Source organism: Nostoc sp. UIC 10890 (assembly GCF_054786515.1).
In genome coordinates this window covers 980,418-1,095,760 of record NZ_JBSGKF010000001.1, presented here as the reverse complement: position 1 = coordinate 1,095,760, position 115,343 = coordinate 980,418, and the positions used below count along the sequence as shown (strand labels likewise).

General features: G+C 42.3%; 79 protein-coding genes, 3 pseudogenes, 1 CRISPR repeat array and 1 riboswitch (1 of these 84 only partly in view). Of the genes and pseudogenes, 41 read left to right on the top strand and 41 right to left on the bottom strand.

Features of this window, described 5'->3' with window-relative positions:
* Window positions 1-17: 17 nt before the first annotated feature.
* From topA to ftsH, 3 genes are all read right to left on the bottom strand, one after another.
* Window positions 18-2,183, bottom strand: a complete 2,166-nt coding sequence (gene topA / locus ACWATR_RS04295; protein ID WP_460329820.1) for a type I DNA topoisomerase — start codon at window positions 2,181-2,183, stop codon at window positions 18-20.
* 284 nt (window positions 2,184-2,467) lie between these two features.
* On the bottom strand, window positions 2,468-3,382 hold the full coding sequence (locus ACWATR_RS04290) for a DUF928 domain-containing protein (protein ID WP_460329818.1): 915 nt from the start codon (window positions 3,380-3,382) through the stop codon (window positions 2,468-2,470).
* A gap of 307 nt (window positions 3,383-3,689) precedes the next feature.
* Window positions 3,690-5,612 (bottom strand): ATP-dependent zinc metalloprotease FtsH, encoded by a 1,923-nt coding sequence (gene ftsH, locus ACWATR_RS04285; protein ID WP_460329816.1) that lies wholly within the window; start codon window positions 5,610-5,612, stop codon window positions 3,690-3,692.
* Window positions 5,613-5,930: 318 nt separating this feature from the next.
* Here ftsH and ACWATR_RS04280 point away from each other — a divergent pair, with 318 nt between their 5' ends.
* The gene (locus ACWATR_RS04280; protein ID WP_420763183.1) at window positions 5,931-6,476 is read left to right on the top strand and encodes an NADPH-dependent FMN reductase; all 546 of its coding nucleotides are present in this window, start codon (window positions 5,931-5,933) and stop codon (window positions 6,474-6,476) included.
* Between the two features lie 111 nt (window positions 6,477-6,587).
* Here the strand turns inward: ACWATR_RS04280 and ACWATR_RS04275 are convergent, their stop codons facing one another.
* The 12 genes from ACWATR_RS04275 to ACWATR_RS04220 form a co-directional block, all read right to left on the bottom strand.
* A complete protein-coding gene (locus tag ACWATR_RS04275; protein ID WP_460329814.1) occupies window positions 6,588-7,421 on the bottom strand; it encodes an energy-coupling factor ABC transporter ATP-binding protein in 834 nt (277 codons plus the stop codon).
* A complete protein-coding gene (gene cbiQ, locus ACWATR_RS04270; protein WP_460329812.1) occupies window positions 7,402-8,208 on the bottom strand; it encodes a cobalt ECF transporter T component CbiQ in 807 nt (268 codons plus the stop codon). Before cbiQ ends, ACWATR_RS04275 begins: the two co-directional genes overlap by 20 nt.
* A complete protein-coding gene (locus ACWATR_RS04265) occupies window positions 8,205-8,507 on the bottom strand; it encodes an energy-coupling factor ABC transporter substrate-binding protein (protein ID WP_181930268.1) in 303 nt (100 codons plus the stop codon). Before ACWATR_RS04265 ends, cbiQ begins: the two co-directional genes overlap by 4 nt.
* Window positions 8,494-9,270 (bottom strand): energy-coupling factor ABC transporter permease, encoded by a 777-nt coding sequence (locus tag ACWATR_RS04260; RefSeq protein WP_460329810.1) that lies wholly within the window; start codon window positions 9,268-9,270, stop codon window positions 8,494-8,496. The genes ACWATR_RS04265 and ACWATR_RS04260 overlap by 14 nt, the downstream gene beginning before the upstream one ends.
* A 26-nt stretch (window positions 9,271-9,296) precedes the next feature.
* Window positions 9,297-9,436, bottom strand: a riboswitch (cobalamin riboswitch).
* Window positions 9,437-9,534: 98 nt separating this feature from the next.
* Window positions 9,535-10,614 (bottom strand): hybrid sensor histidine kinase/response regulator, encoded by a 1,080-nt coding sequence (locus tag ACWATR_RS04255; protein ID WP_460329808.1) that lies wholly within the window; start codon window positions 10,612-10,614, stop codon window positions 9,535-9,537.
* Between the two features lie 12 nt (window positions 10,615-10,626).
* On the bottom strand, window positions 10,627-16,005 hold the full coding sequence (locus ACWATR_RS04250; protein WP_460329806.1) for a PAS domain S-box protein: 5,379 nt from the start codon (window positions 16,003-16,005) through the stop codon (window positions 10,627-10,629).
* Window positions 16,006-16,653: 648 nt separating this feature from the next.
* Window positions 16,654-18,015 (bottom strand): dihydroorotase, encoded by a 1,362-nt coding sequence (locus ACWATR_RS04245; RefSeq protein ID WP_460329805.1) that lies wholly within the window; start codon window positions 18,013-18,015, stop codon window positions 16,654-16,656.
* A gap of 179 nt (window positions 18,016-18,194) precedes the next feature.
* Entirely contained in the window at window positions 18,195-19,547 is a 1,353-nt protein-coding gene (locus ACWATR_RS04240) for a histidine phosphatase family protein (RefSeq protein WP_460329803.1), read from the bottom strand.
* A 400-nt stretch (window positions 19,548-19,947) separates the two neighbouring features.
* Entirely contained in the window at window positions 19,948-20,382 is a 435-nt protein-coding gene (locus tag ACWATR_RS04235; protein ID WP_460329801.1) for a type II toxin-antitoxin system VapC family toxin, read from the bottom strand.
* Window positions 20,382-20,681 (bottom strand): hypothetical protein, encoded by a 300-nt coding sequence (locus ACWATR_RS04230; RefSeq protein WP_460329799.1) that lies wholly within the window; start codon window positions 20,679-20,681, stop codon window positions 20,382-20,384. The genes ACWATR_RS04235 and ACWATR_RS04230 overlap by 1 nt, the downstream gene beginning before the upstream one ends.
* A 327-nt stretch (window positions 20,682-21,008) precedes the next feature.
* The gene (locus ACWATR_RS04225) at window positions 21,009-23,435 is read right to left on the bottom strand and encodes a tetratricopeptide repeat protein (RefSeq protein ID WP_460340184.1); all 2,427 of its coding nucleotides are present in this window, start codon (window positions 23,433-23,435) and stop codon (window positions 21,009-21,011) included.
* Between the two features lie 99 nt (window positions 23,436-23,534).
* Window positions 23,535-23,768 (bottom strand): hypothetical protein, encoded by a 234-nt coding sequence (locus ACWATR_RS04220; RefSeq protein WP_460329797.1) that lies wholly within the window; start codon window positions 23,766-23,768, stop codon window positions 23,535-23,537.
* Window positions 23,769-24,561: 793 nt separating this feature from the next.
* Between ACWATR_RS04220 and ACWATR_RS04215 the strand changes: the two genes are divergently transcribed.
* Window positions 24,562-24,933: a hypothetical protein gene (locus ACWATR_RS04215; protein WP_181930255.1), complete on the top strand. Its 372-nt coding sequence runs from the start codon at window positions 24,562-24,564 to the stop codon at window positions 24,931-24,933.
* Between the two features lie 274 nt (window positions 24,934-25,207).
* Here the strand turns inward: ACWATR_RS04215 and ACWATR_RS04210 are convergent, their stop codons facing one another.
* The 3 genes from ACWATR_RS04210 to ACWATR_RS04200 all read right to left on the bottom strand — a co-directional run bounded on the left by ACWATR_RS04210 (window position 25,208) and on the right by ACWATR_RS04200 (window position 30,547).
* Window positions 25,208-27,871: a sensor histidine kinase gene (locus ACWATR_RS04210; protein ID WP_460329795.1), complete on the bottom strand. Its 2,664-nt coding sequence runs from the start codon at window positions 27,869-27,871 to the stop codon at window positions 25,208-25,210.
* 519 nt (window positions 27,872-28,390) lie between these two features.
* Window positions 28,391-29,119, bottom strand: coding sequence for an MOSC domain-containing protein (locus ACWATR_RS04205; protein ID WP_460329793.1), 729 nt, complete (start codon window positions 29,117-29,119; stop codon window positions 28,391-28,393).
* A gap of 159 nt (window positions 29,120-29,278) precedes the next feature.
* Entirely contained in the window at window positions 29,279-30,547 is a 1,269-nt protein-coding gene (locus ACWATR_RS04200) for an EndoU domain-containing protein (protein WP_460329791.1), read from the bottom strand.
* 805 nt (window positions 30,548-31,352) lie between these two features.
* Between ACWATR_RS04200 and ACWATR_RS04195 the strand changes: the two genes are divergently transcribed.
* Both ACWATR_RS04195 and ACWATR_RS04190 read left to right on the top strand, forming a co-directional pair.
* Entirely contained in the window at window positions 31,353-33,659 is a 2,307-nt protein-coding gene (locus ACWATR_RS04195; protein WP_460329789.1) for a glycoside hydrolase family 65 protein, read from the top strand.
* 288 nt (window positions 33,660-33,947) lie between these two features.
* Window positions 33,948-36,752 (top strand): ATP-binding protein, encoded by a 2,805-nt coding sequence (locus ACWATR_RS04190; protein ID WP_460329787.1) that lies wholly within the window; start codon window positions 33,948-33,950, stop codon window positions 36,750-36,752.
* 349 nt (window positions 36,753-37,101) lie between these two features.
* Window positions 37,102-37,925: a CRISPR direct-repeat array (repeat unit 37 nt; unit sequence GTTTCAATCCCTAATAGGGATTTTGATGAATTGCAAT).
* A 284-nt stretch (window positions 37,926-38,209) separates the two neighbouring features.
* Here ACWATR_RS04190 and ACWATR_RS04185 read toward each other — a convergent pair.
* The 3 genes from ACWATR_RS04185 to ACWATR_RS04175 form a co-directional block, all read right to left on the bottom strand.
* On the bottom strand, window positions 38,210-39,721 hold the full coding sequence (locus ACWATR_RS04185) for a BamA/TamA family outer membrane protein (RefSeq protein WP_460329785.1): 1,512 nt from the start codon (window positions 39,719-39,721) through the stop codon (window positions 38,210-38,212).
* 16 nt (window positions 39,722-39,737) lie between these two features.
* The gene (locus tag ACWATR_RS04180) at window positions 39,738-40,547 is read right to left on the bottom strand and encodes a DUF3598 family protein (protein ID WP_460329783.1); all 810 of its coding nucleotides are present in this window, start codon (window positions 40,545-40,547) and stop codon (window positions 39,738-39,740) included.
* Between the two features lie 360 nt (window positions 40,548-40,907).
* A complete protein-coding gene (locus ACWATR_RS04175; protein WP_460329781.1) occupies window positions 40,908-41,810 on the bottom strand; it encodes a cell division protein FtsX in 903 nt (300 codons plus the stop codon).
* Window positions 41,811-42,100: 290 nt separating this feature from the next.
* On the opposite strand from ACWATR_RS04175, the gene def reads away from it, so the two are divergent.
* The 8 genes and pseudogenes from def to ACWATR_RS04135 all read left to right on the top strand — a co-directional run.
* Window positions 42,101-42,664 carry a peptide deformylase gene (gene def / locus ACWATR_RS04170; protein WP_069074108.1) on the top strand — a complete coding sequence of 188 codons (564 nt, stop codon included), beginning with the start codon at window positions 42,101-42,103 and terminating at the stop codon, window positions 42,662-42,664.
* Between the two features lie 10 nt (window positions 42,665-42,674).
* Window positions 42,675-42,878 carry a hypothetical protein gene (locus tag ACWATR_RS04165; RefSeq protein ID WP_069074107.1) on the top strand — a complete coding sequence of 68 codons (204 nt, stop codon included), beginning with the start codon at window positions 42,675-42,677 and terminating at the stop codon, window positions 42,876-42,878.
* 174 nt (window positions 42,879-43,052) lie between these two features.
* Window positions 43,053-43,883, top strand: coding sequence for a PD-(D/E)XK nuclease family protein (locus tag ACWATR_RS04160; protein WP_460329779.1), 831 nt, complete (start codon window positions 43,053-43,055; stop codon window positions 43,881-43,883).
* Window positions 43,884-44,093: 210 nt separating this feature from the next.
* Window positions 44,094-44,735 (top strand): GNAT family N-acetyltransferase, encoded by a 642-nt coding sequence (locus ACWATR_RS04155; protein ID WP_460329777.1) that lies wholly within the window; start codon window positions 44,094-44,096, stop codon window positions 44,733-44,735.
* A gap of 548 nt (window positions 44,736-45,283) precedes the next feature.
* Window positions 45,284-47,311: an amylo-alpha-1,6-glucosidase gene (locus tag ACWATR_RS04150; RefSeq protein ID WP_460329775.1), complete on the top strand. Its 2,028-nt coding sequence runs from the start codon at window positions 45,284-45,286 to the stop codon at window positions 47,309-47,311.
* Window positions 47,312-47,377: 66 nt separating this feature from the next.
* Window positions 47,378-50,086 carry an MGH1-like glycoside hydrolase domain-containing protein gene (locus tag ACWATR_RS04145; RefSeq protein ID WP_460329773.1) on the top strand — a complete coding sequence of 903 codons (2,709 nt, stop codon included), beginning with the start codon at window positions 47,378-47,380 and terminating at the stop codon, window positions 50,084-50,086.
* A gap of 687 nt (window positions 50,087-50,773) precedes the next feature.
* On the top strand, window positions 50,774-52,207 hold the full coding sequence (locus ACWATR_RS04140; protein WP_460329771.1) for a sensor histidine kinase: 1,434 nt from the start codon (window positions 50,774-50,776) through the stop codon (window positions 52,205-52,207).
* Window positions 52,208-52,282: 75 nt separating this feature from the next.
* Window positions 52,283-52,465: pseudogene (locus ACWATR_RS04135) on the top strand (IS1 family transposase); the annotation flags it as partial.
* A 223-nt stretch (window positions 52,466-52,688) separates the two neighbouring features.
* Here ACWATR_RS04135 and psbA read toward each other — a convergent pair.
* Window positions 52,689-53,771: a photosystem II q(b) protein gene (psbA, locus tag ACWATR_RS04130; RefSeq protein ID WP_069068940.1), complete on the bottom strand. Its 1,083-nt coding sequence runs from the start codon at window positions 53,769-53,771 to the stop codon at window positions 52,689-52,691.
* Window positions 53,772-54,022: 251 nt separating this feature from the next.
* On the opposite strand from psbA, the gene ACWATR_RS04125 reads away from it, so the two are divergent.
* Window positions 54,023-54,250 carry a hypothetical protein gene (locus tag ACWATR_RS04125; protein ID WP_460329769.1) on the top strand — a complete coding sequence of 76 codons (228 nt, stop codon included), beginning with the start codon at window positions 54,023-54,025 and terminating at the stop codon, window positions 54,248-54,250.
* Window positions 54,251-54,534: 284 nt separating this feature from the next.
* Complete coding sequence (locus ACWATR_RS04120; RefSeq protein ID WP_460329767.1) at window positions 54,535-54,906, top strand: DUF2237 family protein; 372 nt, start codon at window positions 54,535-54,537, stop codon at window positions 54,904-54,906.
* A gap of 37 nt (window positions 54,907-54,943) precedes the next feature.
* On the opposite strand, the gene ACWATR_RS04115 is transcribed toward ACWATR_RS04120, so the two are convergent.
* The 5 genes from ACWATR_RS04115 to ACWATR_RS04095 form a co-directional block, all read right to left on the bottom strand.
* Window positions 54,944-57,073, bottom strand: coding sequence for a hybrid sensor histidine kinase/response regulator (locus ACWATR_RS04115; RefSeq protein ID WP_460329765.1), 2,130 nt, complete (start codon window positions 57,071-57,073; stop codon window positions 54,944-54,946).
* 4 nt (window positions 57,074-57,077) lie between these two features.
* A complete protein-coding gene (locus ACWATR_RS04110; RefSeq protein ID WP_460329763.1) occupies window positions 57,078-57,650 on the bottom strand; it encodes a chemotaxis protein CheB in 573 nt (190 codons plus the stop codon).
* Between the two features lie 65 nt (window positions 57,651-57,715).
* Window positions 57,716-58,579, bottom strand: a complete 864-nt coding sequence (locus tag ACWATR_RS04105) for a metal ABC transporter permease (RefSeq protein ID WP_460329761.1) — start codon at window positions 58,577-58,579, stop codon at window positions 57,716-57,718.
* Between the two features lie 44 nt (window positions 58,580-58,623).
* Window positions 58,624-59,403, bottom strand: a complete 780-nt coding sequence (locus tag ACWATR_RS04100; RefSeq protein WP_460329759.1) for a metal ABC transporter ATP-binding protein — start codon at window positions 59,401-59,403, stop codon at window positions 58,624-58,626.
* Between the two features lie 150 nt (window positions 59,404-59,553).
* The gene (locus ACWATR_RS04095; protein WP_460329757.1) at window positions 59,554-60,555 is read right to left on the bottom strand and encodes a metal ABC transporter substrate-binding protein; all 1,002 of its coding nucleotides are present in this window, start codon (window positions 60,553-60,555) and stop codon (window positions 59,554-59,556) included.
* Window positions 60,556-60,833: 278 nt separating this feature from the next.
* On the opposite strand from ACWATR_RS04095, the gene ACWATR_RS04090 reads away from it, so the two are divergent.
* From ACWATR_RS04090 to ACWATR_RS04050, 9 genes are all read left to right on the top strand, one after another.
* Window positions 60,834-61,292, top strand: coding sequence for a hypothetical protein (locus tag ACWATR_RS04090; RefSeq protein WP_460329756.1), 459 nt, complete (start codon window positions 60,834-60,836; stop codon window positions 61,290-61,292).
* A 41-nt stretch (window positions 61,293-61,333) separates the two neighbouring features.
* On the top strand, window positions 61,334-61,549 hold the full coding sequence (locus tag ACWATR_RS04085; protein WP_460329754.1) for a hypothetical protein: 216 nt from the start codon (window positions 61,334-61,336) through the stop codon (window positions 61,547-61,549).
* A 614-nt stretch (window positions 61,550-62,163) separates the two neighbouring features.
* Entirely contained in the window at window positions 62,164-62,664 is a 501-nt protein-coding gene (locus ACWATR_RS04080; RefSeq protein ID WP_460329752.1) for a DUF2231 domain-containing protein, read from the top strand.
* A complete protein-coding gene (locus ACWATR_RS04075; protein WP_460329750.1) occupies window positions 62,661-63,278 on the top strand; it encodes a DUF2231 domain-containing protein in 618 nt (205 codons plus the stop codon). The genes ACWATR_RS04080 and ACWATR_RS04075 overlap by 4 nt, the downstream gene beginning before the upstream one ends.
* 115 nt (window positions 63,279-63,393) lie before the next feature.
* Entirely contained in the window at window positions 63,394-64,323 is a 930-nt protein-coding gene (locus ACWATR_RS04070; protein WP_460329748.1) for a cytochrome c oxidase subunit II, read from the top strand.
* Between the two features lie 100 nt (window positions 64,324-64,423).
* Window positions 64,424-66,085 carry a cytochrome c oxidase subunit I gene (gene ctaD / locus ACWATR_RS04065; protein WP_460329746.1) on the top strand — a complete coding sequence of 554 codons (1,662 nt, stop codon included), beginning with the start codon at window positions 64,424-64,426 and terminating at the stop codon, window positions 66,083-66,085.
* 93 nt (window positions 66,086-66,178) lie between these two features.
* Window positions 66,179-66,781, top strand: a complete 603-nt coding sequence (locus tag ACWATR_RS04060; RefSeq protein WP_334706725.1) for a cytochrome c oxidase subunit 3 — start codon at window positions 66,179-66,181, stop codon at window positions 66,779-66,781.
* Window positions 66,782-66,993: 212 nt separating this feature from the next.
* The gene (locus tag ACWATR_RS04055; protein WP_460329744.1) at window positions 66,994-67,509 is read left to right on the top strand and encodes a hypothetical protein; all 516 of its coding nucleotides are present in this window, start codon (window positions 66,994-66,996) and stop codon (window positions 67,507-67,509) included.
* 44 nt (window positions 67,510-67,553) lie between these two features.
* The gene (locus ACWATR_RS04050; RefSeq protein WP_460329742.1) at window positions 67,554-68,024 is read left to right on the top strand and encodes a hypothetical protein; all 471 of its coding nucleotides are present in this window, start codon (window positions 67,554-67,556) and stop codon (window positions 68,022-68,024) included.
* Between the two features lie 310 nt (window positions 68,025-68,334).
* On the opposite strand, the gene ACWATR_RS04045 is transcribed toward ACWATR_RS04050, so the two are convergent.
* Together ACWATR_RS04045 and ACWATR_RS04040 are read right to left on the bottom strand one after the other, a co-directional pair.
* The gene (locus ACWATR_RS04045) at window positions 68,335-68,931 is read right to left on the bottom strand and encodes a hypothetical protein (RefSeq protein ID WP_069073921.1); all 597 of its coding nucleotides are present in this window, start codon (window positions 68,929-68,931) and stop codon (window positions 68,335-68,337) included.
* Window positions 68,932-69,132: 201 nt separating this feature from the next.
* The gene (locus ACWATR_RS04040) at window positions 69,133-70,485 is read right to left on the bottom strand and encodes a helix-hairpin-helix domain-containing protein (RefSeq protein WP_460329740.1); all 1,353 of its coding nucleotides are present in this window, start codon (window positions 70,483-70,485) and stop codon (window positions 69,133-69,135) included.
* A gap of 420 nt (window positions 70,486-70,905) precedes the next feature.
* Here ACWATR_RS04040 and gatA point away from each other — a divergent pair, with 420 nt between their 5' ends.
* Complete coding sequence (gene gatA / locus ACWATR_RS04035; RefSeq protein WP_460329738.1) at window positions 70,906-72,366, top strand: Asp-tRNA(Asn)/Glu-tRNA(Gln) amidotransferase subunit GatA; 1,461 nt, start codon at window positions 70,906-70,908, stop codon at window positions 72,364-72,366.
* A 74-nt stretch (window positions 72,367-72,440) separates the two neighbouring features.
* On the opposite strand, the gene ACWATR_RS04030 is transcribed toward gatA, so the two are convergent.
* Together ACWATR_RS04030 and ACWATR_RS04025 are read right to left on the bottom strand one after the other, a co-directional pair.
* A complete protein-coding gene (locus ACWATR_RS04030; protein WP_460329736.1) occupies window positions 72,441-72,899 on the bottom strand; it encodes a helix-turn-helix domain-containing protein in 459 nt (152 codons plus the stop codon).
* 321 nt (window positions 72,900-73,220) lie between these two features.
* The gene (locus ACWATR_RS04025) at window positions 73,221-73,598 is read right to left on the bottom strand and encodes a hypothetical protein (RefSeq protein WP_460329734.1); all 378 of its coding nucleotides are present in this window, start codon (window positions 73,596-73,598) and stop codon (window positions 73,221-73,223) included.
* On the opposite strand from ACWATR_RS04025, the gene ACWATR_RS04020 reads away from it, so the two are divergent.
* The 3 genes from ACWATR_RS04020 to ACWATR_RS04010 all read left to right on the top strand — a co-directional run bounded on the left by ACWATR_RS04020 (window position 73,576) and on the right by ACWATR_RS04010 (window position 75,971).
* Window positions 73,576-73,914 (top strand): hypothetical protein, encoded by a 339-nt coding sequence (locus tag ACWATR_RS04020; protein WP_460329732.1) that lies wholly within the window; start codon window positions 73,576-73,578, stop codon window positions 73,912-73,914. The two genes, ACWATR_RS04025 and ACWATR_RS04020, sit on opposite strands and share 23 nt — an antisense overlap.
* Window positions 73,915-74,157: 243 nt before the next feature.
* The gene (locus tag ACWATR_RS04015) at window positions 74,158-74,784 is read left to right on the top strand and encodes a 4Fe-4S single cluster domain-containing protein (RefSeq protein WP_435023407.1); all 627 of its coding nucleotides are present in this window, start codon (window positions 74,158-74,160) and stop codon (window positions 74,782-74,784) included.
* 167 nt (window positions 74,785-74,951) lie between these two features.
* Entirely contained in the window at window positions 74,952-75,971 is a 1,020-nt protein-coding gene (locus ACWATR_RS04010) for a FecCD family ABC transporter permease (protein WP_460329730.1), read from the top strand.
* A gap of 264 nt (window positions 75,972-76,235) precedes the next feature.
* Here the strand turns inward: ACWATR_RS04010 and ACWATR_RS04005 are convergent, their stop codons facing one another.
* On the bottom strand, window positions 76,236-76,391 hold the full coding sequence (locus ACWATR_RS04005) for a hypothetical protein (RefSeq protein WP_176727176.1): 156 nt from the start codon (window positions 76,389-76,391) through the stop codon (window positions 76,236-76,238).
* A 108-nt stretch (window positions 76,392-76,499) separates the two neighbouring features.
* A complete protein-coding gene (locus ACWATR_RS04000; protein ID WP_069073926.1) occupies window positions 76,500-76,820 on the bottom strand; it encodes a DMT family transporter in 321 nt (106 codons plus the stop codon).
* A 519-nt stretch (window positions 76,821-77,339) separates the two neighbouring features.
* Here ACWATR_RS04000 and ACWATR_RS03995 point away from each other — a divergent pair.
* Window positions 77,340-78,518 carry a GNAT family N-acetyltransferase gene (locus ACWATR_RS03995; protein WP_460329727.1) on the top strand — a complete coding sequence of 393 codons (1,179 nt, stop codon included), beginning with the start codon at window positions 77,340-77,342 and terminating at the stop codon, window positions 78,516-78,518.
* A gap of 626 nt (window positions 78,519-79,144) precedes the next feature.
* Window positions 79,145-80,446 (top strand): serine hydrolase, encoded by a 1,302-nt coding sequence (locus ACWATR_RS03990; protein WP_460329725.1) that lies wholly within the window; start codon window positions 79,145-79,147, stop codon window positions 80,444-80,446.
* Window positions 80,447-80,515: 69 nt separating this feature from the next.
* On the opposite strand, the gene ACWATR_RS03985 is transcribed toward ACWATR_RS03990, so the two are convergent.
* Entirely contained in the window at window positions 80,516-82,618 is a 2,103-nt protein-coding gene (locus ACWATR_RS03985) for a cytochrome-c peroxidase (RefSeq protein WP_460329723.1), read from the bottom strand.
* A gap of 283 nt (window positions 82,619-82,901) precedes the next feature.
* Here ACWATR_RS03985 and ACWATR_RS03980 point away from each other — a divergent pair, with 283 nt between their 5' ends.
* The 4 genes from ACWATR_RS03980 to ACWATR_RS03965 all read left to right on the top strand — a co-directional run bounded on the left by ACWATR_RS03980 (window position 82,902) and on the right by ACWATR_RS03965 (window position 93,742).
* On the top strand, window positions 82,902-83,825 hold the full coding sequence (locus ACWATR_RS03980) for a DMT family transporter (protein ID WP_460329721.1): 924 nt from the start codon (window positions 82,902-82,904) through the stop codon (window positions 83,823-83,825).
* Between the two features lie 509 nt (window positions 83,826-84,334).
* Window positions 84,335-86,044, top strand: a complete 1,710-nt coding sequence (locus ACWATR_RS03975; RefSeq protein WP_460329719.1) for an alpha/beta hydrolase — start codon at window positions 84,335-84,337, stop codon at window positions 86,042-86,044.
* A 996-nt stretch (window positions 86,045-87,040) separates the two neighbouring features.
* Window positions 87,041-90,712, top strand: a complete 3,672-nt coding sequence (locus ACWATR_RS03970; RefSeq protein ID WP_460329717.1) for a DUF4912 domain-containing protein — start codon at window positions 87,041-87,043, stop codon at window positions 90,710-90,712.
* 567 nt (window positions 90,713-91,279) lie between these two features.
* Window positions 91,280-93,742 carry a single-stranded-DNA-specific exonuclease RecJ gene (locus tag ACWATR_RS03965; protein WP_460329715.1) on the top strand — a complete coding sequence of 821 codons (2,463 nt, stop codon included), beginning with the start codon at window positions 91,280-91,282 and terminating at the stop codon, window positions 93,740-93,742.
* A gap of 154 nt (window positions 93,743-93,896) precedes the next feature.
* On the opposite strand, the gene ACWATR_RS03960 is transcribed toward ACWATR_RS03965, so the two are convergent.
* Window positions 93,897-94,427, bottom strand: a complete 531-nt coding sequence (locus ACWATR_RS03960) for a DM13 domain-containing protein (RefSeq protein ID WP_460329713.1) — start codon at window positions 94,425-94,427, stop codon at window positions 93,897-93,899.
* A 228-nt stretch (window positions 94,428-94,655) separates the two neighbouring features.
* Between ACWATR_RS03960 and ACWATR_RS03955 the strand changes: the two are divergent.
* The 4 genes and pseudogenes from ACWATR_RS03955 to ACWATR_RS03940 all read left to right on the top strand — a co-directional run.
* Window positions 94,656-95,015, top strand: a pseudogene (locus ACWATR_RS03955) (ATP-binding protein); the annotation flags it as partial.
* Between the two features lie 211 nt (window positions 95,016-95,226).
* Complete coding sequence (locus ACWATR_RS03950; protein WP_460329711.1) at window positions 95,227-96,225, top strand: helix-turn-helix domain-containing protein; 999 nt, start codon at window positions 95,227-95,229, stop codon at window positions 96,223-96,225.
* Between the two features lie 100 nt (window positions 96,226-96,325).
* On the top strand, window positions 96,326-98,917 hold the full coding sequence (locus ACWATR_RS03945) for a TonB-dependent siderophore receptor (RefSeq protein ID WP_460329709.1): 2,592 nt from the start codon (window positions 96,326-96,328) through the stop codon (window positions 98,915-98,917).
* Window positions 98,918-98,931: 14 nt separating this feature from the next.
* Complete coding sequence (locus ACWATR_RS03940; protein ID WP_460329707.1) at window positions 98,932-99,885, top strand: iron-siderophore ABC transporter substrate-binding protein; 954 nt, start codon at window positions 98,932-98,934, stop codon at window positions 99,883-99,885.
* A 201-nt stretch (window positions 99,886-100,086) separates the two neighbouring features.
* On the opposite strand, the gene ACWATR_RS03935 is transcribed toward ACWATR_RS03940, so the two are convergent.
* The 4 genes from ACWATR_RS03935 to ACWATR_RS03920 all read right to left on the bottom strand — a co-directional run bounded on the left by ACWATR_RS03935 (window position 100,087) and on the right by ACWATR_RS03920 (window position 105,009).
* A complete protein-coding gene (locus tag ACWATR_RS03935; RefSeq protein ID WP_460329705.1) occupies window positions 100,087-101,907 on the bottom strand; it encodes an ABC transporter ATP-binding protein in 1,821 nt (606 codons plus the stop codon).
* 61 nt (window positions 101,908-101,968) lie between these two features.
* Complete coding sequence (locus ACWATR_RS03930; RefSeq protein WP_460340181.1) at window positions 101,969-102,811, bottom strand: ABC transporter ATP-binding protein; 843 nt, start codon at window positions 102,809-102,811, stop codon at window positions 101,969-101,971.
* Window positions 102,812-102,940: 129 nt separating this feature from the next.
* Window positions 102,941-103,981: a FecCD family ABC transporter permease gene (locus tag ACWATR_RS03925; protein WP_460329703.1), complete on the bottom strand. Its 1,041-nt coding sequence runs from the start codon at window positions 103,979-103,981 to the stop codon at window positions 102,941-102,943.
* Window positions 103,978-105,009 (bottom strand): FecCD family ABC transporter permease, encoded by a 1,032-nt coding sequence (locus tag ACWATR_RS03920; RefSeq protein WP_460329701.1) that lies wholly within the window; start codon window positions 105,007-105,009, stop codon window positions 103,978-103,980. Before ACWATR_RS03920 ends, ACWATR_RS03925 begins: the two co-directional genes overlap by 4 nt.
* 427 nt (window positions 105,010-105,436) lie before the next feature.
* Between ACWATR_RS03920 and ACWATR_RS03915 the strand changes: the two genes are divergently transcribed.
* The gene (locus ACWATR_RS03915) at window positions 105,437-107,542 is read left to right on the top strand and encodes an acylase (RefSeq protein ID WP_460329699.1); all 2,106 of its coding nucleotides are present in this window, start codon (window positions 105,437-105,439) and stop codon (window positions 107,540-107,542) included.
* 133 nt (window positions 107,543-107,675) lie between these two features.
* On the opposite strand, the pseudogene ACWATR_RS03910 reads toward ACWATR_RS03915, so the two are convergent.
* Window positions 107,676-110,363 (bottom strand): annotated as a pseudogene (locus ACWATR_RS03910) (beta strand repeat-containing protein); the annotation flags it as partial.
* A gap of 1,112 nt (window positions 110,364-111,475) precedes the next feature.
* Here ACWATR_RS03910 and ACWATR_RS03905 point away from each other — a divergent pair.
* The 3 genes from ACWATR_RS03905 to ACWATR_RS03895 all read left to right on the top strand — a co-directional run bounded on the left by ACWATR_RS03905 (window position 111,476) and on the right by ACWATR_RS03895 (window position 114,812).
* A complete protein-coding gene (locus ACWATR_RS03905) occupies window positions 111,476-111,934 on the top strand; it encodes a M67 family metallopeptidase (protein ID WP_460329697.1) in 459 nt (152 codons plus the stop codon).
* 140 nt (window positions 111,935-112,074) lie between these two features.
* The gene (moeB, locus tag ACWATR_RS03900; RefSeq protein ID WP_460329695.1) at window positions 112,075-113,247 is read left to right on the top strand and encodes a molybdopterin-synthase adenylyltransferase MoeB; all 1,173 of its coding nucleotides are present in this window, start codon (window positions 112,075-112,077) and stop codon (window positions 113,245-113,247) included.
* Window positions 113,248-113,615: 368 nt separating this feature from the next.
* Window positions 113,616-114,812, top strand: coding sequence for an MFS transporter (locus ACWATR_RS03895; RefSeq protein WP_460329693.1), 1,197 nt, complete (start codon window positions 113,616-113,618; stop codon window positions 114,810-114,812).
* A gap of 124 nt (window positions 114,813-114,936) precedes the next feature.
* Here ACWATR_RS03895 and ftsH4 read toward each other — a convergent pair whose 3' ends face one another.
* Window positions 114,937-115,343 carry the 3' end of an ATP-dependent zinc metalloprotease FtsH4 gene (gene ftsH4 / locus ACWATR_RS03890; RefSeq protein ID WP_460329691.1) on the bottom strand. It continues 1,462 nt past the right edge of the window, so 407 of the gene's 1,869 nt are visible here — the last part of the coding sequence; its start codon lies beyond the right edge, outside the window; it ends in the stop codon at window positions 114,937-114,939.

The window sequence follows — 115,343 nt, the reverse complement described above, 5'->3', positions numbered from 1 at the left end:
AAAATATCAATGTGTAACTAACAATTTAACTCTCCAAACTTAGGACTCCACCACCCTTTTTGCGTACTAAAATAAGCCACATCTTTATGTTTAGTATCCTTACGGGATTTTGGGTCAGAACATCGCAACATTTTCTTATTCTGCCCCTCTTTGATATAACTGTACTCTTCTAGAGGTTTCTTACATACCGGGCAGGGATATGCCGTAATCTTAACGGGAGGCTTTTGTTGATTCTCAGCTTGGACTGATTTCGTTTGTGGTGGCTGCCAAGTTTTGTTAAAGTCGCTCCAAAATAGCACGACATTTTCACAGCCTTTTGTGCATTTGAGGAAATATTTCTTTTTAACCTTAGTAGTCGGAATTTTGGTGAGGAAATTTTTGCATTCAGGGCATCGCGTCTTGGAAGTTTCGTATTTCCGCTCAGTTATCACATTAGCTTTACCTTTTGGGGAACTTGCAACTACAGTTTTAGCTTTGGAGAGCGCTGGTATAAAGTAATTTTGATTCCAACTAGTTAAATAATGCTGCCAAGAGTTTTTTCCTTCGGAAATTGCATCAAGAGCATCTTCCATTTTCGCTGTGAATTCCGCCTCTAGTAAATCCGGCAGTGCTTTGAGCAAAAACGCATCAACTTCTAACCCTAATGCTGTCGGTTGCAGATGGTCTTTTTTCAATTCGACATAATTTCGTTTTTTTAAAGTAGCAACAGTGGGAGCATAAGTACTTGGGCGACCAATTCCTTTACGTTCCATCAATTGCACCAATTTGGGTTCACTATAACGGGGTGGTGGCTGCGTCTGCTTCTTTTCATGTCCCGCATTCTCCAGTTTCAATGCTTGTCCCTGTTGTAATGAAGGTAAAACACTATCCTTGCTGAGATTATTCCAGTATCGGGCATAACCATAAAATTCAATCACTTGCCCTCTAGCTGACCACAATAGGGAACCAGACTGAGTAATCACCAAAGTTTTACGCAATTGGGCAGCCCGACACTGAGAAGCAATCGACCGCTTCCAAATCATCACATACAGATTAAACTCATCATCAGGGAGTTCTAAACGCAACTGAACTGAGGGACGAAATACATCTGTTGGACGAATTGCTTCATGTGCTTCTTGAGCCGATTTGCTACTGCGATGCTTGGCGACTTGCTGCGGTACATTCGGCGGATCATTTTGCTCTAACCATTTACGGGCGCTGGCACAAAATTCTGGACTCAGCATTACTGAGTCTGTTCGCATATATGTTATCAACCCAGCTTCATAGAGCTTTTGGGCCACAATCATGGTTTTGTCAGGAGCAAACCTCAGCTTTGAACCGGCTGCTTGCTGAAGACTGGAAGTTGTAAATGGTGGCGGTGGCTGGCGATTAACGATTTTTCCTTCAAAATGAATCACCTGATGAGGATGCCGCTGTGCTTCTTCAACTAAACGTGTTGCCTCTGCTTCGGAAAGAACGCGCTTAGACTCCGGTGTTTCTGGACTATTACCTACCTTTGCGTCATCATGAGTTTCAGTTTCTTGCTCTGCTGCATCTTTTGCAGAATCCACCGTCCCTTTGTAAAAAGCTCGAAATCCTTCCGCATAATCTACCCAGACACTCCAGTAATCTTGGGGGACAAATGCCAGAATTTCGTTTTCTCGCTGACAAATCAAGTGCAACGTCGCGCTTTGGACTCTGCCAACACTTTTAGCGCCGTTATTCAATGCCCAAACTAAAGGGCTACCTTTATAACCTACCAACTTATCTAGGCAATCTCGACACAGCCCAGCACCGATTAAATTTTGGTCTAGCTTTCTAGGATTAGCGATCGCACTCTGCACCGCCGATGCTGTAATCTCAGTATAAATTACTCGTTTCGGTTCCCTTAAACCCAGCGTTTCTTTCAGGTGCCAAGCGATAGTTTCGCCTTCCCGGTCTGGGTCAGTTGCTAAAACAACTTCATCAACCTGCCTCACCGCAGACTTGAGTTTCTGAATTGTTTCTTTCGCTCGTTGGTCACGCGGAACGTAATTGCACCGGACATTACTGCCATCCATGACGAAGCCCAAGGAATCGTCCCCTTCATTGCTGAGTTCGCGGATGTGGCCACAACTGGCGAGAACTTTCCAATCCGAACCCAGAATTTGACTGAGTTTTTTGACTTTTCCCGGAGATTCCACCACAAGCAGGCGTTTGATCATAGCAACTGCGTTTTCGATGCTCTATGTTGAATACTTTGTAACAACAAGTAATTTCATAGTATATTTTAGTATATATGTATCATCTACAGAACTCATATTCGATTTTTGAAAAAATTCAGTATAACTCAAAGAGGCTTCTTGACTGTTGCCTATTGCCTGTTGCCTTCTTACGCAAATAATTTCAGAAATCAAATCGGATTGTTATAGTGCTTTTATTACTTTTAAATTGAAACGTAAAAAACCCGGCTTCTCTATAAAAACCGGGTTTTTAAGTAATTGTTAATTTATTTCTGGGCAGTACAACAGGGCAATAAAGGCTTATTTACAACTTCTTTAATGTCTACTGAATTTAAAAAATCTTCCCAATATTTCTGAACTTCGGGATCATTAGGACGCTGGCTGCGTAAATTAGCTAAAGTTCTTAGAGCATCTTCCCAAAATCCGGCTGTGGCGAATAAAACTGCCCGATCCAAGTCTGTGTTTGGTTGGTTTAGCTGAAGGGATAGGTTTTCATCTTGCGATCGCACAATTGTACCTTCTACATACGAGTCTTTATCGCGGTTACTAGGATCACAAATCATCGAAAAAGTCCAATTATACTCTTTACCGATTTGTAGAGATGGCTGATCGACAGGTACATTTACGCTAACAATACCATTCTGCCCAATAGGTTTGAAAGTTCCCTTATACAATGGGTCAACGCTATCATCATCCCGCAAAACAAATTCTAGTGCTTCTACTGTTATCGAGGTTTGAGGAATGTAAAAAAAGAATGTGGGACGCTCTGCTGTGGTTCGTTGAGCTTCCTTATCTGTTGGTGTCAGGGGAATAATATATTGTCCAATTGGAAAACAATTTCCGCGTGTTCCAGCCGATCTTACCCTACCAGGTCTACCTGGAACAAAAGCGATACGATTTCTACCACGTTGAATGTAACCTGTAACATTTCTAATTGCAGAAGTAGCATATCTATCTCCAGGACGTAGCCGCTCTGCTTGCTGAAAATATCCTAAAGCTTTTCTATAGTTTCTTCGTTTGGTTTCATTATAGCCAAGCAACATATATTGAGTGTAAGCAGATTTAGCTTGTGCTAGTTGGTAAACTGACTCTGTTGCCAAAACTTGAGTAGTGCTTACAGACTCGAAGGGGAGAAATGCTAAAGCAGCAAGCAGATAGCTTGCCCAAAATCTATATTTCATGATGTTTATGTCCACTTGTAGTACATTGCTTGGGTATATATAATACAATAGCTCAAGCTTTGCAGTGGCAAGACTTTATGTGTGCTACTTTCTGGGAAGGCTGAGGTGGTATTGTAATTTTTTTAAAATAAAATCCCAACTTTTTTAATAAGTCGGGAATCTTAGCATTTGGATTTTCAGTAGTCTAAAGTTGATAGACTATTAGCTTTTGCCTATTCCTTAATACACATCTGCTGAAATTAAAGATGCGTTATTCAGAACCCTTGTAGAGACGTAGCATTGCTACGTCTCTACATTATTATTTAACTCATCTTTCTAATGAGGGTACAGCCAATTTTGCATCGGCTACCTGAGCATTATCAGCAACAATTGTGCGGAATAAATCGCCTTCAATTGTCTCCTGTTCTACTAGCAAATCTACTAAACGTTCCAAAACTAGACGGTTTTCTTCCAAAAGTTCTTTGGACTTGATGTAGGAATTGTTAACAATTTCGCGCACCTGAGAATCAATTTTGGCGGCAATTTCCTCAGAATAGTCTGATTTATTCATCCAGTCACGTCCTAAAAATACCTCTCCTCCACTCTGATTTTCTAAGGACAATGGGCCTAATTCTGACATCCCGAAGCGTGTCACCATCTGCCGTGCCATCCCTGTCACATGTTGCAAGTCATTGCTTGCACCTGTGGTCACTTCTGGCTTACCAAAAACGATTTCCTCGGCGGCGCGACCACCCAAAGTAGCAGTAATCCTAGCTTTGAGTTGGGAACGGGAAATTAACCCCTGTTCTTCGTTGGGAGTAAACCAAGTTAATCCCAGTGCTTGTCCCCGTGGAATTAATGTAACTTTCTGTACAGGGTCATGGTCTTTGAGCAATGTACCCACTAAAGCGTGTCCAACTTCATGATAGGCAATCAAACGCTTGCTCTTGCTGTCTACTAAGGCAGTACCTTCCATACCTGCAACAACTCGGTCTACAGCCGCATCAATTTCTAAAATGGTGACAGCTTCTTTGCGTCTCCTCGCAGTGAGAATGGCAGCTTCGTTGAGTAAGTTGGCTAAGTCTGCGCCAGTAAAACCAGGTGTGCGACGAGCGATCGCTTCTAATGATACGCTAGGATCAATTTTCTTATTCCGAGCGTGGACTTTCAAAATTTCCAATCGCCCTTTGAGATCCGGTGCATCCACCATCACTTGTCTGTCAAAGCGTCCCGGTCTGAGTAACGCTGTATCTAAAACATCTGGGCGGTTAGTGGCAGCAATAATAATGATGCCTGTATTACCTTCAAAACCATCCATTTCAGTGAGCAGTTGATTGAGGGTTTGTTCGCGCTCATCGTTCCCGCCACCGATACCAGTCCCCCGTTGTCTACCTACTGCGTCAATTTCATCAATAAATATTAGGCAAGGAGCATTCTCTTTAGCTTTTTTGAAGAGGTCGCGCACGCGAGATGCACCCACACCAACGAACATTTCCACGAATTCTGAACCGGAAATACTGAAGAATGGTACAGCTGCTTCACCTGCGATCGCTTTTGCTAGTAAAGTTTTACCAGTACCAGGGGGGCCAATTAACAGCACTCCTTTGGGAATACGTGCGCCTACAGCAGTAAATCTTTCAGGCTGTTTTAAGAAAGTAACAACTTCTTCGAGGTCTTCTTTAGCTTCTTCAACCCCGGCGACATCTTCAAATTTGACTCCAGTTTTTGCCTCCATTTGGAAGCGAGCTTTGGATTTGCCGAAATTCATCGCTTGGCTAGAAGCATTTGTAGAGCGCCGGAGGAACAACAGCATTAAAGCCACCAATGGCAAAATCCACATCAAATTAATTAACAGCCCAACAGCAGCTCGACTATTAGCAGAGGAAACTTCACCAAAATCAACATTCCTCTCTTTAAGAATGTTAATTAACTCTGCATTTTGCGCCAAAAGTCTCACCTGTTGCGGTGGTGTATTCTCCTTTTGCCCCTTGAGATAAACCTTTGCTAGCTGTTCAGTTTCGTCAAGCTCTACTCTTTCAACTTCTCCCGCCTTCACTTTCGTGATCAACTGGCCATAATTTAAAGGGGTGCTCTCTGCTTTTTGTGCCATGACAGGAGTACTACCGAAAATTACTGGCAACATAATTAAACTAGCTGCGATGCCTACAGCGGGTTTTGCCAACGCACCAACCCAAGCAACGTGCTTTGACGACTGACTTTTTATCAATGCTTTTTTTCCCAAATTTGTCATAATAGTTACCCTTTGTCTGCTGGCACAAGTTTGAGCGCTGGTTTATGCCTATTCTTCTATTAAAAATTGTAATAACTGGAAATTACACTTTTCTTATCTAGTCTAACTTCCACACAAAATCATTCCCAAGTTTCTTCAGGCTATTCCTTCCTCCATCCACAGGGGAAGGGGGAAGGGGGAAGAGTCACCAATGCCCAATGCCCAATGCCCAATGCCCAGCAGATATTAATTTGACACATTCTGACACAAATCGCTAAGATAAACATAGTCATAACGATTCCGTTTTTTAAGAGCTAGTTAATACTTTGTAGGTTAATTATGGTGAGAATTATTGGTATTGGCGGTAGTTTAAGATCCAACTCTTATACCCAGCTTGCTTTACAAGTAGCAATGCAAAGGGTGGAAGCCTTGGGTGCAGAGGTAGAAATTCTCGATTTACGGCAGTTGCAGCTACCATTTTGCACTGGCGCTAAGGAGTATCCAGAGTACCCAGATGTTTTGCGGTTGCAAAATACTTTTAGTCAGGCTGATGGATTCATTTTAGCGACACCTGAGTATCATGGTGGCGTTAGTGGTGTCCTAAAAAATGCTCTGGATTTGATGAGCTTTGATCAACTCTCAGATAAAGTGGCAGGATTTATTAGTGTCTTAGGTGGACAGTCTAATAGTAATGCTCTAAACGAGCTACGGTTAATTACCAGATGGGTACATTGCTGGGCAATCCCTGAACAAATTGCAATCGGACAAGCTTGGAGTGCGTTCAGTCCTGAAGGCAAGCTACTAGATGAGAAGCTATCTCAAAGATTTGATCAATTTGCTCAGAGTTTAGTTGATAATACTCGCAAGCTGCGAGGTGTAAATTAGTTTTATGGTGGGCAAAGTTTTGTCCACCCTATATTTTAATACGCTTGGGTTAACGCCAAAAACCTTAAACTGTGTAGGTTGGCGTTTAGTTTTACGTAAATTCTATGTTAATCAGGAAAAATTACGAAATAGCTGTAATATCCGCTGTCGCACTCTTTCTATAATTACTCCTTCTTCAGCAGATAGCCCATCAAATAACATCTCATATATCAATGGTACGCCTAACTCTAACTCTTCTAAAAGAGTACGCTGACTAAATACATCTTGTGGTTTACCTTCTAGCCTCAGCTGCCCTTTATCCATGACAAAAACCCAATCAGCCCAACGATAAACTAAATCCAAATCATGGGTTGCCATCAACAAAGTGGTTCCATCTAAATGAATCCTTTTCAGAGTTGCGATCAAGTTACGAGTATGTTTTACATCTAAATATGCAGTTGGCTCATCTAACACCAATAATTCCGGGTGTAATACCATCACATCTGCTATAGAAACTCGTTTTTTTTGTCCTAAACTCAGATGATGTACTGGTCTTTCTGCTAAAGCAGTCAGTTCAAATTCCACTAATGCTTGCTCTACTCGGTCTTTAATTTCTGGCTCTGGCAAACCCAAATTACACAAACCGTAAGATATATCTTCTTCAACAGTAGAAGCTACTAATTGTTGTTCTGGATCTTGAAATACTAGTCCAACTTTTTGCCGTAAGTTACTAAGAGCATTGCGATTATAACTCAACGGTTCACTACGCCAACGTACAATACCAGAATCAGGTTTATATAGACCGTTGGCTAATAAAAATAGCGTCGTTTTACCACAACCATTCTGCCCAATTAACGCACATCTTTTGCCAGATGGAATCTTCAATGTTAGACCATTCAACGCTGATTCTTGTGCGCCTGGATAGGTGTAATATACCTGCTCAAATTCAAGTAAATATTCCTGCATTTCGCCAAAATTCTAATCCTATTAATCCTACACAGCCGCAAATTGCTTCGATAATATATCGCGCTTGGGGATGATAGCGGCGGGGATGCCAAACTCGAAATTCACTCACAAAACCCCGTGATTGCAATCCCAGAGAAAACTGACTATATCGTTGTAAGGTTCGCTGTAATAATTGTCCGATTAGTAGTGCTAAACTTTTCATTCCACTACGCCAAGTACGGTAACCACCACGGGAGTTTTGTGCTGTCCATAATTCATCGGCTGTGTTCAGTAGGATGAAAATAAACCGATACATTAGTAATAACAAATCGGTTAAAAGCGCTGGAAATCGCAAGTAACGCAGAGTTTGTAATATCTCCGTGAAAGGGACGGTTAACATGAGAAAATATAAGCAAGAAACAGAGGCTAATGCTCTGGTTAAAATTCCCAATGCTTGGATACTGCCATGATGACTAATATAAATATAGAAGTGTCCGAGAGTTAATCCATACCACGAATCTAATTGTACGTTTGGCAAATCATTAATCGTAACTCCATTCACCATAAGTGCTGGCAAACTTGTCAAACAAAAAACTATGGTAAATGTTAACAATTTAAAATAAACACCAGCGGGAATTCTTGCATAAATAACTGTCCAAATACCCATCCAAAGTGCCATCAATATTTGCACTAGCGGATGGCTAGCCAGGGAAATAGCAAGAGTAGTAAATGCAAAAATTAGTTTATGCTCTGGTGGCAATCTTCGCAATCGATTGGTATAAGCTAAAGTGTCTAGTTGTAGGCTCATTCTTTAGGTTTTTGTTGTTGGGAACGTCCTTTATACAATCCAATTGCATAACCAACTACTCCCGCACCTAAAGCTGCTTGCGAAGCAAATAATAAGCTTTCTATTTCCCCACTAGCTGGTTCAAAAAATGATTTAAACCAGGGTTTATATTCAGGTTGTATTTCATTAATAGCCTCTTCTGCTTTGCCATCAGCACCGGAAAACTCCCCACCTCGCACAAATATTAACGGTGCAACTGCTAAAGCTATAACTCCTAATACCAACAGCCAGTTACTCAACCCTTTTTTAGATTGACTCATTGCCACTTCCTCGCTTGATTAATTTCAACAATTCCAATTCTTGAGGATTATAAGATTGCAGCCAGTTCCACACCAACACAGTTAGTAATCCTTCACTAATTGCTAAAGGAACTTGAGTAATGGCAAAAATTCCGGCAAATTTGGTAAATGAAGCGATAAACCCACCAACAGGTGCGGGGAAAGCTAGGGCGAGTTGGATGGAAGTGATAATGTAGGTGAGTAAATCTGCGATCGCAGCTGCTAAAAATATGGCGATTTGTTGTTTACCACCTAACTTTATTGTCAGATTATATATCCAGTAAGCTAGGAAAGGGCCAGCGATCGCCATCGAAAAAGCATTTGCCCCCAACGTCGTCAAGCCGCCATGCGCCAGTAACAAAGCTTGAAACAACAATACTAAGCTACCCAAAACCGACATAGTAAGGGGGCCAAACAGCACCGCACCTAACCCTGTCCCTGTTGGGTGAGAACAGCTACCTGTGACAGAAGGGATTTTCAAAGCTGACAGCACAAAAGTAAAAGCACCAGCCAAGCCCAGGAGTAGTTTCAATTCCGGGTTAGCTTGGGTAATGCGAGTCAGACTACGCAATCCTAATAGAAAAAATGGTAATGCCACAACCCACCAAAAAATTGCCCACTGCACTGGCAAAAAACCTTCCATAATGTGCATGGCGTAGGCGGGTTTGGGTAAACCAATGACTAGATAAAAACTGATAACTCCCATCAGGGTTAGACTGACTAACGCCTGTTTTTTTCTTTTCATAATCTGTACCTCGCAGATTTATGTAAACGAATTGATTCTAACCGGCGGGCATCCTGACTCACCTAATTTTGGTTCACAGTTGCGGGACAGCGCCGGATTTACACCGGACTTTCCCCCTTGCGTCCGATGGCTGCTTCCCATCAGAACCGATTTGAGTAACTATATCACCATTACCAATTTTGAGCAGCGATTTTTACCAGGTATTCACAAAGCGTAGTTTATTAAGACAGTTTAGAGGTCATAATTTGGTTTATTCCCACTTACTTATTTATTTTTGAGTAATACAGTAAAAATACTACCGTTTGGATGATTATCTTCGATGGTGATTGTACCGGAATGTGCCTCGATCGCCATTTTGCAGAAAGCCAATCCTAAACCAATTTGCGAAATTTCTGGCATCAGAGTTCCAATTTCATACTTCTCGAAAATGATTTGTCGTAAGTCTTGACAAACTCCCGAACCGGAATCAGCGACTTGCACTTTAGCACCACCTGCTGCCAAATACTCTCCTCGGAGGATGACTTGAGAATCGAAGGGGGAGAACTTAATGGCATTGGAGAGCAAATTATCCAGCACTCGACGAAAGATCACTGCATCTACTGCAACAATGCCACCAGGTTCGGGAAATTCACGTATCAGGGTTAAGTTTTTTTGAGTAGCGATCGCCTCAATATCTTCTACAGCTGATATACACAGCGCACAAAGATCCACTTCTGTGTAGTTGAGAACCATTTTGCCAGATTCCAGCTTTGCCATAATCAGCAAACTATCAATTAACGATTGTAATTGTTGTCCAGCAAGTAAAATTTGATCGATTTTTCCTTGCTGTTGTTTCGGTGAGAAACCTGGTAATCGAAGAATCTCTGCTCCTAAGACAATAGTGGTAAGTGGATTTCGCAGATCGTGCACAATCATATTTACCATGTCTTCTCGCATCTTGAGCAATACTTGCATACTGTCGTACTGCTGCTTAATCCGCAACATGGAATTAACTCTGGCTCGTAATTCCACACCGTTGACGGGTTTACTAATGAAGTCATCTGCACCCGTCGCCAGACATCGAGCCAAATCTTCTTTCTCGGTTAATGCTGTCACCATGATGATTGGCACTGCTTGCCATTGTGGATCGGCTTTGATGCGTCGACAGACTTCCATCCCATCAAGATCGGGCATCATCACATCTAATAAAATTAGATCGGGCTGAAAACTATCGAGGCGATTTAGAGCTTGTTGACCACTAGGAGCGTAGTAAAGCTGGTAGTTTTCACCATCCAGTAAGGTTTCAACAACGTCAAAGTTATCTGGTTGATCGTCGATCACTAAAATAGAGGTTTGACTATCCATCGAAAATTTCCGTTACCTTCTTAAGAGTTGTTGAATTGTGGTTACAAGCTGTTTAAGTTTTATCGGTTTGGTGAAATATTCGTTAGCTCCAGCCGCTAAACAAGTTTCGCGATCGCCAGGCATGGCTAAGGCCGTTAGTGCAATGATTGGAATATGCACAAATTGCTGATCGTTACGGATACGGCGCATTGCTTCTAACCCGTCCATTCCCGGCATTTGAATGTCCATCACAATTAAGTCGGGGCGTTGAACTCTCACAAGGTCAATCGCTTGTTGTCCATTGTTTGCCAAAATCAGATGATACCCTCGACCTTCAAGATAGCCGGACATAGTATCAATATTTGCTTGATTATCTTCTGCCAGTAAAATCAAAGGAGTGTCTAGAACTGCTTCTGGCACGCCAATTAGATTTGGCAGGTTAGAAGAGGCAGAATGTTGCAGTTTATCTATAGTTGCTTGAAGTTGAGTGCGGGTAATGGGTTTGACCAGATATTCAAACGCTCCCTTAGCTAATCCTTTGCTACGCTCATCCACAACTGAAATGATGATCGCTGGAATATATTTGGTTTTTGGGTTGGTCTTGAGTTGATTGAGCACCTCCCAACCGGATAGGTTCGGTAGTTGTAAATCCAGAATAATTAGAGAAGGTTGAACGCGCAGCACTTCTTCTACGGCTCCTTCACCTGTGGGATAGATAATGGGTTGCATTCCCATTTCGCTGAAGTAGCGAGTAATTTGGTCAGCCGCCGCAACAGAATCTTCGATAATCAAAACTTGAGCATTCTGAGCAGGTAAGTGATAGCTGGGCAATAAAGTAGTTACCTGCGTTGTTGACACATTATTGCTAGCATGGTACGGAATGCAGACCGTAAAACAACTTCCCTCTCCAACTTTACTCGTAACTAAGACCGTTCCTCCATGTAGGGTCACAATCTTTTGTACTAGTGCCAAACCTAGACCAGTGCCACTGTACTGACGGTTAAGGCTACTGTCAAGCTGGATAAAAGGCTGAAACAACTTGCCAATTTCTCCGGCGGCGATACCGATACCGGTGTCAGTGATTTGAAAGCAGAGGTTTGGGGAAGATGAGGATGAGGGAGAATTTACTTCCCCTGCTCCTCTGCCCCCCTCCCCCTCCAGCCGGACTTCTAGCGCTACAGATCCGCCGTCTGGTGTGAACTTGACAGCGTTACTCAGCAGGTTGATCAATACCTGACGCAGGCGGCGATCGTCTACTTGGATGCTGTGAATATGCTCAGAAATATGAATACTAAGACCAATATTCTTTTTCAAAGCCATCTGTTTAACAAAGGCAATGCTGGTATCACAGAGGCTCCTGACAGAAATATCACTCAATTGCAGTTCCAGTTTGCCAGATTCGATTTTAGACAAGTCTAGAATGTCGTTGATTAGTTCTAGCAAATGTCTACCACTGCGCTCAATAGTCGCGATCGCTTTTACTTGTCTTTCATTGATGGAGCCAAACACACTTTCTTGTAAGCCCTCTGACATACCCAAAATTGCATTGAGAGGTGTTCGCAGTTCATGGCTCATGTTTGCGAGAAATTCGTCTTTAAGGCGAGTGGCGCGGGCAAGTTCCACGTTGGCGTTAGCAAGTTGCTCATTTGTCTGCCGCAATTGTGCTTCGGCTTGTTTGCGTTCTGTGATATCTTCGTGAGATACCAGTACTCCAATCACTTCACCTGCGCTGTTAGTTAGGGGAACTTTATTAGTTCGCAGCCAGAGTTGTTCGCCATTAGGCCCTGCAAATGGCTCCTCATAGCCTAGTTTAGGTGTTCGGGTGTTCATCACCATTGCATCGTCTGCACAGTAGAGGTGTGCCAACTTTGCCCAAGGTAATTCAAAGTCGGTCTTGCCAATAAGATCATCGGTTCTCAGTTGAGAATCGCGGATAAATGCTGGATTGCAACCGAGAAAGCGTGATTGGCGGTCTTTCCAGTAAACACGCTGAGGAAATGTATCCAGTACCGTTTGCAGCATTTTGCGTGATTCTTCCAATGCTTGTGCGGTTTGTTTGCGTTCACGTAGTGCAGCTTGCTGTTCGCGGATATCAAATAGGGTACTACGGCTGTATAAATAGTTTCCATCTGCATCCTTGACGGCAGTAGCGCTGATTACCACTGGCAAAACTGTGCCATCTTTACAAATCATGTCAAACTCTAAATCTTTTACCCAGCCCTGTTTTTTGAAGTGAGGATAGGTTTGCGCGAAGGACAAGCCACTAGCTTGAGTGAAAAAATTTGCCAGGGATTTGCCAATCATTTCCTCACGGGTATAACCCAACCATTGCAGTTCAGTTTCGTTGACCTTGATCAATCGGCCTTCGCTGTCGAGGGAATGGTAGCCACAGGGAGCATTATTATACAGGTCTTCGACCTCATGGGCATATTTTGCCAATGCCTCTTGTGCCTGTTTATGATCGCTAATATCAGTAACTCGTACTAGATTCATAGTACGTCCGGCTACAGTAATTGGTTTAGCTGCAATGTTTCCCCAGAAAATCTTACCCTGAAGAGTAACATATTCAATCTCTCGGCTCCAGACACCTTTTGACTGCATATCTGTGACGATCGCATCGGTTTCGCTAGCAGTAAATGGACGGTACTGGAGTCTCTGCCCATTAATATTGAGCAATTCAGCTTTGTCAACTGCCTCAAATAGTTCTACCGCCCGTCTATTGCAATCCAGGGTGAGCAGCGTTTGCGGATCAACCAAAAAGATGGCATCGGCAGATTCGTTAAAAATTGCTTCTCGCAAATCCCGATTGTGGATAAGTTCTTGTTCGGCTTGTTTGCGTAAGCGAAGTTCTTCGTAGACATCACTGACATCTGTAAGTGTGCCGATGTAGCCAATAATAGTTTCGTTGGTGTTGATTTCGGGTAGCACCTGGACGCAAAACCAGTTGATGCTACCATCTGGGCGGAGATGTCTACCTTCAGTCTGATAGAATTCCCTTGGATTAACATTTCCTTGCTCAAATTTTAGCGACCATTCCCTTCCCAAACGCTCGCCATCTTCTGGATGCAAAGCTTGTAGCCACCCCATTCCCAATGCTGCCTGTGTTGGTCTACCAGTCATCTCACTCCAGCGATCGTTGACATAGATGCAGTTACCAAGAGCATCCAGCCGGAAAATACCGACAGGAGCCGCTTCTGCCAGATTTGCATAACGGAGTTCGCTGTCTTTAAGGGCTGCTTCTATTTGTTTCTGCTGGGTAATATCTTTAGCAATACTCAAAAATCCAATATTTTGTCCTTCTATATCTTGGAGGATCTTCACCGACAGAAATACAGGGAAGCGAGAGCCATCTTTACGAATGTAATTCCATTCCTTTTCATAGGTGCTTCCATCTTGAGTGACGATATTAAAAAATTCCTTCCCAGGCGCAATTTCCCTGCCCAATTTTAACGATAGTTCTGCTGCCCGTTGCTTGAGTTCTTCCGGGTCGTGAAATTTAGTTGGATTTATTTGCTGAACAACTTCATCTGTTTTGTAGCCCAACATTTTCTGAGCAGCTGCGTTGAAGGTTTGGATGCCATTTGAATTGTTAAAAATAATGGCGTAGTCGGTGCCATCTAAAATAGCTTGTTGCAAATTAGTGATAGCTAATAATTGAGCTTCTACCTGTTTGCGTTGTGTAATGTCAATATGGCAACCAATCATCCGAAGGGCATTCCCGTCTTGATCCCACGTAATTACACGGCCGGAACAAATGACCCAAACGGTAGAACCATCTTTATGTCGATATCTCACCTCATTGTAAAAGGGAATTTGTCCACGACTTTGGATATGTTGGTCAAAAAGTTCCAGAACACCCGGCAAATCTTCTGGAAAAATTAGGCTTTGCCAACTCTCTGGTGTATTTGGCAATTCATGATCTTCATAGCCGAACATCTGCTTGAAAGTTAAGCTCAAGTACTCCTGATTTCCAGGAATATCCCAATCCCAGTAACCTGCTAGAACTACTTCGAGAATCTGCTCCAAAAGATGTAATTCAATTCGCAGCATCTGGGTGCGTTGTAGTTCTTGCTCTGAGAGCTTGCGTTCTGTGATATCCGTTAGCACACCCAGCATTCGCAGCAGTTGTCCGGTTGCGTCATAAACTCCCCGTCCTTTTGCCGATACCCAGTGAATGCTGCTATCTTGCCAGACAACTCGGTATTCCACAGCATAATCGGTTTGGGTGGCGATCGCCTGCCTCAGTTCCGGCTCAACCCATTCCTGATCCTCTGGGTGTAATTGATTGAGCCACTTTTCATAAGTCCAGTTGGCATCACTCACATCAGAACCAAAACAGTGAATTGTATTCTCACTAGCAAATATTTGATTGGTGATTGGGTTCCACTCCCAGTAGCCAATACCAGCAAAATTCAGGGTAAGTTTGAGTTTCTCTTCGCTGGCTTTTAAGGCTGCTTCTGTCCGTTGGCGTTCTGCCAGTTCTGCCTGTGCTTGCTGATATATACTTCCCTGTTGAATGGCGATCGCTATTTGCACCGCCAGTTGATCTAACAAATCTAGTTCTACTGATTGCCAGTGGCGAGATGCACTACATTGGTGAACAATTAATAATCCCCATAATTGCTCTTTGACTAAAATGGGTACTACCAGATTGGCTTTGACTTCAAATTGTTCTAGAATATGCAAATGATAATTTGTTAAGTCAACCTGATAAATATCGTCAATTGCTAGTTTTTTTCCTTGGCGATAGTCACTTTCGGCTTCTTGTTGAAAACAAGTAAAAAGAATTTCCTTTCCTAGAGCCACCGTCCAGCCTGGAAGCACTGACTCCGCCACAATTGTGCCGCTCATGTCTGGCTGAAATTGATAGACCACTACCCGGTCTGCTTTCAAAAACTGCCTTACTTCTGTTGCTGTGGTATGCAGAATCTCTTCTAGTTTAAGAGACTGACGAATCCGTAAGGCGATCGCAGCAATCAGTTGTTGTTGTTCCCGACTTTGTTCTAACTGTCGAGTCAGATGCATCCGTTCAACGGCATGATGAATAGCACCTTGAAGAACTTCAGCCGTGAGTTTATCTTTAACCAGATAATCTTGGACACCACTTTTCATGGCCCGGACAGCGATCGCTTCATCCCCTTGTGCTGTTAGCATAATCACAGCAGTTTGGGTATGGCTATGAGATTCCCAAAATTGCTGAATAAACTTTAGTCCATCCCCATCAGGTAACACAAAATCCAGCAAAATAATATCTGGTATCTCCTGCTGACACCATTTCAGTGCTTGCGTTGCCGTCTCAAGCTCCAAAATCCGATAGGTATACACACTGTCCTGCTTTAAAAAGCGACAATATGCTTCGCGATCTTCAGCGCAATCAATCAGCAGGATTGTGAGGCAAGAAGGATGACTCATAAATTTAATATACAAACGCGATCGCGCTTCACAAAAATTATACCTCTTATACCTCGATACCATTGTGTTAATAGCCTGATGGAAATCGAGTCAGACAAGAAAGATACAAAATGCCTGAGACATCTCAATACTGCTCGGTTAAAGGGTAAAGGGTAAAGGGTAAGGGGAAAGAAAAAACCTTAGGACTTACGCACTGTACAACTTAATCATGGTATGAATATACGAGAATGGGTCGTTTCAGCCTTTTATTAATCGTTCTTCGATGGTCATTTGTAGGGGTAAAGCACATTGCTCATTGGTGTCAACTTAACGCAAAACCGCACGTTTGCTTAACGCGAAACCGCACGTCCGCCAGGGATTGTAAATCCCTGTCTCATAGCGAAAGTCATCTGAAGATGACTAGATATCCCCAAAAATATTTAGTCTACTTCAGTAGACTTTAGCTATGAGCCAGAGAATTCATTCTCTGGCGGGTTATAAAGCCCGCAGCGAAGCTATTTCTAGCTTAAGTTGACACCAATGAGCAATGTGCTTTACCCCTACGACAGACGTGCTTTTTCAAAGAACCCATATTTGGTATTTTCTGTCAATGCGTAAGTCCTAAAACCTTTAACCTTTTCCCTTTACCCTTTTCCCCAAACCCATTTTTCAACACCAGGTTTGCACAACATGACCCTTCAACTGTTGTCCTAACCAAGGTGTATTTTGTGAAAGTGTATAAAGACTTTTCCGTTCGACTTTCCAGGTTTGCTGGGGATCAAATAAAGTAAGTTCCGCTGGTTGATGAGGTAGAATTGCACTGACTTTCTGACCCAAACACTCTGCTGGACTAATACTCAATGCCCGCCATAATTCTAAAGCTGTAAATTCTTCAGTTTCAACCAAATATTGCCACAGCAGAGGTAATGCTAACTCTAAACCAATTGCCCCGGCTGGTGCTTCGGCAAAAGCTTGGACTTTTTCTTCATAGCTGTATGGTGTGTGGTCAATAGCGATCGCATCTATCACACCCGCACGTACCCCTGCACGCAACGCCGCTACATCACTGGGATTACCTAAAGGCGGGTCTAAATGCAAGCTGGTGTGATAACTCTTAATTGCTTTGGTATCAAGTAAAAGGTGCATCCAGGTGGTGCTGGCGGTGATGGGTAAACCAGCAGCCTTAGCTGAGGCGATTAATTCCACGCTGCGAGCTGTGGAGACACGCATAATATGGACTGGTGTGCCAATAGCTGCAACCAATTCAAGCATAGCTGCGATCGCAGTAGTTTCAGCGCTGGCGGGAATTGGGGGTAAACCAAAACGGAGAGCATTCGCCCCTTCTCTCATTACACCATTTGCTGCTAACTGGCGATCGCTAGGCCAAAATGCGACTGGTTTACCCAACGGCTGAAGATACTCCAACACTCGCCGCACCAGCGCCAAATTTTCTAACGGCTTACCATCAGTAAAACCAACAACTCCAGCCGCCGCTAAATCTGCCAACTCCGTCAATTGCTTCCCAGCAACATCTAGGGTAATAGCACCCCAGATATGAAGCAGGGGAGCAGGGGAGCGGGGGAGCAGGGGAGACAAACTCTTCTCTACCCCTCTGCCCCTCTGCCCCTCTGCCCCTCTGCCCCCCCGGTCAGCGTTAGAGGTTTCTGCCATAGACCTCTGCCCCTCTGCCCTCTTCTGCTGCAACTGTGCCACAAGGGCAGGGTTATCAATAACAGGGGATGTATTGGGTAAAATGCTAACTCTAGTAAAACCGCCAGCAGCAGCAGCTTGTAAAAAAGATAAGAGGGTTTCTCGTTCTTCAAAGCCAGGTTCACCAGAGTGGCTGTACAAATCCACTAACCCAGGACCGAGAACTAACCCCTGACAATCTCTAATTTGAGTATCAGAAGTGATATCAGAAATGTGTGAAGCTACTTCTCGGATATAACCATCAGCAATCAACACATCAAATATTTCATCTATTTTAGAAACTGGGTCAATCACCCGTACTTTTTGCAGCAGTTCAATCATAAAAGTTTTTAGTTATGAGTTAAGAATAAATTCAGGAGTTAGGAGTTAGGAGTTAGTAGTTAAGAGTTAGGAATTATGAGTTATTTATTCCTTGCTCATCACTTTTAACTTTATTCATTACTTATAATTTTTCACTCCTAACTTTATTCCTAACTCCTAACTCCTAACTCCTAACTTTTTTACAAAGCCCCCGCTGCTGTTTTATCTAGTACGCCTCCACCGAAGTGAGTAGTGATGTTCATGGCTTGTAATACTGGTAAACCATCGATTCCAGAAGGGTAGTCGATAACGCTAACTGCGCCATTACCCTGACGGAAATTCCAGAAATTTTCTAGCGATAAACCTAGAACATGACAAAGTAAGGTTTTGTTAGTAGCGTCATGAGCTACTACTAATACAGTTTTGAATTGATTAGTTGATGCAGCTTGCACAATAGATTGCCAAGCTGCAACACTGCGTTCCCACACTTCTTGCAAATTTTCCCCTTCAGGCATTTGCACTTGGGCTGGTACTAGCCGCCAGCGCTGCAACTCTCCCGGAAACTCTTGCTCTATCTCTGATTCTAATTTTCCTTCCCAGAGTCCATGACTGATTTCTCTTAAACCATCTTGCAAGTCTAACTTTACATTTGGATGTTGTTTTAAAATAATCTCTGCTGTTTCTTTAGGGCGGAGCATTGTGCTACTGACAGCAAAATCAATCGCTACGTCTTGGAGAAATTCGCCTGCTTTTTGCGACTGTTGTCTACCGTTGTCGTTAAGGGGGACATCAATTTGTCCTTGAAACCTGGTTTGGCGATTCCAGTCGGTTTCACCGTGACGCACCAATAACAATCGTATTCCTTTATGATCCGGTCGCAATGAGGGTAAAGTCTCTCCCGTGTGTTGCGTCTGATTTAAAGATTCTAGCTGGACTGGTTCGCCCAATCCGCCGGCAAAATTTAGTACGGTGATGCCACAATTAGATTGTTGTATTGAATGGTAGCGACTTGGGGAAATTCCCAAGGCTGTGCTAATGAGAGCGCGATTAATACCGTTATGTCCCACTATCAGAATAGTTTCGCCTTGATGCTGGGACAAAGTTTCTTGCCAAAATTGCCGTGCTTGTTCGTATAAAGCAAGAACAGGAAAATGTTCTCTTGTCCCTTGTGCATCACTTAGCAGCATCCGCAGTTCGTCGGGGCGCTGATGCCAAGTGCAGTAGTCTTCGGCAAACTTCTGCTTGACTTCGGCAGTTATCAGCCCTGCCCATACGGGGAGGTCAATTTCTAGCAGTAAATCAGAAACTTGAATTACAGCAGATTGTTCAGGATGAGTAGCTAACTCCCTATGAATAATATCTGCTGTGTGTTTCGCTCGTTGCAGGGGACTGCTATAAATAGCATTAAATAAAATATTGCTGAGGGCTTTGCCAACAAGACTTGCATCGTTACGACCTTTTTCGGTTAATGTTGACGCATCAGTGCGTCCTTGAATACGCCGTTCGGTGTTATAACCACTTTGACCGTGGCGCACAATGATGACACGAGTCATCTCAAAGCCCTCCTGTATCTAGACGATTAATTTTACTGCAAAATGATTGCAGAATTACCGACTCAGGAAGGCGGATTTAGTCAAGTGGGCAATTTTACTTTTGTAAGGGACGTAGAATAAGCAGCAAAAATAGCCGTAGGGTTTGCTCCCCGCAAGCCTATCGTGTACACACAAGTCGAATTACCTACCTTGAGCCACTTGTTCTTCAATAAAGGCTTTCATCGACTCAAGCAAGGAAATATTAATGTTACTCATAACCTTGGCAGCGAGGTTGAACTATTTTTTCCATGTTATCAAGATTGTTAAGCGTTGTCTTTGCGGAAACCTTTAGCGATCGCACCTTGGTTGATGAGAAAATAGCGATGTTTAACGACAAGCCTAAGAAGCATCTACGTATTATCTACTCAGGGACTTGCACAATGTGAGCGATCGCATTTCCCAAACGAGTAAAGTGATTTGGATTAAGGGTCAACAAAGAGTCTACCTCTGCTTTTAAAGCAGCTTGAGCAATTAAAGCATCAAAAATACCCCCACCTGGAAGATTTAAAGTTGCCATTTGAGCGATCGCAGCCTGATAGTCATTGAAAAGCAGTGGAACTGCCTCTAAATACTGTGACATATCTACAATAATCATCTCAGCTTGTTGGGGACTAATACGCGGTTGAATGGGTAAGCGTGTGATGACAGAATATGTTTCAGCTAAACTGTGAGTTGAGATAAACCCTTGAATTTGCCTAGATTTTGCAGCTTGAATTTTGGAAAAGCAAACAGAATGTTGCGGGTGATTGACAATGAATGCAGGAACTAAGACAGAAGTATCAAACAAGACTTTCATTAAGTTATTTGATCCTGAATGCGTTCTTCTCTCAACTCATCTATAAAGGCATTAACATCAAAGTTTTCTGGTAATTCTGCCTCTATAACTAAAATCCCTTCTTTTCGATAAATCTTTGGTTGGTTAAGGTGCGGTACATTAGTCATCTCAGAGTTTTGTTGAGTATGTTCTTTAGTTACTTGTTGACTCAGTGTGTCAATTTTTTCTGCAATAGCTTGCAAAACAAATTGCTCAGTCGAAATTCCCTGACTACTTGCCCATTTTTCAATCTTTTCTTGGAGTTGGGGAGGAAAGTTCATAGACGTAAATACTATTAATACTCCAATTGTAAAAGGCGATCGCCTACGACGGGCTACGCTTACGCATTTGTGTTAATGAGAAAATAGCGATGCCTTCTCTTTCAGAGACGCTACCGCGAACGGCAACGTCTTTGACAAACGCTCAAAACTACTAGATTACGCGATGTGCGACTTATTCTTAAAACCCCTCTCCAAACCTCTCCCCGAAACGGAGAGAGGCTTTGATTATTGCTCCCCTTCCCTTGTAGGGAAGGGGTTGGGGGTTAGGTCTGAAAGAAAGTCGCACACGGCGTTAGATTGCAATCTCTATCGCTTGGACTTGCTCTTTTAATTACGAATTAATTTTTTAGCTAATCGCCACAATAGAGAAAACGGTAAAATGAATATCGCCTTTAAGATTTGGACAAACTGACTTAACCGAGTTTTCTGGATAGCACGGGGAGTAGACTGGCGTTGCAAGATTGCTAGATTTTCTCGAATTGTCGCTGTAGTGAGATGATTAACGCCTAATACCCGTTGGCACATTGCCAAAGCATCACTGTATAGTGGTTCGGCTTCGCTGTACCTCCCTTGGCTATTGTAGAGGAAAGCTAAATTGTTCAAGCTAGTAGCCACATTGGGATGGTCGCCAGCAAACAGGCGCTTTCTCATTGCCAAAGCATCACTGTATAGTGGTTCGGCATCGTTGTACCTCCCTTGGCTTTTGTAGAGGAAAGCTAAATTGTTCAAGCTAGTAGCCACATTGGGATGGTCGCCAGCAAACAGGCGCTTTCTCATTGCCAAAGCATCACTGTATAGTGGTTCGGCATCGCTGTACCTCCCTTGGCTATCGTAGAGTCCTGCTAAATTGTTCAAGCTACTAGCCACATCGGGATGGTCGCCAGCAAACAGGCGCTTTGTCATTGCCAAAGCATCACTGTATAGTGGTTCGGCATCGCTGTACCTCCCTTGGCTATCGTAGAGTCCTGCTAAATTGTTCAAGCTACTAGCCACATTGGGATGGTCGCCAGCAAACAGGCGCTTTGTCATTGCCAAAGCATCACTGTATAGTGGTTCGGCTTCGCTGTACCTCCCTTGGCTATAGTAGAGGAAAGCTAAATTGTTCAAGCTAGTAGCGACATTGGGATGGTCGCCAGCAAACAGGCGCTTTCTCATTGCCAAAGCATCACTGTATAGTGGTTCGGCATCGCTGTACCTCCCTTGGCTTTCGTAGAGTCCTGCTAAATTGTTCAAGCTACTAGCCACATTGGGATGGTCGCCAGCAAACAAAGCTTGGCAAACATTTACGCAATCCTTACGCCAAGGCTCTGCTAATTTATATAATCCTTGTCCCTCATAAAATCTTCCTATACCCACAAATATCCACAGTACTTGATCATTAGGCACTGATGCTGTGAAAAATGTTTGTGCTTCTGTGGCTTCCTTTATCTCTGCAATTAAACGTTTTCCTATATCTTCAAGATGAAAAATAACATCTTTGAGGAATTCAATATCTTTAGAAGTAGGTGAATCGGGAAGAATTTTGGCTTTAGCTATCATGGCGGTGGCAAAGGTTGTTTCTAAAACTGATTTGGTTTCGCCAGCATCGGCTAACTGCTCTTGCAAAAACCACCGCACTAAGGCATGAATTTTATAACATCCTGCTCTTTCTTCTACCAGTTGCAGCAAGTTGCGCCCGTAGAGTTGATTTTTAGCTGCGTTTAATTCATCTTCAGACCAAGTTAAAAGAGGCAAGGGAGCAGGGAGCGGGGAGCAGGGGGGACTGTTTTCTTCACCTTGGAAGGTGTCTAAGTCTTCTACTTCCGTTTGTGGGCTGTTTTTCTCCTCTGCTCCTCTGCTCCCCTGCTCCTCTGCTCCCCTGCTCCTCTGCTCCCCTGCTCCCCTGCTCCCCTGCTCCTCTGCTCCTCTGCTCCCCTGCTCCTCTGCTTTTTGACTTTCTGTTGCCACCCAAATCACCAAATCCCAAAGAATCTGTACAGGAGAAAATAAACTCAAAAATCTTCCTAGTTGTTGCGCCAGTGGGTCGAGTTCTGACCAAGCTAAAGCAAAGGCGGCTTTGACTCCCAGTTGAGTGGAGTTGAGATTTTCCCGGTCTTGTAAAGCTGCTTCTGCTAATTTACGTTCTTGCAATCGCCCAAACATGATATTTAAAGATGTGTCCGGGTCGCGTACTAAATAACCTCCAACTAACTCTATCCCCAAGGGCAAATATTCTAGAGATTCACATATTGCTGTTGCGGCTTGTGGTTGGTTTTCGACTCGCTTATCTTTTTCGCCCAACAGTCGTTTTAACAGTTCTAAGGCTTTACCTGGTTCTTTTTGGGGTGAGAGAACATCTAAGGGAATCTCTTGAATAAAATTCGGGTCTAAATTTCGCAGTCGAGTAGTAATTAAGACTTGGAAGCGATTATCGTTGGGAATGACTTCGCGGAGGTTGTCTAAATCAGTTACGTCATCGAAGACGATTAAAATCGGCAAGGGAGAGTCGGGATATTTAGACCAACACCAGGCGACTTGTTCTTTAAGGTTTAAAAGTCTTCCTCCTAGTTCTTGGGGAATCTTCAAACCAAACTGCAACTGAAAAAACTCTAAAACTTCGGCGGCGAGATTGGTTTCTCTGTCGTTAAACCAGGTAATCCCGCCATAATCTTGTTGATATCGTCTGGCGTATTGGGTGGCTAATTCAGTTTTGCCTACGCCACCCATTCCCGCTATTGCTACATAATTTCCGCGCTGCAAGTCTTCATACACCATTGTCAGTTCGGTTTCTCGTCCGACAAAATGAACGGAACCGCGATAAGGAATAGATTTTGTGGGAGTTAACTTTGTCCGTTCCCCGTCAGACGACTCCACTCAAATTTGAAAAGTACTACCTCTTTGGTCAATGGTTTGGGTTTGAGCCGCATTAATTGCTTTTTGGATGTTTTGGGTAAAAGTTGAAGGGTATGGTTGTTGAGATTTCTCCACAGATGCTTTTATCTCTCTCAGAATTTCAGCCCAGTTTGAGGGTGAATTATTTTCTGTTAATAATGCCAATTCCTCTACAGCTTGAGCCACTTCAGGATTAGCTTCAGCCGCAGATTGCACCTCAAGTACAGCTTTACCATAATCGAGTGGTTGGTCTGGTGCTTTCTCTATAGCAGCTACAGTATCAGGAGAGTGTTTTTTGAGCGTGACGAGAAACTTACCAGTCTTATCCCATAAAACTTCACCTACTTTTTCGCCCGTTTTTTCTAAGGCTTTGGTGGCTATTATAGTGCCAACAGCGATCGCCGCAGTTTCAAGTATTATATCCTGCCTCGACTATGTGTATCTTATTTACTTATTACCACACCACTTTTGTTATAAATTTCGCAATTAAGTTAAAAAACCTAGATTATCACCACTAAGAGGTTGTTTGAGAAGTCATGATTGATGTATCAAATATTTTTTACCCCACCCTAACCCTCCCCTTATAAAGGGGAGGGAACTGGATTTTCCGGTTTCCCCCCTTTATAAGGGGGGATTAAGGGGGGTAATAATGTGATTAAAATTACAGCAAACAACTTTTCAAACAACCACTAACATTGCGCTTTAAGTTACTAAAATAATGAGTTTAGTTACCAGCACTACGATTTTTGTTACAAACATCATTATTTTTGTTACATTATTACGAGTTTAGTTACCATCACTACGATTTTTGTTACAAACATCATTATTTTTGTTACATTGTTACGAGTTTAGTTACCATCACTACGATTTTTGTTACAAACATCATAGTTTAGTTGATATTGCTGAGTGAATTGTTATATTCGACACTAAATTTTGTGGATTTTACCCAACCAAAATTAGGTTTTAGTAGGGCAAGCTAGCTCTAGAACACCATAAAAAGAAGATAATTATGCCTCGGCAAAAGCGTACATATCGCGTTTTAGAGAAAGCTGAATTGAGAATCGCCGGACTCAAAGCAATTGATCCCAGCATGGATTTTGGGGATGCTCGAAATTTGCAAAATCTTACACAAATAATTCAGCAGTACCGTAGCAAAATAGATGCTTATAATACTACTCTAGCTGTGATTGACTCTTACACAAATGAGATGAAAGAGTTGGAAACAACTTTGAGCGACTTGACTGGAAAAATGCTCCTTGGAGTTGCCTTTAAGTACGGCAAAGATAGCCGTGAATATGAAATGGCGGGTGGTGTTCGCAAAAGCGATCGCATTCGCAAAAGCACAGCAACACGCTTAAGGGCAACTCCAGTTGTATCATAATTGGGAACAAAGAAATTACCCCCCTTAATCCCCCCTTGGCAAGGGGGGAAACCGGAAAATCTAGTTCCCTCCTTTTTGCAAGTCGTCTTTGTCTTTGCGAAGCCAAAACAAAAAAACGGAAAATCTAGTTCCCTCCTTTTTGCAAGTCGTCTTTGTCTTTGCGAAGCCAAAACAAAAAAACGGAAAATCTAGTTCCCTCCCCTTTGCAAGGGGAGGGTTAGGGTGGGGTAAAATCTAGGCCTCCTGCCTCCTTCAATTAGAAATCCCCACTTCCTCATTCCGCCGCTTTTTTCCAAGGAAGTTTGACTGTAAATCGACTACCTTTGCCTAACTGACTTTCAGCATGGACAGTTCCACCGTGCAACTCGACAATTTTTTGCACCATGACTAATCCTAAACCGGTGCCTGGGGAACGTTGGGTAGAAGCGTTTTCAACTTGCACAAAAGGTTGAAATAATTTAAAAAGGTCATCGGAAAGCATACCAATACCTGTATCTACCACGCTGAAAAAGATATATTCATTTGTGGAAGTTGGCTGAACTTCAATCCAGACTTCGCCCCCTTCTTTAGTAAACTTGATTGCGTTAGTCAACAAGTTAATAAATACTTGGCGGATGCGGCGTTCATCAACTTGGATGGGTTCAAGTTCTTCGGGTATTTGTGCCCTCAATCGAATATTTTTTTGAAACGCCAGATGTTTGACAAAAGTGAGACTGAAGTCACATATTCCCTGAATTGAAGTAGCAGCTAGTTGCAGTTCTATCTTGCTAGATTGGGTGTCGGTAAGGTCAAGGATTTGGTTAATCAATTCTAGTAGGTTTTTACCGCTAGATTCGAGCATCTTTAAGGATTGGCGCTGTTCTTCACTCACGGGGCCGTACACTTCATCTTGAAGTGCCTCTGTGATTACCAGAATGGAGTTTAAGGGATTTCTCAGTTCATGGTTGATGTTTCCTAAAAAGGTAGTTTTGGCACGATTTGCCACTTCGGCAGCTTCTTTAGCCTCACGCAATGCGGATTCTGCACGTTTGCGATCGCACACTTCTAAAGTCAGGGCGACAAATTCCGCAATTGAGGTAACGAAGTTTTGCTCACTCAGTTCCCATGTCCGAGGAATACCAAGGTGTTCATACAATACTGTTCCCACCATTTCACCCCCAACCCAAATTGAGGTATCAATTAGGGATACAATATTCTTTGGTTCTAGTAGTTCGTCCCATAATTCTTGTACTCGTGGATCGGTGCGAGTGTCGGTGACGGTAATGGTACGAACAGATGCTAAAGCTCTAAAGTAGATTGGATAATCTGCCAAGTAGCGTTCTAGATTAGCCGAATGTCTTTGCTGACTACGTTCATAGAGACTTATGCATTGTAGTTTGGTGCGCTGGCGCAGCTTATCGTGGGCATCGTTATTAAATAACCACACACTCACTTGCTCTACTTCTAAAGCATTGGCTGCTTTTTCTGTGATGATTTTGAATGCTGCTTCTAGATTTCCTTCAAAAATCGCTTTGTTATTTGCTAGTTCTGCCAATACTTGATTATGCTGGCGCAGTTTTTGCTCACTGTTAATTCGTTCTTGAATTTCTTGCTGTAATTTTTGATTTTCCTGCTTAACTTGCAGTTCTAAATCTTCATTTTTAGTAATCAGTGCAGTAAAGGTTTTGCGTAACTGCTGCGTCATCTCGTTGAAAGATTCACCCAACACCTCTAGTTCTTTAATGCCTTGTACTTTCACCACTGAGTTTTTGTCATTGGTAAAATCGATTAAATCTTTTGTCGCCGTGCTGAAGTAGAGAATTGGTTGAGTTATCCAACGGGCGGTGATAATTCCCAATAAAGTAGCTAGTCCCAATACTCCGAGGCAGAGAAAAATTGTGGTTTGAGTGTTGCGCTCAATTTGTCCCATAAAGTCTGCTTCAGGGACAGCTACCACAATTAACCAATTGACATCTGGTTTACCCTGTAACGGTCTAACTTCTAAAAATTGTCGTTTGCCGTCAATAGAGAAATCTAATTGCTGTAAACTTTGAATCTGGTCAAAGTTACTAAATTTAGTTGTTAAATATTTAGCGGTTGCTTGAGTAAAAGAATTCCCACTCTGGGAAGCTGCTAACCGAATGGGTTTACCATTTCGTAAGCGGAACGGTTCTTCTGTTGTGGAAGTTGCAACTAATAGCCCCGATCGCTCGATAATAAAAACTTGCCCAGACTTGCCAACTTTAATATTTTGCAGCAAATCTCCAATTTGTGATGATATATGAGTTAAAGTGCTGTTGACTCCGAGTAACTGACCTTGGGAGTTATAGATGGGTTGAGATGCACTAATGAGGAGTGTGGGGTCAGTGAGGGATGTAAAAATCTGACTAAAGCTGAATTTTTTGGCGTTAACTGCTGCTTGATAATCAGGACGCGATCGCGCATCATAGTTTTTAATCACCTCTGGTAGCTGGGTACGTTGACCTTGAGAGTCAATTCGGTAAGTGTAGAGGTCGTACCCAGTTGACTTTCCGGCTGTTCTGAGCAAAAATTGGCGATCGTTTAGCTTCTCTACCGTTAGGTGTTCTTGCTGTTCATTGCTGGCCGTCAAAGCCAACACATCTGGAAAAATCTTTAACTGCTCTATTAAATATGACTCCCAGGCTGCAAGATTTTCTATCTTCAGCGACCCAATATTAATGACATTTTGATTCTCGCCTAGTACCTGACGCGGGGTTGACAGATAAGTTTGTAAATTCTGCTCGACGCGATTAGCGACTTCATGACGCAATTCGCTAGCCACCTCATTGATTGCTTTTTGCCCGTTGCGAATTGATAAATATGCAGTCAATCCCACAGCTAAGAAGATTTGTAGCATAAATAATGCTACCAAGATGCAACTTAGAGGTATCCCTTTAAACAGGGAAAAAACCCTACCTTGCCCAGTATTTTTGTTCATTTGCCCACTCCCCCTTCCTGTCCTGTAGTACTGAGTACAAAACCTCGACTTCGCTGTTATGTGGGCTGATGCATAGTTTATACTTGGTCGGGTCAAGTGCCAATATACCACTTCTGGCAAAAGAACAAAACGTTAACGTGTCGCGGAAGTCCCCACCTTCAATAGACTTCTTGCAAAAGTCGGGGGAAAGAAAGGGGAAGGGGGAAAGGGGAAGGGGGAAGGGGGAAAGGGGAAAGGGGAAGGGGGAAAGGGGAAGGGGGAAAGGGGAAGGGGGAAAGGGGAAGGGGGAAAGGGTAAAGAAACTTAAAATCTTTTCCCTTTAACCTTTACCCTTTTCCCTAAGAGTGCAAAAACATATTTTTGCAAGAGGTCTAATCCACAGTCGGGGGAAAGGGTAAAGAAACTTAAAATCTTTTCCCTTTAACCTTTACCCTTTTCCCTAAGAGTGCAAAAACATATTTTTGCAAGAGGTCTAATCCACACTTCCCACACTCCTTAAATTTCTCACTTGTGAGAAATCTAGGTTCGCTCCTGGAAGTAGTCGCGCCAGCTTTTGGGTAAGGCTTCAAGTTGAGCAGCTTGGTGAAGTAACTCTGGATTGTTCTGCTCACGAGTATAAAGCTGAGTGATATTTGCAACAGTAATATTGTTGTCATCCCGGCTCACCAACTCTAAAGTGTCTCCGGCTCCGACTTCGCCCTCTTGCAAAACACGACAATAAAATCCGGTTCGACGACTTGCAAGAAATCGTTTAACTATATCAGGTCGTCCAAAGCGAATCCCAAGTTTGTAACAGGGTAGGCGAGGTTGTGTCACCATCAATTTGACAGTGCCAATTTGAAAGCGATCGCCAATATTCACATCTTCTTCTCTCAGTCCAGCGATCGTGAAATTTTCGCCAAAGATGCCTAGCGGTAGCTCTGTATCAGGCAATTCACCTCGCCAGTAATCGTAATGCTCGAATGGATAGACATAAACTGCTTTGTCTGCTCCTCCATGAACGGTTAGATCGGCTTGCCCATCACCGTCTAAATTGAGTAAGCGCACCATCACGCGATCGCTGACTGGTTCTTTAAAAATGCCAGTGCTAACTGTTTTCCCTTTCCAGACCACTTCACGCGGCAGTCCGATATTTACAGAAATGAGTTTCATGAGAATTTTAAATTGGCTAAATTGAATCAACGAAAATCTAGATTGCCGGAGCGATCGTTTTGTGGCATCTAATACCAATTTTTTATGAAGCTGCATATAATTTAATCCCCCCTAGCCCAATACTGCTTGGGCTTTGCATTTTGAACTCGGAATTGGGTTTTGGGAAAAGGTTAAAGGGTAAAGGTTAAAGGTTTTTTCTTTCCCCTTACCCCTTACCCTTTTCCCTTTAACCTTCACATTAAATTGGTATAACCATTACTGCACACATATAGGGTTGCTACCAGGAGTAGCATCAGGATAGAAAGTGCGGACTCCACCATCTCTTCTCACAAATACTGCTTTAAACGTATTACCCTGATCAGTTACATTCAAATGACAAACAGTATTTGTAGAACTGGTATTAGGGTTATTTTTATAACCTAAAGCCACTATAGAAAGAATTTCTTCCGCATTGAGAGTATAAGCATAACCTTTTATAGAGGACTGAGCAGTAGTATTGCCAACTTTGACAATAGCACCAATAGTATAAATGGCATTGGGAACAACTTCTTCTCTGGATGTGTTGTTATTTAATCTTCCAGCTAAACCCTTTTCTTGAAGTTCCACATAACGACCAACAAAGTGCAATCCACCTATAGAACCTCCTGGAACAGGTTCTCCACAGAAAATATGATCAAAACCATCTGCATTAAACCAGACATTAGTCAAATCAGCTAAAAAATCTGCATCGGAAGTGCGTCCCAAAACCAGATATCCTCCTACATATTGTTTAATATTTGCCAAAACAGTAGGATTGTTTGTCATCATCAACTGGAAATTAGAAGGGCTGACAACTGTACCAGGTTGTCCACAAAGATCAGTAACAGCCCTATCAAATATATTCAGAGTTGGAGCAACCGGAGTAACATCCCCTGGGCTGCCGAATGCTAGTCCAGATATAGGATTATTTATATTGTCAAAGAATGGCACAGAACCAGCAGGTAGAGAGGGAGTAGAAGATCCAAAATCAGTAATCACAATATCATCAATGTTAGTTCTGTTGGAAGTTCCATCAGTCTTGCGGATTTCACAACGACCTATGCCAGAAATATTAGGTGTAAAAGTTGCTGTTTGAAGTGATTTAGAACTGGTTGTAACTGTTGAACCAACTGCTGTCCATGAGGTTCCGCTTGTAGTCGAACACCACAACCCCCAAATGGTGTTAGCATCGTTACCGTACTTAGCGTGTTTTATTGTAACTGTACCAATACCTGTGGAGCGATCAAATTTCATCGTAACTTTGCCATTGTTGCGAATGCGAGTAGATTGCGCTCCGCTTTTAACATCACTTGAAGTATTGCCAATCAGAGCATCATTTAAATTCCAAACGCCTGTACTAAGGGTGACATCAGCCACAGCATAAGCTCCCTTTTGTCCAGACTCAAATCCTTCTGAAATTGTGGCGCTAATTGCTCGTAAGGCAAAAAATGAAAGCAGGAAGACCGCTCCTCCTGCTATCTTTAATGGAAATGCTAATTTCAACATAATCAACAGAGTTATATTTTGAGCTAAACACTGATTTTAAAGTTGATTGATTATCGATTGATTAAGCTCTTTTTAAAACTAAAATACTAAGAGGATGTTTGAAAAGTCATGATTGATGTATAAAAATTTTTTACCCCACCCTAGCCCTCCCCTTATAAAGGGGAGGGAACTGGATTTTATTGTTTCCCCCCTTTATAAGGGGGGACTAAGGGGGGTAATAATTCGATTAAAATCACAACATACTACTTTTCAAACAACCTCTAAGAGTACGCGGATTCGCTAACGCTTCTCTACGAGACGCAACGCGTTCGCTATAGCAATCCTAAATAAGTTGTGAAAATGCGCGATGTCTAGATCCCCGACTTTTAGAAGAAGTCGGGGATCTAATTTTTCACGAATGATTTAGGATTGCTATATTCAGTCGGGGATTCAGACCGACGCAGGAATTTTTGAACGACCAAATCGTAAATTTAGTCGTTCAAAAAGCCGGTTATTCATCTGCCACTCGCACAGAAAACATTGCTAAATTCTGACTCCTGACTCCTGAATTCTGTTCGATAAATATGAAAGAAATTGATGAAAAACCCGATCAATTGGTTTCTGGTTGAGATTTATCAGTTCTAACCGACGTTATTAACGAAATCTAACTGTAGACAGATGAAATGTGAAGCGTTACTGTTATTGGGAACGTCTTTTTTTGTGTTTAGGCTATATTCAAGTCTAGGCGCTAGAGAGAAAGAGTTAATCACTCAAGATTGCTTCTAATTGTACTGCATCCTGACCCAAGACATAGGTTTTATTACTCATGCTCAACGTATCCACTCACAATTCTCAACAAAATCAACAATTAATTGACAATACTGACTGGAACGTTATTGAAACGGAGTTTGACCCAACGCAGTTACATCACAAGGAAACCGTCTTCACTCTTGGTAATGGGTTGTTAGGAGTGCGGGGTACGTTTGAAGAAGGGTATTCTCAGGATTTTCCAGCTACACTCATTCACGGTGTTTATGATGATGTGAAAATTGCTAATACCGAACTGGTAAACTGTCCCAACTGGCTACCATTGGTAGTAAAAGTAGCTGGCGATCGCTTTAGCCTAGACAGTGGTAAAATTCTCAACTATGAACGCCGCCTTGATCTACGCTTAGGTTTAGTTAGTCGTGATGTGCGCTGGCGTAGTCCTAATGGTCATACCCTAGATTTTCACTTCGAGCGGTTCACGAGTTTAGCAGACCAACATGCTTTGGCGATTCGCGCTCAAGTTACATCGGTAGACTTTGAGGGTGAAATCACCATCGAAGCAGGATTTGACAGCGAACCACATAACCAAGGCGTCAAACATTGGCGAACCTTAAACCAAGGTGGCATAGATCAGATAATCTGGTTAAACAGTCAAACCATCCACTCAGGTATTCAATTGGGAATGGCGGCTAAGTTAGTGGTAGATGGTGATGAGACTACAGCCGTGAGCATCGAAAATGCCTCTAGTTCTCCCACTTTGACAACCACCTTGGAGTTATACCCAGGAAAAACGGCGATTGTAGAAAAGATTGTCACCCTGTTTACTTCACGAGAGAAAGAAATTCCCGTTGCAGCCGCTCTACAAAGACTCGCTGATGAACCGAGATATACTACCCTGTTAGCAGCTCACATTGCGGCATGGGAACAAGTGTGGCAAGACAGTGACATTATTATAGAAGGCGATCGCTTGGCTCAATTAAGCGTCCGTTACAATCTGTTCCAATTACTAGCTGTAACACCGCGTCACGATAACCGAGTCAGCATCCCTCCCAAAACCCTCTCTGGTTTTGCCTATAGTGGACATATCTTTTGGGATACGGAAATATTCATCCTTCCCTTTCTCACCTTAACTCAACCAGCCCTAGCGCGAAACTTGCTCACCTACCGCTACCACACCTTACCAGGAGCTAGACGCAAAGCTCAAGAAGCAGGTTATCAAGGAGCGATGTTTGCTTGGGAAAGTGCTACTACTGGCGATGAAGTAACTCCGCGCTGGGTACCTGCTCCCAACGGTGAATTAATCCGCATCTGGTGCGGTGACATTGAAGTGCATATCACCGCTGATGTTGCTTATGCAGTTTTACACTACTGGCAAACTACCAACGATGATGACTGGATGCGTGATTATGGCGCGGAAATTCTTCTTGATACGGCTGTGTTTTGGGAAAGTCGGGTGCAGTGGAATCAAGAGCGCCACAGCTATGACATCCTAGATGTGATTGGCCCTGATGAAAATCACGATCGCGTCGATAATAATGCCTTTACCAATCTTATGGTACGGTGGCATTTGCAGTCAGCTTTGGCGCTGTGGGACTGGCTCAAACAAGCTTACCCTGAAACATCAGCAGAACTGGTGCAAAAACTCAACTTAACCACAGAACGTCTGCACAATTGGGCAGAAATTCAAGAGCGCCTATTTGTCAATGAAGATGCCCAAACGGGTTTAATTGAGCAGTTTGAAGGCTTTTACCAGTTAGAAGACGTTAACCTGGCTGATTACGAACCGCGCAGCAAATCATTGCAAGGTTTGTTGGGAATTGAAGCTACAAGCCAAAAGCAGATTCTTAAGCAACCAGATGTATTGATGCTGTTGTATTTATTGCGCGATCGCTACGACTATAACACCCTTGTCACCAACTGGGACTATTACACCCAACGCACCGACCACAGTTATGGTTCATCACTAGGCCCAGCGATTCACGCCATCTTAGCTTGCGACCTTAATAAACCAACCGAAGCCTATACACATTTTCTGCGATCGGCCTTGGTAGACTTAGAAGATGTAAGACTTAACGCCGCCGAAGGAATTCACGCCGCCAGTGCTGGAGGAGTATGGCAAGCAGTAGTTTTTGGGTTTGCCGGTATTCGGATGACTCAATTTGGCCCCGTTGCTTGTCCCAACCTACCACCTAACTGGACGCGTTTGAAGTTTCGCCTGCAATGGCGTAACGAGTGGTATGACTTCGACTTACAAGCTGAAGCAGAAGTCAAAGTTCCCGCATTGGTAAATACACACTCGAAAATTAGTGAGGTTGTGTTCGAGTTAGATGAAGTTTTAATTGATAGCTCAGAGTTTCACTTTTAGAAGCGAGAGTTAGTTATAGGACTTACGCAAAACTATCGCTGTAGGGGCAATTTATGAATTGCCCCTACCTGAAAATTATGCTTTTCGGCTATTCTTTGTGTAATACCAATTCTCCAGAAGATGGCTACGGATAATGACGCTCTTACGCGTAGATTGATCTGTTGTGAGATTATAGAGAATTGGTATAACTTAACTATAAATCCGAGCAAAAAGCCTTTGTTCAGAACATTGAATAGATGGGAACTCTAACGAATAAGCTTAATTACAGTATCCCACCCAAAACTACCAATGATGCCCCATTCTGCTCATGCCACTTTGGGCCAATCTTCTTACCCTCGCTTAACTAGAAGCCTAAGTGCTATTGAAAGTTGGGGCTTTGGTTTGACAGCTCATATTTCTTGGACAGCATTGGTTCCAGCAATTCATTTTGCTCTCGGTTCCCAAGCTATTTTTGTCTGGATACCTGCGGTGATTTTTGGAATGCTGCTCAACTATCAAGTCAAACGCTTGGGTATGCATTTTATAAATGTGGCAGGAGGAACACCTAACTATGCTAGTAAGCTACTGCAACACTACCCAGGACTTGCTAGCTATGGAGCAATTGGATACCTTCTCAATTGGGTTTCTTACTTAGCAGTTAATACAATCGTACTTAAAGACTTAATTAAGGTGAATCTAGAAGCGCTGGGTATTGCCTGTCCAGACATACTTCTGGAGATTAGCTTTACACTGTTGCCGTTTATCGTCGCCTTTAGTGGTACTCGCGCCCTGAGTATTTTACATTTGTTTTTTGTAATTCCAGCCTTTGGACTGTTAATGACTTTCTGCATCCAAGGTCTTTGTTGGTTAGCTTTTTCTCCCGTTAGTCCTGGGTTTTTTCCTAGCAATTGGTCACCTTTGAGCTTTGTAGATTGGGCAAAGTGGTTCTTTTTCGTCAGCTATGCAACCTACAGCTGTGAAACGGCTTCTTCTTTTGTTGCCGATAGCCGCCACCCCACCCAGACGCTACGTTTTCTAGATGTTGCTGCTTGGATGATGCCACCTATCTTTTTAGGGGGGTCTTGGATAGTAATGCGGTTAGCAACAAATCCCAACCTTCAAGACAATGCTTTCTTGAATCTTGTGGCGGCTTCCCAGCCCTTTTGGGGAAGATTTGCTGGTGTCAGTGTTTCCTTTTTGCTAGTAGCTGCAAGTCTTTTAGGTTCGGCAACGGTGGTTTCTAATTGCCCGCGAATTTTGTATCAATTGGCTTTAGATAAACACATCTCACCAGTATTTTCTGTTGTATCACGTCGGGGTGTGTTTGCCCCAGCATTGACATTGACACTGGTATTGTGCTTAATCTATCTAATTTGGGGAGATGTCGCGCAAATCGTCGCTGTTGGTAACATCGGTTGGTTTGTCTCCTTTATGTTACTGCATTTGGGGCTTTGGCTGCGGCGCGATCGCTCGGAAGTTTTATTCCCTCGCATATCTTTAGGTATTCTGCTATTAGAAGTTGTGGTGCTGTTGGTGGGTGGACTAGCTTGGGGTTGGCTCAACTTGCTCATTGGGTTATTATTTCCCATTGGTGTCATGGCAATAGATGCAGTGATTCGCCGGGTGAACTTCCCTCCGTTCCATCCCAGTTGGTGGATGCAGCGATATCGCACGCGTCCTGTGGTAATTATCAAAGATTCAGTAATTCTTCAGGTGAGCATCCTGATTTTTTTATTGTGTAGTGCAGTAGCAGTTGGCTGGTTATTTGGTGTCAAACTTAATCAAGTGACAACTGCGGGGGGTGAAAATATATTTGTAGTGCTGCTAATGAGTGTGGCATTTGTGGGAGTTGCGATCGCCTGTTGGACAAGTTTACCTCAAGTGGTTGCGATCGCAGAAGCCAGAGAAGCTGCCGAACACCTGTTTACTGTCGCCCAGGATGGTATTTTAGTCGTAGATGACCAAGGCATTATCCAGCAAGCTAACCCAGCTACCGAATCTTTCTTTGGTGTCAGTCCATCTGAGTTGCAGGGAAATCACCTCAACAAATGGCTACCCACATTAGTCTACTATCCAGACCAGTGGGCAAAGCGTAGCGAACAAACCCTACTCAGCAATGGGAAAAACAGAACCTTAGAAGTTTCCATTTCAGATAGACCCCATCAAGATTTTCAAGAGTATGTCGTCATTCTTCACGATATTACCCAGCGTAAGCAAGCAGAGCAGATATTGCGATATTCAGAAGCACAATTGCGCCAAGAGGCAAAGCAGCTAGCATCTCAATTGGTGCAGAGCGAAAAAATGTCTAGTTTGGGGCAGTTGGTAGCAGGTGTAGCGCACGAAATCAACAACCCAGTCAACTTTATCTATGGCAATATCGCCCATGCCAATCAATATATTCAAGATTTACTAAGACTACTGCAACTATATCAGCAAAACTATCCTAATCCAGGAACGGAAATTCAAAAAGAAACAGAAGCTATCGACTTAGATTTTCTGATTGCAGACTTACCGAACTTGCTCACTTCTATGACAGTTGGTGCCGAACGAATCACAGAAATTGTCTTATCTCTGCGAAACTTTTCCCGATTAGATGAAGCACAAATGAAAGCTGTGAATATCCATGAAGGCATAGATAATACGTTGATGATTTTGGAACATCGCCTCAAACCTAAATCTAACTATCTAGCAATTGAGGTGATCAAAGAGTATGGTGATCTGCCATTAGTAGAATGTTATGCTGGACAACTTAATCAAGTATTTATGAATCTTCTGGCAAATGCGATCGATGCTTTAGAAGAGGCAGTGGAAAATGGTCGATGGGGAATAGAGAAAGCAGCACTCTCTACTCCCCAAATTTATATTCATACTCAACTCAGTAGCGACAATCAGGTAGTTATTCGCATTGGTGACAATGGTATAGGCATTCCAGAAAACATACAAAAACATTTATTTGAACCATTTTTTACTACTAAACCAGTTGGTAAAGGTACTGGGTTAGGTTTATCTATTAGTTACCAGATTATCACTCAAAAACATCGGGGAAAATTACAATGTATTTCTGCTCCTGGTGAGGGAACAGAATTTTTAATTGTAATTCCGTTAAACCAGTAAGCTATCAGAGTTAGCGTGTCTCAAACTCCTGAGTTATATTGATTATAAGTTTCGATCCCTAGGATAGGATTTAACAAGTAAATAGGCTCTAAGAGGATGTTTGAAAAGTCCTCTTGTTGGTATTAAAAGTTTTAGATCCCTCAAAGTCTCCCTTAAAAAGGGAGACTTTGATTCCGGCTCCCACCTTTTTAAGCTACGGTGTACACACAAGTCAAATTACCCCCCTTAATCCCCCCTTGGAAAGGGGGGAAAAAGAAATCTAGTTCCCTCCCCTTTCCAAGGGGAGGGTTAGGGTGGGGTAAAGATGAATTGCAATAACAGGGAATAAACAAATCTAGTTTTTGGCGGGGTTTCAATCCCTAATAGGGATTTTGATGAATTGCAATTTCACAGTGGCGGGTGATACCCAGCAATATGTAGTGTTTCAATCCCTAATAGGGATTTTGATGAATTGCAATGCTTTATTCTTTATGTGGTATATCTTCTTGCAGGTTTCAATCCCTAATAGGGATTTTGATGAATTGCAATAAGGTGTACCGGGGGCCCCTGGTGTACCCGGTAGAGTTTCAATCCCTAATAGGGATTTTGATGAATTGCAATTTGGAAGGATTTACCCAAAATTTTTCACTTAGACGGTTTCAATCCCTAATAGGGATTTTGATGAATTGCAATAATAATCTTTAGCATTGGCATTCAGTTCTTTCTCGGTTTCAATCCCTAATAGGGATTTTGATGAATTGCAATTTGTTTTCTGCTTTGTCGTCTTCTTTTACAGCTTTGTTTCAATCCCTAATAGGGATTTTGATGAATTGCAATGCTATTGATAGCTTGTCGAGAAATGAACCTCAAAGGTTTCAATCCCTAATAGGGATTTTGATGAATTGCAATTCTTCAATATCTTCTTGTTCAAAGTATGCAATTTGTTTCAATCCCTAATAGGGATTTTGATGAATTGCAATCCGATGCCGAAGCCAGGCAGCTAATGTTAATACTGGGTTTCAATCCCTAATAGGGATTTTGATGAATTGCAATTGTATAAGAGAATATTATCATAAGCTACCTGTTGTTTCAATCCCTAATAGGGATTTTGATGAATTGCAATACTAAAAGTTCACCTAGTTCATCTTCTTGTCTGAGTTTCAATCCCTAATAGGGATTTTGATGAATTGCAATAGCGGCAGCCCGAAAGCCTAGCTGTATTTAGTTTTCAAGGTGCGGTTGCGCGGATTTAGAGCAATAATAGCATTAGAGAATTCCTTTGGGAAGAGTATTGAGAAAGGTTGAAGACTGAAACCCAAGTTTTGTAAGCATTTCAGATATTGCGCGGATGGTAATTGGGCAACAAGTGGGGTGAAATGCTTGCTGGTATTGAGATAGAGGCACTTTTTTGAGGCTGTAGAATTTCTACACCTACCCTTTCGCGCATTTGACATCCAGGAACCTAACCAGAAAGAGGATTAAAATCGCTGACCTGTAGTCACTTCAAATCTTAATTCTCCTTGGTCGCTAATTCCAAAGTCGCCTCGAATCAACCCAAAAGATGACTTTACACGCAATCCTAAGCCGTAACCAAAGCCACTTCCAGGTTTATCTCGCAACACTCCTGGTTCTCCTAGCACGGTTTCGCTAGACCCGAAATCGGAAGCGAGGTCAGTAAAGAGAACTCCGCCGATTGAATGAAAAATTGGGAACCGATATTCTACTGAAACTAAACCATAACTCCGACCACTGGCAATTTTTCCATAACCGTAACCCCTGACAGAATCCGGCCCACCAATATTAAAAGCATCAGCTGGTGGAAAGTTTCCAATAGTCGTACCAATTTGTAAATTAATCGCCAACATTTCTGGATGGTCGGTTTGTCTACCATTACCGATCCAACTGACTGGTAAATAATGAATATAATCTCCCTGTAGGCGATTGCTGGAAATATTACCCAATCCAATGGGAATCGCTTGTTCTGTGCTGAGGGTGAGAATTGATCCTTGAGTGGGATTGTCTCGGCGATCGCGTTGATCTCTGGATACAGCAAAGGATAATGTAAATAGGTCATCAATGCCAGTACCGCTCACAGATAAAGGACTCCCTAATCTATCGGTCTGGACAACGTTATATTCTTGATCGCGTAGGCTAATTCTGGTGTAATTAAAGCTTATTGCTGTATCCCACTCATCAAAAGATTGTAAAACTCCCACGGAACCGCCAAATCTTCCCTCGCGAACTTTGTCACCGTTAGATAATCTGATATCGTCGTTGAAGGTTCCCGATGTATTTCGATTCCGAAAACCTCTGATGCTGTAGCCTAAGCGGTTTGGTTCTTGAGGACGATAAAGACTAGTGAACTGACCATTAAACTGGACATCTTTACCGCTGATTTGCACAGTCGCATCTAATTTATCGTTAATACCGCTAACATTTGCATCTTTATAACCCACCCGACCGTATAGCCCAACATCGTCGTTATTACCGCCTCCTAAAATTAGAGAAGGGAAATTACGCTCTTTGATTTCATAAATGATATTAACGCTGGAAGAATCTTCTTCTCGATAAACATTGACTTCATTAAATGACTCTAATCTCCTCAATCGTTGCAAGTCTGCTGCTAGTAAATCTTCACGGAATACTTGACCAGGTTTGAGTTTGAGCAGACTATTGATAAAATCTATTCGGGTACGTCCTTTGATCGGCTGACCTTTGTCATCAAGTAACTGATCTTTATTATTAATAAAACGAATCTGGATGTCTTTGACAATTCTCTGAGAAAACTCGACAGACTGGGCATCTACTGGAGTTGAGCCTATATAATCACCATATTTGACATAGCCTTCCCCTATCTGTAAGGTAGGTTCTGGTAACAGAATACTACCAGCGCCATCTTCAGTAGCAGATTGCAAGTCTGCAAGGGCCTGTGAATTTTCTCCAGTTATTAAGATGACTGCGATCGCAACTACAGTTATTTGAATACGCATAAATAAAGTTTTTTCATTACACCCTTTCTTCAGTAACTAATGTCAGACTAACCCATTCGCCTTTCTCGTTGTAGCTGCGAATCATCCGCTGGCGTAGGTTTGGCTGAATTAACCAACCAACTTCCAGAAAGAAAGGTTGACGTAACTGCACCTTGAGAGGTGAAGTTGCAGAAGCGCCATCTGGTAACAGTAATACTTGCACCTGCTTTTCTGGGTCTTGATCAAAAAGAACAATGGGGCCTTTGATGGTAGCAGTTGAGTTAATTGTACGTTCTGCAAAAGAAGTGCTTTGAATTAATCGCCCAGTATCATCTAGTTGTAATTTTAAGGTTGTAGAGTAAGTATCAGGCGATCGCCAATCTGGATATATTGTCACTGCTTGACCTTGCCATTCTCCCAACAAATCATTTATCTGTAAGGGTGGACGTTCTGCTGCTGGCGTTCCAGCTAGATGTTCTCGAATTAAGATTAATTCCTTTAGCTGACCAGTATTATCAAACAGTTTCACCAGACGCAAGCGGCGATTTTCATGAACTAAAGCAACTTCTGCGCCAAATTCGGAAAATGGGCCTAATTGAATTAAACCTTCAGAAAATGAACCATTTTCAAAAAATAGGAGACTCCGCCCCAGAGAACTATATTCTTTAACTAAATCATCTCGTCCCGAACGGCACAGAGTTAAGCGCACGGTTTGGTTATTGTTCAAACCTTCTAGGGAAAGACGGCTAGGAGTGTCATTCAGAAGTGTCCCTTGAGGAGAAAAATTGCTAAATGAACCTTCCCAAACACCGAGATTCTGCAAAAAACATTCCCATTGCGATTTCATAGTGATTTTGTTATTTGTTATTTGTTATTTGTCATTGGTCATTTGTCATTTGTCATTGGTCATTTGTCATTTGATTAGCCCTGTTAAGTTGATATGTATAGCGTCGACAAGGGTGAAGTACAATTTTGACCTCTCTCCAAACCTCTCTCCTAAAAGGAGAGAGGCTTTGAATTGTTCCCCCTTCCCGCTTCGGGAAGGGGGTTAGGGGGTTAGGTCTATTTGTATACCTGTACCTCACGGGATTGAAAATGACTATAGGTTTAATTTCATATTTGTTCAAGATAAAACTTCAGTTATTGTTTTAAAATTTTGAAAATTCCAAGTTCAGAGGACAAATGACCAATGACCAATGACCAATGACTATCCTTTAGCAAAACGTCGGACAGCAAATAAGCTCCCCATTAATCCTACAGCTGCACCGAAACTTAAAAGAATCAGGGGCAATAATAAAATTTCTGCTGGAGTGAGTTGCACTCTGTTGGTGATGACTTGGATAAACTCAGGTTGATTGACTAGCAACTTACCGAGAAATTGTTGAATTATAGAAATGAAGCTCCAAGCGATCGCACCACCAACTAAACCAAAAGCAATTCCTTGTAAAATAAACGGTAGGTAAATCCAAGCAGAAGTTGCTCCCACTAGTTGCATAATTTCAATTTCTTGGCGTCGCGCTGTGACAATCAGCCTAATTGTGGTGGTAGTGACTGCGATCGCTGTTAAAGTCAGAATAATTGTAATTGTTAAGGTAATCCAGTTCAGACCTTGGTGCAATTGGGCAATGCGTTTGACTGCTTCATCAACATACTGCACCGTCTCAACTCCTGGCAACTTAGCCAACTGCGTTGCTAAATTTGGCACAACTTCAGAATTACGCGCTTTCACCTTCATCTCATCAACCAGAGGATTCTCACCTAGCTGTTGGGTAGTACCCTCAATATCAGAAATTCTCATTTCCTTAACTAACTTAGTCCAAGCTTCCTCTTTAGTGATGGTTTGTATCGCCGCCACCTCTGACATTTTTGCGATCAGTGGCTCAATACTTTCCATTTGCGTATCCGGTTCGAGATAAACTGATACTTCTAGCTGGCTACCAAACTGATAGAGGAGTTTTTCGACTTGCCAAGAGGTTTGCAAACTCAAGCCGAATAGAAACAGTAACACTGTCACAGTACTTACAGCGGCCCAATTCATCCAACCTCCCCGCATTAAACCGAGGAAAGTTTCTTTGAGTAGATAATCAAGTTTCGTGAGAGATTTAAACACAGATCACCCCGGTCAATAATTCGTAATTCGTAATTCGTAATTCGTAATTCATAGTTCCCAATTCCCCATTCCCAATTCCCCACTCCCCAGCTTGATAGAATTAGAATATAGCGGTTCTCAGTTGAGTCCAATACAGACCTAACCCCCAGCCCCTTCCCTTGTAGGGAAGGGGAGTAAGACTCAAAGCCTCTCTCCTTTTAGGAGAGAGGTTTGGAGAGAGGTCAAAGTCTATTGCATATAAACGAGAATCGCTATAGTAGGAATTTTCACCATCTAGCCATCTGAGACTCATGCCCTCTGAAATTGCTGTAGAGAAAAAAAAGTTAAAAAATCCACCTTTGGAGCTTCATTATTTAGGCGATCGCGTGCTGCGTCAAGCTGCAAAGCGGATTTCTAAGGTTGATGATGAACTTCGCCAAATAGTGCGCGAAATGCTGCAAACTATGTACAGCAAGGATGGCATTGGTTTGGCTGCACCCCAAGTAGGAATTCACAAACAACTAATTGTCATCGACTTGGAACCAGAGAACGCAGCTAATCAGCCTTTGGTGTTGATTAACCCCACCATTAAACAAGTCAGCCGCGACATCTCTGTTGCCCAAGAAGGATGCTTGAGTATCCCTAACGTATATCTAGACGTGAAGCGCCCCGAACTCGTGGAAATTGCCTATAAAGATGAATACGGCCGTCCCCGGACATTAAAGGCGAATGACCTTTTGGGACGCTGCATTCAGCACGAGATGGATCACCTTAACGGCGTGGTATTTGTAGATCGTGTAGAAAACTCCTTGACTTTAGCCCAGGAGCTATCTAAGAATGGCTTCTCGTATCAAGCGGTGAAACCAATAGTATAGGGGGCTAGCAGTGTATTTAACTCCAAAAAGCGGTTTATTTCTGGGTGGTTCTTGTGTAAGTGCGATCGCAGCTGTCGGTTCGATTTTTGAACTCAGTTACGGACAACCAGATTTTGGTGTCACAGCTACGGCAATTATCCTGGTATTGAGTATTCCACTCACAGGATTATTTTTTATTGCCGCAGTGAAGGACGCAAGGGCTAACATGAAATAAGCATCAGGTACATAAAAAAGGTAAAAGGATGAGGAAAAAGGCAAAATTCATTCTTTTACCTTTTATTTTTGCTCTCCATCTTCCACTGCGCTGAGATTAAGTTTTTTGTTGGGGCTACTTGATTGCTTTTCCTGGCAAATGGGCATCGTTTGCGATCGCTTCTAAAATAGAAGAATGCTGTCAACTCCCACTCAACTACTGCGACTGTCTCAAGGACAACTCAACTTACTAGAAGCTTGTCCGCGTAAATTTCAACACACTTACCTAGAAAAACTCAATTCGCCCTCAAATCCAGAACAAGAAGAACGGCTAACTTTAGGTAGTCGCTTTCACTTGCTAATGCAACAGCGAGAAATGGGTTTGCCAATTGATAGTTTCCTGCAAGCGGATGCTCAACTGCAAAGCTGGATGCTAGGTTTTGCCGATGCAGCCCCAGAAATCTTAACGCCTGCATCTGATAATCAAACTTTCCGTGAAAGTGAACACTACCGAACTCTGCAAGTTCAGGACTATTTGCTGTCGGTTGTCTATGATTTATTGATTGCAGATAACCAACAAGCACAAATTCTCGACTGGAAAACTTATCCTAAACCACCCAACAAACGTCAGTTAGAATCCAACTGGCAAACACGGCTTTATCTGTATGTATTGGCTGAAACTAGCGACTATTTGCCAGAAAATATTTCCATGACTTACTGGTTTGTCCAATCTGAGGGCAAGCCGCAAAATATTAAATTTAATTACAATACTGCTCAACACACAAGAACAGCAAAGAGAGTTAATCAACTGTTAAGCCAGTTAACTAATTTGTTGGAAGATTACCAAAATAACCAGCAGTTTCCTCAAGTGGTGGAGGGTAGCAATACCTGTGATCATTGTCAGTTTGCCAAACGGTGCTATACCTACGGCGGTAAACTACGCACACAAGGCATTGAAGAAGCAGTAAAAGACTCATTACCAAACTTTGACAGCATTCCAGAAGTCTCACTCAACCCCATACATTAATGTGAGTGAGTTCGACAAGTCTTATTTGACCTCTCCCCCAGCCCCTCTCCGATGCGAAGAGGGGAGCAAAAAGCGGAATTTTTCTTGCTCCTCCCTTTCCGTTTCCCAGAGGGAGGCTGGGAGGGAGAGGTTCATCGAACTCACGTTACATTAGAGGATGTTTGTAAAATCCAATAGAGGTATAAAGAAATTAAAAATTAATATAAAATTATGTCAAACTTTGACGAAACTGAAGCAATTTATGTACGCGAATTAGGAATTGATGACATTGCTCCCGTTTACCACTTGGGAGAAGGTTTATTTACCAGCGATTTATATCCTTATTTATACCGCACCTGGGACGAATGGGAGGTGATTGGACTTTACAACACCGATCCCGAATACTGTCTTGTGGCTGAAACAGATGGAGAATTAGCAGGATTCATTTTAGGAACCATCATCACCAAAGCATCCTGGACTTACGGATATATTTTATGGCTAGGAGTTAGTCCGAAGTATCAGCGTCGGGGAGTTGCAGACAAGCTAGTTGATAAAGTCGTCGCCCGGATGATTGAAGATGGGGCGCGGTTTATGTTGGTAGATACTGACCCCACCAATACTTCAGCATTAAAGTTTTTTAGTCGCAAAGGTTTTGGTAATATCCGCCAGCATATTTTCTTGTCGATGAATTTAAGCAAGCACGAATATTATGGCAGATTAATTGATTACGAACACCAAAAAGCTGAAAGAGCCGGTTACAGGCGATCGCGTCCAGCAATTCGTGCCCGTAAACCTGATAGTGTTGCAAATGAAGTCATCCTCAATCCTCTAGTGAATGAATCTCAAGCAACTGAAGATCAATCTCCAATCTAAAAGGATGTGTAAAAGGGACTGGGGATTGGGGACTGGGGATTAGGGATTGGGGACTGGGTTTTAAAAGTCCTCTAGTCGGTAGCAAAACGTTTTAGATCCCCCTAAATCCCCCTTAAAAAGGGGGGACTTTTAGAGACTTTCCCCCCTTGGTAAGCTACGGTGTACACACAAGTCGAAAAAAGCTTGATTTTCCATTCTTCTCTCGTTTATCTCGTTTACCTCGTTTTTATCTCGTTCCCATGTTCTACATGGGAATGCTCCTCGTGGAGGCTCTGCCTCCAATCTGGCATTGAGTCAGAGACTCAATGAATGCATTCCCAGTCGGAGACTGGGAACGAGGAAAGTCTTATCAAGCTAGGTTTTTAGGACTTGTGTATACACAGTAGCTTTTTAAGGGGGGTTGGGGGGATCAACAAGTGCCTAAAATTACAGCCAACCACTTTTCAAACATCCTTTAACAAAAGTTAGGAGTTAGGATGCTCTAGGAGCAACTTTTAATTGGGATTGTTAATTTTGAATTGTGAATTCGGAGCACAGTGACGTGACTTATGTGTATAGAATTTGGGCGGGAAATCTGCGGCAATCTTGACATTGCAGAATCGCGGGAGTGGTTAGTTACTAACGGTATTGGTGGTTATGCCTCTGGGACTATAGCTGGTTTATTGACCCGCCGCTATCATGGACTACTGGTAGCAGCATTGAAACCACCTCTAGGTCGTACCTTAATGGTGGCAAAACTAGATGAAACTGTCCTGTACGATACTCGCTCTTATTCTCTAGATACCAATCGTTGGGCTGATGGTATTGTCAGTACCCAGGGTTATCAAAATATTGAACGTTTTTCTCTGGAAGGTACAATTCCTGTATGGCGTTTTGCTGTTGCTGATGCCTTATTAGAAAAACGGGTGTGGATGCAACAAGGCGCAAACACAACTTATGTCCAATATACTTTGCGTCGTGCCACCCAACCGCTGAAGTTAACCCTCAAAGCAATAGTCAACTACCGCGATTATCACAGCGATACTCAAAGCAATGATTGGCAGATGTCTGTAGAGGAGGTAGAACAGGGGATTTGTGTAACTGCTTATCCGGGTGCTGTACCACTATATCTACTGAGTGATTCACCTAAAGGCGATGCCTACGGCGGCAAGCTACGCAACGCTTCACGCCCTAGTGTATCTGTTGTCCACAATTGGTATCATGGCTTTGACTTAGCAGTTGAACGCTATCGGGGATTGAGAGATAAAGAAGACCACCTCCACGCTGCCACCTTTGAAGTTACACTGAATCCTGGAGAAGCGATCGCCTTTGTAGTCACCACAGAAAAGCAACCAAATCTCAATGGTGAAGCTGCACTAAAGTTACGTCGCGCTCAAGAGCAAAAGTTAACAGGATTTTGGAAAACTAATCGACCCCTGAAAACTAAGGAATCACCTAGCTGGATCAACCATCTAGTACTAGCTGCTGACCAGTTTATTGTTGATCGCTCATTGCCAGAAGACCCATACGGCAAAACCATCATCGCTGGTTATCACTGGTTTAGCGACTGGGGACGCGACACCATGATTAGTCTACCTGGTTTGACAATTTCCACTGGTCGCCCAGAGGTAGCACGCTCAATTCTTCGCACCTTTGCCAGATACGTAGACCAAGGAATGTTGCCTAATCGCTTTCCTGATGCAGGTGAGCAACCAGAATATAATACAGTCGATGCTACTCTCTGGTACTTTGAAGCAGTCCGCGCTTACTACAGCGCTACGGACGATGATACTTTGCTTGGTGAACTCTTTCCCATACTTGCAGACATCATTGATTGGCACTGTCGCGGTACACGCTACAACATTCACCTCGATGCAGCCGATGGCTTACTTTATGCAGGTGTTGCTGGTGTACAACTGACCTGGATGGATGCCAAAGTTGATGATTGGGTAGTTACGCCCCGAATTGGCAAACCGATTGAAGTTAACGCCCTCTGGTACAATGCTTTACGGGCAATGGCAAAATTTGCCCGTCAACTTGGTAAACCACACCAAGAATATGAAGCAATGGCAGAGCGAGCAAAGTATAGATTTTCTCGCTTCTGGAATGACGAGACAGGTTATTGCTATGACGTTTTAGACAGTCCTGATGGTGATGATGCGTTATTGCGTCCTAACCAAATCTTTGCTGTTTCATTACCAGAAAGTCCGCTCACACCTGCCCAGCAAAAGGGTGTGGTGGAGGCTTGCGGGCGATCGCTGCTAACTTCTTATGGGTTGCGATCGCTAGCCCCCGATCATCCCCAATACCAGGGTAAATACGGTGGCAACCAGTATCAACGTGATGGAGCTTACCACCAAGGGACAGTTTGGGGTTGGTTGTTGGGACCGTTCGTCTTAGCACACCTGCGCGTCTACAAAAATCCTGAGCAGGCTCGTCAATTTTTAGAACCAATGGCTAATCATCTCAAAGCACACGGTGTTGGTAATCTCAGCGAAATTTTTGATGGTGATGCCCCCATGACTCCACGGGGATGTATTGCCCAAGCGTGGACAGTAGCAGAGGTTTTGCGTGCTTGGTTGGCTACGGAGAGTTGATGCGGGGAATAACTTAGGATTTTAAAGATTAATTGACTAAAGTGCAGATATGCACAGGGGGATATTATGACAAATTTAACCCAAGAAGAAATCAGATTAGCAGAAGCCTTGAGTCACAAGGCTCATTGGCGGAGATGGGGGCCATATTTGAGCGATCGCCAATGGGGAACGGTGCGCGAAGACTACAGCCCCAATGGTACAGCCTGGGACTATTTCACGCACGAGCAGGCTCGTTCTCGCGCCTATCGTTGGGGTGAAGATGGGATTGCTGGCATTTCTGATAATCATCAACGACTTTGTTTTGCGATCGCACTTTGGAATGGCGAAGATTCTATTCTTAAAGAAAGAATTTTTGGTCTAACCGGTAGCGAAGGAAATCATGGAGAGGATGTTAAAGAATATTACTTTTATCTAGACAATACTCCTACCCATTCTTACATGAAAGCGCTTTACAAATATCCCCATAAAGCCTTTCCCTACTCCCAATTAGTTGCAGAAAATCAACGCAGAAATCGTCATGAGCCAGAATTTGAATTACTAGATACAGGTATATTTGATGAAAATCGTTACTTTGATGTCTTTATCGAATATGCCAAAAATTCTGCTGAAGATATTCTCATCCAAATAAAAGTAATCAACCAGGGACCAGAAGCAAAAACACTACACCTGTTACCTACTCTCTGGTTTCGTAATACTTGGTGCTGGAATGGTGATACCAGCAAACCTACTTTAAAACAGATCGAATCTGGTAATGACTTTCATGTGGTTGAGGTGTTTCACTCAACTTTAGGTAAAAGGTGGCTGTATTGTCAGGAAGCAAACGAAATTCTATTTACAGAAAACGAAACAAATTATCAGCGATTGTTTGGTTATTCTAATTCGTCTGCTTATGTCAAAGATGGCATTAATGACTATATAATCCAGGGGAAAAAAGAGGCAGTAAATACAAATAAAGTTGGCACTAAAGCATCTGCTAATTATTTGTTGATAGTTGGTGCAGGTCAAACTAAAATCGTTAAATTGCGATTGAGTGATATACAAAATTTAGTTGAGGTATTTGGCAAAGAATTCGATACAATCTTTTGGGAACGACAACAGGAAGCAGATAAATTTTATCAGCGCGTTACACCATTTCAACTCAATGAAGATATGCGAAATGTGCAACGACAAGCATTTGCTGGAATGCTGTGGAGTAAACAATATTATCACTATGTTATAGAGGATTGGCTCAAAGGCGATCGCAATACACCAGCGCCACCTCCAGAACGCCAACAAGGCAGAAACCGGGAATGGTTTCATCTCTACAATAAAGATATTCTTTCTATGCCCGATAAGTGGGAATATCCTTGGTTTGCGGCTTGGGATTTGGCATTTCATACCATTCCTTTAGCAATGATTGACCCTGATTTTGCTAAGTATCAGTTGGATGTTTTAACACGGGAATGGTATATGCATCCTAACGGGCAAATTCCTGCTTATGAATGGGCTTTTGGTGATGTTAATCCACCTGTTCACGCTTGGGCAACTTGGCGTATTTATAAGATTGAAAAAAAGATTTATGGACGAGCAGATAGACAGTTTTTAGAACGGGTATTTCAAAAGCTGATGCTCAATTTCACCTGGTGGGTAAATCGCAAAGATACTGCGGGTAACAACGTCTTTCAAGGGGGATTTCTCGGTTTAGATAACATTGGTGTATTTGACCGTAGCGCAGCTTTACCTACTGGCGGACATATTGACCAATCTGATGGTACAAGTTGGATGGGGATGTATTGTTTAAATATGTTAGCGATCGCTCTCGAATTAGCCAAGACCAATCCTGTTTACGAAGACATTGCTACCAAGTTCTTTGAGCATTTTCTTTACATTGCCGATGCTATGAATAAAATCGGCGAAATGGAAGCCAGTTTGTGGCATGAGTCTGATGAATTTTACTACGATGTGCTGCATTTACCTGAACGGCAGATTACCTTAAAAGTCAGGTCAATGGTAGGATTAATTCCTTTATTTGCCATTGAAACTATTGAACCAGAAATTTTAAAACTGCTTCCTGGTTTTAAAAAGCGATTAGAATGGTTTATCCAAAACCGTCCTGACTTGCGGCAAAATGTGGCTTGTATGGAAACAAAAGGATTGGGTGCGAGGAGATTGCTGGCGATCGTTTCTAGAGATAAGCTCAGAAGTATTCTGCAAAAAATGCTGGATGAAAGCGAGTTTTTTGGACCTTACGGGATTCGGGCACTTTCTCGATTTCACGCCGAAAATCCTTATATTTTTGATGTTAACGGTTCGCAATTTCGAGTTGATTATGAACCTGCTGAATCTAGCAGTGGTTTATTTGGTGGGAATTCTAACTGGCGCGGCCCCGTTTGGTTTCCCGTAAATTTCATCCTAATTGAATCTCTACAAAAGTTTCATTATTATCTCGGAGACGATTTCAAAGTGGAATGTCCGACCGGTTCTGGTCAGATGATGACACTTTGGGAAGTTGCATCAGAATTATCTCAAAGGTTAATCAGAATTTTCTTGCAAAATGACTCTGGTAAACGTCCTGTTTATGGTGGAATGCAAAAGTTTCAAAACGATCCACACTGGCAAAACTTGATTTTATTCTATGAGTATTTTCATGGTGATAACGGAGCCGGAATTGGCGCTAGTCATCAAACTGGCTGGACAGGTTTAGTTGCCAAATTAATTCAGCAATTTGGTGAATATGAAGCACCGCATCAAGAACCAGAAATAGACGAGGATAAAGAAGCGATCGCTCTAACATAAGTACCTCTAAACCTGCTCCTCCCTCATCCTCATTAAAAAGACTTGTTATTTGCCTTTATTCTTTCTGGTTAAATAGCAAGATACCAATACAGTTCAGATAAGACCAAAACACTTGTAGAGACGGCAAATTATCGAGTCTCGAAAACCCACAATTTTGTACAATTAGCCCTTAACCCAAGCGTATTGCTTTTAGAGGATGTTTGAAAAGTTTTGGGCGAATATAATTCGCTACTAAACAGGCTAAGTTCACCTGCGTGGACTAGCAGAAAATCGAGTTTTATAACCCGAGTAGGCGGGTTTTGTATGTGTAGCCGGGACTTCTAGTCGCAGAGGCAAGTAATAATTTAGACTTTTCAAACAACCTCTTAGTACCTGCCTTGAATCAAGCTAGAAAGATAAAACAAATAGGATTAAAAATTTTAAGTTAATTCTCAGTAGAAATTAATTTAATTACCAGTAAATGCATTTAAATTATGATTAGAGGAGGATTAGTGGAGTTGAAAGAGCGATAAAATAAAAACATTTAGCAATCTTTTTGGAATGGCTGCACTTTTCACTGTAGGTCTACAACAGAGGTAAGTTCAAATCAGCTATAACTAAAGATGTAGCAGTTAACAGTAACTTTATATTCAGCAGTATTATTTGATTGAGCGATCCTTATTAAACACCTTCAGCGCAACCATAACAGTGAAGCAAATCATAACAGTTTGGATAAACATAGATCCATTTTCCTTACAATCACGCCTCACGGTTGGTATTGCATCATTTTCAGCTTTGGTATTAGGTAGTCTTGCTACATGGACTAGTTGGAAAATGCAGCAAATTTTAGTTGATGGTCATAAATATAATATAGAACAAATCGCCAAGCGCTTGCCGCAAGATGTACAAATTTATAGTGAAATGATGCAACCCGAAACTGGGTTGCAAAAGGCTATTAATAATTTGGCAAATACCAACACATTGTTATGGCTAAAAAGTCCTGATAATAAAATTTTAGTAAAATCTGCCACTTTGGATTTATTATCTGATACTACGGTAACTGATTTAATGTCTCTGACTAAAATGCCGATTAAACCACAAGTTTACAAAGTAAACCAAAGCTACTTTGTTTTATGTGGTAGTTCTGTGCAAGTGCAGGGTAAGTTACTGGGTGAGTTATTTGTAGTCAAGGATATTACCCGCGAACAGAAAATGTTTGTGGTAATGGTGCAGAGTTTAGGTATTACTAGTGGTTTGGCAATTATTGTTTTAACTGTTGCGATCGCATTTTATATTAAGCGTTCTCTGCAACCTCTGCGCCAGCTAAATCAAATGGCTTCTGTTATTTCCGCTGAAGATTTAGGAAAAGCACAGCTATATCTTGACAATGCACCCAGTGAAGTTAAAGAATTAGCTCAAACCTTAACCATGCTGTTATCACGCCTTTCGCAATCTTGGGAGCAAGAACGAGAATTTGTGAGTAATGTTTCTCATGAATTACGCACACCTCTAACGATTGTACATGGTTATTTGCAAAGCGTCTTGCGAAGGCAGAATAACTTAACTCAAACCCAACAAGAAGCTTTAGAAACTGCTGCATCGGAAGCTGAACGCACTATTCGCCTGCTACAAGATTTGCTTGATTTAGCGCGAGCAGATAGCGGTTACTTATATTTTCAAATGAAATCTTATGTGCTGAATGAATTGGTTGAAGAAGTTGTAATAATGGCAAAAAAATATAGCGATCGCACAATTACAATCGAGTCAGAAATTTATCCAATTGAGATCAAGGCAGACTATAGCCGTCTGAAACAAGTGTTATTAAATTTAATTGATAATGCTGTTAAGTATTCTGAAGCTGATACACCCATAATTCTTAAGTTAAATCAGCTTCAAGATAAAGCAATTATTCAAGTTTGTGATAAAGGTTATGGCATCCCCTTGCAACAGCAAGCACGGATATTTGAGAGATTTTACCGTGTAGATGAATCTCGCTCTCAGACTACTGGGGGTTCTGGTTTAGGTTTATCGATTGTCAAGACACTTGTAGAAGGTATGGGTGGTAGTGTAAGTGTGCAATCGAAGTTAGGGGAAGGGAGTATGTTTACAATCAATTTACCTACATATAGTAGTTCTATCTAATTGGTGAAAAGTAAAAGGGACTGGGGATTGGGGATTGGGTTATCAAATGAAAAATGATGTTTCAGGCTTTAACCTCAGTTTATAGATTCTTATGAACACCAAGGTTATTCAGCAGAAGTCAAAAAAGAATGTTTAGAAATGTACCTAAATGGTTTAGGATTCCGTGCAATTGAGTGAGTGAAAAAAGTAGATCATACTACTGTAATAAATTGGGTTAGAGAGCTTGGAAAGACGTTACCAGATTCACCTGAATATAATGAATGAGCAATGCTAAACCCCTACAGCTGACCATCGAAGAACGATTAATAAAAGGCTGAAACGACCTATTTTAGTATATTCATACCATGATTAAGTTGTACAGTACGTAAGTCCTAGAACCTTAATTTAGGTTATATAGATTCAAATAAAAAAGCGCCCCCTGTTACCAGAGGACGCTTTTTTAAATTGTAAAGACGCTATGGATAGCGTCTTAAGCTTATGATTAACCGTTGATAGCAGGAGCAGTTAGAGCTACAGGAGCAGAATCGCCAGCAGCCAAATCTAGAGGGAAGTTGTGAGCATTGCGCTCGTGCATTACTTCCATACCCAGGTTAGCGCGGTTGATTACATCCGCCCAAGTTGCAATCACACGACCTTCAGAGTCAATGATTGATTGGTTGAAGTTGAAACCGTTCAAGTTGAACGCCATTGTGCTTACACCCAAGGCGGTAAACCAGATGCCGATTACAGGCCATGCTGCTAAGAAGAAGTGCAGTGAACGGCTGTTGTTGAAGGAAGCGTATTGGAAGATTAGACGACCGAAGTAGCCGTGAGCCGCAACGATGTTGTAGGTTTCTTCTTCTTGACCGAATTTGTAACCGTAGTTTTGTGATTCGGTTTCGGTTGTTTCACGAACCAAGGAAGATGTAACCAAAGAACCGTGCATTGCACTGAACAAACTTCCGCCGAATACACCAGCTACACCTAGTTGGTGGAAGGGGTGCATCAAGATGTTGTGTTCTGCTTGGAACACGATCATGAAGTTGAATGTTCCTGAGATACCCAAAGGCATACCATCAGAGAATGAACCTTGTCCGATTGGGTATACCAAGAATACTGCGGTTGCTGCTGCAACAGGTGCAGAGTATGCGATCGCAATCCAAGGACGCATTCCTAAGCGGTAGGATAGTTCCCATTCACGACCCATGTAGCAGAATACGCCAATCAGGAAGTGGAAAACTACTAGTTGGTAAGGACCGCCGTTGTACAACCACTCATCAAGAGAAGCTGCTTCCCAGATTGGGTAGAAGTGCAAACCGATGGCGTTGGAGGAAGGTACTACTGCACCGGAGATGATGTTGTTTCCGTAGATTAAGGAACCTGCTACTGGTTCACGGATTCCATCGATGTCTACTGGAGGAGCGGCGATGAAGGCGATTACGAAGCAAGCGGTAGCTGCTAGTAGGGTGGGGATCATGACGACGCCGAACCAACCGATGTAGATCCGGTTGTTGGTGCTGGTGATCCATTCGCAGAATCTATCCCATACGTTGGCGCTTTCGCGACGTTGTAAGGTTGTTGTCATTGTTTTATAAGTGCGGTTAGTTATTTATGAATCAGGCTCGTTTGTCTTTGCCTGTGAAACTACTTTACACTGCTTTACAATTTTTAATCAACTTTTCTTACTTCAGTAAACCTGATGCAAGTTATTAGTTTTGCTTATTTAAAAGCAAGCAACGAGGCAGAATACGCCGAAGCTCTCTTTTATTATTTGGTTATATGGCTCTTTAAAAGGGCTACAAGTATTATTTGCCTACTCATCTGGGAATAATAGCTTTGTATATTACCGCTATTCTAGAAAAAACTAACCCTCAGCTTATCACTGGGGGCTTTTTTGTTTGGGGACTTCCAACTAAAAAAATATCCCATCGCTTTGGCAAGCAGGGGAAGCAGGGGAGGAAGAATCTAATGATCATCTTCGCTCCAAAATTGAATAATTTAATTTCTGGAAGTCCCCTGGCAAAATGGCATATCTCTAAATTAGAGGGTTGCTATGGTATTTGAGTAGGATACATTCCATGCGAAAAGTACTGACTTGCATTACCTCTGGTAGTTAGCCAGGGGTTTTTATTTAAATACTCAGTAAGGTTAAAACTCAGTCCCTTTGAGAGCGATCGCTCTTAAATCTTCTGCTGAGAGGTTTTTTTAGCGATTTTGATTTAAGTGATTCTATAATTCCCTGCTTTTCGGAATTCAATGAGAGATAGCAATCTTAATTCAACCAGGAAATTAACAATAAATATAAGCTTATATCAACAAGTAGAAAAATCAAGTACAACGAATTAACAATGACAGACGCTAAAAACGTAATCGATGGAAACCTAGAGGTTTGCTGTACTTCTCCCATGACTGGGTTTTACCGCGACGGTCTTTGTCGTACAGGTGGTCAGGATTTTGGATCTCACGTCGTATGTGCCCAAGTGACATCAGAATTTCTGGAGTTCACTAAATCGCAGGGGAACGACCTCAGTACAGCTGTTCCTGATTTTAATTTTCCTGGATTGAAGCCTGGCGATCGCTGGTGTTTGTGTGCTTCTCGCTGGCAAGAAGCTCTAGAAGCTGGCGTTGCTCCACCCGTAATACTTTCAGCAACCCATGCTAGAGCCTTAGAAGTGGTTTCCTTAGACGAATTGAAAAAACACGCCCTAACTTCGTCTTGATTGGGCAAATGACAAATGACCAATGATAAATGACAAATCAACTCACTGGAACTTCCAGAGGTAGTTCTAATACATTGGCAACCACAGCAATTAATTTCGTGGGGTCAATTGGCTTAGATAAATGCTGCTGAAACCCTGCTGAAAGAGCTTTTAAACGGTCTTCCTCTCGCGTGTATGCTGTTAAAGCGATCGCGGGGATATGTCCGCCTTTTTCTGGTTCTAAAGAGCGCAGCTTCCGAATTAGTGTATAGCCATCTTGCTCTGACATACCAATGTCGCTAATCAGGATATCTGGTTTTGCTTGTTCAAGTACTGCTAACGCTTCATCAACTGATCCTACCGCAGTGGCAAAAGCCCCATACTCCTCAAACATAAAACTCAGAAAGTTACGGGTATCTGTTTCATCATCTACAACTAAAACTCTTAATCCAGCAAGGGGCGTCGAAGCCACAGCAGAAGAAATTTCTCCTGTGGCTTCTCTACTCGCCCTATTACCCCTATTGTCTTGTAGCAGTGGTAGTCTGACAGTAAAAGTTGCTCCTTGTCCAGTGCCTAAACTCTGGGCAAATATTGCCCCCTTGTGCAGTTCTACTAGATGACGGACGATCGCTAGTCCTAATCCTAATCCATTGTGCGATCGCGTTGTGGTACTATCTGCTTGCCGAAAACGCTCAAATACTTTAGGTAAAAACTCGGAACTGATACCAATTCCTGTATCGATAACTTGAATTTGGGCGTACTGGGATTTTGAATTTTGAATTTTGGATTGTAGATTACTGCTTTTATTAGTGTCTAAAGAGTCTAAATTTTCACCATCAGATCCCAATTCCAAATCTGAAATCGAAAATCCCAAATATTTTGATAGCCTGACTTCGACCCCACCACCTTTAGGCGTAAACTTAATGGCATTAGTTAGTAGGTTCCAAACTATTTGCTGTAAACGGGCTGGATCGCCATAAACTGACCCTATGGAAGTATCCAGGACAGTATTTAACTTAATATCTTTTGGTTCTGCAAGGGGACGCACTGCTTCTAATGCTGCTTCCATTACGGAGATCAGATTCACCGCAGATACATTTAACCGCAACTGACCCCGGATAATCCTAGATACATCCAAGATATCCTCAATTAGTTGCATTTGAGATGTAGCGTTGCGTTCGATCGCCTCCAAGGCGCGGGAAGTGGCTTTTTCGTCAAGTTTCTTGGCGCGGAGGATTTTTGACCAGCCTAGCATCGAGGTTAGGGGTGTGCGGAGTTCATGCGAGAGAACAGCAAGAAACTCATCTTTCATCCGATTCGCTGCTTCGGCTTCCTGTCTTGCTGTCTGTTCTCGAATTACTTGAGCGCGGACTTCTTCTGCTTGCTTGCGTTCCGTAATATCTTCAAGGGTTCCCACATATCCCACTAATTCCCCTTGACCGGAAAGCATCGGTGATGAGCGAACCTGAACCCAACGATCGCTACCATGAGCAGTTTGAAAGCGAAACTCTTCTGAATAGTCGCGACCTTCACGAATGTAGGTAGACCAGCTAGCAACTGCTCGTTCTTTGTCTTCTGGATGAACAGATTCCAGCCATCTTTTTTCTAAACTCTCTGCTGCTTTCAAACCACAAATTGCCTGATAGCGAGGATTAGTATACTTACAGCCGCCTTCAGTATCAATTTCAAAAATGCCAACGGGTGAGCAGGTACTTAGCGATCGGAATCGTTCTTCACTTTGCCTGAGTTCTGTATTGACAGCTACTAATTGCGCTGCTTGTTGCTTGACGGCTTCTGTTTTCTTAAATAGTTCTACGAATACTATGACTTTAGAAGTCAGGATATTGGGGTCTAGTGGTTTAAGCAAATAATCAACTGCACCCAAAGCATAGCCTTTAAACAGCATTTGGTCGCTGGTGCTAAAGGCGGTGAGAAAGATAATTGGAGTGTGACGCGATCGCCCTCGATTGCGAATCAAGGTAGCAGTTTCAAAGCCATCCATCCCTGGCATTTGCACATCTAGCAAAATCACTGCAAAATCTTGATGCAGCAGACACCGCAAAGCTTCTTCCCCAGAAGTAGCTCTCACGAGATTCTCCCCTAGTTTTTCTAGGATTGCCTCTAGTGCCAGCAAATTTTCTAGTTTATCATCCACGAGGAGGATGTTGACTTTGGATTCCATCTGCATCGGTTTATTTCTGTGATAAGTGACAAAGCTTGACCATCTGGGAAGCAATGTTTGAGAGTGTCAAAATCCAGTCTACTGTAACAGCAGAAATTGCTGCCTCTGGCATAATATCGCTCTCTGCTGTGGCAGGTTCTTGCACAATAGTAATTCCTCCCCGCTCTTTTATTTTCTTAAGACCTTGCATACCATCTTGGTTTGCTCCTGTCAATATTACACCAATAACTTGCTCAGTGTAGACATCGGCTGCCGACTCAAACAGCACATCAATAGATGGTCTAGCATAAGAAACAGGCTCATCAGTTGAAAGGGCAAAGTGACCTGGTTCAACCAGTAAATGATAATCTGCTGGAGCTATGTATATATTTCCTGGTAGTATTTCGTCCTTGTCTTCCACTTCTCGAATTTTCAACAAAGTGGATTCTTGTAATAACTCCTGAAGTGTTTTGTTAGACTCTTTGTGGCGATGTTGCACGATCGCGATCGGTACAGGAAAGTCTACTGGTAAATTACCCAGAACGATTTTCAATGCAGATAATCCACCTAAAGAAGTACCAATTACCACAATTTTAAACGACACTTGTTTCGCCCTCACACCTACGGAATGTGTGTTACGTAAATAGCAAAGGCTCTTTCATACTGAATTCAGTCAGTGTTTTCTTGCTTCTTTGCCCTTACCAGTAACCCATGCTTAGGTGCAAAAATCATTGCTATGACAAACAACAAGGTTTGCAACACCACAATGCAACCCCCAGTTGCACCATCGATATGATAGCTGATGTAAGTCCCCATAACACTAGAAAATACTCCAGATGCCATTGCAATTAGTACCATGTGGTCGAAACGGTCTGTTAATAAATAAGCCGTTGCTCCCGGAGTAACTAACATAGCTACAACGAGAATAATTCCCACTGTCTGGAGTCCGGCGACAGCGGTTAGGGAGAGTAATGATAGTAAAATATAGTGAAGTGCTCCTGTGTTCAAGCCGATGGAACGTGCATGAGTAGGATCAAAGCAAAATAATAGTAAGTCTTTGCGTAAAATTGCTATTGTTACTAAAGTGATGACACTAATAATCACTGTTTGGATAATATCTTCATTAGAAATACCCAAGACATTCCCAAATAAAATGTGCGTCAAGTCTACGCTGCTTGGAGTTTTGGAAACTAGCACCAAACCAAGAGCAAAAAATCCTGTAAATACAAGTCCGATGACAGTATCTTCCTTAATTCTTGTCTTCGCTTTGATATAACCAATGGCAATAACTGAACCTACTCCAAAGACAAAAGCGCCCACGGCGAAAGGAATATTTAAAACATAAGCAATTACTACCCCAGGCATTACTGCGTGAGAAACAGCATCTCCCATCAATGCCCAACCTTTAAGGGTCATAAAACAAGATAAAACAGAACATACCACCCCAACTAAGGCACTTACACAAATTGCCTTCACCATGAATTCATATTGTAGGGGTGCAGTTAACCAGTCTAAAAATGCGAGAGTATTCATATTTTTAAAATTCTAATATCAGCAATATCAATTACCAATTTAAATTAATCGAATTCATTTTGATTGCCACGGATTATCTGACTTTTACTGAGAGATAAATCTCCAAGAGAACCACCAAAAGTCCGTGAGAGATTTTCTTCTGTGAAAACTTCGGATGTATCGCCATAAGCTAAAATAGTACGATTTATGAGTACTACTTGGTCACAGAAAGTTGTGATAGAAGCTAAATCATGGGTAGAAATCAAAATTGTATGACCTTCTTTTCGCAATTCCAGCAATAAGTCAATCATCGCTTTTTCTGTTTTGATATCTACACCAGTGAAAGGTTCATCTAATAGTAAAACTGTTCCCTGTTGTGCCAAAGCACGGGCGAGAAAGGCACGTTTTCTCTGTCCACCAGAGAGTTCTCCAATTTGGCGATCGCGCATCGACCACATTTGCACTCTCTCTAAACTCTCCCTCACGACACTTCGATCTTTCGCCGACGGAATTCGCAGTATATTCATGTATCCATAGCGCCCCATCATCACCACATCATGGACACTGACTGGAAAATTCCAGTCCACTTCTTCTGACTGTGGTACATAAGCAACTAAGCTTTTTTTTTGTACACTTTTTATCGGTAATCCATTAATCAGAACCCGCCCCGTGACTGGCTTCAAAAACCCCATAATCGCCTTAAACAATGTTGATTTACCGCTACCATTCATCCCCACTAAACCACTGATTGAACCTGCTTGGATTTGCAAAGAAGCACCATGTAAAGCAACTTTGCCGTGGTAAGCAACCGTCAGATTTTCGACATCAATAGAAATGGATTTCATTAAAAATTACCTCTAAAATTAATCAGTATTTTTTAGTGAGTGACTCCAGCCCTCTTGGTGAACATGTAATGTTTTCCAGAGAACAAAAAAGGACTCAAGTCCTTAATAAAAGCCAATTTTTAATAGTTATATTTATTCTCACATACTTGCTCACTTTTCCTCTAACCCCTGAGTTAGAGTAGTAATATTGAGTTCTAGCAACTTTAGATAAGTAGGTGCTAGTCCATCAGATGGAGACAGGGAATCAACGTAAAACACTCCACCAAACCTTGCTCCTGATTCTTTAGCTACCTGACGTTGCGCTCCGTCATTCACCGTACTTTCACAGAAAACGACAGGTATTTTATTTTTCTTAACTGTCTCAATGACTTTTTCTAGCTGTTTGGGAGTAGCTTGCTGTTCAGAGTTGACCGCCCAGAGATAAACTTCTTTCAAGCCATAATCACGGGTAACGTATGAAAATGCGCCTTCACAGCTTACCATGTAGCGCTTGTCTGCTGGAACTACCGACACGGCTTTTCGCAGTCTCTCATCGACTTCCTTAATTTTTTCGCTGTATGCTTTGGCATTGGTATTATAAGTCTCTGCATTCGCTGAGTCCAAATTAACTAATGCCTTGCGAATATTCTCTACGTATATCAAGGCATTTTGTGGTGACATCCAAGCATGGGGATTAGGTTTTCCTCTGTAGTCATCTTCCGTAATTTCTACAGGCTTAATTCCCTCAGTTAGAGTAACGTGAGGCACATTAGGGACGCTGTTATACAATTTCTGTGCCCAACGCTCTAAATCCAGACCATTATTTAAAATTAGGTCTGCTTTTTGCGCCCTCACCAAATCGCTAGGAGTTGGTTCGTAACCATGAATTTCTGCTCCTGGTTTGGTGATAGATTCGACAATCGCCTTGTCTCCCGCGACGTTTTGTGCCATATCTGCGATGACTGTAAAGGTGGTAAGAACTACTTTTTTATCTTTTTTTTCTAGATTACTGGTGGTAGTTGTACCTGGGTTTGGACTTAACTGTGGTTGAGAATTGGAGGTTGACGGGCTACACCCACCCAAACATAGCCCTAATAGCAGCCCAGATACTACAGCCAATTTTTGTCCGTACTGCGGTAGTTGCATCTGAAAGTTATTGATATTAAATCTCATTATAGCAATTTCATAATCTTCTCACTTTTGCCTCACTTTACCAGAAGGGAGATAAAAGTGAAAGAATATAGGAATCTGATTTGATTTATGAAAAAATCTAAGTATGTATAAGGTGTGTTATGCCACGCGGTAACACACCATAGCGAAAGCTTTGGTGCTTTTTATTTTTTATTTATAAACTGATTTGCATTATAGTGAAGCGTTTGGCATAAATTTTTACTGCTCACAACTTTTCAAACACCGTCTAAGACCTATGTAAATTCATTCCCGGAAATACAATGATAGACCGTACCTCTCTTTTACCTGTTTTCATTTTCATCGGAATACCATTAACCGTTTTATTCCTATACTTTGGGTTGAATTCTTCAGGGTTCTGCTTTGCCAAGATGCGTTATCTCAGCGATTACGAGAAGATTCAAGGAGCTTTCGATTTTCAAAATAAGCGAAACAAAATACCTGCAATAATTCCAGGGAAAAAAGAACAGCTTTATGACTACATCAGGTATAAGAGTTTTGATGAATATGTCAAACAAAATCCAGACTGCTGCTCTATCAATCCTGGTGGACCTTATGATCTTCCACCGCCTGACTTGTTAGATCGTATATTTGGATTTCATTCTGGCGATGCCATTGTTATTAACTTTAAGGCACGTTATTTAGATGAAAACGGTAAGCAAAGAATAAAAGAATATAAAGTTGAACATGCTGTGCAAAACTGCGGGCAGTTCAAGTGGTAACTTTTTCTATTAAATAACTCAAAAAAATTGGATAAAAATTAATGACATTCGGTCTGGGAGGAAAAATCATCACCTTTGCTCATAATAAAGGAACTCAGACTGATAGTACAGATACACTGCAAAATCTTGAGTTCGCCCAATTTAGCGATCGCATTCCCAATGAATGTAAAAAAACATTTCTGTTTCTTAAAAAAGGGTTAAGTTTTGACTTAAGCTTGATTCCTTCATTTTCTCATTTTAAGGGGCTTTTTGAGTGATTCAAATATTTTTGTTATTTACATCACAAACAAATATTTTACTATTGTGAAATAACTTACAGACAAATATGATTTTTCGGTTTTTTTTGTATTTCAAAAAATGCAAAAGTAAATACATTATGAAAATCTTTGTTTGTTAAACAACTAACCTTTAAAAGTTTAATATTTATTGTTTTGACAATTCATAAAAATTTACTTAAGCTAAAGGATAGGTTAAGCAAATCAACAAACGACAGCGATTTGATTTAGCTACATCAAGAATTGCTGTTGCAGACTATTGGCATAAGGAAATGAATCAAAACCAAAATTATTCCATGTAGGCAATTTAACTAGATTTGACTACAAAAAGCTAAGACATGATTAAGCGTATTGAACAGCGCAGATATTGAACAGAATTCGGTCAATTATGGATGGATACTTGTGGTGAGGTTAGTGAGTGTCCATCAATTATTGAAGTTTGACTAGCGATTTGAGATTTTTGATTAGGGTCTTCTAGTTTATATCTCGTCTGGGACGGAATAAATCGAAAAGATGCTCGCTAAGACTGCGCGATCGCCAATCCAAAATCCAAACTTGATTGCTCAAAGTGCAGTAGATATGTCCAGGAGAAGACAATGCTTGAGTATTTGACATCCTTGAACGACCACAATTTGCCCTATCCAGATACGATTCATCCTATCGTTGTCCACTTCGTAATTGCGATGGTGTTGTTTTCCTTTGTCTGTGATGTAATTGGCTATTTTACTGGTAAATCCGGTCTTTTTGAGGTGAGTTGGTGGAATATGTTAGTTGCCACGATCGCAATCTTCGTTGCAATTATTTTTGGTCAGTTTGAAGCAGGGTTAGCACAGCCTTACAGCCTAGCTAAATCGGTGCTGAATTTACATACGCTAATTGGTTGGTCGCTTTCAGGAATTATCACAGCGATTACAGCTTGGCGCTATGTAATTCGTGCCCGTAACCCGCAAAAAGTACCGATTTATTATTTGGGAGCCGGACTAGTTTTAACCCTAATAGTTGGCTTACAAGTATATCTCGGCGATGAACTTGTTTGGGTCTATGGATTGCATACCGTACCAGTTGTGGAAGCAGTAAAGGATGGTCTGTTGCGATGAACTCAGAATTGATTAACCAATTAACCGACTCTCTAGGCCCAAACGGATTACCTTACACAATTCCCATTCATCCCAACTTAGTCCATCTGACAATAGGTTTGTTCATCATTGCGATGACCTTTGATATTGTTGGTGTTCTGTTCCCCTTTGAAAAATGGGTCTTCAAATTTTTGGCAATTACTGTTGAACGTGACAACTTATTTGCTGTTGGTTGGTACAACATGTTGGCTGCCAGCATCATCACATTTTTCACAGTGACAGCAGGTTTTTACGAAATGCTGTTGGCAGCACCACCAGCTGATATGAAGAGTGCCTGGGGATTGCAGGCAATGGAAACTATGCTTTGGCATGGTGTGGGAGGTGTATTCTTATTAGCGCTGATTGTTGGCATGACCATCTGGAGAGCATGGCAGCGATTCGTTTGGGGCAAACAAGAATATAAACAGACAGATAGAGAAGTGCAATGGATCTATCTGCTTGCAGGCATAGCAATCATGTTCATTCTGTACATCCACGGCACACTAGGAGCGCAACTAGCCGCCGAATTTGGCGTACACAATACAGCAGATAATTTGCTGCGATCGCACCAAGACCTCAACACAACACTCAAATGAGTCATTAGTCAATTGTCTTTTGTCCTTTGTCATTTATTTAAAGTTACTAACCAATGACCAATGACCAATGACTAATGACTAATGACTAATGACCAATGACTAATAACCAAAGACAATGAAAATCCAGAAGATTTTAAATATTTTGACGCTGCTTACAGGCGCGATCGCAGTGACTGTTACGAGTCTCTGGATCGGCAAGCAGTCTTACTCCTGGCTTCCTCCCCAAGCAGCGGCCGAATCCCTACTAATTGATGATTTGATTAGCTTCTTAGTAACCCTCGGTTCATTCATCTTCTTGGGAGTAACAAGTACTCTGATGTATTCTGTGATCTTCCATCGGGCGGTCAAAGATGACTTCACTGACGGCCCCCCAATTCATGGCAATATCACCCTAGAAGTTGTCTGGACAGCAATCCCAATTCTGTTAGTGTTGTGGATTGCGGGTTACAGCTACCAAGTTTACGAACAAATGGGAATTCAAGGCCCATCGGAAATAGTTCACCTGCATAATCCGTTGGGAATGGAATCGGCTTATGCAGAACCAAAAGATGCACCAGCTAACGCTTTAGCGGAACCTGTAGAAAAAATCGACGTACTAGCCAAACAGTGGGCGTGGGTTTTCCATTATCCCGAAAGAGATATTACCAGTACCGAATTGCATTTACCGAGCGATCGCCGGATACGTTTAGCACTGAAATCACAAGACGTTCTCCACGGCTTCTATATTCCTGCATTCCGCCTCAAGCAGGATATTATTCCTAACCACGCGATCGACTTTGAATTTACTCCCATCCGCACCGGCAAATACCGATTGACCGATTCTCAATATAGCGGCACATACTTTGCGACTATGCAAGCCAATGTAGTCGTCGAATCTCCTGAAGATTATCAGCAATGGCTAGCCCAAGCTGCAACTCAAAAGCCATCCATAGCAAAGAATCAAGCGGCTTCTGAGTATGCTCAAACATCCAATCAATCAGTCCAAACAGGTTGGGTTACAGTTCCACCTGCTGCACCTCCTCTAGTCAACATAATTGGTAATTGATAAGAGAGTAATTCGTACTTGCAATCAGATTTCATTACGAATTACGAATTACGAATTACGAATTATTTAGTCAATTCACCTGGTTGAAAGGAAAGTAACCATGACTAATGTTCCTATTGAAGGTATCCTTCTCCCTGATGAGAAGCATAACCACGAATCTCCAAGTAATTGGAAAGAATACTTCAGCTTTAGTACAGACCACAAGGTAATTGGTATCCAGTATCTCGTTACCTCATTTTTCTTCTTTCTCGTCGGCGGTATCTTTGCGATGGTGATGCGGGGAGAACTGATGACACCCGAATCAGATTTAGTCGATCGCACCGTCTACAACGGTATGTTCACCATGCACGGCACTGTGATGCTGTTTTTGTGGACATTTCCCTCACTCGTTGGTTTTGCCAACTATCTAGTGCCCCTGATGATTGGGGCGCGAGATATGGCATTTCCCCGCCTCAACGCCGTCGCCTTTTGGATGGTACCAGTAGTTGGGATTTTGATGATGGGTAGCTTCTTTGTTCCTGGAGGCCCTGCCCAAGCCGGCTGGTGGTCTTACCCGCCAGTCAGTCTCCAGAATCCCACAGGTAACTTAATTAATGGTCAAGTTCTCTGGCTGTTAGCGGTTGCAATATCTGGCGTATCTTCAATTATGGGGGCAGTCAACTTTGTCACCACAATTGTGAAGATGCGGGCCCCAGGAATGGGCTTTTTCAAAATGCCCTTGTTTGTCTGGGCAGTATTTAGCGCCCAAATCATCCAACTATTTGGACTACCTGCACTGACGGCGGGTGCTGTTATGCTGCTACTCGATCTCACTGCTGGCACTGCCTTTTTTGACCCCGCCAAGGGTGGGAATCCAGTCATGTTCCAGCATTACTTCTGGTTCTACTCCCACCCCGCCGTTTACGTGATTATTTTGCCCATCTTCGGCATTTTCTCAGAAATCTTCCCAGTCTATTCACGTAAACCCCTATTTGGTTACAAAGTAGTTGCTGTTTCATCAATGTTGATTGCAGTAGTCAGCGGTATCGTTTGGGTACACCACATGTACGTCAGTGGTACACCGGGCTGGATGCGGTTGATTTTCATGATGACAACGATGTTTGTATCTGTCCCCACAGGAATTAAAGTATTTGCTTGGGTAGCAACTATTTGGGGCGGTAAAATGCGGCTAAATACCGCCATGCTGTTTGCCTTGGGCGGATTAATCATGTTTGTGTTCGCAGGAATCACAGGCATCATGCTTTCCTCCGTGCCTGTTGATGTCCACGTTAACAATACCTACTTTGTAGTCGGACACTTCCACTACGTCCTCTACGGCACTGTGACGATGGGCTTATTTGCAGCCATCTATCACTGGTTCCCCAAAATGACCGGAAGGATGTACTCCGAAAGCTGGGGTAAAATCCACTTCTGGTTAGCCTTCATCGGCACAAACCTCAACTTTTTGCCTATGCACCCATTAGGATTGCAAGGAATGTTACGCCGAGTTGCTTCCTACGCCCCAGAGTATCAATTCTGGAACATCATCGCCAGCCTGGGCGGATTTCTCTTAGGAATGTCCACCTTGCCCTTCATTTTCAACATGGTGATTTCTTGGATGCAAGGCGAGAAAGCACCCGCTAACCCTTGGAGAGCAATCGGACTAGAGTGGTTAGTTTCTTCACCCCCCCCAGTAGAAAACTTTGAAGAAACTCCCATCATCATCTCCGAACCCTACGGCTACGGCAAATCAGAACGCTTAACAGCCAACCTCCCAGAATAACGCCAACCATCGGGAAGACGCAAAAACCCTCCGCGTACCTCTGCGCTTCCCTTTGCATACCTTTGCGTTTCAAACTCCCCCTCAAAAACCAAAATGGACAGCTATATCAATTCCCACGAATTGCCCCACACAGCCGCAGAACATACCCACGACGAAGAAGGCAACAAAATGTTTGGCTTCATCGTCTTCCTCCTCTCAGAAAGCGTCATTTTCTTAAGTTTTTTCGCCGGATATGCCATCTACAAAACAACAACCCCTAACTGGCTACCAGCAGGTGTTTCTGGACTAGAAGTAAAAGAACCGGCAATCAACACAGTAATTCTTGTCGCCAGTAGTTTTGTAATTTACTTAGCAGAACGCGCCCTTCAACGCCATGATTTAGTGAAATTTCGCCTGTTTCTCTTGGCAACAATGGCGATGGGAACTTACTTTTTAGTTGGACAGGCGATTGAATGGAACGGCCTCGCCTTTGGTTTCACTTCCGGGGTATTTGGTGGAACGTTTTATCTGCTTACAGGCTTCCACGGTTTGCACGTTTTCACTGGCATCCTGTTGCAGTTGATAATTTTGGTACGTTCTTTCCTACCTGGCAACTACGATACAGGTCACTTTGGCGTCAACGCAACCTCGTTGTTCTGGCACTTCGTCGATGTTATCTGGATTATTTTGTTTATCCTTATCTATGTTTGGCAGTAAAGATTGATGGAAGGAAAACCCAGATAATTTCTCTGGGTTGGTGTATGGGGCATTGTTAATTAATTTTATGCCCCATACACCATTCACTTTGTTATTCTGGTTGGTGCCAATGGTTGCTGTTTCAGCTACTATTTTTCTGCTACTTGCGCTTCTGCTGTTAATCGAAAGACAGATTTTGGGAATACTAAATTTAACAGCTTAGGCGCTTATTTATGAAAAATGTTGTTATCCCAAGTTTTTTGCTCAGTTTATCACTTGTTAGTTGCGGTGTAACTTCTCCACAAGATTTAGCTAAAAGTCATCTCGAACTGATAAAGGCTGGTAAGAGTAGTGAGGCAAACCAACAATATTGCATGACAAAAGAATCATTGAGACTGCATTCAGTTAAAGGATTTGAGATTTTGAGTTCTCAATCAAAAACGCAGGATGGACTTTCTTATACTCAAATTATTACTAAACTTGATACTGACCAAACTGTATATAAAAATACTGAACAAAATGGTATAACTGCGCCGCGAAAACAATCTATACAAGAAGTAAAGTTAGACATTTGGAAGTCGGATGATTTCTATAACAGGATTGTTTCTGAGACTGCAAAACTCAATGATATGACTCAAAAACTTGGTAGTAATCAAAAACAACTCCCAGTTCCTAATCGGTCTGAGGTTAATAGCGCTTCATCATGCATTTTTTTGGAATTTGAACAGTTTGAATCCGATAAACTTTAAAATAACAAATATTAATATTTTGTAATTATTTAAGGATATTATGTATGGCTTCACAATACAATCATCTAACTATCAAATATCTCAAGCTAATCAATCATATTGGTTGCAAACGAAAAGAATGGTCTCATGATAAGGATGATAAGGAATTTGATTTAGGATGGGTAATAAATGAAGGGAGTGGAAAATTAACGAAACAGAACAAAATAAAACGTAAAGAAGTAGATGCCAAAAAAGCTAGAAAAGGCGATTGTATACTCTTGTGTCAAAACAATCACTTTCACGGTCATCATGCAACCCATATAGTTGAAATAGTAGACGAACCTGATGAGGCTAAATACAGAGATGATACATGGACACGTCGAGTTAGGATAATATGGAGAGCCGAAAACCCCTGGGAAAAAGCACCACTCACAGAAGATGTCATTGGTAAGAAATTTTCATTTCGTAGTGGAAACTTGGTTAGCGTTGATGCACCAACTATTGACTTGAATTTAGACAAGTTGAAATTTGAATAAGCTAGATCAAGATATCTAAAATGTAATCAGAATCTCGTTTATTCTCTCTGTGCCCTCTGTGCCTCTGCGGTTTAAAAGTAATTGATCTAACTACAGAGACGCAGAGAATACAAAGGTTAGAAATTAAAAAGGGGTTTTTGGATACAAGGGGAAAATCACTGTAAGAAGTATACTTATACCAATTCTGTGTGAAGATGCGCTTATGCTGCAAGAAATCAAGAATGAACCGCCAAGAGCGCCAAGTACACCAAGAAATAAGAAATTAAGAGATTTGGCGCAGCTTCACAAAGAAACGGTATTAGCTCTCGTCTCAACTTTTCAAATTAACCTTCTCCTCAAACTTTGATCCATCTTGATGAGATAAAAACTTTTCACTACTGTGATAACTTCTTCGCCATTGTTCGAGCTTATCTATAGATATTGATTTAGATATGACATTCACGCCATTTCCTCGCCAAGCAACTTCTGGATCTGTTGTGAAAACCCCGCACTCTAATTGATCTAGCCTCATATTCCAATATTCGCTAAATCTACCTTTTAGAGTAATAACTTGCTCAAACACCTTGTTTCTATGTTTATTTCTTCTTTTCCGTTCTGTCGCTCCAGTTGCTTCTGTATCAATAAACTTAGTTTCAATTAAAAACAGACTACCTTTAAAGGTCAAGAAGACAAAATCACACTTTCCTAAATCTGTATAATCTGAAATTGGAGACTTTTCAAATAACAGCAATTCAGCGCACGAGGGAAACAATTCTTTAATATTCAGAAATAAATAAGCTTGTAATAGAAGTTCCTTATCATAAGGAAACAATATCACTCCTTCAAAAAATTTTTGAATGTCCTCGTGAGTTTGGGGTTGAATTTTTTTACAGTATGAAACAAATCTATGTAGCTCGTTTACAATCATCAAGTTCTAACTCCTTCCCCCGGTCGCAGCCTTAAGGGTCTTAGCATAAAAAGATACCACTCCCTCAAGGAAATTATCATCAGCATAAGTAACTAAAAAAACGATTAAAATCCTGAATACTTAAGGCGATTTACTGTTGACAGTTCAATCAACGAATTTTTAAGCTGCTTTTCAGTATTGGTGGATTTTTCACTTCTGGTGTCAGCTACCAGTCAGCGATTTTATATGAGCAGGAAAACTAGCATTTTGCAAAGCTTGAACGGTTATTCTAGAATCTTGTACGCAAAATTGCCAACCCAAGCGAACAAGTTTACGAGAAGTTTCAGTTTGGATAATTCCAATCACTGGCATTTTTGCCTTTTCTTTGTCTACTGAATGTTCTTGCAAAATTGTTTTCAAGCGATGTAAGTCTTCCATGTTACCTGCTTGCTGGGGATTTAATTCCACCATCACCATTTGTACTGTTTCCACTGGTTCTGCATCTTCAAGAATAAATTGAGTTTGCTCATCGCGTCGATCTACTTTTCCCCAAATAATTAATCTAGTATCAACTTGGAGTAGGGAACTAATGCGTTCATAAGTTTTCGGGAAAACTACAGCTTCTAATTGTGTAGTTAAGTCTTCTATTTGCAAAATTGCCATCTGATCACCTTTTTTCGTCACCACTTTTTTGACGTTATTTAACATGACAACTGCACAAAGTCTTGTATCTTCTCTTTGTTCTCCTAGTTGCGAAAGGTTAATTGGAGTCAAAAGTGGTGCTATTTGTCGTAAGGATTTCAGTGGATGATCTGATACATAAAAACCTAATAATTCTTTTTCCATCTGCAACTTTTTCTGTGGGGGTAAATCCGTCACAGGTTTAGATTTGGGAGCAGTCTCAAAGGCATTGTTTGCTCTTTTATTCTGAGTCGAAGAAAACCCATCGCCCAATAAATCAAACAGATTCCCTTGTCCACTGGCTCTGTCTTTAGCGCGAGATTGTGCCCAATCGTACACCAATTCTGAGTCGTTAATTAACTGTTGGCGGTTGGGTTCCATTTTGTCAAAGGCTCCACAGTAAATCAACGACTCCAGAGTTCGGCGGTTAACAGCACGTAAATCGACGCGATCGCAAAAATCAGCAAGAGTCTTGAACTCTCCTGTCTCATTTCTCGCTTCCAAAATACAAGCGATCGCATTTTGCCCCACGTTACGCACCGCCGAAAATCCAAACAGAATCTTTCCTGCCGTTGGCGTAAAATCAACACCAGAACGGTTAATATCTGGCGGATCTATGGAAATCCCCATATTTGTACAGTTAGTAATATATCTCTGTACCTTATCGGTATCACCACTGTTAGCTGTTAACAGCGCCGCCATATATTCCAATGGATAATTAGCTTTTAAATATGCTGTTTGATAAGTTACATAACCATAGGCTGTCGAATGGGATTTATTGAAACAATTGGAAGCTATTAAGCCATTTTTGATCGCAAAATTATGGTCACGCTCAACCCCAATGTCATAGACATTTTGTCTGCCTAAATATTTGCGTGTAGCTATTTTTATCATCCTACCCTACCCCTGAAAAAAGTTTTACGAAATTAATTAATTGATAAAATCGTAAAAAATGTATTCTTTATAGTACTTATAATACAAAATTATATCACTAGAAAACACTGCTATACTCTTACACAAAAGTAGCAAATATATATCAAAACTTTGGTAAACTATTCAATAGACAGTTAATAGCCATATATTTGCTACTTTTTTAAACTTATTAAACACATTTCAATACATATTAATCCGCATAGTTTAGATGGTTTGCACTAGGGAAGAAGAAGGGGAGCAGGGGAGATGAGGGAGAAATAAACAGTGCCCAATGCCCCATACCCAATGCTCAATGCCCAATGCCCAATAGCGATACCAATACCAATATCGACCAATATGTACTAGAATCAATGACTTGAGTGAGTCATAAAGAGAGCAATCATGGCATCCATCCGCGAGTTGCACCAACAACTGGTTAAGAAAGAACGTTCTGCCGTTGAAATTACCCAAGAAGCTTTAGATCGCATTCAAGCGTTAGAGCCGAAATTGCACAGCTTTTTGTGTGTGACGGCAGAACGGGCATTAGAGCAAGCGGGTGCTGTGGATGCCAAAATAGCTGCGGGAGAAGAAATTGGACTCTTAGCAGGTATTCCTGTGGGTATCAAGGACAATATGTGTACCAAGGGAGTTCCTACCACCTGCGCTTCCCGGATTTTGGAAAATTTTGTGCCGCCTTATGAATCAACGGCGACGCAAAAACTTGCTGATGCTGGGGCGGTAATGGTAGGCAAAACCAACTTGGATGAGTTTGCAATGGGCAGTTCTACAGAAAACTCTGCTTACCAAGTCACGGCTAATCCTTGGGATTTATCACGAATTCCAGGTGGTTCTTCGGGAGGTTCTGCGGCGGCGGTGTCGGCCCAAGAATGTGTAGTTGCTCTCGGTTCTGATACTGGCGGTTCGATTCGCCAACCTGCATCTTTCTGCGGTGTGGTGGGGATGAAACCAACTTATGGTTTAGTTTCCCGTTATGGTTTGGTGGCTTATGCTTCATCTTTAGATCAAATTGGGCCATTTGCAAACACGGTAGAAGATGCGGCAATATTATTAAGTGCGATCGCAGGTCATGATCCCAAAGACTCTACCAGCCTGAAAGTTGCCATTCCTAACTACGCTGCTAGCCTAAAACCAGACTTCAAACCCAGAGGTCAGCTAAGAATTGGTATCATTCAAGAAACTTTTGGTGAAGGTTTAGACCCTGTAGTAGCACAAGCTGTTACCAAAGCAGTAGATCAACTACAAAGTTTGGGAGCAGAGATTCACACAATTTCTTGTCCCCGTTTTCGCTATGGCTTACCCACCTACTACATTATTGCCCCATCAGAAGCATCAGCAAACCTGGCTCGTTACGATGGCGTTAAATATGGATACCGCGCTCCTGATGCCGATAATCTACTATCGATGTACACTCGTACCCGTGCCGCTGGTTTTGGTACAGAAGTCAAACGCCGGATTATGATTGGCACTTATGCCCTCTCAGCTGGCTATTATGACGCCTACTACCTGAAAGCGCAAAAAGTTCGTACCTTGATTAAGCAAGACTTTGAAAAGGCTTTTGGCGCGGTTGATGTGTTAGTTTGTCCCACATCCCCCACTACAGCATTCAAAGCAGGGGAAAAAACTACTGACCCCTTAAGTATGTATTTAACTGACTTAATGACTATTCCTGTGAATCTTGCTGGTTTACCTAGTCTAAGTTTGCCATGTGGTTTTGATGATCAGGGGCTACCAATAGGATTACAGTTAATTGGCAATGTGCTCCGAGAAGACCTACTGTTTCAGGTAGCTTATGCCTATGAGCAATCCACTACTTGGCATCTGCGTAAACCTCAAATATCTTGAAATTGGGCATGGGGTGTTGGGCATTGGGGATTGGGCACTGCTTATTTCTCCCTCATCTTCCCCATCTTCCCCACTCATTGATTAGTGACTATTGATTGTTCACCATTGACTTCTGGAGTCACGGATTCAGATGCAATTTGTGGTGGGTTAAGTATATATAAAAGGCCAGTAGATGCAGCTACTAATAATAGAATGTAGGTAAAAACAAGAGGTATGTATCTATTTGGTTTATTGTCTGAATTTTTATGATTGTTATTGGAGTCTTGGCGGACAACATTGCTTATAAAGGTGTACGATAGAGCATTTCCATCCAGTCCTAAAGCATCTCCATAGCGACGGATGAATCCTTGAACAAAAATAGGCTCAGGCAATTCTTCAAATCGTTCTTCTTCTAAAGCTTGTAAAACACCTGCTCTAATTAGTGTTTGAGCGGCTATTTCTTCTATGCGGATGGATTTTTCTTGTCTTACTTGTCGCAAGTGTGTGGTTATTTCCTTTAGCTGCTCTATTTGAGCTTCGTTTAAGAGCGTCACTGTCTTCTCCTGTATGGGCTAATTCTACTATTCATTGAGAAGACTTAAATGTGCATACGTAAATTCACTGAATATTTGATTTTAGGATAAAATTTTTTGATTGTGGCTTAATCCTGTATTTTAAAATGCTAAGGCATCTCATACCAAGTAATCTATCTGTATTTTTTTATACTTTATGGAAAATAAAAAATCTTGAGGCAAAATTAGCAATGTGCAATTTCTAATACAAGTGTTTTCCCAGGGGCTACTCTGGACTGGGCTAATTGCAGCGTTCCTGCTTCAGGTTGCCGTATGTATCGCTTCCATTCAATGACGGTTACACTAAGTCTGAAGTTTCACACGTCTGTCTAGGTTCGCTTGTGTTCCAGACCGTTCTCTACCCACTCGTACCCAAGCAATGTCTTGATGAGAATCACGCGTCATTTGCTCATCTCGCTCTGCGTCACTTTGAAATCCACCGCGAGTTGAAAATCCAATGTTATTCCGAGGACTTGTGAACATGTGGTAGACAACAACTGCCTTTGCTCTTGCGAAAAGATACTGCTGTGCGAATGTGTCAGCACCTCTAGCATCTCCTACCACAAAGCTCTCATTTTGTTCGAGGGCATTATCAATCAGAAAGCGGTAGTGAAGATCAAATTCTGCCTGAGTTAGGTCGAGGTGGCCGCTAATAAAATTGACAATCTGCTCATCTGCCATACGGGCATTCTACGATCAATTTGAAGGTAATCAACAGGTCTTTGGGAAATGGGGAAGAAGAAAGGGAGAAGAGTTTTCCCCTCAGCAAGAGCAGCACTCTGCCCAACAAGAAACTTCAAACTCTCCTTGGGATAGCTTCAAAAGTTTTGTCAAAGGTAAGCCCCAAGAGTTTATTGAACTGCGGAATGCCGCAACAGAATTAGCTGCTGTTGTGGTGCAGGTTGCTCGTAGTGGCAATATGGAGCGAATAAATCGGGTTCGTGAGCTTTTAGAGCAAGTTAAACGGGAAATTTACGCGATTCTGGCTGAAAAATAAGTTGCTTCATCAACCAACATTGCTGCCATCGCTATACTCAATTTTGCTCGTTGGTCAATTCGTCACTCACTTGTATTCATCTCATCACCTCCCTATCGGGTAGGTGAGAGGCAACTAATGTTTAAGCTAAAGCCTGCCTCCTGCCTTTTTTATTCTCCTGTATATAACTATTGTCACGGTTATATAACTGGAGATTCGCTATATTTAACAGTTAACAGGCAATGGCTCAAAGGAGTTAAAGAGATGGAAATTAAGCCAACTGACCCATCGCTAGCACTCATGGAAATTCCCCCTGGCTATCTCAACATTATGGGTTATGTTGATCAGTCAGAAGTTAATGGCCCTGGTTGTCGTGCAGTCGTCTGGGTACAAGGTTGTCTTCGTGAGTGTCCTGGCTGCTTTAATACTAACTCCTGGTCATTTGAGGCTAACCAATTGATTGCTGTTGATACTCTTGCCGAGAATATTCTTAGCAATCCCCGCAATATGGGTGTAACATTCTCTGGTGGAGAACCATTTTGGCAAGCAACTGCCCTGGCATCTTTAGCTCGGAAAGTCAAAGCTGCTGGGTTAAATGTAATGTCTTTTACTGGGTTCACTCTTAAGCAGCTACAGTCCCAATCCGCACCACCAGGTTCCCAAGAATTGTTAGAACAACTCGATATCCTGATTGACGGGCCTTTTGTACAATCTCTAGCAATTAATTCTCCCGATTCTCCAGTTTCTTCCAGTAATCAACGGGTTCGTGTGTTAAACCCAGCTTTTCAAGACCAAATTACTTGGGCTAGCGACCAGATAGAAGTCCACATCCTCAAAGATGGTGGTCGCATTGTCACTGGCTATCAAGGTGGGCTGGAATTGACGGAATAATTCGTAATGACGCTCCTGCGTCGCTAACGCTGCGCTAACGTAATTCGTAATTCGTAATTCGTAACGAAAGTCATAGTGCCTCAATTCATTGATGGAGATAAAAAGCATGATTCATTTTTCTGAGCAAGCGATTTCAGTTTTAGGGTAATAATTACGAATTACGAATTATGTTGGCTAGACTATTTGAGACAATTTTTAGTAAACACCGTGTATTTTGGGCTGTTTTCCTCCTTGGTACAGCACTGGTAGTAACGCTAGTACTGTCCCTTTCTCAAGGAGCAGTACCTTTAAATATGTCGGAATTGTGGCAAGCCATTCTCCACAAAGGCGATCCAATTAAACAGACAATTCTCTGGGATTTGCGTCTTCCACGGATTACAGCTGCTCTCATTGTCGGTGCAGCTTTGGGAATGTCAGGAGCATTGCTACAAGGAATATTACGCAATAGTCTGGCTGATCCATTTATTTTGGGCATTTCAGCGGGTGCAGGATTAATTGTGATTCTGATGATTGTGTGGCAAATATTCCCGATCGCAATTCCTTTAGCAGCATGGATGGGAGCTATTTTGACTTCTGCGATCGTTATTTTACTCGGTCGTGCGGGGTCGGGGATTTCTGTTGAGCGGTTGATTTTAGGTGGAGTGGCGGTGAGTTCTTTATTTGGTGCTGTACAAAGTACATTGCTGCTTTTAGCTGAAGACGGTCAAATTCAAATTGCGCTCAGTTGGTTAGTTGGTAGTCTTAATGGACGGGGTTGGCAAGAAATTGCTACGCCTGCTCCTTACATCATCGTTGCATTGATCGGGGGATGCTTGTTGGCGCGATCGGTAAACGTGCTGGCTTTAGGAGATGATTTGGCTGTGGGTTTAGGGGTTTCGTTGACGCGATCGCGCCTGTTAATTGGTGGTGTCGCCACTCTATTAGCCGCAGGTGCTGTCAGCATCAGTGGCTTGATTGGATTTGTTGGCCTTGTTGTCCCTCATGGTGTCCGCCTCATCGTTGGTACAGATCATCGCTTTGTTTTACCACTTTCCGCCCTTGCAGGTGCATGGTTACTGACTTTTGCAGATTTACTTTCTAGGCTAGGAGCAGTAGAACTACCAGTAGGTTCCGTCACCGCCTTGCTGGGTTCACCGCTGTTTATCTGGCTACTTTATCGTCGTTCTGCTGGGTTCAATAAATTTTGACCTAATAAGCTGATGCTCAAGTCTTTTTCATCTATTTGAAGCACAATCCGTTGTGTGGATTCACAATTGTGCATCCCTAAACTATAGTTGAACTACTGAAAACTGCTGTAAGTTTATACTACAATACAATGTTCTTTACGTCTCAGTGTATAAAAAACTTGCCATTTTGGCTGCATTACTTTGAGCGTCTCTGCTAAAGTATTAAAAGTCAATTACTTGTGGGCTATATTTACCGAGGTTTACTATACCTTTAAAAGCATTTAGCTAAGTTTGCTCATTTTGCTCTGCTAGCGGAACAATAAAAATTGCTGGTGTATTCCCTACAACAGCAACCAGCAAAATGATCAGTTTTGGTTTATTTACCTCGTCTATTTTAACATTGACGAGGTATTTTTTAATCTGGGTAATGTCTAATATCATGTCCGTTTAATTTATCGAACAGAATTCAGGAGTCAGGAGCGGAGCCGGAGACTCCGAAAGCTCCGGTCAGAATGGGCGTTTAGCCCATTCTGACTTCTGAATTCTTCTTCAATCACTTGCGTTTATACCAATTACCCCTATGATTATTAAGGCGATCGAAAAAAGTTTCATTAATGTGGCAGATTCCCGAAACCAGATAATACCAATAAGCGCAACTAGGATAGTTCCCAATCCAGCCCAGACAGAATAAGCTACACTCACTTCAAGTCTCTTGAGAGCAAAAGTCAAAAAAGTAAAACAAAGTCCATAGAAGACAAATATTAACACCGAAGGAACTGTTTTAGTAAATCCCTGCGATAATTTCATGCAAGTTGTGCCTGAAACCTCAAAAACGATTGCTATGATGAGGTAAATCCAACTGATTGACATATTTTTTGTGAGTGATGTGTTAACAGCAACCGACGGGTGGTACACCAGGCCCTATGAATAGAAGAAACAGTTCTGAAGCCACTCATTAATAGATAAGTGTAAGTGTCCTGACAGTTAAAATTGAACGCGCAGTAGTGTAGTTTAGCGTGACTAGGAGCATGATTCTGGGGCTTTATAGCTGATTGGTGAAAGAAAAAGCGTCCTCTCTCTATGAAGAGATTATCTATTACTACATTTCAAGTCAGAACGATCCGAAAATTTATTATATCAGGGTTGCTGTAATAAAGCTTAAGTGGATACTGCTGTTACCCTAGCTTTGTATTCAATTAGACTTTTTAGCCCGATGTAATGATATGTTTATTTCTGTGATTGTGTACTAAATAGCCATCATTAACTGAGTATACCAAGACAGATAATAAATCTTTTTTCCCAGTCTCCATTTTCAAGCGAGTTGGTGAACCATTGGGGTAACGACTGTTGTAGTATGATTGTGATTTTGTACTAAAAATGGTATAAGAAATGACAGCTCAATTTGAATACAGCACTCTTGCTCATCCACAGGATATTAAGCAGCTTGAGACTATCCTTGAGCAGTGTTTTATCAGCGGACTTGGTGGTGAAGAAGCTTATATCAACCTGATTGGGGTAGAAAATTTCCGCATTATTCGGGGATGGGAGCAAGTAGTTGGTGGATTGGCAACTCTGGATATGGGTCAGTGGTGGGGTGGTGTGCGTGTACCAATGACAGGAATTGCCGTAGTAGGCATTGCTCCAGAGTATCGTGGTTCGGGAGCTGCGATCGCTCTCATGCAACAAATGCTCAAAGAACTTTATGCTAGAGGCGTAGCAATTTCCGCTCTTTATCCAGCTGTTCAAACTTTGTACCGAAAAGTAGGGTATGAGCAGGGAGGTAGCTGGTGTATTTGGGAAGTTTCTACCAGGAATATTCAAGTGCGGGAGCAACCCCTACCTTTAGAACCAGTAGTGAGCATCCATCATGAAGTCTTTCATGAACTATATCAGCAGCAAGCGAGACTAACGCATGGATATTTAGACCGACATCCAGCAATCTGGCAGCGAATAATCCAACCAGATGAGAAAGAAACAGTCTATGCCTATTTTATTGGTACTAAAGAGCAACCCCAAGGCTATATCATCTTCACTCAAGAGCGAACAGAAGACGGTGAAATCCTTTGGGTAAAAGATTGGGTACTTCGCACAGTTGATGCTGCACAAACTTTCTGGTCGTTTCTGGCAAATCATCGCTCTCAAATTCACCAGGTGCGATGGAAAAGTTCTGCAATTGATTCTCTAACATTGCTACTACCAGAGCAAACTACCAAAATATGGCGTGAGAGTCGTTGGCTGTTTCGGGTAATAGATGTAGTCAAAGCGCTGGAAGCACGGGGTTATCCATCGGGAATCCAAGCTGAATTGCACCTAGAAATTCAAGATAATTTGCTACCTGCAAACAATGGTAAATTCATACTTTCTGTCGCCAACGGACGTGGTGAAGTCACAAAAGGCGGAAAGGGAGAGTTACAGCTAAATATCCGAGAATTGGCACCATTGTATACAAGTTTATTCACTCCCTACCATTTGCAACAAGTGGGAAAACTTGATGGGACAGAAAAGGCTATCTTAGCAGCTACGCAAATATTTACAGGTGCCTCGCCTTGGATGCCTGATTTCTTTTAAAGGGAGTGGGGAAAGTGAGGCCCCTCTGGAGATAAGGGTAATGGGGAAGCGATTAAACTGTTGTACCTCCAGTTTTTGCTCAACTGGTCGCCGTTCCGGTACTGGGTACTGGGTACTGGGTAATGGGTACAAGGAATTGTTTTTTAAAATTTGGTGGTGGGTAAGAGCAAGCATCATAATTTTTCGATTTTACACCCAGTCCCCAATCCCTAATCCCCAGTCCCTAATCCCCAGTCCCTTTTACCTCACATCCCCAACGTTCCCCAATCAAAAAAACATAAGTTGGAAACATAATTAATCATTAGTTCGTCCTTCGGCTAGATTAGCAATTTCTGTTGTCAATTCACACCATAAAGAAGGATACCAGCGATTTTTTTTGATAAATCATGATCATCTGATCCTAGATAAGTAAGTATAGGTGAATCAATTAAGGTTTGTAGTTTGCGTTTGAGAGAAAATAGCGCAAACTACGAGCCACAAAATTGGATGTTCTCTACTTATTTATCATCAAAAAAATAAGTCAATGGGATTTATGCTTTTTTTCCGGAATTTCAGTATGATCATCAGAAAACAATCTAAGGTAAGGTTGATTAGTTGCTACATAGTTGCATACCTACAATCACAACATGAAATCACATTTACTTGCGATCGGTTTAAGCAGTTTGCTTCTATTTGCAGGACAAGCTAAAGCTTCACGATTACAGTCTTGGTACTTTGATTCTAAGCAAAATCAATTACACCTAACTACAACCTCTGGAATCCAACCAAAAGCCTTTTTATTAGATAATCCTAATCGATTGGTAATTGACTTACCTGGAACTAGTTTTAATTCAGATAGTGTTAAAAAAGCTTTTGGTAATGCAGTCAAAGAAATTCGTATTGGAAAACTAGATAGTAAAACAACTCGTTTTGTCGTAGAATTAGCTCCAGGCTATCATATTGATTCCCGTAATCTATCCATCAAAGCAGATTCTCGTTCTCATTGGATTGTAAAATTTAACTCATTTGACCGCCAAAGCAATAACATTCCTGGGGAAAATAGACAAGATATTGCCATTAATTCCACAGATGCTTCAACATTTGCAGGAGTTGTAAATCTTGGTCAAGAAATGCAGGGTATTAGTTCTCAAATTCGGGCATTGTTAGCAACTTACAAATCATTAAACCCTGGAATATTTTTCTTAGATTTAGATACAGGTAACTATATAGATATTAATGGTGAAAAAAGATTTGCGGCTGCCAGTACAATCAAATTTCCCTTATTAGTAGCTCTTTTCCAAGAAATAGACGCTGGTAGAATTAAACTAACAGATAAATTAGTGATGCGGCGCGATTTAAGGGTTGGTGAAGCGGGAACTATGAAATACAAACCCGTTGGAACTAAATTTAGCGTCCTCCAAACTGCTACCTTGATGATGACCATTAGCGATAATACCGCCACAAATATGGTTCTTGATCGTTTGGGTGGTGTAGCAAAAGTTAACCAACGTTTTCGTGGCTGGGGATTGCAAAATACAGCAATGCAGAATTTACTTCCAGACATTCCTGGCAAAAATACAACCAGTTCCAAAGATTTAGTCAGATTGGCGGCGTTAGTTTCTAACAATCGTTTGCTATCTCCAAAGAGCCGCAATCAAGTTTTAGGGATTATGCGCCGTGTCAAAACTAATAGTTTGCTACCGGCTGGTATTGGTAAAGGAGCTACCATTGCCCACAAAACTGGCACATTGAGATTTATTATTGGTGATGCGGGTATTATTGAAATGCCCAACGGGAAAAGCTATTTAGCAGGCATTTTGGTGCAAAGACCAAACCACGATCGCAGAGCTGGAGATTTTGTCCGTGAAGTTTCTCGCAGAGTCTACAATTACCTAAGCCAAACCAGAGTTAGCAATATAGAATCGAACTCTAGCGAGCGCACTCCTTAGTAATGGGGACGAGGGGGAATTATTGAATAAATCTCTCCCTCATTTCCCCCACCTGAGTTAACTTGCTACTTAACTCAAGAAATTTGGCGTACCACTACCACCATTCCTACCAACAGGAGGAATTTCCAGTAGGCTATCTGTGGCTTGGCCAGTACCATCATTAATAACGGACGTAGAGTTACCCCCCGGATGTCCATTGGGAATGAACAATTGTGGATGATCAAAGGGCGCTTTGTCATAACGAACTCGCTCATCGGTGAGTCCTTTCATGAAGGCTACCAAGTCATCTTGTTCAGTTTGGCTTAGTCCCAACGGGGCGAGGGCGCTTTGCGGGCGGAAATCTCCACCACGATTATAGAAATCCATCACTTGCGGCAGAGTCAAATAACCACCATTGTGAAAGTAAGGGGCGGTGAGTTCTATGTTGCGTAATCCGGGAGTCTTAAAGCTTCCATCTGCAACTATTCTGTCATTGGGGCTAACTGTAATATTGGGGTTTGAACCAAGAAGTAATGGGAATTTATCCAAAGCAGCAACTCGCGACTCTGAAAGCGGGTTGCCAAATGGGTCTTGACCACCAACACCAGTGTCTTCTAGGGTACGTCTAACACCGATATTGAAAAAGCCACTGTCAAAGACAATTCTAAGGTTGGGAATGTTTATGGTTCCCAGTCGTTGCTTCTTTATATTGCTCACTGAGGCGTTGGTAAGTTCTAGTCCACCGTGACAACCGATGCACCGAGCTTTACCCTCGAAGAGTTGTTTCCCTCGTTGCTGCTGCTCGGTGAGGGCGGTGGTGTTTCCTTCCAAGAAGCGATCGTAGGGTGTATTGTCGGAAATAAGTGTAGACTCGTACAACTGAACTGCCAGCCCGAAGAATAATGAGAAGTTATACTCCGATAGCGTGTACTCATCGGTTTCGGAAGAGTTATCAGGTTTTTTGACAAAACTCCGTCTACCTTCAGCATCAACTTGGATGAGTTGATTAGACTTCCACCACTCCGGCTTGAAGGCATCTTTAACCAGTTGATCGTAAGTTTTATCTTTCAGTCCCGGTTGAGGCCATCTACTGTCTGCACCTAAAACGCTGTCTTGTGGATGCACAACCTGTTTGCCTAGCGGTCTGAGGCGAGATAACTTTTTCGCCAGTTTTCGGGGAAGCTTTTTACCCTTACTAGCACTACGAGATTTTCTGTCAATTCGCCCGAACTTATCACCAATTTCTTCAAAGGTACGACCATCAGCTGACGACTCGAAGGAACTGAGTGGCGGGCCAACTGCTTGGGAAGCCAAAGACGAATTATTCAGGCTAACTTTAACAAATTTGAGTTGATTTGGGTTTTCTGCTTTGACAACAGAGGCGTTAGGATCTCTCAAACCGAAGGGATTCACCCCATTAAAGATATCCTGTGCCCTTCCATCCCAGAAGTTGCGGAAGTTGAATACTGCATTAATTACAGTTGGTGTGTTACGCGGTTCAACGCGGCGCACATTTATGCCTCCCACGTTAAAAACCTGATCTGGCTCATTTTTCACTTGGTCTTCTGCATTACCAGGTGTGACATCCACAAACTTTGTATTGAAAACCCCCTGAGAGGAACTGACATCATTAATGTCACTGTGGAAGGGAAAATCTTCTGGTTTGAGTTGGTAGTTTGGTAGGCCGCCTACATTAAAAACTGTATCTGGATTCTCTGTACCATCAGGGTTGATCCGCAAAAGCCCAGGAGCGATCTGATTTTTGGATCTATTGTCGGCTCCAGCATGGAAGTGACAACTAGCACAGGAGGTCTGTCCATCACTTCCAACCTGCATATCCCAAAAAAGAGTCTTTCCTAACTTGATTGCAGCTACTTTGTCTTTTACAAAGTCTCCAAGATTGTCAGGTTCTGGAACCGATACGCTCTTGAGCGAAACTGGAGGCGACCCCGTAACCTGGGCCGATACAGTATTTCCAGCGATTACTGCTGCCATAATAAGGACAGCAATTGTTGTAGTCTTTAAAAATCTTGATCTCAAGTATTTAAGCTTGCTATATCCGAATCTCCACTCTTGGCGCTTGATTTTTGTCACCACAGATTTGAGCAAAAATCGACCTTTGGAGGCCAGCAGGAAGTAAATTGATAAGCCTGTAATAAAGACTACTAAGATTATGATGGGTATAAACCCCATAATTTTTATACTAAAGTGACGCCGAAATAAATCATACACTTACGTGGAAGTCCAAAATTTAATATTCATGTAAAGTAATTACGCAATTTACTAATTTTATGTAAACAAAAAACGCCATCTACTGGCTCAAAATAAATTGGGTAGAGTAGATAAGTTGTTCTATGTTGAATTTATATGAACCAAACTATTAAGAGAGTTTCTCAATAAGAACATGTAAAATCTAGATATGCAAATTAGATACGTTTTAATTTATTGTCAGCCCTACTTTCAGTAGGATATTTGAATGTCACTACATCAAAGTTCTGGACGCTGGCGCTTAGGGCTAGCGTTATCGCTATTGACGGTTTTATTGTGGGGAATTTTACCTATTGCTTTGACGATAGCTCTGCAAGCACTTGATGTCTATACCGTTATTTGGTTTCGCTTTTTGGCATCATTTATACTACTTGCTTTGTATTTAGGAATACGCGGTAAATTACCAAAGTTAGAACAACTACGCTCTGCTTCTTGGAAATTATTAGCGATCGCTACACTTTTCTTAGGGATTAATTACTTTCTGTTCATGCAAGGTTTAGCACTAACATCGCCTGCTAACGCTGAAGTTCTCATTCAATTATCTACCCTTTTATTAGGTTTAGGAGGGTTAGTAATTTTTAAAGAACGTTACAGGCTGTATCAATGGATTGGTGTAAGTGTAATGATTTGTGGTTATCTTTTATTCTTTCGTGAACAACTAACAAATTTGATTACAGCCCAAAACACATACATACTAGGTAGTGTTTTGATTGCGCTAGGAGCAGTAGCATGGGCGATTTATGCTTTGGCACAAAAGCAGTTATTACAATCTTTATCTTCTCCTAGTATCATGTTGATTATTTATGGAGGATGTGCTTTATTATTCACTCCTCTAGCCAGAGTAAAATCACTTTTTATACTTAATAGCTTCCATTTAGGAATGTTAGTTTTTTGTGCGTTGAATACTTTAATTGCTTACGGTGCTTTTGCCGAATCCTTAGAACATTGGGAAGCATCACGAGTAAGTGCGGTAATAGCTTTAGCTCCCATTGTGACATTAATATCAGTCGCGGTTGTATCAGTTATTGCACCTAATTGGATACCATCAGAACACTTCACTCTCATAGCAATATTAGGAGCGGGTTTAGTAGTCACAGGTTCAGTAGCGATCGCCTTGGGAAAAGCTGATTAATCAGAATATTTTTCCGGATTTTTACTGGCTTTCCCATCTAGTAAATTCGTGCAAGATTCAAAGCTACAACATAAATACTGAGGCAGACTATTTTTTATTTGTTATGATTTAATAGTGAAGGCAAACTACTGAAATCATCTGGATACTTTACTTATCTCTGTGACTCTGTAGTATTTAATTGTTGACCTGATAGCCGAAAAAATTATTGAAGAATAATTCAGGAATCAGAATTTAGGAGTCAGAATCTATTACTAGGCATTGGGAATCACTACTTTTTTGTTTACTACCAGATACTAGGTTTGGTAGAGATTTGAAACCCATTTATACCCATTATCTTAAGCAAGCTACATTCGCAAGTCATACATAATTCATCCTGAATTATCACTCCTGACTCCTAAATTCTGTTCTGATAAAATTGAGGCTAAGAACTTTAAGTAAACCAAGCAGGGCGCCCGAATAACTACCAAAGCCAACACCTGATAAAACCAGACCACCGAAAAAGTTGAGCGATGAATAGTTTGTTTGGTAATTGGGCCAGCACCCTAAGAAAAAATTCTCTATTGCTGGTTCTTTCAATGGTGCTGCCAACGTTTGGAATTAGCAATTCTGTCTTGGCAGCAGAGCGGATTTATGCATCTTATTCAGCTTTAGAGCTTTCCATTTCAGTCACTACTTTAGAAAACTATGCCAAAACAGGCGTAATTAACGAAGACTTGGCAGGATATCAGCAATATCTGCCTCTACAACAGCTTCAAGAATTGCGGCGGATTTTACTCAATCGTGTGAAAGTTAGTCCGGTAGTAGTTTCACAACTTCTCTACACACCACAAGGAGAATTTTTACTGCATCGGTTGGCGCAAGTCATTAAAACCAATCAGCCAGAACCAGGATTTGGTGCTTTGCGTTCAGCGCTAATTTTAGCCTCTGCTGAATCGGGAGGCTTGACACTTTTGAATGTGTTGCGTAAATACCCTAGCAGCAGCATTCGTCTTGATGTCGCCGAGACTCTGGCAATAGCTACAGAATTGGAGAGACTTGTTAGCCAAACCCATCAAGCGATCGCAGCAGTTTCCCAAAAGTCTAAAATAGAAGCTGATACCATTTCACAACCAAATTTCTCGCAATTACCCGATTTAAAGGTTCCGGGAAAGTTGAAGTCGCAAAAATACACTCTGAAGTTTTTCGACTCAACGCGCAATCGGCTTCTATTAACTGATGTTTACATTCCCAATGTCCAGAATGTTGCACCCATAATTGTAATTTCTCACGGTTTGGGTTTAGACAGCAGCAACTTTCAATATTTAGCCACTCATCTAGCTTCCTACGGATTTGCCGTTGCCGTTCCCAATCATCCTGGTAGTGATACTAAACAATTGCGTTCGCTGTTAAATGGACGCGCCGTTGAAGTAGCAGAACCAAGTGAATTTCAAGACCGACCAATGGACGTAACATATATACTGAATCAATTGGAAAAAGGTAATCAATCTGATTCACGGTTTAAAGGTCGGTTAAATCTGCAACAAGTCGGAGTACTTGGTCAATCTTTGGGAGGCTACACAGCCTTGGCTCTAGCAGGCGCTAAAATCAACTTCAAGCAGCTAAAACAAGACTGTGAACCAGCAGCACTGCAAAATACCTGGAATATGTCTTTACTGCTTCAGTGTCGGGCTTTGGAATTGAGCATCAGCAAGTCTGGCAAAGATTATAACCTGCGGGATGAGAGAGTGAAAGCTGCGATCGCAGTTAATCCCATTACTAGTTCTATTTTTGGCAAAGCTGGCTTAAGTCACATCCAAACTCCAGTGATGATTGTCAGCAGTAGTGATGATACAGTTGCACCAGCTTTATCCGAGCAAATTTTACCTTTTTCCTGGTTGGAGAATTCACAAAAGTATCTCGTCATGCTTGAAGGTGGTACTCACTTTTCCACCATTGGCAATGGAAACCCTGCAAATCAACAAGTAGCATTACCTGCCGATATGATTGGTGATGCTTCCCAAGCGCGTCGTTACATGAATGTTTTGAGTTTACCTTTCTTCCAAACTTATGTTGCAGGAAGGTCACAATACATCCCTTACCTGAATGCAGGCTACGCTCAAAGTATTTCTAGTAAATCGCTTGGGTTGAGTCTTGTCAAGTCATTAAGTACAACCGAATTGGAACAATTACTGGATATTAAAGGAGCCAAACCCGCAAAAAAAAACTCCCCAACACCATAGTCAGTTTCGGATTTTGGATGTTGGATATTGGCGTTACATTGCTGCATGTGATGATTTTTATTTGAAAAACAATTAGCTAGGACTCAATACTGCTTGGGTTTTGCATTTATAACTCAGAATTTGCTTTGGGGAAAAGGTTAAAGGTTTTTTCCCTTTTCCCCTTAACCGATAGTATTGAGCTAGGACTTACGCACTGTACAAATTAATCATGGTATGGACTCACCAAAAAAGTTTTTTTTAGGATTTTGTTACAATACAGACAGATAAGACCAAAAAAATTGTAGAGACGGCGATTTATCGCGTCTTGTAGAGACAGTGATTTGTCGTGTCTCGAAAACCCACAATTTTGTATAATGGGTTTTATTAATTATTCTTTTATAGTCAATCAACGCCGTAGGGGCAATTCATGAATTGCCCCTACGGCAGATGTGGTTTTTCAAAACATTCATATTTGTTCTTTCCTAAACCTATAGGCGCTCTGGGGCAATTCATGTAGATGCATACTCCTGCAAAAAAGCAAGCTACGCGTTGGCACAGCCTCTCGTAGAGAAGCGGCTACACTTACGAGAACGCTTTCAGCAAACCCGCAGGGTATTTCGGCTTTTCTTTGCGTAAGTCTTGCATGAGTACTTATTTAAGACAAGAAGATACTCAGAACTCAGTACTACTGAAAATAATATTGTTAAAAAATATTGAATTTGCTACACTTTACCAGTTTTAGTAATTCAATAATTCATAATTGTGGCCATAAGCTACTAACTTGGTATAAGTTGCAATATAACTTAGAAGAATTTATAGTAAACAGACTTTGGCAATTAAAGTATAAATTATCATCCTATGCAAGCTAAAACGAAGTATAAACCAGCACAAGTAAGTTGAAGTAATTAGAACTAAAGATAACTCAGATGTATAATTAGCGCGTCTCCTCCATCATCCTTAAAAAGATCGCGATTTAGGACTGGCAGGCTTTCTATTTTTTACTTTAATAATGGGCATATGTGGCAACAAGAAAAAAAAGATACTTCGATAGTCAGGCTGGTATTATGGGTTGCCTTAGCTACGACCCCAATGGCAGCAACTCTGATGGGATCAGAACCCATGCTGGCACAATCTACACCTGAAACTCCCTCTTTTGCACTGCCACAAACAGTGCAGAATGGATCAACAGTGCGGATTGATGGTTCAAATAGCTTGGGTGCAATCAACCAAAGCCTGAAAGAAAGTTTTGAAAAACAGTTTGCCGGCACAAAAGTTGAAATTGCTGCCAACGGCACTGATACGGCACTGAAAAATTTGCTAGATGGCAAAGTTGACATAGTAGCAATGGGGCGTGGATTGACGCCAGCAGAAAAAGCCCAAGGACTAGAGCAAGTTCGCTTGCGCCGTGAAAAGATTGCGATCGTCGTTGGTGCAGATAATCCTTTCAAAGGAAGTTTGACTAGTAGGCAATTTGCCCGGATTTTCCGGGGACAAATTACAAATTGGTCACAACTGGGAGGGCCTTCAGGGAAGATTAGGTTAATCGATCACCCTAATACAAGTGAAACTCGCAATACTTTTCGTACCTATCCAGCCTTTAAGACGGCTGAGTTTGCGACAGGAGCCAATGCTACCCAACTAACTGAGGATGATACCGCAGAAGTCATCAAAGAACTAGGCAAAGATGGCATCAGCTATGTGTTAGCGAATCAGGTATCGAAGCTCAAAGATGTGCGAGTTCTGCAATTACATCAAGCTTTGCCAGATGATGCTAGATATCCCTTCTCGCAACCTTTAGTTTACGTTTACAAAAAAAATCCCAGCTTAAACACAGTAGATTTTCTCGGCTTTACCCTAGCACCCCCAGGACAACAGGCTATAGAACAAGCGATGACTGTTGAAGCAGAGGCGATCGCAACCAGAGTATTACAACCTGCTCTCACGCCTTCCCCCAGTGCCGAGACAACACCAGCGGCTACGCCTTCCCCTAGTGCCAGTGCTTCTGTATTTGGCGAACAACCCTTTGTGGCGGCTGCTCCTGCACAAAACAGTCCAATTGTCAACAAAGAAACACCAATTTGGTTGCTACTACCTGTCTTTTTTCTGGGTGTAGCTGGAGCCTTACTATGGTGGACTCTGGGAAAACGCTCATTACCCACAGAGAAAACAGACAACTTACCAGAATCAAATCCTCATCCACCCAACACAGAGGATGGAGAAGCAACTGTGCTGGCATCGAGCACAGCTTCCTCCCTGAATGGAGCGATGCTTGAGGAGCAGCCAGTACCGCAATTCCAAGAGCAAGAAACCCCCGATCGCACTCCTTTCAATATTTATGCTCAAACAGAATCTGACCTGACCCAGAATGCTACTCAGGGGACATCAAATTTAGTCCAAGAGGCAACTAATGGCACTTCTAATCTCTATGAAGGCACAACTTCAGGTGTTGCTAATGGATCGCAAAATAACAATAACAACTTAGGAGCCGCAGCTTTAACTGGTGGTGCGGCTCTAGCAACGGGCATCGGGGCGGCTACCTGGCCTGCCTTTACTAACAAAGAAACAGAAATAATCCCGCTTGATGAGACAATTGAGCTAGACAATTATACTGAGGCAAGCAATCCTGAGTCTGATGAAGTTGCATGGGACATAGAAGCCCCAGCAGCTGTAGTTAATACTCCATATCCTCATCTGGCTAATATTCCAGAAGAAGCATCTGATGTAGAACTGCCTTCATCTGACGTAACAGCCCCACTTCCAAAATTACCAGATGTGCCAGAAGTAACATCTAATTTTGCATATTGGGACACAGAAGTTAATGAAGATCAGATAGATGAGGAACTTCAGGCAGAATTGAACTGGCTAGATAGTATTACCTCAACTGAAGACTCAGTAGATGAATTTCCCTTACCGGAGTCTGGGGAAGTGGCAGCCGATGTCGCAGCCGATGTGGAACCGTCAGCAGCAGACACATCCTCACTGCTAAATTTGCCAGAATTTCCATTTCCAGAAGATATATTGAATGTGGTGGCGGACGCAGCCGAACCCACCATCGATTTCCCAGAAGAAACATCTCCAGCAGAACCGACTATTGGGGAAGGTGTGGCTGAAGCTGACTCCACAGATTTTGCCACCGCTGCGGCTTTAGCAGCAGGTGCAGGGATGGGAGCCTGGGCTACCACTTTGGGATCAGATGCCCAAGGAGAAACTGATACTACGGTTGACAATGAGCCAATTGCAGCCGAAACAGGTATTGGTTTGGTAGATGCAGATGAAGAGAGCAATATTGTGCTCACACCACATACTTATACATTGGCTTATGTCTCTTGGGAGATTTCCGAAGCCAAGAAAGCAGCGCTACGGCAACAAGGCGGCTATCAATTGGTAGTGCGGCTCTACGATGTGACTGGCATTGACCTGAGTTATCAAAGTCCTCAGCTTCTAAAGCAGTATGAATGTGAAGAGACAGCAGACGATGGTCTGGTGGATATTCCCGTCACCGATCGCGACTATATAGCTGAAATTGGCTATGCCGCTGATGGCGAGCGCTGGTTATTCATTGCCCGTTCAGCTATTGTTCGTGTCTTCAGTCCGATCTATCCAGATCCCATCGTTGAAGATGTAGCAATTCCAGATGAAACAGATATTGATTTGGTAGATGTCCAAGAAGAGATCGGTGAAGAAGATAGCAGTGAAGAAGAGAGCAGTATTGTGCTCACACCCCGCACTTCTCAATGGGCTGAAGTCTCTTGGGAGATTTCCGAAACCAAAAAAGCAGCGCTGCAACAACAGGGCGGCTCTCAATTGCTAGTGCGGCTCTATGATGTTACTGGGATAGACCTGAGTTATCAAAGTCCTGAGTTTGTCCAGCAGTATGAATGTGAAGAGACAGCACACGATCGCTTTGTGGAAATTCCCATCAGCGATCGCGATTACATAGCTGAAATTGGCTATGTCGCTGATGGCGATTGCTGGTTATTCATTGCCCAGTCAGCGATCGTTCGTGTTTTCAGTCCTGTTCATCCAGATCCCACAACAGATTCCACCGTTGAAAATGTAGCGTTAACAAGCGAAACAGCTATTGACTTGGTAGATGTAGAAGAAGAGATCAGCGAAGAAGAGAGCAGTGAAGAAGAGAGCAATATTGCCCTCACACCCCGCACTCCCAAATGGGCTTATGTCTCTTGGTACATCTCCCAGGCTCAGAAGGAAGTGCTGCAACAACAGGGTGGTTCCCAATTGGTAGTGCGGCTTTACGATGTGACTGGAATTGACTTGAGTTATCAAAGTCCCCAGCTTGTACAGCAGTATGAATGTGAAGAGGTAGCACGCGATCGCTTTGTGGCAATTCCTGTTAGCGATCGCGACTACATGGTTGAAATTGGCTATATCGCTGATGGCGATCGTTGGTTACTCATAGCCCGTTCACCTAACGTTCGTGTCTTCAGTCATCCCCACGGAGATTTTTGGTTTGTGGCCGATGCTGAGTTGATTATTCACGGAGCAACCCAACCAAATACAAGCGTAAACATTGGTGGTCATTCCATCAAAATCAAACCCGATGGTACTTTCCACTTACGTCTCCCCTTCTCAGATGGTTTAATGGACTATCTCATAACGGTAGCTGCTGATGGGGAATCCACAAGAACTATCCATAAGAAGTTCTCCCAGGAAACTTCCGAAAGCTAACATTACCCTGAGTTATCCTCTCTAACCCGATTCTCCCCTTAAAAGTAATACGCTTGGGTTGAAGGAAGTGAAACCCAACATCAAGCATTAGTTGTTGGGTTACCCTGCGGGGATCTTGCTACGTTCCTCAACCCAATCTACGCAGGTTAACGTGAGTTCGATGAACCTCTCCCTCCCAACCTCCCTCTCCGAAACGGAAAGGGAGGAGCAACGAAAAATTCAGCTTTTTGCTCCCCTCTCCGTGTCGGAGAGGGGTTGGGGGAGAGGCCAAATAAGACTTGTCGAACTCACGTCAGGTTAGGGTTTTTGTACCTAATATCATGTCCGCATAATTAGTTATAATTCCCATAGTCATTGCACCCCACACGCCAGATGCTCCACTTGGGGAAGACCGCACTGGCTCCCCTTAATCCCCTGGGGCTACGGTGTACATACAAGTCCTAGTCCTTCTGACCCCCTCTAACTCCCCCTCTTGCCAAGGGGAGAACCAGATATTTCCCCCCTTTGCAAGGGGGGATTAAGGGGGGTAAATCTAGAGTGTAGGCTTCATTACCAAGATGTATTTCTATGCCAGAACAACAGCAGTGGACTATATCTGCAAGTGAACAACCACCAGAGTGGTTTATCCAAGCGGTGAAACAGTATACACCTGCATCAAGTGGACTGTATGCAGCGCAATTGTTGTGGCAAAGAGGAATTAAAGATAATCAACAATTAACAGCTTTTATCAACCATAAAGCTTATCAACCAAAGAGTCCCTTTGAGTTTGGGCAAGAAATGCAGCTGGCGATCGCCCGGTTGCAACAAGCACGCAATACTAAAGAAATAATTGCCATCTGGGGAGACTTCGATGCTGATGGCATTACCGCCACATCTGTACTTTGGGACGGATTGGGGCAGTTTTTCGCTCAAAATACTCAGTTAATTTACTACATTCCCAATCGCCTGAAAGAATCCCACGGACTTAATCAGCAAGGGATTGAGAACTTAGCAAAACAAGGTTGTAAATTAATAGTTACTTGCGACACAGGTAGTACAAACCTTGAGGAAATTATCTATGCCAAACAGTTAGGCATAGATGTAATAGTTACAGACCATCACACCTTACCCGCCGAACGCCCACCCGTCGCAGCAATTATCAATCCCCGTTATTTACCAAGGGAACATCAGTTATTTAATCTTTCTGGGGTGGCGGTAGCTTATAAGTTGGTGGAAGCACTGTATCAAACCCTGCCTAATGTTGCGAAATATCCGTTAGAGGATTTATTAGATTTAGTTGCAGTTGGATTAATTGCCGACTTAGTGCAGTTAAGTGGAGATTGTCGCTACTTGGCACAGATGGGAATTCAACGACTGCAAGAAGATTTTAAACAGCCACCAGCAGCGCGGCGGCGTCCAGGGGTAGGGCGATTATTAGAATTGTGCCAGAAAAATGGCGATCGCCCCACAGATATTTCCTTTGGTTTGGGGCCAAGAATTAACGCCGTTAGCCGCATTCAAGGTGATGCTAGTTTCTGCGTTGAATTATTAACTAGCCGCGATGCCAAACGTTGTAACGAACTAGCCGAAGTTACAGAACTCGCCAACACCCGTCGCAAATCTTTACAAAAAGATGTGCAAGCACAAGTGGCGCAAAAACTCACCCAATTAGACTTATCAACCACCAGCGTCATAGTCTTAGAAGATGCCCAATGGCCTGCGGGTGTATTGGGTTTAGTCGCCGGACAGGTAGCACAAGAAACAGGTCGCCCAACGATTTTGTTAAGTACGGAAGGAGCAGGGGAGCAGGGAAGCAGGGAAGCAGGGGAGCAGGGGAGCAATTCTTCTCCTCTGCCCCTCCGCCCCTCTGCCCCTCTGCTTGCAAGGGGTTCCGCTCGTTCGGTAAATTCTGTCGATTTATACCAACTGGTAAAAGACCAAGCACATTTGTTACACCGCTTTGGGGGACATCCCTTTGCAGCGGGTTTGAGTTTGTTGGTGGAAAATATTCCTTTATTTACAGCGGCGATTAATCAGCAGTTGCGGCAAACTTTAGGTAGTACAACCCTAACGCCAACAGTACAAGCAGACTTGACGGTGACAGTCGCAGACTTGGGGAAAGAGTTATTTTTAGAGCTGAAACTACTAGAACCTTGTGGAATGGGTAATCCTGTTCCGAAATTGCTAATTCAAAACTGTTGGTTTGAAAATTCTTGGCATCGCAATCAGCAAGATTGGCAAGGAAAAAAGGTACAGTACATTAAAACTGAGTTTGACATTCGAGATGATTCCAGCAGAAGTGCTTTTCCTGGTATATGGTGGGGACACTACAAAGATGAATTGCCCATAGGAAGGTGTGATTGCATAGCAGAATTAGACTACAACACCTTCAAAAAACGTTATGAAATCAGATTAATTGCTGTGCGTTCTTCTGTTAATTCAGCACTTAACGCCCCGCTATCCCTAACACCCTTCATCCTAGACTTACGGAATCAGGAACACTCAGCACTGGCTCAACGCCCCGCTACCGCTAACACCACTCAGCACGGGCTAAACGCCCCGCTACCGCTAACACCACTAATTATTGAAGATTGTCCCACTAATTGGGATGATTTACGTATGTGGTTGCGGCGATGTTTAATGACAAGCCGCTCTGGGTCTGGGGTTGACAATCAGCAACAATTAGCGATCGCTTGGTCTAAACCCAAGCACCAACCACCTAATCAAATTTGGCTAACTCTTGTAGGAATTGCCAAATATCTCAGTCGCACAAATCAACTAGTTACCCGCGTACAACTTTTAGAGAAAATTGGCATCAGCGACCAAACCTTACTTGTCGGAATCAAAGCTTTAAAATATTTAGGGTTTACAGTCACACGACAAGACCGTTCTTTGCAAATCACCTGGCATCCAAGCGATAGTGCCGAAAACCTTGCTGACGCAGCCGTTGCACGATTTTTAGCTGCTGTCCGAGAAGAACAATTTCAGCAACAGTATTTTGCGGAAGTGCCTTTATCTACTATTATTGCGATCGCCAGCTACGACAATTAACGAAAATCGGCGGGAATCCCATCCCTTTGAGGGGTGTCCGGGATAGCCGCCCGCCGATTTAGTCATTAGTCATTGGTCATTAGTCATTAGCACCAATGACTAATGACTAATGACCAATGACTCGAAATCCCCCGGCTTCAAGCCGGGGGATGAGTTAACTACTCAAATTAGCAGCACCAAAAGTAGCATTGAACTTGCGACACCAGATAGCAGCAGATTTGTAATCTGCTAAATTGATATTATTAGGAATAGAATATGTTTGAGCGCCACTATATTTTTTTAATGGAGCAATAATAATATAGTCGCCATTTTTTAAAGAATAAGCTGGTGGCTTAGTTGAACCAATTACATTATCTGAACGATGCAAAATTACTACTAAATCCGGGCCTGATTCAGAGGTTTTAAATGACTCTTCAAGCTCTAGAAATGATTTACCGTCTTTGGTTGTAATATTGACTGTTCCCTGCGTTGGATGTTCTCCAGAAACAAAAGTGCCTGACTTGGTAGCAGTTGACCTTTGAGACTGTGCTGAGGAGGCTAAAGACTTCGCCGGAGTTGAAGATGTAGGAACAGATGTATTCACAGCGATCGCACTTTCCTTAGATTGATTACTTGATACTTCTGGAGTACAGCTAACCATGACAATAGAAGAAAAACTTAGGATTAATAAAATTCTGAATTTCATGATTCAAATACCTCAATAATTAATCAACAATATAGCTTTTTAGTTGAACTTTGAAGCAATTATTGCTTGAATAATTAGTCCATAAATTATGCATATCTAAGAATTAATATCTAGAAAGCTGAGATTTTGTTTAAAAAATTCTTATGGATTTCTCAGCAAAATCTAAACTTTCAAATATTGAATCTTTTGAATCGTTCCTGGGCTGCATTTCTACTTATTAAATTGTTTGAATTTATTCCGGCATCACCTACAGTAAAAATTTTGGGAGATCAGGACAAACTTAAACAAGTATTTATCAATATTGTCCGTAATGCTTGCGAAGCGATCGCACCAGGAGATATCGTTAAATGGAAAGTGGATTGGCATATAGATAAAGTTTACATTAATATCAACAATGGCGGTGAGCCAATTTCATCGGAAGTTATCGCTAAACTTTCTCAACCATTCTTCTCTACAAAACCTTGTGGCACTGGCCTAGGACTGGCTATTACCAAACGCATCGTCAATGCTCATAGTGGGAAACTGTTAATCTCTTCTGACCTCTTGACAGGAACTACCGTGAGTGTCCAATTATCGGTAGTTTTGTGAAGGAGACAGCAGGGAGGAGGTAGTAATTTAGATGAGACTTCTTGCAAGACACTCCGCGACCATCGGTGAGAGGTTAAGGTAATTGTACTAGTGATTTTATGCAACAATATTAGAAATATTTCTTATTTATCTCCAACTAAATTTGACTTAGATTTAGCCCTTCCATATAAATTTTGTTATAAATTTTACTTTCTTTTCAGTGGTATTAACTATGACGATCTCCATCTCCAGCCAAGCCTTTGATGAGTTACTGCATCAGGGAAAGGTTGATAGTTCCCAACATCCAGACCCCGATGATGGGTTGGATCTGATCTACAATTACCCAAAGCTACTGGGAAAGGGCTACTGGCGGGAAATCCAACTGCGTCCAGGATTGGATCTATGCATTGGTGACTTGCAATTATGCGATCGCACAATTTTTGAATGCCCAGAAACCGAACATTCGCTACATTACCACTTCCATTTTACCGGGGGACACGAGGATCAATATACATCCATCTGTGGCGGACAGTATATTTTCCACGGCAGTGGTTTAACTCCTAAAATAAAATCCGAAACTTATCACGAACAGCCATTCCTTGAGGTGGAATTTACAGTGCAGCCTGAGTTGCTGCGTTCCTTTACTGGCGATAGTGAAGGGCAATTACCAAAAGAGTTACAGCACTTAATTCGACCCTATGATCAACTGAAGTACCATCGCTGTGGAGCTGCAACCCTACCCATGCAGAGAGTAGCACAGCAAATTTTGCATTGTCCCTATCGGGGAATTGCCAAACGGATGTACTTAGAGGGTAAGGTGCTGGAACTGATGGGAATGCTGCTAGGGCAAGAGATTGAAATTTGTGACGGCAAAAGTAATATTGAGCCTCTGCAACCAGATGTAGTAAATAGAATTCACAACGCTAGGGAAATTTTACTGCAACGGCTGGACAATCCACTATCTTTAAATGAATTAGCGCGACGAGTTGGTTTAAATGAATGCACCCTTAAACGCGGCTTTCGTTCCTGTTTTGGAACAACAGTATTTGGCTATCTGCGTCACTACAAACTTGAACAAGCAAGACAACTGCTAGACACAGGAGAGATGAAAATTACCGAAATTGCTCATGCAATGGGTTATACCAGTCGCAGTCCGTTTGCGGCTGCATTCCGCAAACAGTTTGGCATGAACCCCAAGGAATACCAAAAACTACGAAAAAATTCCGTTTAGCTATCGAAAAAATTCCGTCTACCTATCGGATGAGTCTTCTGCCACACCGATTTTTGCTGTAGTTTATTGAAACTGATTCTTATTAATGGTGTGAGCATTGATGTCAAATTATTGCTGGTTAAAGGTGTTGATGCTTGGCTCTTTCTTGGGATTAGTTGCCTTGCCAGCCGGGGCAGAAGCAAGTTTTACTAATTCTGATCCAAATACGTCTCCCGTGGCAACTGCGGTTAAAAGTAATCAGAAAATTCTTCGTTTAAACGAAATTGAGCGCCCAGCAACTACGGTTAAACAGTGGCTTTCCCAAGGGATAATTCAGGTAACGGGTGTAAAGCTAAGGCCAACAGACAAGGAACTAGAAGTAATTTTAGAGGCTACAGGTTCAGATAAGTTGCAGCCTGTAAGTAAAAACGAGGGAAATAATCTGATTGCAGATATTCCCAATGCTCAGTTAAATTTGCCATCTGGTAGTGAGTTTCGCCAAGAAAATCCTGCTAGTGGCATCACGGTAGTGACTGTAACTAATCTCGATGCTAATACTATCAGGTTAACAGTCACAGGTGCAGCCAGTCCTCCCAAAGTAGAGCTATTTGATAGTGATGAGGGTTTAATTTTCGGTGTGGCGGCAACTGAGACAGCGACAACACCACAGCCACCGGAAACAGAACAGCCAACGAGTGAAGCACAACCGGATGAGCCGATTGAGTTGGTGGTGACGGGGGAACAAGATAGTTATCGTGTAACGGATACCTCAACTGGGACAAGAACAGATACACCTTTGCGCGACATTCCCCAATCGATTCAGGTAATACCACAGGAAGTATTGCGCGATCAGAATATTACTCGCCTTGATGATGCGATCAGAAATGTGCCGGGGATCAATCAGGATTTCAACTCAGGCCCCTATGCCACTTACAGGATTCGCGGCTTTGAAGCTCTCAACAATAACCTACTCCGCAACGGACAGGTGGACGCAGGGGCAGGGGAATCGGTGGAACTTACCAATGTGGAACGGATTGAAATCCTCAAAGGTCCCGCGTCGGTGTTATTTGGCTTGGGCAATCCGGGGGGTAGTATCAATATCGTCACAAAACGTCCCTTGCCCGAACCTTTCTATGGGGCTGAGGTAACCATTGGCAACTATAGCTTTTATCGAGGAGCTTTGGACTTATCGGGGCCATTGAATGACGAAAAAACGGTTCTCTATCGCCTGAACACATCCTATAGAAATTCTGGCAGTTTCATCGACTTCTACAATAGCGATAACTTCAGTATTTCCCCGGTGATTAGTATTGCTTTTGGCGATCGCACCAATTTTACCCTAGAAGGCGACTATATCAAGACCAGAGATTCTGGGTTTATGCCTTTCGTACCCGTCATTGGCTCTGTATTGCCGAACCCCAATGGTAAAATACCCCGTAATCGCAACGTTGGTGAACCGACCGACGACATAGACGGATCGGTGATCAGGACGGGATACCAACTCGAACACAAATTTAATGACAACTGGTCGTTACGCAACGCTTTTTCCTTCAATGTTCGTACTTCCAAAGACAAAAGAACGTTACCCGGACAATTGAACGCAGACAACCGCACACTTAATCGAACCTACCGAGAATTTGACTTTCAAAGTCAGTCTTATACTCTAGCGACAAATGTGATTGGCAAATTCTCGACTGGTTCAATTGAGCATCAGCTACTATTTGGAGTTGATTTGAATCGGACAACCAACGCTACGCTGAGATTTCTGCTGCGCCAAACTCCAACCATTGATATATTTAATCCGGTGTATGGTCAACCGCTAGGTGATATTACCTTCGGTGATTTTAGCGATCGCAACATCACCGAGTCGTTAGGTATTTATCTCCAAGACCAGATTACCCTGACAGATAACTTCAAGGTGCTATTAGGCGGACGGTTTGATACGTTTAATCAGAAGTATGAAAACTTCGCTGATAATACAGAAAGCACCGGATCGGATAGTGCATTCAGCCCCCGGTTTGGGATAGTCTATCAACCCATCCCGGCGATCTCACTGTATGCTAGCTATGTGCGATCGTTTACTCCCGTCGGTGGTACATTCTTTTCTGGCAACCCTTCCTTTGAGCCAGAACGTGGAACTCAGTATGAGGTTGGGGTAAAAGCAGATTTAAATAATCGACTTTCAGCAACCTTGGCACTCTTTGATTTAACCCGTACTAATGTTGCCACAGAAGACCCCGATAATCCTGGTTTTCAAATTCAAACAGGCGAGCAGAACAGCCGAGGAATTGAACTGAGTATGACGGGAGAAGTTTTACCAGGATGGAATTTTATTGCTGGTTACGCTTATACCGATGCTCGGATTACTGAGGATAATACTTTTCAAGTGGGAAGCCAATTGCCCAATACTCCATACCATTCTTTTAATTTATGGACAACCTATCAAATTCAAAGAGGTGATTTACAAGGTTTAGGCTTTGGCTTAGGCTTGTTTTTTGTAGGCGATCGCGCTGGAGATTTGCAAAATACTTACGATATATCTAGCTATCTGCGGACTGATGCAGCTATTTTCTATAACCGAGATAGATTGAGAATCGGACTCAATTTCAAGAATCTCTTTGATTTAGAATATTTTGAAAACGGATCTAGTTCTACTCGCGTTAACTACGGACAACCTTTTACAGTTCAAGGAACAGTTTCTTGGACGTTTTAATAATTAAGAAAATCATGCGACGTTTTTTCTGTTGGTTAATATTAGGCATCTTGGGATTTACTCTAGTTACAGGTTGCCATCATTTCATATCTCACAATACATCCTCTTTACCTAAACAACAAACCGCAGAATGTCGCATGGTTAAGCACACAATGGGGGAAACCTGCGTTCCTATAAACCCCCAGCGTGTTGTCACTTTATCTATATCTACTTTAGGTAATGTGCTAGCTCTCGGTGTCAAACCCATCGGTACTACTAACGAAGTTCAGATAGAAACAAACTCTTTGACATACATTCAGGATAAAACAAAGGGAATAAAACTAATCGGACTTTCACAACCGAATTTAGAAGCAACATTACGACTTAAACCAGATTTAATTATCGGTTTAGATTGGTTCAAGCCAATTTATCCTTTATTATCCAAAATTGCTCCTACTGTATTAGGTGAACTTGATTATTCAAGATGGGAAAAACATCTAAGCTTTGTAGCTGAAGTATTAGGTAAGCAAGAGAATGAAAAAGCACTTTGGCAAAACTACCATCAGCGCATAGATAAGCTCAAACTAGCAATAGGTAATCGCTATCAAAACAAAAAAATATCCTTCATCTATGTAGGTCGCAACCAAATAAATATTGATGCTAGAAATTCCTATGCTGGCTCAATTATTAGTGATGCTCATTTACAACGTCCAACTTCACAAAATATTGACGCGCCCTATGGGGCATTTCCAATTTCTTTAGAGGAATTAGAAAAAGCAGATGGCGATATTTTATTTGTTACCACTTTTTCTAGAGACGGACGTGAATTTTTAATAAAAAAACAACAAAATCCACTTTGGAAAACTCTTAAAGCTGTCCAAAACAATCACGTTTATTATGTTGATTTTATGTCATGGGCTGCGTCAAATATGCTGGGAACTGATGCAGTTATTGATGACTTATTTAAATACCTCGTCAAAGCTCACTAACTCAAATCCACAAACACATCATATTCGTCTACAAATCCGGATACTATTTGTCTGGTGAAGCAAGATATTTTTACTACAAAGGGATACCTTGCTTTGGTAAAATATGTTTGATTTGACTCTAAACTATCGGATCATCAGGAATCGCACTTACCCGCTAATTCCAGAGGATTGCGATCGCCATTAATCTAATTCATTTCCCTACTAACCAAGATTTTTCATTCCCGATTGCACGTTCCACAAACCAGCATAAATCCCATTCTTCTCCAACAATTTTTCGTGTGTTCCCGACTCAACGAATTCTCCATATTCCATCACATAAATACAATCAGCATTGCGAATAGTGGAAAGACGATGAGCTATGGCTATTGTCGTTCGATTAGCAGTAATGCGTTCCAAAGAACGCTGAATAGCAGCTTCAGTTTCATTATCCACTGCTGAGGTGGCTTCATCTAAAATCAAAATTGGTGGATTCTTTAAAACAGCCCTAGCGATCGCAATTCTTTGGCGTTGTCCACCAGATAATTTTTGACCCCGTTCACCAACTATTGTCTCATAACCTTGAGGTAGACGGATAATAAAATCATCAGCTTCGGCTATTTTCGCAGCTGCAATTATTTGTTCATCGGTAGCATCAAAAGTACCATAGGCGATATTTTCAGCAATCGTACCATGAAATAAGAATACGTCTTGGCTAACCAAACCGATACTGCGACGCAAATCGCGTAAGTTTAATTTTTGGATATCAATACCATCAATAGTAATTGTTCCAGAAGAAATATCATAAAATCGCAGTAGTAATTTAACTAAGGTACTTTTCCCGGAACCTGTAGACCCAACAATAGCAATAGTTTTGCTATAGGGAATATGTAAAGATAGTTTTTTAATTACTGGTTCTCTATTTTGATAAGCAAAAGTTACTTGCTTAAAGTCAATTTCGCCACGTACCTGAGCGACATTTAAAGATATATTTCCTCTAATAATATTGATGGGAGCATCTAACAAATTCATAATCCGATTGGCAGAAGACATTGACCTTTGATATTTGTCGAATATTTCTCCTAATGTGACTAATGGCCACAATAATCTCTGTACTAAAACGAGTAAAACACTGTAATTACCAATAGATATTTGACCAGCATATGCCGCCATTCCTCCCCAAAATAATAAGGCTGTAAACCCTACTAAAACTAACATTCTAATTAAGGGCACAAATGCGGCAGAAAGTTTAATTGCTTTGTTGTTACTTTTTCTATATGCTTCGCTATCTCCTGCTAATCTAGCGCTTTCATAATCTTCAGCAGTGAAACTTTTAATTGTGTTAATTCCACTAAGATTATTTGCCAATCGTGAATTCAAAAAACTTACCTTTTCCCGCACCTCAGCATAACGGGCTTCCAGACGCTTTTGATAAGTAAATGAACCCCAAACAATAAATGGCATGGGCAACATTACTGCTAGGGTAATAGAAGGAGGTAAAACAAAGAAAGCACCAACAGTTAAAATAATGATTGAGGTGCTAATCTGGATGATGTCATTAGCTCCAAAATTTAAAAAATCTTCTAACTGATTGATATCATCATTCAAAATCGACATCAAACGACCAGTGCTGCTTTCTTCAAAGTAAGCTGAATCTAATTCTTGGACATGATTGTAAGTATCTAAGCGTAAACTATGCTGGATATTTTGAGCTAGACTACGCCAAATTATATCATAGGCGTATTGAGAAAGTGATTCAAATATCCAAATAATGACAGTGACAAAAGAAAGCAATAAAAATTGCGAAAATACATCTTTGATTCCCAACTTTGCAATTAGAGAATCTTGCTGCTTTACGAGAATATCTACCGCAGTACCAATCAACCACGGTGGTGCTAAGTCTAAAAGCGTATTAATGATCGAAAATGTTGTTGCTTGCCAAATTTGTTGACGATATTGGCCGCCATAGTTGAGCAAGCGTTGTAAAGGATGGGCTGAATTACTACGATTTTTAGATACTCTAGGAGATTGTGATGTGATTGTCACTGTTTGTTGTTTGTAGTTAGGTGAATGTGAGTTAAAATAATCTGCACTAGAAAGTGTATTTTTAAGCAATGTCTTTAGTAGAAATTGAATCAGTCATTGCAGAAAATTTATTATTTACTTTTCCCTTGCGTCCTATCGGTACACACATCGGCGTCTCCACAACTGGGTCAGGGATAATCTGACACTCTAACCCAAAAACCTCCTGAACCATTTCTTGAGTCATCACTAGCTTTGGTTCCCCAGCCGCAAAAATTCGACCATCTTTGACTGCAACTAAATAATCAGCATAACGACACGCCTGATTTAAATCATGTAGCACCATCACAATTGTCCGTCCCTGATTTTGGTTCAACTCATACAATAAATCCAAAATCTCTATCTGGTGCGCCAAATCTAAAAAAGTAGTCGGTTCATCTAAAAGTAAAATATCTGTATCTTGTGCTAATGCCATTGCAATCCAAGCTCTTTGTCGTTGTCCACCAGACAAAGTATCTAATGCTCTATCTGCTAATTTCAACAAATCTGTAATTAAGAGTGCTTGCTGCACGATTTTTTCATCTTTTGCTGACCACTGCTGCAACCAATTTTGATAAGGATAACGTCCTTGTGCTACCAAATCTCGCACTGTTAACCCTTCCGGCGCTACTGGCCCTTGGGGCAAAATACCTAACTGCTGTGCTACTTCTTTGGTGGAAAGATTAAAAATAGATGTTCCATCAAGATAGACCGTACCGCCACGGGGTTTAAGTAATCTTGCCAGACCTCGTAATAATGTTGATTTACCACAACCATTAGCACCAACTAAAGCACTAATTTGTCCAGTGGGGATTGCTAAATTTAGGTCACGGATAATCAGCGCACCATCGTAAGCTAAAGACAGACTTTTGGTTGAGAGTCCTTTCATAAGTGAAACCATTTTAGATTTATCATTTGTCATTTGTCATTTGTCATTTGTTTTTATTTGCGTCCCCTATCTCCTCATCTGTCGGTTGGTGAGCAAAGTTAAACCACATCTCCTCCAATCCCCAGCTTCTTATTTTTTGCGGTTACGAATTAATAAATAAAGAAAATAAGGAGCGCCAATAGCAGCAGTTACGACCCCACAAGGAAGTTCGATAGGTGCAAACAGTGTTCTTCCTAGCAAGTCTGCCATCACAACAATCACTCCCCCCAAGAGTGCGGAAGTAGGAATCAAGCCTTCATGGGTTCCACCTACCAACTGTCGTCCTAAATGAGGTGCGATTAAACCAATAAAACCAATATTTCCGGCGGTGGCGACTCCTGCACCTGCTAAGGCTACACCTACTAGCACGAGTAAACCACGTTGCCATTCCACTTGGCTACCTAAACTTTTGGCGACATCATCTCCCAAGTTAAGAGCGTTCAAATGTCTTGCTAGTGTCAAAGCCATTGGGACAAAAACAATTAACCACGGTAACAGAGAAAAGACTTGCTCCCAAGTCCGGCCGTAGACGCTCCCAGCTAACCAAACCAAAGCATTACTAACGTCATTAATTTCGCCAAAGGTAATCATTAAGCTGGTTATGGCACTGGCGATCGCAGATAAACCAACACCCATTAAAATTAATAGAATCGGAGAACTACCGTTATTCCAAGCCAGCGAGTAAATCAAAATCGCCATCAGCAATGCACCAGCAAAAGCCGACAATGGCAAGGTGTAAATTGGTGCTGAGGGAAATAATACAATTACTGTAACTGCCGCCAGACTAGCCCCAGCATTGATGCCGATAATACCTGGGTCAGCCAATGGATTACGTGTCAGCCCTTGGAAGATAGTACCAGAAATTGCCAGCGCCATTCCCACCATAAAAGCTACAAGGGTGCGGGGTAGACGTAGATTTTGAATCACGAATTGATGGTCTGGGTTTCCTGTATCTAAACCCAATATAGTTTTCACGATATCTAAAGGCGAGATTGGATATTCCCCACGCCCGACATTTATTACCATCGCTACTGCGATCGCTACTGCCAAACATAGCAGTATGATTGGTACACGTCGGTCAATTCGGAAAGATATCGCCGGAGAACGAATGACTAGCCAATCAAAACTCATTTTTTCACCTTCGACTTAGCCAGGTAGACAAAAAAAGGAGCGCCAACTATTGCTGTCATTACACCTACAGGTAACTCCTGTGGTTTGAGCAATACACGGGCGGCAATATCTGCGACCAAGAGTAAAATCGCACCTAAAACTGCACAATAAGGTAATATCCAACGATAATCGGCTTTAATATAAAATCTCACTATATGGGGAACGACTAAACCAATGAAGCCGATTGGCCCTGCAAGAGCGACGGAACTTCCTGCTAGTAAAACTACGCTGATAGCGGTCAATATTTTGATCCAAGCTGTCTGCTGACCCAAACCTTTAGCGACATCTTCACCTAAACTCATAGTGGTAATTTGTCTGCCGAGGGCAAAAGCTACTACTAATCCGATGCCGACGAAAGGCAGTAGTTGTAAGAATAAATTAAAATCTCGACCAGATAATGAACCAGCTAACCAAAATCTAACTTCTTCGAGTGTTTGTTGACTGACAATGAGGATACCGGTAGTGAAGGAAGAAATCAGAGCAGTTAACGCCGCTCCTGCTACTGTCAGATTCAGTGGGGTGGCTCCTCCCCGTCCCAGAGAGCCAAGGATGTAAACTAACACCGCTATTACTCCCGCACCTAGAAATGCCGCAAGAGCATAAACATTTAGGGATGAGCTACCAAAAATAAAAGTTGCGACAACTACAAAAAGAGCAGCTCCCGATTCAATACCCAAAATACCTGGATCTGCTAAGGGGTTTCGCGTTAAACCCTGCATCAATGCTCCCGATACAGCCAGAGATGAACCTACAAGGATAGCAATTAGCGATCGCGGTAATCTCACAGTTTGAATAACTAAGTGATCGTATGAACCATCAAAAGCTAGAAAAGATGCCAAAATCTTACCTAGAGGTATTTCTGCTGCACCTAGCGTCACACTGTACACCAAGCAAATTAGTAGCATACATAGTCCCAAAACCAGACCAAAGAAGGCTGTAATGGGTGGCTTTTTCAATTCTCTAGGTGAGAGTGTAGTTGCTTTTATCATTTGATCCTGCCGTCATTGGAAACTATTACGCTCTGCTGGTTAGTTGTTTTCAATAGGCACTCTCAATATTTAACAGCTTTTTAATCATTAGAATTGATAATCTTTCTTGATAAATATATAGATTACATGATCATGTAGCCTTTTCGCATTTTTTAAACGGAATAAAGGATGTCATTACAGTTTTGAGATATTTTCTCAACAAAGTGGTATTGTGAGATCGGCTTAAATCTGCTTTGTCAAAGTCACTTGTGCGTTGAGAGGGGATTGGGGAATGGGGACTGGGGACTGGGGAAAAAGCAAGGGAGCAGGGAGAAAGGGAGAAAAGTTTTCCCCTCAGCAAGAGCAGCACCCCGCCCCTCAGCCTTTTTTCAATGCCCATTCCCCAATCCCTAATCCCCAGTCGTTACATCTGTAAATGGTGGTGTTAATGAGGATTGATACTTTACTCAGAGTTTACAAAAGAAAATCAATACGCGTTTTACCCTTAATACTCAGCTTAATACTGGTTTTGTTTGTCGGAAGCCGCGCTGTGGCTGTACCAACAAAATCCACAGAGATATTATGGGATACTTATGGTGTACCGCATATTTACGGCAAAGATGACCAGAGTGCATTTTATGCCTTTGGTTGGGCACAAATGCAAAGTCATGGAGATTTACTTTTGCGTCTCTATGGTCAAGCACGAGGACGCGCGGCGGAATATTGGGGAGAGGAATACCTGGAATCAGATCGTTGGGTACAGACTGCGGGAGTACCAGAACGCGCTCGTTCTTGGTACAAGGCACAGAGTCCAACTTTTCGTAGTTATCTCGATGCTTTTGCTGCTGGGATCAATGCTTATGCACAACAAAATCCTAACTTAATTGATGATCAAGTTGAGGTGGTGCTACCAGTCAAGGCAGAAGATGTCATGGCTCACTTACATCGGGTACTCAATTTCACCTTTGTGGTCAATCCTGAGCAAGTATTAGGTCTGAGCAAAGAAAAGTTGCAAGCAGGATCTAATGGTTGGGCGATCGCACCAAGTCATTCTGCCAATGGGAATGCAATGTTGCTAGCGAACCCACACCTACCTTGGTCAGATTTATTTTTGTGGTATGAAGCCCAAATCACCGCCCCAGGAATAGATGCTTATGGAGCAACACTTGTAGGTATTCCCGTATTAGCGATCGCATTCAACAACAACTTAGGTTGGACTCACACTGTTAATACCTATGATGGTTGGGATATTTATGAACTCACACTGGCAGGTAATGGATACCGGTTTGATGACAAAGTTCGTAACTTTCAGACAAAAACCCTCTCCTTGAAGGTGAAGCAGAAAGATGGCTCCTTACAAGAGCAACCATTAGTAGTGAAAAGTTCTGTCCACGGGCCTATAGTAGCCGAGAAAAATGGTAAAGCCATAGCGCTAAGAGTTGCAGGTCTTGATCGACCAGGTGTACTCCAGCAGTGGTGGGATATGGCACGAGCAAAAAACCTTAACCAGTTTGAAAAAACGCTCCAGCGCTTGCAATTGCCAATGTTTACGGTGATGTATGCGGATCGAGAAGGGCATATTATGCACCTATTCAACGGTCAAGTTCCAGTGCGCTCTAGTGGTGATTTTAAATATTGGGAAGGCATAATCCCAGGAAATACATCTAAAACCTTGTGGACAAAAATTCATCCTTACCAAGATTTACCGCGCATAGTTGACCCGAAGAGTGGCTGGTTGCAAAATACCAATGACCCACCTTGGACAACTACATTTCCAACCGCCATTAAAGCAGATAATTACCCGCCTTACATGGCACCTCGTTTCATGGGTTTTCGCTCCCAACGTTCTGTAAAGATGTTGGCTGAAGATGACAAAATCTCTTTTGATGAAATGGTTACATACAAGCACTCTACCCGTATGGAACTAGCTGATCGGATTTTGGATGATTTAATCCCGGCTGCACGCAAGTACGGTCAGGACTTAGGGCAAAAAGCAGCGAATGTCTTAGAAGCCTGGGATCGGCAAGCTGATGCAGATAGTCGAGGAGCAGTATTATTTGCCTTTTGGGTTCAACAACTGGACTGGGATAAGACATTTAGTAAACCCTGGAATGAAAATTCTCCACGCACCACACCCGATGGTTTAGCTAATCCTGAAAGTGCAGTTGCAACTCTGCAAGCAGCCGCAGCAGAGGTAGAAAAGACTTATGGGGCAATTGATGTACCGTGGGGCCAGGTTTTTCGGCTACGGTTGGGTGATGTGGATTTGCCTGGTAATGGTGGGGATGATAGCCTGGGAATTTTTCGGGTACTGAATTCTGCTCCAGGAGAAAACGGTCAGTTCCAAGCATTTGGAGGTGATTCTTATGTGGCTGCAATTGAATTTTCCAACCCTGTACGGGCAATGGCACTCACCAGCTACGGTAATGCATCTCAACCCGGATCGCCCCACATTAGCGACCAGTTACAGATGTTCGCTAACAAAAAGTTACGGACTGTGTGGCGCGATCGCTCAGATATTCTTGCCCATCTAGAAGAACGTAAAATATTCTAAGGTGAATGGCACGAAGATAAGCCCAAAATCCTGTGTTGCCTCTGCTCAAGCCACTAGAGGCTCCGCCTCTTAGGTTCGGTTCCCAGCCTCCAGGCTGGGAACCAGCCAGGGCAAGGGCTGGTGCTAATTACGATTAAACAACCACAAAATTGTTTTTGCTTAATGACAATCCAGCAGATAATTGTGCAAATTTTACCTGAGCAAATCCACCCGCACTACCATCTTGGTCAAAGTACAGTGAACCTGTAACATTGTCATAGATAAATCGTTGATTGCTTGTCGTTGCAGACGTTCCAAGGGTAAACTGACTAGCCGAAAGTGAAGGTATTGATAACCCACCACCAAAACCAGTAGCCGATACCTGAATCAGTTCATTAGTGGCGTTGAAGTCATAAAGACGATCAACACCTTGCTTGTAACTATTGAAGGCAAATGTATCAATACCATTTCCTCCATAGAGGGTGTCATTGCCAAAACCACCTGTGAGGTAGTCATTTCCAGAACCACCATTAAGAGTGTTATTGCCTAATGCACCGTAAGCGGAGAGAGTATCATTGCCATCACCCCCAAACAGGAGGTTCTTGCCTGTTGAGTAATCAACAATTAACTTATCGCCACCAGCACCACCATTAAGGGTGTTGTTGCCTGATGCTCTCCGATAAACTCCTTCGCCGTCGTTGCCGTCCTTATCGTATTGGTAACCAGAGGCGGATAGATAATCATTGCCACTGTCTCCAGAGAGCAGATTATTGCCTGATGAATAGTCAACATTCAAGTTATCGTCACCAGTACCACCGTTAAGGGTGTTATTGCCAGTGGTGTTATAAAAAGATCCTCCGAAGCCGTAGCCATAGCTAGAGCCGGAGAGAGTATCATTGCCATCGCCACCAGAGAGCAGATTAGCACCTCGTGAATGGTTAACATTCAAGTAATCTTTACCAGCACCACCCTTGAGGGTGTTATTACCACTGGTGTTATCAAACCTGTAGCCCTCGAACTCAGAGGCAAAGAGAGAATCATTGCCATCCCCGCCAGAAAGCAGGTTATTCCCTGTTGAAATATTAGCACTTAAGTAATCGTCACCAGCACCACCATAGAGGGTGTTATTACCACTGGCAAGATTGACGGAGAGATTATCCTTGTCATCGCCACCATCCAGTAAGTTATCGCCTGTTGAAAAGAAAGCACTTAAGCTATCGTTACCAGCGCCACCCTTGAGGGTGTTATTACCAGACACTTCAGGATCGTAATAGCCACCAGAGACGGAGAGATAATCATTGCCATTGCCACCATCCAGTAGGTTATCGCCTGCTGAACCGTCAGCACTCAAGCTATCATTACCAGCGCCACCTTTAAGGGTGTTATTACCAGACACCACATCGCCATAGTAGTCACCTAATGCCGAGAGAGTATCATTGCCATCACCACCAGAGAGCAGGTTATTTCCTGGTGAAGAGTCAACATTTAAGTTATCGTTACCGCTACCACCGTCGAGAGAGTCATTCCCTCTACCACCAAAAAGGGTATCATTCCCCGTACCACCAATGAGAGTATCATTACCATCGCCCCCAGAAAGCAGGTTATTGCCTGTTGAACTGCTAGCAATCAAGTAATCATCACCAGCACCACCGTTGAGGGTGTTCTTGCCAGATGAGCGAGAGTCGTATTTAGAGGAAAGGTCGCGAGGTTCATACGGATCTCCGTAGGGAGTGTACTTGTAGTAGCCAGAGATGGAGAGAGTATCATTACCATCACCACCCTCCAGTAGGTTGTCGCCCGTTGAACCGCTAGCACTCAAGTAATCGTTACCAGCACCACCGTTGAGGGTGTTCTTACCAGATGAACGAGAGTCGTCATTAAAGTAGCTGTTTCCTTCGTAGTAGCCAGAGATGGAGAGAGTATCATTGCCATCGCCCCCAGAAAGCAGGTTATTCCCAGTTGAACCGCTAGCACTCAAGTAATCGTTACCAGCGCCACCATTGAGGGTGTTCTTACCAAACGAGCGAAGGTCGTCGCCGTCTGGGTAGTCGATGTATTCGTAGCCAGAGACGGAGAGAGTATCATTGCCATCACCTCCAGAGAGTAGATTATCCCCTCTTGAACTGTTAGCACTCAAATTATCGTCACCAGTACCACCAAGGAGAGTATTATTGCCTGCACCACCAAGGAGAGTATCATTCCCCGCACCACCTCTCAAAAGGTCGTTGCCACTCTTACCGTCGATTTTGTCATTACCCCCCTGACCATTGATGACATCATTGGAGTTGTCTAAACCTGTAATGTTATTGGATAGATCATTGAGGAAAGTCACCCTGTTCTTGTTGCTCAGACTAGTCTCAGTGGAATTGACATCGAGGACATCAAAGGTGTCGGTGATGCTAGTTTGCCCATCAAACAGGATATTGCCAATAGCTGGTCTTGTACCAGAAGCATTCAGATTTTCTAAGTTTTCTAATTTGAAGTTGTTGAGGAGAACTTTGGCACCATCCACCCCTTCAAAGGTGATTTCTAGATTGCTGCCATTCTGCGTAAGCTGTAGATTTCGGGCACTCAAACCAGCACCTTGGAATTTGATGGTATCCACTTCGGCAATGACTGCTGCTGTTGGATTTGTTCCTTTACCAATGCCACCAAAATCGGTGATGGTATCAGTACCGTCGCCCAAGTTATAAACAAATTTATCCTTGCCACCGCCACCAGTCAGGATATCATTACCCTTCTTGGCTGTGATTATATCGTTACCTGGTTTACCGTTAATTGTATCCGCGCCGTTACTGCCCAGTAGAGCATCATTACCGTTAGTTCCAATGATATTTGCCATAACTTTTACCTTCCTAAATCAGTTTTTTCAGTAATTTTTAGTTCTCAGCCCTGAATTAGTGCGTTTCAAAACACAAGAATTCGCCGAGAATTGACGCTTTCGGAATAATTTGATGTCATCCTTGAAGGACGCTAATTTTTCTCGAAAATTCACTCTGTTGACCAGCTTGCAAGTGACACTTATCAAAGTCTCACATGCTGTAAAAAGTCATGACCATGTAGATGTACTCAAATGGGTTGTTTCAGTTGTCAGTCTTTTTAGAACCATCCTTGATAGAATAGTTGCAGCTACACCCAACTCAGGAATCGCTGAAAAAAGGTTGTCAAATCAAGCTTAAATGCCTGAAACTCATACAACACCTTGATATAACTAGTCCTACTGTCTTGGAAATAGAGAACAGTTAACTATTGATAGGGAAAGGGATTTTAACACCCTCATTGTGGGCTATTGCCTGTAAACGTTTCGCTTAAAAATAGGGAACATCTAAATAACCTGATACTAACTAAATACTGAATATTTACTTAGATGTCTATAGCTAAAGAACTATCTTTGCATACTCTTTATATTATATGCCGAGAAATGTATCTGCTAGTAGCGTGTTCTTCACATTTTGAGAATTTATGGTCAAGAACTTGCAGACAGCAGCAGTCACAAAGAAGTTTGAGCGAAGGCTTTCAAGGCAGCTAACTTTGAGAATGCTCGAAGGATTGATTCAGAAAAATACATATTTTCCTTCTTATTTACGATGATGAAGATCAAGCGATGCTTGGGTCGGGCTACGCCTACGCCTCGCGATACATTGTATCTAGGCAAGAATTGTTGGAGGTTACCAAAGTTACAAACGCAGACATAACAGGAGTTAGCTAAGAATACTTGCAACCATCCGTACTCATGCAGCGTTCAAAAATACATATTGTCCGAATGGCACTAATAAAAGCCCAAAAGCTTGTGTCGTCTCGTTCCCAGCCTCTAGGCTGGGAACCAGTCAGAACATTTTTGAACGCTGCGATGCCCGGATTGGTCTACAGCTAAAGTATGATCATGATGTCCGAGTTATATATCAAATATCTGTGCAATAATCGCGATCGCTTACCAAAATTAAAAACGCAGAGATGATCAGATTTAGCCAAGAACACTTGCAAACCATCCGCACTCATGCCGAAAGCACTTACCCAGATGAGTGCTGTGGTATAATTCTGGGCTATCTGGTTAATGAGGGCAAAACTGTGGTAGAAGTCATGCCAACAGAAAATGCTTGGAATACAGAAGCGGTTGCTGAGTTTCCAGGGGAACGTACAACAGAAAGTAAAAGACGGCAATATACGATCGCACCCGAAGTTATGTTAAAAACACAAAAGGAAGCACGCGATCGCTCACTGAATATTATCGGCATTTTCCACTCTCATCCAGATCATCCTGCTATCCCTTCAGAATGCGATCGCCTATATGCTTGGCAAGGATACTCGTATATAATAGTTTCCGTCCAAAACGGTAAAGCTGGAGAACTTCAAAGCTGGAGCCTTAATGATACTCATCAGTTCCAAGCAGAGAAAATTGCAAATATAATTTAACGACTTAGCTTAAAGACAGTCACTTGTAGCGGTTTTCGCCGCCACCACGGGTAAAAATTCGTCTTCCCCACTCCCTATCTCTATATGAGATCCAGTTTTTCGATAGGATTAATATTCCGCTCTCCCAGATCATAACTGCTATGCTAAATCCCAATCTGGATGAAATCCAGTTGACCAAAGACGATTACGAACGCTACTCCCGACACCTGATTTTACCGGAGGTAGGACTAGAAGGACAGAAACGCCTGAAAGCCGCCAGTGTACTGTGTATCGGTACAGGTGGACTAGGTTCACCACTACTTTTATATCTGGCGGCGGCGGGTATTGGACGCATTGGGATTGTTGATTTCGATGTTGTCGATACTTCTAATCTGCAACGCCAAGTAATCCACGGGACATCTTGGGTGGGTAAACCCAAAATTGAATCGGCAAAAAACCGCATTCACGAGATTAACCCTTATTGTCAGGTTGATTTATACGAAACTCGCCTGACTTCCGAAAACGCCCTGGAAATCCTTCAACCTTACGATATCGTGGTGGATGGTACTGATAACTTCCCCACCAGATATCTAGTTAACGACGCCTGCGTATTGCTGAATAAGCCCAACGTCTACGGTTCAATTTTACGCTTTGAAGGGCAAGCTACTGTATTTAACTACGAAGGTGGGCCGAATTATCGTGACCTTTTCCCAGAACCACCACCACCAGGGATGGTTCCTTCTTGTGCAGAAGGTGGCGTATTGGGAATTTTGCCAGGAATTATTGGTTTAATCCAAGCAACCGAAGCTGTCAAAATTGTTCTGGGACAAGGTAACACTCTCAATGGACGATTGCTGTTATACAACGCCTTAGATATGAAATTTAGGGAGTTGAAACTGCGTCCTAACCCAATTCGCCCAGTGATTGAAAAGCTGGTAGACTACGAAGAATTCTGCGGAATTCCACAAGCTAAGGCAGAGGAGGCAAAACAGCAGATGGAAAGTCAAGAAATGACCGTTAAGGATTTGAAGGAATTGCTGGATAGTGGTGCAAAAGATTTTGTACTGCTGGATGTCCGCAACCCCAATGAGTACGAAATTGCCAAGATTCCTGGTTCAGTGTTGATACCCTTACCAGAGATTGAAAATGGAAATGGTGTTGCGAAGGTGAAGGAAATATTGAATGGGCATCGTTTAATTGCTCATTGTAAGATGGGCGGGCGATCGGCAAAAGCCCTCGCCATCCTCAAGGAAGCCGGGATTGTTGGGACTAATGTCAAAGGCGGAATTACCGCTTGGAGTCGAGAAATCGATCCCTCAGTTCCAGAGTATTAAGGCAGGGGGCAGGGGGCAGGAGGCAGGAGGCAGGAGGCAGGAGAAATACTGCTCCGCCTCCGCTCTGTTTCATACCAAGATCAGAGCGAGTTTGCGGTTTAAGTCTCCCATTCCCCCATCTCCTAATGACCTTTTTAGAATTAAAAATTAATAAAAAGAATCATTTTTAATTAATTAATTTTGGTACAGAGCCAACAATAATAGATGGCGCAGTGTTAGCGAGTCCACGTACTCCTTCCCTACGGGACGCTGCGCGAATGGAGAAGCAAGCTACGCGCAGCGTCTGTCTGCGACACGCTCCGCGAACGTAGAGAGCGTCTTGGAATTTTTAATTAATAATTTTTAATTTTTAATTGGAGCGAAGCGACTTGACTACCTCAAAATCTCATTTCAATATTTTATGGGTGCAAGTTTGGGTGTTGGCAGCAGTACAGGGAGCAATTACCCTCACCTGGTTAATTTATAATATATATTTGCCACAACTTTTGACTCAGTTTGGTTTTCCTGCCTCATTGGCAGTTGGTTTGGTGATAGTCGAAAATGCCTTGGGTGCAGTGCTGGAACCCTTGATGGGCGGACTTTCAGATCAAGCTAGGCGCTGGGTAGGAACTCGGTTTCCCTTCATCTCAGTAGGTATGATTTTGGCATCGGCTTTGTTCATTGCCATACCATGCGTTGTGAGTTTTATCCCACCTACTACCGTGATGCGATCGCTCTTACCTATAGTATTAGTAGCCTGGGCATTAGCAATGACAATATTTCGCTCTCCAGCGATGTGCCTATTAGGAATGTATTCGACACCAGCCCAGTTACCTTTAGCAGTAAGTTTTGTCACTTTGGCAGGTGGTGCGATTGGGGCTTTTAGACCGATAAGCAACAAGTTTATTCTGAGTTTAGGGCCAGTTTATACCTTTGCGATTGGTTCCTTCGTCATGCTAGGGGCGGCGGCTGTGTTGCGGTTAGTCAATCCCCCAGAAGCACCTGTGGATAGACACCAAGCAGAAACAGTAAAGTTGCCGTTACAGAAATTGGCGTTGATTTTAGGAACTGGTTTCGGTGTCGCGTGGGGTATCCGATTTCTCTTTGATGTTTTAGGTAAAGTACTGAAGACTCAACTAAATACTGATAACATTGATGTGCTGATGGTGTGGATCGGATTAGCGATCGCACTTGCCAGCATACCAGCAGGAATCTTCGCAGTCAAAATTGGTAATAGTCAAGCAATGCTTTGTGGGATCTGTGCAATCATTCCCTCGTTATTGATAATGATATCTGTGGGCGCACAAATTCCAATAATTATATTAATCGTTGCTGGCTTTAGTTTAATTGTCAATGGGGCAATTCCTTTTGCTTTAGGACTAGTACCGCAGCGATGGGTGGGATTAGGAATTGGGATGTATTTTGGTGGCTTCGCTTTAGCCATGAGTTTGTTTGGCGTCATATTTCCCCAACCGCAAGCAATAACACCTTTGATTGGTGCAGTTGGCGGTGCATTGGCATTTTTGTTAGCTGGTGCTTGCATTATTGTGAGTGGCATTTCTGAAACGCAGAGGCTTAACGCATAGGCGCTTCTCTACGAGACGCTACGCGAAGCCTTCCCACAGGGTAGGGACGCAAAGTTGTACTCTGCGTCCCTATGTATAGCAATTACGTTAGCGTAGCGTGGCAAAGCCCATTACGAATTACGAATTACGAATTAGTTACGGGTTTAACCTGACTCAGCAAACTGTGCAGTTTTTCGCCTTCAATGACTTCTGTTTCTAAGAGTTGAGTTGCGATCGCTTCTAGCAAGTCTCGATTCTGTCTAAGAATCTCTAGGGCTTGTTCGTGGGCTGTTTCCACGATTTCCTTGACTTCGCTATCAATGGCTTTGGATGTGTCTTCACTTACCGCCCGCCGGGGATTAGCCCCACCATTACCCAAAAACATCGATTGTTGTCCTTGTTGGTAAGCTAATGGCCCTAAGACTTTGCTCATCCCATAAGATGTTACCATCCGTTCTGCCAAGTCAGTTGCTCGTTGCAAATCGTTGGAAGCACCTGTTGTAATGCTGTTAAACACAATCTCTTCGGCGGAACGTCCACCTAATAGAGTTG

Excerpts from the sequence above, each read along its gene's own strand:
- ACWATR_RS03925 (WP_460329703.1), bottom strand. The coding sequence starts at position 103,981 with ATGAGTTTTGATTGGCTAGTCATTCGTTCTCCGGCGATATCTTTCCGA.
- ACWATR_RS04120 (WP_460329767.1), top strand. The coding sequence starts at position 54,535 with ATGACAGACGCTAAAAACGTAATCGATGGAAACCTAGAGGTTTGCTGT.
- ACWATR_RS04255 (WP_460329808.1), bottom strand. The coding sequence starts at position 10,614 with ATGGATAGTCAAACCTCTATTTTAGTGATCGACGATCAACCAGATAAC.
- ACWATR_RS03990 (WP_460329725.1), top strand. The coding sequence starts at position 79,145 with ATGAAATCACATTTACTTGCGATCGGTTTAAGCAGTTTGCTTCTATTT.
- ACWATR_RS04185 (WP_460329785.1), bottom strand. The coding sequence starts at position 39,721 with ATGCGTATTCAAATAACTGTAGTTGCGATCGCAGTCATCTTAATAACT.
- ACWATR_RS04000 (WP_069073926.1), bottom strand. The coding sequence starts at position 76,820 with ATGTCAATCAGTTGGATTTACCTCATCATAGCAATCGTTTTTGAGGTT.
- ACWATR_RS03960 (WP_460329713.1), bottom strand. The coding sequence starts at position 94,427 with ATGAAATTCAGAATTTTATTAATCCTAAGTTTTTCTTCTATTGTCATG.
- ACWATR_RS04205 (WP_460329793.1), bottom strand. The coding sequence starts at position 29,119 with ATGCAGCTTCATAAAAAATTGGTATTAGATGCCACAAAACGATCGCTC.
- ACWATR_RS03945 (WP_460329709.1), top strand. The coding sequence starts at position 96,326 with ATGTCAAATTATTGCTGGTTAAAGGTGTTGATGCTTGGCTCTTTCTTG.
- ACWATR_RS04180 (WP_460329783.1), bottom strand. The coding sequence starts at position 40,547 with ATGAAATCGCAATGGGAATGTTTTTTGCAGAATCTCGGTGTTTGGGAA.
- ACWATR_RS04210 (WP_460329795.1), bottom strand. The coding sequence starts at position 27,871 with ATGAACAAAAATACTGGGCAAGGTAGGGTTTTTTCCCTGTTTAAAGGG.
- ctaD (WP_460329746.1), top strand. The coding sequence starts at position 64,424 with ATGACTAATGTTCCTATTGAAGGTATCCTTCTCCCTGATGAGAAGCAT.
- ACWATR_RS03930 (WP_460340181.1), bottom strand. The coding sequence starts at position 102,811 with ATGAAAGGACTCTCAACCAAAAGTCTGTCTTTAGCTTACGATGGTGCG.
- ACWATR_RS04145 (WP_460329773.1), top strand. The coding sequence starts at position 47,378 with ATGACAAATTTAACCCAAGAAGAAATCAGATTAGCAGAAGCCTTGAGT.
- ACWATR_RS03965 (WP_460329715.1), top strand. The coding sequence starts at position 91,280 with ATGCCAGAACAACAGCAGTGGACTATATCTGCAAGTGAACAACCACCA.
- ACWATR_RS03950 (WP_460329711.1), top strand. The coding sequence starts at position 95,227 with ATGACGATCTCCATCTCCAGCCAAGCCTTTGATGAGTTACTGCATCAG.
- ACWATR_RS04015 (WP_435023407.1), top strand. The coding sequence starts at position 74,158 with ATGGAAATTAAGCCAACTGACCCATCGCTAGCACTCATGGAAATTCCC.
- ACWATR_RS04215 (WP_181930255.1), top strand. The coding sequence starts at position 24,562 with ATGCCTCGGCAAAAGCGTACATATCGCGTTTTAGAGAAAGCTGAATTG.
- gatA (WP_460329738.1), top strand. The coding sequence starts at position 70,906 with ATGGCATCCATCCGCGAGTTGCACCAACAACTGGTTAAGAAAGAACGT.
- psbA (WP_069068940.1), bottom strand. The coding sequence starts at position 53,771 with ATGACAACAACCTTACAACGTCGCGAAAGCGCCAACGTATGGGATAGA.
- ACWATR_RS04200 (WP_460329791.1), bottom strand. The coding sequence starts at position 30,547 with ATGTTGAAATTAGCATTTCCATTAAAGATAGCAGGAGGAGCGGTCTTC.
- ACWATR_RS04265 (WP_181930268.1), bottom strand. The coding sequence starts at position 8,507 with ATGAGTCAATCTAAAAAAGGGTTGAGTAACTGGCTGTTGGTATTAGGA.
- ACWATR_RS04040 (WP_460329740.1), bottom strand. The coding sequence starts at position 70,485 with ATGATAAAAATAGCTACACGCAAATATTTAGGCAGACAAAATGTCTAT.
- ACWATR_RS04085 (WP_460329754.1), top strand. The coding sequence starts at position 61,334 with ATGACATTCGGTCTGGGAGGAAAAATCATCACCTTTGCTCATAATAAA.
- cbiQ (WP_460329812.1), bottom strand. The coding sequence starts at position 8,208 with ATGAGCCTACAACTAGACACTTTAGCTTATACCAATCGATTGCGAAGA.
- ACWATR_RS04045 (WP_069073921.1), bottom strand. The coding sequence starts at position 68,931 with ATGATTGTAAACGAGCTACATAGATTTGTTTCATACTGTAAAAAAATT.
- ACWATR_RS04225 (WP_460340184.1), bottom strand. The coding sequence starts at position 23,435 with ATGGTGTATGAAGACTTGCAGCGCGGAAATTATGTAGCAATAGCGGGA.
- ACWATR_RS03905 (WP_460329697.1), top strand. The coding sequence starts at position 111,476 with ATGATCAGATTTAGCCAAGAACACTTGCAAACCATCCGCACTCATGCC.
- ACWATR_RS03915 (WP_460329699.1), top strand. The coding sequence starts at position 105,437 with ATGAGGATTGATACTTTACTCAGAGTTTACAAAAGAAAATCAATACGC.
- moeB (WP_460329695.1), top strand. The coding sequence starts at position 112,075 with ATGCTAAATCCCAATCTGGATGAAATCCAGTTGACCAAAGACGATTAC.
- ACWATR_RS04160 (WP_460329779.1), top strand. The coding sequence starts at position 43,053 with ATGCTGTCAACTCCCACTCAACTACTGCGACTGTCTCAAGGACAACTC.
- ACWATR_RS04275 (WP_460329814.1), bottom strand. The coding sequence starts at position 7,421 with ATGCAGGAATATTTACTTGAATTTGAGCAGGTATATTACACCTATCCA.
- ACWATR_RS04195 (WP_460329789.1), top strand. The coding sequence starts at position 31,353 with ATGCTCAACGTATCCACTCACAATTCTCAACAAAATCAACAATTAATT.
- ACWATR_RS04250 (WP_460329806.1), bottom strand. The coding sequence starts at position 16,005 with ATGAGTCATCCTTCTTGCCTCACAATCCTGCTGATTGATTGCGCTGAA.
- ACWATR_RS03995 (WP_460329727.1), top strand. The coding sequence starts at position 77,340 with ATGACAGCTCAATTTGAATACAGCACTCTTGCTCATCCACAGGATATT.
- ACWATR_RS04115 (WP_460329765.1), bottom strand. The coding sequence starts at position 57,073 with ATGCAGATGGAATCCAAAGTCAACATCCTCCTCGTGGATGATAAACTA.
- ACWATR_RS04150 (WP_460329775.1), top strand. The coding sequence starts at position 45,284 with ATGTGTATAGAATTTGGGCGGGAAATCTGCGGCAATCTTGACATTGCA.
- ACWATR_RS04025 (WP_460329734.1), bottom strand. The coding sequence starts at position 73,598 with ATGGCAGATGAGCAGATTGTCAATTTTATTAGCGGCCACCTCGACCTA.
- ACWATR_RS04105 (WP_460329761.1), bottom strand. The coding sequence starts at position 58,579 with ATGAATACTCTCGCATTTTTAGACTGGTTAACTGCACCCCTACAATAT.
- ACWATR_RS04100 (WP_460329759.1), bottom strand. The coding sequence starts at position 59,403 with ATGAAATCCATTTCTATTGATGTCGAAAATCTGACGGTTGCTTACCAC.
- ACWATR_RS04280 (WP_420763183.1), top strand. The coding sequence starts at position 5,931 with ATGGTGAGAATTATTGGTATTGGCGGTAGTTTAAGATCCAACTCTTAT.
- ACWATR_RS04055 (WP_460329744.1), top strand. The coding sequence starts at position 66,994 with ATGAAAAATGTTGTTATCCCAAGTTTTTTGCTCAGTTTATCACTTGTT.
- topA (WP_460329820.1), bottom strand. The coding sequence starts at position 2,183 with ATGATCAAACGCCTGCTTGTGGTGGAATCTCCGGGAAAAGTCAAAAAA.
- ACWATR_RS03940 (WP_460329707.1), top strand. The coding sequence starts at position 98,932 with ATGCGACGTTTTTTCTGTTGGTTAATATTAGGCATCTTGGGATTTACT.
- ACWATR_RS04095 (WP_460329757.1), bottom strand. The coding sequence starts at position 60,555 with ATGAGATTTAATATCAATAACTTTCAGATGCAACTACCGCAGTACGGA.
- ACWATR_RS04260 (WP_460329810.1), bottom strand. The coding sequence starts at position 9,270 with ATGAAAAGAAAAAAACAGGCGTTAGTCAGTCTAACCCTGATGGGAGTT.
- ACWATR_RS03975 (WP_460329719.1), top strand. The coding sequence starts at position 84,335 with ATGAATAGTTTGTTTGGTAATTGGGCCAGCACCCTAAGAAAAAATTCT.
- ACWATR_RS04230 (WP_460329799.1), bottom strand. The coding sequence starts at position 20,681 with ATGAACTTTCCTCCCCAACTCCAAGAAAAGATTGAAAAATGGGCAAGT.
- ftsH (WP_460329816.1), bottom strand. The coding sequence starts at position 5,612 with ATGACAAATTTGGGAAAAAAAGCATTGATAAAAAGTCAGTCGTCAAAG.
- ACWATR_RS04005 (WP_176727176.1), bottom strand. The coding sequence starts at position 76,391 with ATGATATTAGACATTACCCAGATTAAAAAATACCTCGTCAATGTTAAA.
- ACWATR_RS04050 (WP_460329742.1), top strand. The coding sequence starts at position 67,554 with ATGGCTTCACAATACAATCATCTAACTATCAAATATCTCAAGCTAATC.
- def (WP_069074108.1), top strand. The coding sequence starts at position 42,101 with ATGCCCTCTGAAATTGCTGTAGAGAAAAAAAAGTTAAAAAATCCACCT.
- ACWATR_RS04235 (WP_460329801.1), bottom strand. The coding sequence starts at position 20,382 with ATGAAAGTCTTGTTTGATACTTCTGTCTTAGTTCCTGCATTCATTGTC.
- ACWATR_RS04060 (WP_334706725.1), top strand. The coding sequence starts at position 66,179 with ATGGACAGCTATATCAATTCCCACGAATTGCCCCACACAGCCGCAGAA.
- ACWATR_RS03985 (WP_460329723.1), bottom strand. The coding sequence starts at position 82,618 with ATGGGGTTTATACCCATCATAATCTTAGTAGTCTTTATTACAGGCTTA.
- ACWATR_RS04290 (WP_460329818.1), bottom strand. The coding sequence starts at position 3,382 with ATGAAATATAGATTTTGGGCAAGCTATCTGCTTGCTGCTTTAGCATTT.
- ACWATR_RS04070 (WP_460329748.1), top strand. The coding sequence starts at position 63,394 with ATGAAAATCCAGAAGATTTTAAATATTTTGACGCTGCTTACAGGCGCG.
- ACWATR_RS04080 (WP_460329752.1), top strand. The coding sequence starts at position 62,164 with ATGCTTGAGTATTTGACATCCTTGAACGACCACAATTTGCCCTATCCA.
- ACWATR_RS04090 (WP_460329756.1), top strand. The coding sequence starts at position 60,834 with ATGATAGACCGTACCTCTCTTTTACCTGTTTTCATTTTCATCGGAATA.
- ACWATR_RS04245 (WP_460329805.1), bottom strand. The coding sequence starts at position 18,015 with ATGATTGAACTGCTGCAAAAAGTACGGGTGATTGACCCAGTTTCTAAA.
- ACWATR_RS04075 (WP_460329750.1), top strand. The coding sequence starts at position 62,661 with ATGAACTCAGAATTGATTAACCAATTAACCGACTCTCTAGGCCCAAAC.
- ACWATR_RS03970 (WP_460329717.1), top strand. The coding sequence starts at position 87,041 with ATGTGGCAACAAGAAAAAAAAGATACTTCGATAGTCAGGCTGGTATTA.
- ACWATR_RS03980 (WP_460329721.1), top strand. The coding sequence starts at position 82,902 with ATGTCACTACATCAAAGTTCTGGACGCTGGCGCTTAGGGCTAGCGTTA.
- ACWATR_RS04155 (WP_460329777.1), top strand. The coding sequence starts at position 44,094 with ATGTCAAACTTTGACGAAACTGAAGCAATTTATGTACGCGAATTAGGA.
- ACWATR_RS04240 (WP_460329803.1), bottom strand. The coding sequence starts at position 19,547 with ATGACTCGTGTCATCATTGTGCGCCACGGTCAAAGTGGTTATAACACC.
- ACWATR_RS03920 (WP_460329701.1), bottom strand. The coding sequence starts at position 105,009 with ATGATAAAAGCAACTACACTCTCACCTAGAGAATTGAAAAAGCCACCC.
- ACWATR_RS04190 (WP_460329787.1), top strand. The coding sequence starts at position 33,948 with ATGATGCCCCATTCTGCTCATGCCACTTTGGGCCAATCTTCTTACCCT.
- ACWATR_RS04010 (WP_460329730.1), top strand. The coding sequence starts at position 74,952 with ATGTTGGCTAGACTATTTGAGACAATTTTTAGTAAACACCGTGTATTT.